The sequence below is a fragment of the Shewanella sp. HL-SH8 genome, from assembly GCF_051165765.1.
Taxonomy (GTDB): Bacteria; Pseudomonadota; Gammaproteobacteria; order Enterobacterales; family Shewanellaceae; genus Shewanella; species Shewanella glacialimarina.
In genome coordinates this window covers 2,285,414-2,400,756 of sequence record NZ_CP195039.1, presented here as the reverse complement: position 1 = coordinate 2,400,756, position 115,343 = coordinate 2,285,414, and the positions used below count along the sequence as shown (strand labels likewise).

At 40.5% G+C, this 115,343-nt stretch carries 83 protein-coding genes, 4 tRNA genes and 5 pseudogenes (2 of these 92 running past the window's edge); 37 read left to right on the top strand and 55 right to left on the bottom strand.

Translation table 11 applies throughout. From position 1 onward, the window contains the following. A protein-coding gene (locus ACRWQN_RS10560) for a glyceraldehyde-3-phosphate dehydrogenase (protein WP_434929785.1) crosses the window boundary here: on the bottom strand, window positions 1–1,267 show its 5' portion. The gene continues 173 nt to the left of window position 1, outside the view; only the first 1,267 of its 1,440 coding nucleotides appear in the window; its start codon is at window positions 1,265–1,267; the stop codon falls past the left edge of the window. A 203-nt stretch (window positions 1,268–1,470) separates the two neighbouring features. Between ACRWQN_RS10560 and ACRWQN_RS10555 the strand changes: the two genes are divergently transcribed. The 4 genes and pseudogenes from ACRWQN_RS10555 to ACRWQN_RS10540 all read left to right on the top strand — a co-directional run bounded on the left by ACRWQN_RS10555 (window position 1,471) and on the right by ACRWQN_RS10540 (window position 6,916). Then, complete coding sequence (locus ACRWQN_RS10555) at window positions 1,471–2,307, top strand: DUF2989 domain-containing protein (protein WP_434937629.1); 837 nt, start codon at window positions 1,471–1,473, stop codon at window positions 2,305–2,307. 192 nt (window positions 2,308–2,499) lie between these two features. Continuing rightward, entirely contained in the window at window positions 2,500–3,510 is a 1,011-nt protein-coding gene (gene gap / locus ACRWQN_RS10550) for a type I glyceraldehyde-3-phosphate dehydrogenase (RefSeq protein ID WP_226415926.1), read from the top strand. Window positions 3,511–3,943: 433 nt separating this feature from the next. Continuing rightward, window positions 3,944–6,401 (top strand): annotated as a pseudogene (locus ACRWQN_RS10545) (M1 family metallopeptidase). Next, window positions 6,401–6,916, top strand: coding sequence for a DUF6702 family protein (locus ACRWQN_RS10540; protein ID WP_434937627.1), 516 nt, complete (start codon window positions 6,401–6,403; stop codon window positions 6,914–6,916). Before ACRWQN_RS10545 ends, ACRWQN_RS10540 begins: the two are co-directional and overlap by 1 nt. Window positions 6,917–6,984: 68 nt before the next feature. Here the strand turns inward: ACRWQN_RS10540 and dauA are convergent. From dauA to astE, 6 genes and pseudogenes are all read right to left on the bottom strand, one after another. Then, window positions 6,985–8,712, bottom strand: a pseudogene (gene dauA, locus ACRWQN_RS10535) (C4-dicarboxylic acid transporter DauA). Window positions 8,713–9,022: 310 nt separating this feature from the next. Beyond that, window positions 9,023–10,090 (bottom strand): quinolinate synthase NadA, encoded by a 1,068-nt coding sequence (gene nadA, locus ACRWQN_RS10530; protein WP_434926059.1) that lies wholly within the window; start codon window positions 10,088–10,090, stop codon window positions 9,023–9,025. A 110-nt stretch (window positions 10,091–10,200) separates the two neighbouring features. Further along, entirely contained in the window at window positions 10,201–11,799 is a 1,599-nt protein-coding gene (locus tag ACRWQN_RS10525) for a dihydrolipoyllysine-residue acetyltransferase (protein ID WP_434937625.1), read from the bottom strand. An 8-nt stretch (window positions 11,800–11,807) separates the two neighbouring features. Further along, window positions 11,808–12,785: an alpha-ketoacid dehydrogenase subunit beta gene (locus ACRWQN_RS10520; RefSeq protein ID WP_434937623.1), complete on the bottom strand. Its 978-nt coding sequence runs from the start codon at window positions 12,783–12,785 to the stop codon at window positions 11,808–11,810. A gap of 3 nt (window positions 12,786–12,788) precedes the next feature. Continuing rightward, entirely contained in the window at window positions 12,789–13,967 is a 1,179-nt protein-coding gene (locus ACRWQN_RS10515) for a thiamine pyrophosphate-dependent dehydrogenase E1 component subunit alpha (RefSeq protein WP_434937621.1), read from the bottom strand. Between the two features lie 166 nt (window positions 13,968–14,133). Beyond that, window positions 14,134–15,177, bottom strand: coding sequence for a succinylglutamate desuccinylase (gene astE, locus ACRWQN_RS10510; RefSeq protein WP_434937620.1), 1,044 nt, complete (start codon window positions 15,175–15,177; stop codon window positions 14,134–14,136). Window positions 15,178–15,380: 203 nt separating this feature from the next. Between astE and msrA the strand changes: the two genes are divergently transcribed. Both msrA and trxB read left to right on the top strand, forming a co-directional pair. Beyond that, a complete protein-coding gene (msrA, locus tag ACRWQN_RS10505; RefSeq protein WP_226409975.1) occupies window positions 15,381–15,860 on the top strand; it encodes a peptide-methionine (S)-S-oxide reductase MsrA in 480 nt (159 codons plus the stop codon). 202 nt (window positions 15,861–16,062) lie between these two features. Then, window positions 16,063–17,017: pseudogene (gene trxB, locus ACRWQN_RS10500) on the top strand (thioredoxin-disulfide reductase). Between the two features lie 133 nt (window positions 17,018–17,150). Here trxB and ACRWQN_RS10495 read toward each other — a convergent pair. Then, entirely contained in the window at window positions 17,151–17,780 is a 630-nt protein-coding gene (locus ACRWQN_RS10495; RefSeq protein ID WP_434937618.1) for a GNAT family N-acetyltransferase, read from the bottom strand. Between the two features lie 179 nt (window positions 17,781–17,959). On the opposite strand from ACRWQN_RS10495, the gene ACRWQN_RS10490 reads away from it, so the two are divergent. The 6 genes from ACRWQN_RS10490 (at window position 17,960) to ACRWQN_RS10465 (ending at window position 26,602) form a co-directional block, all read left to right on the top strand. Continuing rightward, window positions 17,960–19,156, top strand: a complete 1,197-nt coding sequence (locus tag ACRWQN_RS10490) for an efflux RND transporter periplasmic adaptor subunit (protein WP_434937616.1) — start codon at window positions 17,960–17,962, stop codon at window positions 19,154–19,156. A 2-nt stretch (window positions 19,157–19,158) separates the two neighbouring features. Then, window positions 19,159–22,335: an efflux RND transporter permease subunit gene (locus ACRWQN_RS10485; RefSeq protein ID WP_434937614.1), complete on the top strand. Its 3,177-nt coding sequence runs from the start codon at window positions 19,159–19,161 to the stop codon at window positions 22,333–22,335. A gap of 327 nt (window positions 22,336–22,662) precedes the next feature. Then, entirely contained in the window at window positions 22,663–25,362 is a 2,700-nt protein-coding gene (locus ACRWQN_RS10480) for a bifunctional acetate--CoA ligase family protein/GNAT family N-acetyltransferase (RefSeq protein ID WP_434937612.1), read from the top strand. 8 nt (window positions 25,363–25,370) lie between these two features. Then, a complete protein-coding gene (locus ACRWQN_RS10475) occupies window positions 25,371–25,793 on the top strand; it encodes a pentapeptide repeat-containing protein (protein ID WP_434937610.1) in 423 nt (140 codons plus the stop codon). A gap of 29 nt (window positions 25,794–25,822) precedes the next feature. After that, the gene (locus ACRWQN_RS10470) at window positions 25,823–25,969 is read left to right on the top strand and encodes a hypothetical protein (RefSeq protein WP_434940704.1); all 147 of its coding nucleotides are present in this window, start codon (window positions 25,823–25,825) and stop codon (window positions 25,967–25,969) included. Window positions 25,970–26,080: 111 nt separating this feature from the next. After that, window positions 26,081–26,602, top strand: coding sequence for a DUF1993 domain-containing protein (locus tag ACRWQN_RS10465; protein ID WP_434926050.1), 522 nt, complete (start codon window positions 26,081–26,083; stop codon window positions 26,600–26,602). A 77-nt stretch (window positions 26,603–26,679) separates the two neighbouring features. On the opposite strand, the gene ACRWQN_RS10460 is transcribed toward ACRWQN_RS10465, so the two are convergent. The 5 genes from ACRWQN_RS10460 to ACRWQN_RS10440 all read right to left on the bottom strand — a co-directional run bounded on the left by ACRWQN_RS10460 (window position 26,680) and on the right by ACRWQN_RS10440 (window position 31,164). Continuing rightward, the gene (locus tag ACRWQN_RS10460) at window positions 26,680–26,961 is read right to left on the bottom strand and encodes a YeaC family protein (protein ID WP_226409982.1); all 282 of its coding nucleotides are present in this window, start codon (window positions 26,959–26,961) and stop codon (window positions 26,680–26,682) included. Continuing rightward, entirely contained in the window at window positions 26,958–27,275 is a 318-nt protein-coding gene (locus ACRWQN_RS10455; RefSeq protein WP_434937608.1) for a zinc ribbon domain-containing protein, read from the bottom strand. The genes ACRWQN_RS10460 and ACRWQN_RS10455 overlap by 4 nt, the downstream gene beginning before the upstream one ends. A gap of 24 nt (window positions 27,276–27,299) precedes the next feature. Then, window positions 27,300–28,424, bottom strand: coding sequence for a M14 family metallopeptidase (locus ACRWQN_RS10450; RefSeq protein ID WP_434937606.1), 1,125 nt, complete (start codon window positions 28,422–28,424; stop codon window positions 27,300–27,302). A 118-nt stretch (window positions 28,425–28,542) separates the two neighbouring features. Next, window positions 28,543–29,205 carry a response regulator transcription factor gene (locus ACRWQN_RS10445; protein ID WP_434926047.1) on the bottom strand — a complete coding sequence of 221 codons (663 nt, stop codon included), beginning with the start codon at window positions 29,203–29,205 and terminating at the stop codon, window positions 28,543–28,545. Between the two features lie 168 nt (window positions 29,206–29,373). Next, window positions 29,374–31,164, bottom strand: a complete 1,791-nt coding sequence (locus ACRWQN_RS10440; protein WP_434937605.1) for a DUF885 domain-containing protein — start codon at window positions 31,162–31,164, stop codon at window positions 29,374–29,376. A 414-nt stretch (window positions 31,165–31,578) separates the two neighbouring features. Here ACRWQN_RS10440 and ACRWQN_RS10435 point away from each other — a divergent pair, with 414 nt between their 5' ends. After that, entirely contained in the window at window positions 31,579–31,809 is a 231-nt protein-coding gene (locus ACRWQN_RS10435) for a hypothetical protein (protein ID WP_434937604.1), read from the top strand. Window positions 31,810–31,883: 74 nt separating this feature from the next. Here ACRWQN_RS10435 and ACRWQN_RS10430 read toward each other — a convergent pair. The 5 genes and pseudogenes from ACRWQN_RS10430 to ACRWQN_RS10410 form a co-directional block, all read right to left on the bottom strand. After that, window positions 31,884–33,274: pseudogene (locus ACRWQN_RS10430) on the bottom strand (DEAD/DEAH box helicase). An 87-nt stretch (window positions 33,275–33,361) separates the two neighbouring features. Beyond that, a tRNA-Ser gene (locus tag ACRWQN_RS10425) sits at window positions 33,362–33,449 on the bottom strand. Between the two features lie 121 nt (window positions 33,450–33,570). Beyond that, entirely contained in the window at window positions 33,571–34,194 is a 624-nt protein-coding gene (locus tag ACRWQN_RS10420; RefSeq protein ID WP_434926043.1) for a YchE family NAAT transporter, read from the bottom strand. A 592-nt stretch (window positions 34,195–34,786) separates the two neighbouring features. Then, window positions 34,787–36,832, bottom strand: coding sequence for a prolyl oligopeptidase family serine peptidase (locus ACRWQN_RS10415; protein ID WP_434937602.1), 2,046 nt, complete (start codon window positions 36,830–36,832; stop codon window positions 34,787–34,789). Window positions 36,833–36,959: 127 nt separating this feature from the next. Beyond that, window positions 36,960–38,501: a fumarate hydratase gene (locus ACRWQN_RS10410; protein WP_434929034.1), complete on the bottom strand. Its 1,542-nt coding sequence runs from the start codon at window positions 38,499–38,501 to the stop codon at window positions 36,960–36,962. Between the two features lie 169 nt (window positions 38,502–38,670). Here ACRWQN_RS10410 and pabB point away from each other — a divergent pair, with 169 nt between their 5' ends. After that, the gene (gene pabB / locus ACRWQN_RS10405; RefSeq protein ID WP_434937601.1) at window positions 38,671–40,110 is read left to right on the top strand and encodes an aminodeoxychorismate synthase component I; all 1,440 of its coding nucleotides are present in this window, start codon (window positions 38,671–38,673) and stop codon (window positions 40,108–40,110) included. An 84-nt stretch (window positions 40,111–40,194) separates the two neighbouring features. Here the strand turns inward: pabB and ACRWQN_RS10400 are convergent, their stop codons facing one another. The 4 genes from ACRWQN_RS10400 to zwf are packed head-to-tail and all read right to left on the bottom strand — an operon-like array spanning window position 40,195 to window position 44,871. Continuing rightward, window positions 40,195–40,836: a bifunctional 4-hydroxy-2-oxoglutarate aldolase/2-dehydro-3-deoxy-phosphogluconate aldolase gene (locus ACRWQN_RS10400; protein ID WP_434937600.1), complete on the bottom strand. Its 642-nt coding sequence runs from the start codon at window positions 40,834–40,836 to the stop codon at window positions 40,195–40,197. A gap of 17 nt (window positions 40,837–40,853) precedes the next feature. Further along, the gene (edd, locus tag ACRWQN_RS10395; protein WP_434937598.1) at window positions 40,854–42,680 is read right to left on the bottom strand and encodes a phosphogluconate dehydratase; all 1,827 of its coding nucleotides are present in this window, start codon (window positions 42,678–42,680) and stop codon (window positions 40,854–40,856) included. A gap of 12 nt (window positions 42,681–42,692) precedes the next feature. Next, entirely contained in the window at window positions 42,693–43,391 is a 699-nt protein-coding gene (gene pgl / locus ACRWQN_RS10390; RefSeq protein WP_434937596.1) for a 6-phosphogluconolactonase, read from the bottom strand. A 10-nt stretch (window positions 43,392–43,401) separates the two neighbouring features. Continuing rightward, window positions 43,402–44,871 (bottom strand): glucose-6-phosphate dehydrogenase, encoded by a 1,470-nt coding sequence (gene zwf, locus ACRWQN_RS10385; protein WP_434926037.1) that lies wholly within the window; start codon window positions 44,869–44,871, stop codon window positions 43,402–43,404. A gap of 323 nt (window positions 44,872–45,194) precedes the next feature. On the opposite strand from zwf, the gene ACRWQN_RS10380 reads away from it, so the two are divergent. Both ACRWQN_RS10380 and pyk read left to right on the top strand, forming a co-directional pair. Next, window positions 45,195–46,049, top strand: a complete 855-nt coding sequence (locus ACRWQN_RS10380) for a MurR/RpiR family transcriptional regulator (RefSeq protein ID WP_226415929.1) — start codon at window positions 45,195–45,197, stop codon at window positions 46,047–46,049. 320 nt (window positions 46,050–46,369) lie between these two features. Beyond that, a complete protein-coding gene (gene pyk, locus ACRWQN_RS10375; protein ID WP_434926036.1) occupies window positions 46,370–47,809 on the top strand; it encodes a pyruvate kinase in 1,440 nt (479 codons plus the stop codon). Window positions 47,810–48,090: 281 nt separating this feature from the next. Here pyk and ACRWQN_RS10370 read toward each other — a convergent pair whose 3' ends face one another. The 3 genes from ACRWQN_RS10370 to smrA all read right to left on the bottom strand — a co-directional run bounded on the left by ACRWQN_RS10370 (window position 48,091) and on the right by smrA (window position 52,050). Beyond that, window positions 48,091–50,367, bottom strand: a complete 2,277-nt coding sequence (locus ACRWQN_RS10370; protein ID WP_434926035.1) for an acyl-CoA dehydrogenase — start codon at window positions 50,365–50,367, stop codon at window positions 48,091–48,093. Between the two features lie 23 nt (window positions 50,368–50,390). Then, window positions 50,391–51,032 (bottom strand): TetR/AcrR family transcriptional regulator, encoded by a 642-nt coding sequence (locus ACRWQN_RS10365; protein ID WP_226409998.1) that lies wholly within the window; start codon window positions 51,030–51,032, stop codon window positions 50,391–50,393. A gap of 418 nt (window positions 51,033–51,450) precedes the next feature. Then, on the bottom strand, window positions 51,451–52,050 hold the full coding sequence (smrA, locus tag ACRWQN_RS10360) for a DNA endonuclease SmrA (RefSeq protein WP_434926034.1): 600 nt from the start codon (window positions 52,048–52,050) through the stop codon (window positions 51,451–51,453). A 261-nt stretch (window positions 52,051–52,311) separates the two neighbouring features. Between smrA and ACRWQN_RS10355 the strand changes: the two genes are divergently transcribed. Together ACRWQN_RS10355 and ACRWQN_RS10350 are read left to right on the top strand one after the other, a co-directional pair. Further along, complete coding sequence (locus ACRWQN_RS10355; RefSeq protein ID WP_434937594.1) at window positions 52,312–52,740, top strand: YybH family protein; 429 nt, start codon at window positions 52,312–52,314, stop codon at window positions 52,738–52,740. After that, window positions 52,740–53,255, top strand: a complete 516-nt coding sequence (locus ACRWQN_RS10350; protein ID WP_434937592.1) for a YchJ family protein — start codon at window positions 52,740–52,742, stop codon at window positions 53,253–53,255. The genes ACRWQN_RS10355 and ACRWQN_RS10350 overlap by 1 nt, the downstream gene beginning before the upstream one ends. Before the next feature lie 43 nt (window positions 53,256–53,298). Here the strand turns inward: ACRWQN_RS10350 and ACRWQN_RS10345 are convergent, their stop codons facing one another. From ACRWQN_RS10345 to ACRWQN_RS10335, 3 genes are all read right to left on the bottom strand, one after another. Next, complete coding sequence (locus ACRWQN_RS10345; protein WP_434937591.1) at window positions 53,299–55,515, bottom strand: putative bifunctional diguanylate cyclase/phosphodiesterase; 2,217 nt, start codon at window positions 55,513–55,515, stop codon at window positions 53,299–53,301. A 195-nt stretch (window positions 55,516–55,710) separates the two neighbouring features. Beyond that, window positions 55,711–55,998 (bottom strand): DUF406 family protein, encoded by a 288-nt coding sequence (locus ACRWQN_RS10340; protein ID WP_434929811.1) that lies wholly within the window; start codon window positions 55,996–55,998, stop codon window positions 55,711–55,713. Window positions 55,999–56,142: 144 nt separating this feature from the next. After that, window positions 56,143–56,640, bottom strand: coding sequence for a VC2046/SO_2500 family protein (locus ACRWQN_RS10335; protein ID WP_434929812.1), 498 nt, complete (start codon window positions 56,638–56,640; stop codon window positions 56,143–56,145). A 125-nt stretch (window positions 56,641–56,765) separates the two neighbouring features. Here ACRWQN_RS10335 and ACRWQN_RS10330 point away from each other — a divergent pair. The 4 genes from ACRWQN_RS10330 to ACRWQN_RS10315 all read left to right on the top strand — a co-directional run bounded on the left by ACRWQN_RS10330 (window position 56,766) and on the right by ACRWQN_RS10315 (window position 58,332). After that, window positions 56,766–56,850: transfer RNA gene (locus ACRWQN_RS10330), tRNA-Tyr, on the top strand. A 38-nt stretch (window positions 56,851–56,888) separates the two neighbouring features. Beyond that, window positions 56,889–56,973 (top strand) — tRNA-Tyr (locus tag ACRWQN_RS10325). 29 nt (window positions 56,974–57,002) lie between these two features. After that, window positions 57,003–57,087 (top strand) — tRNA-Tyr (locus ACRWQN_RS10320). A 171-nt stretch (window positions 57,088–57,258) separates the two neighbouring features. Next, window positions 57,259–58,332: a PLP-dependent cysteine synthase family protein gene (locus ACRWQN_RS10315; RefSeq protein ID WP_434937590.1), complete on the top strand. Its 1,074-nt coding sequence runs from the start codon at window positions 57,259–57,261 to the stop codon at window positions 58,330–58,332. A 42-nt stretch (window positions 58,333–58,374) separates the two neighbouring features. On the opposite strand, the gene queE is transcribed toward ACRWQN_RS10315, so the two are convergent. Beyond that, on the bottom strand, window positions 58,375–59,043 hold the full coding sequence (gene queE, locus ACRWQN_RS10310) for a 7-carboxy-7-deazaguanine synthase QueE (RefSeq protein WP_434937588.1): 669 nt from the start codon (window positions 59,041–59,043) through the stop codon (window positions 58,375–58,377). Between the two features lie 185 nt (window positions 59,044–59,228). On the opposite strand from queE, the gene queC reads away from it, so the two are divergent. Together queC and rrtA are read left to right on the top strand one after the other, a co-directional pair. Next, window positions 59,229–59,942, top strand: a complete 714-nt coding sequence (gene queC / locus ACRWQN_RS10305) for a 7-cyano-7-deazaguanine synthase QueC (protein WP_434937586.1) — start codon at window positions 59,229–59,231, stop codon at window positions 59,940–59,942. 8 nt (window positions 59,943–59,950) lie between these two features. After that, window positions 59,951–60,574: a rhombosortase gene (gene rrtA, locus ACRWQN_RS10300; RefSeq protein WP_434926025.1), complete on the top strand. Its 624-nt coding sequence runs from the start codon at window positions 59,951–59,953 to the stop codon at window positions 60,572–60,574. Between the two features lie 39 nt (window positions 60,575–60,613). Here the strand turns inward: rrtA and ACRWQN_RS10295 are convergent, their stop codons facing one another. After that, window positions 60,614–61,588 carry a hypothetical protein gene (locus tag ACRWQN_RS10295; RefSeq protein ID WP_434937584.1) on the bottom strand — a complete coding sequence of 325 codons (975 nt, stop codon included), beginning with the start codon at window positions 61,586–61,588 and terminating at the stop codon, window positions 60,614–60,616. Between the two features lie 225 nt (window positions 61,589–61,813). Here ACRWQN_RS10295 and trhA point away from each other — a divergent pair, with 225 nt between their 5' ends. From trhA to ACRWQN_RS10280, 3 genes are all read left to right on the top strand, one after another. Further along, the gene (gene trhA, locus ACRWQN_RS10290; protein ID WP_434937583.1) at window positions 61,814–62,494 is read left to right on the top strand and encodes a PAQR family membrane homeostasis protein TrhA; all 681 of its coding nucleotides are present in this window, start codon (window positions 61,814–61,816) and stop codon (window positions 62,492–62,494) included. A 99-nt stretch (window positions 62,495–62,593) separates the two neighbouring features. After that, a complete protein-coding gene (locus ACRWQN_RS10285) occupies window positions 62,594–62,965 on the top strand; it encodes an MGMT family protein (RefSeq protein WP_434937582.1) in 372 nt (123 codons plus the stop codon). 92 nt (window positions 62,966–63,057) lie between these two features. Beyond that, entirely contained in the window at window positions 63,058–64,014 is a 957-nt protein-coding gene (locus ACRWQN_RS10280; protein WP_434937580.1) for a DUF3108 domain-containing protein, read from the top strand. A gap of 84 nt (window positions 64,015–64,098) precedes the next feature. Here ACRWQN_RS10280 and ACRWQN_RS10275 read toward each other — a convergent pair whose 3' ends face one another. Next, a complete protein-coding gene (locus tag ACRWQN_RS10275; protein ID WP_434929819.1) occupies window positions 64,099–64,887 on the bottom strand; it encodes a class II glutamine amidotransferase in 789 nt (262 codons plus the stop codon). Between the two features lie 249 nt (window positions 64,888–65,136). Between ACRWQN_RS10275 and fadE the strand changes: the two genes are divergently transcribed. Beyond that, window positions 65,137–67,584 (top strand): acyl-CoA dehydrogenase FadE, encoded by a 2,448-nt coding sequence (fadE, locus tag ACRWQN_RS10270; protein ID WP_434937579.1) that lies wholly within the window; start codon window positions 65,137–65,139, stop codon window positions 67,582–67,584. Between the two features lie 70 nt (window positions 67,585–67,654). After that, window positions 67,655–68,086 carry a PaaI family thioesterase gene (locus ACRWQN_RS10265; protein ID WP_434926018.1) on the top strand — a complete coding sequence of 144 codons (432 nt, stop codon included), beginning with the start codon at window positions 67,655–67,657 and terminating at the stop codon, window positions 68,084–68,086. A gap of 100 nt (window positions 68,087–68,186) precedes the next feature. Here the strand turns inward: ACRWQN_RS10265 and ACRWQN_RS10260 are convergent, their stop codons facing one another. The 4 genes from ACRWQN_RS10260 to dapA form a co-directional block, all read right to left on the bottom strand. Next, window positions 68,187–71,279, bottom strand: coding sequence for an efflux RND transporter permease subunit (locus tag ACRWQN_RS10260; protein WP_434937577.1), 3,093 nt, complete (start codon window positions 71,277–71,279; stop codon window positions 68,187–68,189). Next, window positions 71,276–72,358 (bottom strand): efflux RND transporter periplasmic adaptor subunit, encoded by a 1,083-nt coding sequence (locus ACRWQN_RS10255; RefSeq protein WP_434937575.1) that lies wholly within the window; start codon window positions 72,356–72,358, stop codon window positions 71,276–71,278. Before ACRWQN_RS10255 ends, ACRWQN_RS10260 begins: the two co-directional genes overlap by 4 nt. A gap of 372 nt (window positions 72,359–72,730) precedes the next feature. Continuing rightward, on the bottom strand, window positions 72,731–73,831 hold the full coding sequence (gene bamC, locus ACRWQN_RS10250) for an outer membrane protein assembly factor BamC (protein ID WP_434937573.1): 1,101 nt from the start codon (window positions 73,829–73,831) through the stop codon (window positions 72,731–72,733). Between the two features lie 3 nt (window positions 73,832–73,834). Continuing rightward, complete coding sequence (gene dapA, locus ACRWQN_RS10245; RefSeq protein WP_434937571.1) at window positions 73,835–74,719, bottom strand: 4-hydroxy-tetrahydrodipicolinate synthase; 885 nt, start codon at window positions 74,717–74,719, stop codon at window positions 73,835–73,837. 349 nt (window positions 74,720–75,068) lie between these two features. Here dapA and ACRWQN_RS10240 point away from each other — a divergent pair, with 349 nt between their 5' ends. Both ACRWQN_RS10240 and bcp read left to right on the top strand, forming a co-directional pair. Further along, complete coding sequence (locus ACRWQN_RS10240) at window positions 75,069–75,608, top strand: glycine cleavage system protein R (protein WP_434926013.1); 540 nt, start codon at window positions 75,069–75,071, stop codon at window positions 75,606–75,608. A 91-nt stretch (window positions 75,609–75,699) separates the two neighbouring features. Continuing rightward, window positions 75,700–76,164 carry a thioredoxin-dependent thiol peroxidase gene (bcp, locus tag ACRWQN_RS10235; protein WP_434929823.1) on the top strand — a complete coding sequence of 155 codons (465 nt, stop codon included), beginning with the start codon at window positions 75,700–75,702 and terminating at the stop codon, window positions 76,162–76,164. A 106-nt stretch (window positions 76,165–76,270) separates the two neighbouring features. On the opposite strand, the gene ACRWQN_RS10230 is transcribed toward bcp, so the two are convergent. The 6 genes from ACRWQN_RS10230 to ACRWQN_RS10205 all read right to left on the bottom strand — a co-directional run bounded on the left by ACRWQN_RS10230 (window position 76,271) and on the right by ACRWQN_RS10205 (window position 85,627). After that, a complete protein-coding gene (locus ACRWQN_RS10230) occupies window positions 76,271–78,418 on the bottom strand; it encodes a cation:proton antiporter domain-containing protein (protein ID WP_434929824.1) in 2,148 nt (715 codons plus the stop codon). A 443-nt stretch (window positions 78,419–78,861) separates the two neighbouring features. Then, window positions 78,862–80,034 carry a 2-methylaconitate cis-trans isomerase PrpF gene (gene prpF, locus ACRWQN_RS10225; protein WP_434937569.1) on the bottom strand — a complete coding sequence of 391 codons (1,173 nt, stop codon included), beginning with the start codon at window positions 80,032–80,034 and terminating at the stop codon, window positions 78,862–78,864. A gap of 80 nt (window positions 80,035–80,114) precedes the next feature. Further along, window positions 80,115–82,709: a Fe/S-dependent 2-methylisocitrate dehydratase AcnD gene (acnD, locus tag ACRWQN_RS10220; protein WP_434926009.1), complete on the bottom strand. Its 2,595-nt coding sequence runs from the start codon at window positions 82,707–82,709 to the stop codon at window positions 80,115–80,117. Window positions 82,710–82,799: 90 nt separating this feature from the next. Then, on the bottom strand, window positions 82,800–83,924 hold the full coding sequence (gene prpC / locus ACRWQN_RS10215) for a bifunctional 2-methylcitrate synthase/citrate synthase (protein WP_434937567.1): 1,125 nt from the start codon (window positions 83,922–83,924) through the stop codon (window positions 82,800–82,802). Between the two features lie 107 nt (window positions 83,925–84,031). Continuing rightward, window positions 84,032–84,910 carry a methylisocitrate lyase gene (gene prpB, locus ACRWQN_RS10210; protein ID WP_226410024.1) on the bottom strand — a complete coding sequence of 293 codons (879 nt, stop codon included), beginning with the start codon at window positions 84,908–84,910 and terminating at the stop codon, window positions 84,032–84,034. Between the two features lie 60 nt (window positions 84,911–84,970). Beyond that, entirely contained in the window at window positions 84,971–85,627 is a 657-nt protein-coding gene (locus ACRWQN_RS10205; protein WP_434926006.1) for a GntR family transcriptional regulator, read from the bottom strand. A gap of 278 nt (window positions 85,628–85,905) precedes the next feature. On the opposite strand from ACRWQN_RS10205, the pseudogene ACRWQN_RS10200 reads away from it, so the two are divergent. Beyond that, a pseudogene (locus ACRWQN_RS10200) lies at window positions 85,906–86,652 on the top strand ((Fe-S)-binding protein). 170 nt (window positions 86,653–86,822) lie between these two features. On the opposite strand, the gene ACRWQN_RS10195 reads toward ACRWQN_RS10200, so the two are convergent. Next, window positions 86,823–88,469, bottom strand: coding sequence for a methyl-accepting chemotaxis protein (locus ACRWQN_RS10195; protein WP_434937565.1), 1,647 nt, complete (start codon window positions 88,467–88,469; stop codon window positions 86,823–86,825). 286 nt (window positions 88,470–88,755) lie between these two features. Between ACRWQN_RS10195 and ACRWQN_RS10190 the strand changes: the two genes are divergently transcribed. Beyond that, on the top strand, window positions 88,756–89,505 hold the full coding sequence (locus ACRWQN_RS10190) for an SDR family oxidoreductase (RefSeq protein ID WP_434937563.1): 750 nt from the start codon (window positions 88,756–88,758) through the stop codon (window positions 89,503–89,505). Window positions 89,506–89,615: 110 nt separating this feature from the next. On the opposite strand, the gene ACRWQN_RS10185 is transcribed toward ACRWQN_RS10190, so the two are convergent. The 13 genes from ACRWQN_RS10185 to ACRWQN_RS10125 all read right to left on the bottom strand — a co-directional run bounded on the left by ACRWQN_RS10185 (window position 89,616) and on the right by ACRWQN_RS10125 (window position 110,419). Continuing rightward, the gene (locus ACRWQN_RS10185; RefSeq protein ID WP_434937561.1) at window positions 89,616–90,149 is read right to left on the bottom strand and encodes a cell division protein ZapC; all 534 of its coding nucleotides are present in this window, start codon (window positions 90,147–90,149) and stop codon (window positions 89,616–89,618) included. A gap of 170 nt (window positions 90,150–90,319) precedes the next feature. After that, entirely contained in the window at window positions 90,320–91,339 is a 1,020-nt protein-coding gene (gene pyrD, locus ACRWQN_RS10180) for a quinone-dependent dihydroorotate dehydrogenase (RefSeq protein WP_434926003.1), read from the bottom strand. Window positions 91,340–91,401: 62 nt separating this feature from the next. Then, a complete protein-coding gene (locus tag ACRWQN_RS10175; protein WP_434926002.1) occupies window positions 91,402–96,246 on the bottom strand; it encodes an NAD-glutamate dehydrogenase in 4,845 nt (1,614 codons plus the stop codon). Window positions 96,247–96,516: 270 nt separating this feature from the next. Next, on the bottom strand, window positions 96,517–98,826 hold the full coding sequence (locus ACRWQN_RS10170) for an efflux RND transporter permease subunit (protein ID WP_434926001.1): 2,310 nt from the start codon (window positions 98,824–98,826) through the stop codon (window positions 96,517–96,519). Between the two features lie 40 nt (window positions 98,827–98,866). Further along, entirely contained in the window at window positions 98,867–99,874 is a 1,008-nt protein-coding gene (locus ACRWQN_RS10165; RefSeq protein WP_434937559.1) for a WD40/YVTN/BNR-like repeat-containing protein, read from the bottom strand. 102 nt (window positions 99,875–99,976) lie between these two features. Continuing rightward, window positions 99,977–101,341, bottom strand: coding sequence for a DUF1329 domain-containing protein (locus tag ACRWQN_RS10160; protein WP_434925999.1), 1,365 nt, complete (start codon window positions 101,339–101,341; stop codon window positions 99,977–99,979). A gap of 13 nt (window positions 101,342–101,354) precedes the next feature. Beyond that, window positions 101,355–103,391 (bottom strand): DUF1302 domain-containing protein, encoded by a 2,037-nt coding sequence (locus ACRWQN_RS10155; protein WP_434925998.1) that lies wholly within the window; start codon window positions 103,389–103,391, stop codon window positions 101,355–101,357. A 311-nt stretch (window positions 103,392–103,702) separates the two neighbouring features. After that, the gene (locus ACRWQN_RS10150; protein ID WP_434937557.1) at window positions 103,703–103,921 is read right to left on the bottom strand and encodes a DUF2835 family protein; all 219 of its coding nucleotides are present in this window, start codon (window positions 103,919–103,921) and stop codon (window positions 103,703–103,705) included. A 73-nt stretch (window positions 103,922–103,994) separates the two neighbouring features. After that, window positions 103,995–106,553 carry an aminopeptidase N gene (pepN, locus tag ACRWQN_RS10145; protein WP_434937555.1) on the bottom strand — a complete coding sequence of 853 codons (2,559 nt, stop codon included), beginning with the start codon at window positions 106,551–106,553 and terminating at the stop codon, window positions 103,995–103,997. A gap of 73 nt (window positions 106,554–106,626) precedes the next feature. After that, window positions 106,627–108,678, bottom strand: a complete 2,052-nt coding sequence (gene prc, locus ACRWQN_RS10140; protein ID WP_434937553.1) for a carboxy terminal-processing peptidase — start codon at window positions 108,676–108,678, stop codon at window positions 106,627–106,629. 22 nt (window positions 108,679–108,700) lie between these two features. Beyond that, window positions 108,701–109,324 (bottom strand): RNA chaperone ProQ, encoded by a 624-nt coding sequence (gene proQ / locus ACRWQN_RS10135; RefSeq protein ID WP_434929834.1) that lies wholly within the window; start codon window positions 109,322–109,324, stop codon window positions 108,701–108,703. Window positions 109,325–109,600: 276 nt separating this feature from the next. Continuing rightward, complete coding sequence (locus tag ACRWQN_RS10130; protein ID WP_434925994.1) at window positions 109,601–110,059, bottom strand: GAF domain-containing protein; 459 nt, start codon at window positions 110,057–110,059, stop codon at window positions 109,601–109,603. 75 nt (window positions 110,060–110,134) lie between these two features. Beyond that, entirely contained in the window at window positions 110,135–110,419 is a 285-nt protein-coding gene (locus tag ACRWQN_RS10125) for a YebG family protein (RefSeq protein ID WP_434937551.1), read from the bottom strand. A 183-nt stretch (window positions 110,420–110,602) separates the two neighbouring features. Between ACRWQN_RS10125 and ACRWQN_RS10120 the strand changes: the two genes are divergently transcribed. The 4 genes from ACRWQN_RS10120 to can form a co-directional block, all read left to right on the top strand. Beyond that, window positions 110,603–111,229, top strand: coding sequence for a paraquat-inducible protein A (locus ACRWQN_RS10120; protein ID WP_434929837.1), 627 nt, complete (start codon window positions 110,603–110,605; stop codon window positions 111,227–111,229). Between the two features lie 88 nt (window positions 111,230–111,317). Continuing rightward, a complete protein-coding gene (locus ACRWQN_RS10115; protein ID WP_434929033.1) occupies window positions 111,318–111,914 on the top strand; it encodes a paraquat-inducible protein A in 597 nt (198 codons plus the stop codon). After that, window positions 111,901–114,576 carry an MlaD family protein gene (locus tag ACRWQN_RS10110; RefSeq protein ID WP_434937549.1) on the top strand — a complete coding sequence of 892 codons (2,676 nt, stop codon included), beginning with the start codon at window positions 111,901–111,903 and terminating at the stop codon, window positions 114,574–114,576. Before ACRWQN_RS10115 ends, ACRWQN_RS10110 begins: the two co-directional genes overlap by 14 nt. 195 nt (window positions 114,577–114,771) lie before the next feature. Next, window positions 114,772–115,343, top strand: partial view of a carbonate dehydratase gene (gene can / locus ACRWQN_RS10105; protein WP_434937548.1) — the 5' portion only. 40 nt of this gene lie beyond the right edge of the window; only the first 572 of its 612 coding nucleotides appear in the window; its start codon is at window positions 114,772–114,774; the stop codon falls past the right edge of the window.

Here is a 115,343-nt window from a genome sequence, read left to right as displayed (position 1 = left end):
AGTCACTTGATACAATTTCTGTCGATTCTGTAAAATCAATTTGATTCTGCAATTCTGACAATAAAGCCATATCTTTTAAGTATTCATTTAAGTCATGACGGTTAGTTTCAGCATTTAAATTGACACTAATTATCGCCATAGACACGTTAGGCGTTGGGACGCGGATCGCATTACCGGTTAATTTACCTTCTAATGCAGGTAGCGCCTTAGAAACAGCTTTAGCCGCACCGGTTTCTGTGATCACCATATTAAGTGGTGCACTACGACCACGACGATCGGCGCTATGATAGTTATCAATTAGATTTTGATCATTGGTGTAAGAGTGAATTGTTTCCACGTGACCATTTTCAATTCCGTATTTATCGTTTAATGCTTTAAGCACAGGCGTTATCGCATTGGTAGTACAACTGGCCGCAGAAACTATGGTGTCTTCAGGCAGAATATCATTATCATTAACACCATGAACCACGTTCTTGATTGCGCCACTCGCTGGTGCGGTTAATAAGACTTTTGCCGCGCCAGGACTCTTAAGATGTAAGCCAAGACCTGCTTCGTCTTTCCAAATACCAGTATTATCAACAATTAGAGCATCTTTAATACCGTATTGAGTGTAATCAACTTGATCTGGTGAATTAGCATAGATAATTTGAATATAAGTACCATTAGCAATAATGGCATTATTTTCTTCATCAACTTCTACCGAACCATTAAAAGGACCGTGTACTGAATCGCGACGCAGTAAACTTGCACGCTTCTCTAAATCACCCTTCTTACCACCACGTAACACAATGGCACGTAAGCATAGTTTATTACTTTTACCTGTACGTTCTATTAATAAACGCGCGAGTAAACGACCAATACGTCCAAAACCGTATAACACCACATCACGTGCTGGTGTATCATCGCCATAGTTCATTCCCGCTGCGAGTTCAGTCGCCATATAAGCTTCTATTTGGCTAGCATCGCTATGGTCACGCCAATAATTGACGGCTAATTTACCAATATCGACTTTACACTGCTTGACAGCAAGCTTGCTAAGAGCTTGAATAAATGGGAAGCTTTCACGTAGTCGTAATTTATCACCTACATGACGACGAACCAAACGGTGAGACTTGATGATTTCAATGGTTGATGCGTTTAATAATGGCTTGCCGTATACCACAACTTCGACACCTTGGTTACGATATAACTTACCAAGTAAAGGTTGCATGGCCTCTGCCATTTCAAAACGTTCTTGCCAGCTTTGTAGATGTTTATCTGCGCTCATGTAGGGTTCCTTTATCTCACTTTTCTTTAAATAGTTTTAGAAAGGTTTGAGTAACAAAAAGAAAAGACCAATAATTAGTGTATTGATGGGGAGTCATCCCCATTAGGTCGGCGTCATTGTAATGAAATCGGCTGCATTTCGCCAGTAACTAATTTTCGCTAAACCTGTAATTTTATTAGACAATTACTCGCCAGGAGCCTCTTTTGAAGCAAAATCTAGTAATAATTACATCATTTAGTTTTTTTATAGGTTTTTTAGGCCTTTTGGGCTGTGAAAATGACCGAAACAGCGACATCATTTGTAAAAATAATCCTGAAATTTGTGCCGATTTACACCAAGATAGTTGGTGTCGATTTGAAAAAGCCGACCTAATCCGCCATAGACTACAATTAAAGCAAACCGAAAATCCGACTGGTCTGCAACTTTATCAACAACTCATTCATCTGGAAAACTACAGTAATTGTGTCGAATTAGCCGCTGGAGTTCAGCACATATTAAATCCGCAGCGAACCCAAGAACGTGCAAGAGCCTTTGCTGTTAGCACTCAAACACTGAGTGAATTACGTGACTATACCAAGGACAATCCAGATATTTACTTAGCTTATTACCGTTGGATACGATTTAACGATAAACCATCACAGGATATCGTTATCAAACATTATCAAAATGGCGCAATTGACGATCCAGAAATACTCAGTCAATTAGCAGCTTATTATGTTCGTGTATCTCCAATGGATGCTAAACGGATATACCGCTTTTTATTTACCACCGTTGCCGCTGAACAATTTAATCCAGACTGGTTGTTAGGTTTAGCCAGTGTTTTTCAGCAACAACAAAATTTTGAATACGTATATTTGTTTACCAAGGCCAATTCGTTAATGACTGATAATCAAATTGATCAAAAGCAACTCAACGGATTAGTCAATGGTAATACTGAATTAGCGACAGTTTTAGATACACAAGCGCAAGCCTTAATCATCGACATAAAAAGCGCTAATTTTGCCAATTCAATCAGTGCTCAGTTATTAGAAGATAAATAAGATATGCATGAACACTTTCAATTTCCTGTCTAAAAAAGCCACCAAATGCACAAAATGGATAAAAATTACGAAATTTTTAGGTCTAAAAGCGCTTTTTAGACCGATTTAGCTTGACGAAAGCCGTCAATTTGGTAATTTTACAACCAGGCGATTTATATGCCACCTAATTTATTTTCAATTGAGGGATATGAGATGACTATCCGTGTTGCAATTAACGGCTACGGCCGTATCGGTAGAAATGTTTTACGTGCACTTTATGAAAGCGAAAAAGACTACCCAATCGAAATCGTTGCGTTAAACGATTTAGGTGATGCGTCAATTAATGCTCACTTAACCAAGTACGATACCGTACATGGTCGTTTTAACGCCAAAGTTGATCATGACGAAGAAGCTATCTACGTTAATGGTGACAAAATTTTAACTTTCCAAGAACGTGACCCGTCAAAGTTACCTTGGGCTGAGTTAAAAATTGATGTTGTGTTTGAATGTACTGGTATTTTCACGTCAAAAGAATCAGTTCAATCACACCTTACTGCTGGTGCAAAGAAAGTGCTTATTTCTGCGCCGGGTAAGAATGTTGATGCTACCGTAGTTTACGGCGTAAACAACGAAGTATTAACTGCTGACATGACTGTGGTTTCAAACGCATCTTGTACTACTAACTGTTTAGCACCTATTGCTAAGCCGTTAAATGATGAATTAGGTATTGAGTCAGGTTTAATGACCACTATCCATTCCTACACTAACGATCAACGTTTATCTGATGTGTATCACACAGATTTACGTCGTGCTCGTGCTGCTGCAATGTCAATGATCCCAACTCAAACAGGTGCAGCTGCTGCTGTTGGTTTAGTGGTTCCTGAGCTTCAAGGCAAATTTGATGGTTTAGCGGTTCGTGTACCTACCATCAACGTGTCTTTAGTTGATTTAACATTCTTAGCATCTCGTGACACCACGGTAGAAGAAGTTAATGCCATCATTACCCGCGCTTCACTAAAGGCGCCAATGTCTGAAGTGTTAGCGATTAATGTTGAGCCATTAGTGTCTATCGACTTTAACCACAACCCTTTCTCTTCTAATTTCGACGCAACACAAACACGTGTTAACGGCCGTTTAGTGAAAGTGATGTCATGGTATGACAATGAATGGGGTTTCAGTAACCGCATGTTAGACAACGCTGTTGCACTAATGAACGCTAAGTAATCTACTTTTAGATTAGCTTATTGGATTTGGTTCAGCTACGAAGCCTCGCATTTATGCGGGGCTTTTTGTTGTTTGTGGCAAAAAGCTTATTACAACCAAAGTGGTAAACTAAATCAATTAGCAACTAAACGAACGGTGCTATTTATTACGTGCTAATAATATATTCTGAGTAGATACCCTGAAAGCATTCAGCAATTTTTTTCAATCTGAAGACAACTACATCTAGAAACAAACTACAGATGTAAACCATAAGCGGCTACAAACATTTTTACCGATATCTGGTCAAACAGCATTAACATCAAAGAATGCAAAGTTTGGTAACATTATTTCTCTGCATATTCATTTCAATTTAGTTACACTTCGCTATCAAAAATATAACAAATCATCGTTTTGGGATTATTGGCATCAGCTTGCTGACGTCAAAGGAGTATTTATGCGCGTGTATCGTCAGCTGCTGTTACTGGCATTAACCAGTTCAGTTATTCTTACCAGTTCGGCTTCTGAAATTATCCAAAGCAAAGGTCATTTTGTAGACAAGTTTCGTCAACTTGAAGAAAGCCTCCCCACACCAAACGATTACCGCAATGCTGCTGGCGAACCAGGTAAGGACTATTGGCAACAACAAGTTGATTATAAAATCAATGTCACTCTTGATGAAGAAAAACGTCGCATTCAAGGTGAACAAGTGATTACTTATCACAATAACTCGCCGTATACACTTAAATACTTGTGGCTACAGCTGGAACAAAATCGATTTAAATCAGATTCGATGTCGGAACGCAGTGCCGCGTTTAATGGCGTGGATGGAAGCGTTAGTGCCAACAACACTTATGGTGATAATGCCTTTGCCAAAATCAGTTTAGGTGATCTTCGTCGCCAACAATTTTTAGCTGATAATAACTTGGGTTATCAAATAACGGCGGTTACTGACACTAATAATAAGCCTGTAAAATACACTATTGTCGGCGCCCAAATGCGTGTCGATTTACCCACCCCGTTAAGCCACAATAAATCGACACAATTACGCATCAATTATGGCTATAACATTTTAGAAGAAGACGCCGTGGGTGCACGTTCTGGATATGAGCACTTCCCAGACGACAAACGTGAAGGCGGTAATGACATCTTCTTATTGGCGCAGTGGTTTCCGCGAGTGGCCAGCTATTCCGACTACGAAGCGTGGCACAATAAAGAGTTTTTAGGCAGCGGCGAGTTTACCCTAGAGTTTGGAAATTACGATGTCAGTATGACCGTTCCCAGCGACCATATTGTTACGTCCACTGGCGTATTACAAAACAGCAAAAAGGTGTTATCACCTGAACAACTTAAACGTTTAGATAAAGCTAAAACCGCCAAAAAGCCTGTATTTATTGTCTCGGAAGACGAGGCCATTATTAACGAATCAAGCACAGCTAAAGGTAATAAGACCTGGCATTTTAAAGCTGAAAACGTACGCGACTTTGCTTGGGCATCTTCACGTAAATTTATTTGGGATGCACAAGGTTATCAACAAAAAGGCAGCCAGAATCCACAAGTAATGGCGATGTCGTTTTATCCTAAAGAAGGTGGCGAGTTGTGGCAGCGTTATTCAACTGCATCGGTTATTCACACCCTTGAAGTCTATTCACGTTTTACCTTCGATTATCCCTACCCTGCAGCCATTAGTGTAAACGGCCCTGTTGGCGGCATGGAATACCCGATGATCAGCTTTAATGGTCCACGCACCATTTGGCACGACGATGAAAGCCGTACTTATACCTTGTCGGAAAAACAATTCTTAATCGGCGTAGTGATCCACGAGGTCGGCCATAACTATTTCCCAATGATTGTGAACTCAGACGAGCGCCAATGGACGTGGATGGACGAAGGTTTAAATAGCTTTTTAGACGGCATAGCCACCCGAGAATGGGACCCATCGCTACCGTGGGGGCGTGAGCCAAGTGATGTTATTGAGTACATGAAGTCTAATGTGCAAGTACCGGTGATGACGCAATCAGACAGTGTGTTGCAACTGGGCCCAAACGCCTATATTAAACCCGCTGTAGCACTGAATATTTTACGTGAAGTGGTATTGGGCCGTGAGCTATTCGATTTTGCCTTTCAAGAGTACAGCCGTCGCTGGATGAACAAACGCCCTACTCCAAGCGACTTTTTCCGCACCATGGAAGAAGCCTCTGGCGTCGACTTAGATTGGTTTTTCCGTGGTTGGTTTTACACCACGGACCATGTTGATATCTCGCTTGAACGCATTTATAAACTTCGCTTAGACAGCAATAATCCTGATATTGATTTTGATCGTCGTCTGCCAAGATTATAAAGACAAACCCATGCCTTATTCGGTTGAGCGTAACCAACAAAGTGGCCTAAAAACCTGGGTTGAACTTAATCCAGATAATGTTGATTATCATGACCAATATGATCAATTTAGCGTGACCAATAAAGAGCGCAACAAGTACAACAAAAAACACGCCGAGCTAGACCCATGGGAGCAGCAAGCACTCGCTCGTGCACTCAAAGAAGATAAAAACTATTACGTGTTTAACTTTGCCAATTTAGGTGGCTTAGTGATGCCAATTTTACTCGAACTCACATTTGAAAATGGTGATACCGAGTCATTGGTGCTGCCTGCAGAAATTTGGCGCCGCTCACCGTTTGAAGTCAGTAAGCTCATTGTCACCGACAAAGACAAAATCTTATTGTCTTCCGTGGTTGATCGTCGCGGCGAAACTGCCGATGTCGATATTGAAAACAACTATTACCCAAGACAGATTATTCCGTCACGCATTGAAGCCTTTAAAGAAGAGGTACGTAAGGGCAATAAGTATCGCGACATTATGCACGACAACAAAGAAGCCCTGAAAGAGGCTGAAATCAAAGTGAAGAAGAAATAATGCGCCCATCATTCTTTGTCGGAATAATCGCTGTCGGTTTGAGTTTGCTGGTGGGCAATGCCACAGCCCACCAGCAAAAAGAAGCTTACACCAGTATTGTATTTAATCAGCGTAGCGGCATGTTAGAAGTCCAGCATCGGTTTTATTTACACGATGCTGAACACGCAGCCCAACAAGTAATCGATAAAAGTACCGATCTGATCGGTGATCCTGTTGGCCGTGAAGCGTTTGCCTATTATGCTATTTCGACTTTTTCGATGCAGGATCAGCAGCAACATCCGTTAACGCTGACCTATGTTGGCACCGAGTTACAGGGCAAGTATTTGTGGGTTTATCAGGAAACGCCGATCACCACCAATATGGAAGGTTTTTATCTTAAGATGACCGCCCTGCAAGAATTGTGGTCAGAGCAAACTAACCACATTAATGTCGAGCGAAATAAGCAAGTGACTTCAGCAAGGCTACACATTGCAGACTCTTGGCAGTATATTGAAGTCGCTAAACCAGCCCAATAACTCACAAAGTATCATCGCAACTAGTTTATCGAAAACACCATACTGGTTTGTCAGCCTTTATGGTGTTTTTACGCTCCCGCCACCACATCATCCAGCGCACTAGCCAAGGTTGAATACGTCACGCACTGCACGCCGTCAGGCTTAAAGCCTGCTTTAGCTAAGGTTTTAAGTGGCTGAAATTGAAAATCTGCCAACAATACTCGAGTATTATCACGCTGACATTTATCAATAAACTTATACAGCGCCGAGACACCACCAGAGTCTAAAATAGACACACCGTCGAAATACAACACCACCCCATCCTGGTCGCCACTCAAATGCGCCAACTCACCAAACACACTGTCGGCGGCAGCAAAAAATAATGGCCCATTAATTTTAAACACTTTCCAGCGTGGCGGTAACTCAACATGCACGTGCTTTTTCTGCTCGCTAATGTCTTGCACCTTGGTCATGTCGGCCACTTGTTTCATGAATAATAACGACGCCAAAATGATCCCAGCACTGATCGCAATCACCATGTCAAAAAATATGGTCAGTAACAAGCACACCAACAACACCAGTACTTCGCTGGCAGGGGCTTTTTTAACAAGATGGACAATCTTAGGCGCTTCGCTCATGTTCCATGCCACCATGATAAGCAGCGCCGACATACCCGCCATGGGGATATAAGCTAAAACAGTACTGAGCGATAATAAAGACACTAATACCACCAGCGCATGGATCATCGCCGCGATTGGGCTTACCGCACCCGACTTATAGTTAGCCGCCGAACGTGCGATGGCAGCGGTTGCGGTAATACCGCCAAAAAATGGCGCGATAATATTACCGATACCTTGGCCAAGTAATTCGCTATTGGCGCTGTGTTTTTTACCGGACATGCCGTCTAACACCACTGCACACAGTAACGATTCAATGGCGCCTAACATGGCAATCGCAAAGGCGGCAGACAATAGGTCACTGGCTAATTGTCAAGTGAGTACCAATGGCACTTCACCCGTTTGCGCGCGAAGCCAAGGCCATTCAAAATCGGGCAACATAGAGGGAATACCTGCACCGATAGAGCCATCGGCTAGGGTGAAACTGAACGTAGAACCAATGGTCGCCACATGAAAACCAAGTTGATTTAGTACCAGCGCCACTATACTCGCCACAACCACAGCAGGCAGATGTGCTGGCACAGCCAACTTGAGTTTTGGCCACAAAATAAACACCACTAAGGTGCTTAATCCCACCAGCAATGTTGGCCCAGAAAACCCAGGAATTTCTTGAACTAAGGTAGCTACTTTACCGACAAAACTTTCTGGCATCTCGGTAATAGTTAGACCAAAAAAGTCCTTAACTTGTAGCACTGCAATCACCACAGCAATACCACCCGTAAACCCTAAGGTGACTGATTCGGGAATATATTGGATAAAACGGCCTAAGCGAAACAATGCCATGATAATCAACATTAGTCCGGATAACAGGCTGGCCAGCAATAAACCAGACAGACCATATTGATGCACTATGGGATAGAGGATCACCACAAACGCGGCGGTAGGGCCAGACACGCTATAACGTGAGCCACCGGTGAGCGGAATAACAAACCCAGCAATAATGGCAGTATACAACCCGTATTGCGGTGCGACACCAATGGCAATCGCAAGCGCCATTGCTAATGGAATAGCAATAATGCCTACGGTTAAGCCGGCTAATAAATCTTTAGTGAATGTATTGGCATTATAGGGAGCGTCTTTTAAAGACTCTCGCAGTGCATGCCCGATACGAAGAGAAAATAAATGTGTTCGGTATTTCATTGCGGCGATCCCATAACCTGGTACGGCGTCAAGATACCCCTCATTATAGACCGATCACCTTACAGTACAATCGAATTAAATTATCACCTGATGATAACCTTATTATAGTAAGGTGATAATGGATGGTAACTCGAGTAGATCTGGTACCAATGTGGTTAATTTACCGTGTAAATACTCTCTGAATTATCTAACCTTTTCCTGGGTGAATTCACTATCATTATAATGAGCAGAGCTGTCAGCTTTACTGACTAAACAAAAAAAGCCGACATGATGTCGGCCTTTTATTTTATCTTCACAACAAGCTTAACGCTTACGCGTTACCCTTCACTTTCATGTTCAATTCTTTGGCAAAATCTAGCATGCGTGTCAGTGGAATTAATGCTTTTATGCGTAGTTCATCATCGACAAAAATCTCGTGGTCTGTTTTATCCATATCAGATAACGAGGCTTCAATGGCTTGCAGACCATTCATCGCCATCCATGGGCAATGGGCACAGCTTTTACAGGTTGCGCCGTTGCCGCCAGTTGGGGCTTCAAGTAATATTTTACCGGGAGCCGCTTGTTGCATTTTATAGAAAATACCGCGATCGGTTGCGACAATAAACTTATCATTTGGCATGGTTTGCGCGGCTTTAATCAACTGACTAGTGGAGCCTACTGCATCAGCAAGTTCAACTACACTTGCTGGTGACTCTGGATGAACCAGAATTGCAGCCGTTGGGTGCAGCTTTTTAAGTTCGCGTAATGCCTTAGCTTGAAACTCATCATGCACAATACAGTCGCCTTGCCATAACAGCATATCAGCACCAGTTTGTTTATTAATGTAAGCGCCTAGGTGACGATCCGGTGCCCAAATAATTTTTTTATCTTGGCTATCTAAGTGCTCAACAATTTCTAATGCAATACTTGAGGTGACAACCCAATCTGCACGGGCTTTCACTGCCGCTGAGGTATTAGCATAAACCACCACTGTATGATCAGGATGCGCATCACAAAAAGTATTGAACTGCTCAATAGGACAACCTAAATCTAATGAACAGGTTGCTTCTAACGTTGGCATTAAAATGGTTTTTTCTGGGCTTAAAATTTTAGCGGTTTCACCCATAAATTTGACCCCTGCGACAATTAATGTTTTCGCAGGATGATCACGACCAAAACGAGCCATTTCTAATGAGTCAGATACACAACCACCGGTTTCTTCAGCCAAGGCTTGAATTTCAGGGTCGGTATAATAATGGGCAACGAGAACCGCATTGTGATCAATCAGTAATTGCTTAATGCGTGCCTTATAAGCAAGCTTCTCTGAAGCAGATAAGACTGCGGGTTTAGGCGGAAATGGATAATTAATCGTTTCGATTTGGGGTGCCGACAAGCTCATAACGGTTCCAATAGTGTGAATCTTGGGCGAATTATACGAAAACTCACCCTAAAACAAAAGGACGCATTACGCGTCCTTTATCAATTTAGCATTTATTCTGTATATGCTGACTAGCGCATAGCCATTAACATCTCTTGTGGCTGCTCTAAATAGTGCTTCCACAAGTTACAGAATCTCGCAATGGTGCCGCCATCAATCACACGGTGGTCGCCAGACCAACTGACTTGCATGATTTTACGCGCCTCAACTTCCCCTTTGGCATTAAAACGTGGCAATACTTGTAACTTACCTAATGCCACTATAGCGACTTCAGGTTTGTTAATAATAGGCGTTGCGACTGTGCCACCTAATGCACCTATATTTGAAATAGAAATTGTGCCTTCTTTCAAATCAGCAGGTGAGACTCGGCCACTTCTTGCATCTGTGGTCAAACGGGTGATTTCAGCAGCAATATCTAAAATAGATTTTAACTGTACGTCCTTGACGTTTGGTACCAACAAACCCACTTTTGAATCAACCGCCATCCCAATATTATGGCGAGACTTATAGGTTAACTCTGTGCAATCGGCATTGACTTGGCTATTCAAAATCGGGAACTGAGTTAAGGCTAAAGACATGGCTTTCATAAAGAAAGGCATCATGGTTAGCTTAACTTCATCAGTTGAATAGCGCTGCTTCATTGTTTCACGTAATGCGACCAGCTCAGTTAAATCAAACTCTTCACAATAGGTAAAATGAGGAATAGTCGATACAGATTCAACCATCATTCGCGCCATAATGGCTTTAACGCCTTTAATTGGCTCGACACGATCTGCTGTATTAATAGTTGCTGTATTAACAGAGCTAGAAACTGTCGCTGAAGGTGCTGATGTCAAAGCGTTAACCGCTGGCACTGGCGCAGACTTAACAACTCCGCCTTGTTGATGACGTTCTACATCTTCTTTGTATACACGGCCATGCTTACCTGAGCCTGACACATCGGCAATGTTAATGTCTAAGCTACGCGCTAAACGACGTACAGCGGGACTGGCTAATGCTTTACCTTGACTAACGGGTTCAATAGAAACGCTTTGGTTTGCATTCAACGCTTGATGAGTATTTTGTTGAGCAGGTTCACTACTAGAAACCGCGCTAACAAACTCACTTTCCACTTCAATGGCAAACAAAGGTGAATGCACTTTAGCTAACTGACCTTTACGGTAATAATGCTTCACAATTTTACCGGCTTTCATTGCTGGTATTTGCACTAGCGCTTTATCTGTCATCACATCAGCAATGGGTTGATCTTCAACAACCATTTCACCTTCTGCAACTAACCAATCAACTAATTCACATTCAACAATGCCTTCACCAATATCAGGCAATAAAAAGTCTTCAATTGTTGTGCCTGATGCATTTGCACTTGAAACAATATTGGTTGTTGTTTCTTGCAGTAAAGGTGCAGCTTCAACTGTGTCTATATCTGTATCATCAGCTAATCTGACTGAATATAAAGGCGCGTGTACTATCGCTATCTCGCCTTTGGCATAGTACAGCTTAGTGATCACCCCAGCGTTAGGAGCCGGTATTTGCACTAACGCTTTGTCAGTCATCACATCAGCTATCGGTTGGTCTTCTACTACTGTGTCACCTTCGGCAACTAACCAATCCACCAACTCGCATTCAACAACGCCTTCACCAATGTCGGGTAAAATAAAATCTTTAATCATGCCCACTCCTAAAATGCCATTGTGGTTTTGATGGCTTCAAATGTTTTCAGCTCATCTGGCATATATTCTTTTTCATGAATAAGTGGATAAGGTGTATCTAAACCACAGACTCGATTGATCGGAGACTCTAAATGTAAGAAACATTCCTGTTGAATTGTCGCCGCGATTTCACCCGCAAAACCACCTGTCAATGGTGCTTCATGGTTTATAACTAAGCGGCCTGTTTTCTTAACCGACTTAGCCACAGTATCGATATCCCAAGGTGCTAAGGTACGTAAATCGATGATTTCGCATGAAATACCTTCTTTAGCCGCCATAGCGCAGGCTTTCTCAACGATTTCAACCTGAGCGCCCCAGGCTAAAACAGTCACATCTGTGCCCTGCTTAACCACGTCAGCTTTGCCAAGTTCGAAAATATAATCGCCTTCAGGCACTTCGCCGACCGATGCGCGATATAAACGCTTTGGCTCAAAGAAAATCACTGGATTTGGATCGCGGATTGAGGCTAACAATAATCCTTTAGCTTGCTCAGGATTACGCGGTATAACCACTTTTAATCCCGGAGTTTGGGTAAAGTACGCTTCTGGAGACTGGGAGTGATAATGACCACCCGCAATACCACCACCATAAGGGGTGCGGAAGGTTAATCCACCCACATTAAACTCATTACCACTGCGATAACGGAATTTAGCCGTTTCATTGACGATTTGATCGAACGCTGGAAAAATATAATCTGCAAACTGGATCTCAGCTACCGCGGTCATGCCGTGTGCAGCTAAACCGTTAGCAAAACCCGCAATACCTTGTTCGGTTAGTGGTGTATTAAAGCAGCGATCACGACCAAACTGCTCTTGTAATCCAGAAGTTGCTCGAAAAACACCACCGAAGTGGCCAACATCTTCCCCAAAAACTACCATGCGCTCATCGGCTTTCATGGCAATTGATAACGCCTCATTGATGGCGTGTAACATATTCATTTGAGCCACGGCTTATAGTCTCCCTGCACTTTTTGGATAGGCTTTAGGATATTTATTGATGTGTTCTTTCAACTCTTTAAGCTGCTTTTTCAGCACTGCAGTTGGTTGTTCTAACACATCTTCAATAATTTCATCTAATCGAGGTACAGGTATCTTCTCGGCGACTTTCACCGCAGCAAGCACTTCTTCACGGTATTTTTCGTGAGCTTTACTGTCATCAGCTTCGTTAATCCAACCTTTATTGATTAACCATAGCTTGAAGCGTTTTACCGGGTCATGTTGTTGCCATTTTGCTTCTTCATCTTTAGAGCGATATCCCGATGGATCATCTGATGATGAATGCGCACCAAGACGATACGTCATGGCTTCAATTAATACTGGTGCATTGTGCTCTAATGCATAAGCACGCGCTTGCTGTGTTGCAGCCAGTACAGCCAACATATCATTACCATCAACACGAATAGTATGCATGCCATAACCCACACCGCGACTGGCAATACCGTTACCCGCGAATTGCTCTTCTGTTGGGGTTGAAATAGCATAGCCATTGTTACGGCAGAAAAAGATGACTGGGGCTTTTAACACCGCGGCCATATTTAAGCCTGCATGGAAGTCACCTTCTGATGCTGCACCTTCGCCAAAATAACAAATAGTGACATTACGCTCGCCTTTTAGCTTTTGCGCATATGCAACGCCAGTAGCTTGCGGTATTTGAGTGGCTAAAGGAGATGAAATAGTATGGTAATTAAGCGCTTTACTACCATAATGGATTGGCATTTGACGGCCTTTACCCAAATCTTTTTCATTACTGAACATCTGATTCATAAATTGTTCAGTGGTAAAACCACGATAACGCAGTGCAGCATGCTCACGGTACTGAGCTAAAATCACATCACCTTGGTCTAACGCAGCAACACTACCAATAATGGCCGCCTCTTCACCGGTACAGGTCATATAAAAGCTAATACGCCCCTGGCGCTGTGCACCTAACATACGTTCATCTAAAACTCGGGTAAATATGCAAGTGTCATAGATTTTCGCCGCTAAATCTTGATCGATAACGGGTAACACTGCGTTTTCGTAAGTGGTGCCATCTGCCTGTAAAACACGCAAAATGGGAATGTGCAATGACGCCTTGTCGAGAAAGCTGACACGATGCACTGTTTCGTTGCTCAGTGGTGCGTTGCTCATAATGTGCTCTTGTTCTTGTGAGATGCTACCTCAAGAGTAGCAGTCTAATTATAGTTTGCCGACAAACATTACGTTAACGTAAACTTCCATACAATAGTTTAGCCAGGCCATTAATGAATTCTTAGTCTGTTAAATTGTATAATTTGCTTTACGCTAACTCAGTAGCCTACTGTACATCTTCATTTGGTGCAGGTACTAGGCACAATACGGTTCGTTGACCTATAGGTACTTTAGCATTAGGAAACACTATCGCCTCGACTTCTTGTTGCACTTTTATCTCAGTGCCTGCCTCTGTTGCAAGGATTTCACCTTGGTTAAATTGGCTAAAATTGGGTGCATCATTAGCAAAGCTGAAAGCAAAATCGTCAGCACTTTTATTAATTGAACGCGATACTTTGTATAAATTCAATGATGCTGAATTATAGTCTGGCAACTTGACCACATCTTGGGTAATTAACGCCGTTAACATTTTGTGGGTATCTTCAAAACGAGTCATATCGTTTTCGCCAAATGGCATCACTTTACCCAACTCAACCGTAAACGCTTCGGCCTTGAAGTGCTCAGAAGAGTAATAGCTGAATGTGGTTGTGGGCTCATGGTGAAACAATATGGTGTCAACGCCACATGCAGCTAGAAACATCATTTGCTCACCACTAAAGGCTCGACCTGGACGGTAAGGATAAATAGCAAACTTTTCATGTTTTGATGGACGTATCGCGGTATGTAAATCGTAATGAATACGCTGACTACCTGATACGCCATTATTGAAAAAGTCGGCCACATACTTTTCTAAAGCTTTGGCACGAATACGCTCAGCATTAACTAACCCCTGTCCTTTTGAATGGGCACCGCTAAATAAACGGTTCATATTCTCTTCTAGAAAACGGGTTTTATTGAGTATTGCCGAAGGATTGCCAATTAAAAACAATAGTCGATGTTGAGTAATAATAGTTTCACTCAATAACGACTTAATCAGTTGATTACAAATCTCAATCGGGGCGGTTTCATTACCATGCACAGCACACGACAGTACAATATCTTTTTTAGCAGTGGCAGTTGCAGTTAACGGGGTAAATACAATCACACCGGTATCAAGGATATCAACCTGAGTGTGGTCCCCTAAATGAAAATGGTACTGCTGTGGTAGTGAGAGCGGGCTTGCTAAAGTAAAAGCTAGAAAATCTCTGGTATCCATAAGCGGTAAAGTCAATTTAAGCTCCTTGTTGTTTTTATTATGCAAATCTGGACAGTTTGCTTGTATTTCCTACGTCTAATTCTACCACAAGCCAAACAAAATGAAATTGATCGCCACTAAACTGCAGTTAAAGACGAATCAATGCTTGCAATAATGGTTAAACTTGAACACAATTATAGCCATCTAGACTTCTGTTAAAACTTTTGTAAGGGTGTGTCATGGCGTTAGCAACTTTTGGTGCGGGTTGTTTTTGGGGTGTTGAATACTTTTTTCGTGAAATTAACGGCGTAAGTAATGCTACCTGTGGGTATATGGGCGGAAAAGATACTGCAACAACCTATAAAGAAGTTAAAACTGGCTCAACCGGTCATGCTGAAGTCGTTCAAGTTGAATTCGATCCTGCTGTGGTGAGCTATGATGATTTGTTAACTGTTTTTTGGCAAAATCACAACCCGACACAACTGAATATGCAAGGTGGTGATATCGGTAACCAATATCGCAGTACTATTTTCTTCCATGATAAGCAGCAAAAAGCTGAGGCTGAAGCGTCTAAGTTGGCCTTTGCACGTAGTGGCCGTTGGGGACAACGCCATATAGTAACTGAAATAGTGCCTTTACAAACATTTCATATCGCTGAAGATTATCATCAAAATTATTTAGAAAAAAATAATCTGCCTTCGTGTCATATCGCATATTAATGACCTGACAATATCAAGGTGTCTGTTGATTAATACATCACTGACACCATTTATTGACAGATTAGATTGCCTCAATCGATTATCAATCATAACCGCACCCTTTACCCGCTTTGCTAAATTCCCTACAATCCTGCCTAATTGCATTTTTATTGATTGCACTTTTTTTATTGCGCAATGTATCGTATCTAATCGGAGAATTAACATGAGTGAAGCTCGTCATAGTAACCTATTGATTTTAGGTTCAGGCCCAGCGGGTTATACCGCTGCAGTATATGCAGCGCGTGCCAACCTAAAACCTGTCATGATCACAGGTATGCAACAAGGTGGTCAATTAACCACGACAACTGAAGTTGAAAACTGGCCAGGCGATGCTGATGACTTAACCGGTCCTGCACTAATGGAACGTATGCAAAAGCATGCTGAAAAGTTTGATACTGAAATTCTTTTCGATCACATCAACGAAGTGACTTTAACTGAACGTCCATTTCGCTTGAAAGGCGACAATGGCGAATACACCTGTGACGCATTAATTATTGCCACCGGTGCATCAGCTAAATATCTAGGCTTACCATCAGAAGAAGCCTTTATGGGCCGTGGCGTATCAGCTTGTGCTACCTGTGACGGTTTTTTCTATCGCAACCAGAAAGTTGCTGTAGTAGGTGGTGGTAATACTGCGGTTGAAGAAGCGCTGTATTTAAGTAATATCGCCTCAGAAGTTCACCTTATTCACCGTCCGTGACAGCTTCCGCTCTGAAAAAATCTTAATTAATCGTTTAATGGATAAAGTGGCTAACGGCAATATCATTCTCCACTTAGATGAAACTCTAGAAGAAGTGGTTGGTGACAACATGGGTGTAACCGGCCTGAAGAAAAAAAGTACCAAAGACGGTTCAATCACTGACTTAGAAGTCGCTGGCGTATTTATTGCCATTGGTCATAGTCCTAATACTGGTATTTTTGCCGGTCAATTAGAAATGAATCACGGTTACTTACAAGTGAACAGTGGTTTACAGGGTAATGCGACCCAAACCAGTATTGAAGGTATTTATGCCTGTGGTGATGTGATGGACCAACATTATCGTCAAGCTATTACTTCTGCTGGTACAGGCTGTATGGCTGCATTAGATGCAGAACGCTACCTAGACGCACTTAAGTAATCATTTCTGTTCGCTTTGATCCTTGGATTGAAGGGCACAATTAAAAATGCCAATCGCAAGATTGGCATTTTTGTATGTAGATCTTTGTCAGTGAGGATAATAATCTTACGTTCGCTGAGGTACTACATCACGGCTATTTGTTAAGCGAAAGACGATAAAAAACCACTTGCTGATTGTCAGGAACATCAGGATGAGCTTGTTTTTTAACAAAGGTCATGCCCAACTTTTTCATAATATTAATTGAACCAGTATTATCTTCATCGGCTATCGCACTCAATGAAGTGACTTCGGTATGATTCGAAACAAGATCGGCAACGGCCTTGGCCGCCTCAGTGGCGATCCCCTTTCCCCAGGTGGATTGCTTAAAACGCCAGCCGAGCTCAATGTCATGTAAATGAGGATTATCAGTAAAAAAGAACATCGGCCTCACTAAAATCCAACCTAAAAACTGCCCAGCCGGCTCTTCTGTAACTCTGTTGCTCTCAGTAGTAACAAATGCGGCTTTAGCAATAACCTTCCATAAACCATATCCTTTTAGGGGATTATGATAGCGGCGTAGTCTGGGCATAAAGCGTTGTTCAATGTCTTCCATGGTTGTTTTACGCCCACCATTAATGTAACGCATCACGGCTTCATCTTGATCAAGCTCAAACAGTAAGTCTTGTTCATTTAAAGACATTTGTATCAAGCTCAGACGCGCAGTTTCAATAACAGTAGGTACCGATTCGGCGGTGATAGGCTGACAAGCGTGATCATTTTCCATTAATATCTCGTATTTATTCGCTTATTGACACACAAGTTTACACATTGAAATAACACACAAACAACATATAGATTAATATAACCTTAAATATGCTTGGAAACGAAACTGCAACCAGGCTAAAAAGATAAAACTGACAACAATCATTACATAAAAATAATCAGATAAATTGAGGAAGAGTCGTGGCGACAAAAAAACAGATTATATTACCCATAGTTGTCTTAGGACTGGGTATTGGCGCATTAGCAGGGATTTCAGCTTTAAAAAAGCCGCCTGAAGAAAAACCTGCACTGGATACCACTCCTTTGGTTTCAGTCGAAGAGATTCAATTTCAGCCGATGATGTTTAACGTATCGTCATATGGTGTAGTTAATCCGAAATATAATACCAATTTAGTGTCACAGGTAATGGGTGAAATAACCTATTTATCTGATTCATTTGTCAAAGGTGGATTTGTTAAAGCTGGCGATATTTTAGCTAAAATTGATGCCAGTGACTATGAAGCCGATTTATTAGATGCTCAGGCCAGTATTGCTTCCGCAAAAGCAGCCTTGGTACAAGAGCGCGCTAACGTGAAAGTGGCTGAAACAGAATGGGCTCAAATTAGTAACGGAACGCCTACTGATTTAAGTCTACGTAAACCGCAATTAGCACAAGAAATAGCAAAATTAAAAAGTGCCGAGGCGGGTTTGCATCGTGCACAAAGAAACCTTGAACGAACGGTTATCCGCGCTCCATATGATTCATTAGTCTCTAGCCGTGAAGTGGGTTTAGGATCTTATGTTAGTAAAGGCACCGCTGTGGGTGCACTATTAAGTACCGACATTGCAGAAGTCCGCTTACCGCTAGCAGATAAAGAAATTCAATACCTTGAAGCCAAAGGCGTTAATGCCACTGTTGAACTAGTTGGTAACTTTGCCGGCAGTAAACAAGAATGGATCGGTAAAATCGTTCGCAGCGAAGGCGTTGTAGACAGTAAAAGCCGTATGACCTACTTAGTCGCTGAAATTGTTGATCCCTATGGATTAAAAGCCGACAAGCGCGAATTACGATATGGCACTTATGTTACCGCCAATATTAGCGGTGCAAGCGCTGGAGAAGTTACCATTGTTCCTCGTCACCTGATTGTTAACGGTCAAGTTGCTATTATGGACGATGAAAAATTATTACGTTACATAGATGTCACTATGCTGCGTCAAGAAGGCTCTAAAGTAGTTATTTCTGATGGTCTTGAAAATGGCATGAAACTGATTACCTCAGCATTAGATTATCCTATTGAAGGCATGAAGCTAGCACTGCCAGAAGACAGGATACTGCAAAAAGAGACCCAAGATGAAGCAGCACAAAGCACTGAATTAACAATGGATAGTGAGGATTAATGATGGAGGACACCAATAAGGGGCTAATTGCCTGGTTTGCGCGTAACTCTGTTGCAGCTAACCTGTTAATGATCATTATCATCATCGGTGGTTTACTCACCGCCAACTCTATCCGTAAACAGTTTTTCCCTGCGGTAGAAATTAACTGGATTGAATTCAGCGCAGTTTATTCAGGCACGGCACCACAGGAAGTTGAGGAAGGCATTACGGTTAAAATTGAACAAGCACTTGAGCGGGTTCAAGGCCTTAAAAGAATTATCACTTATTCAAATAGAAACATGGCAAATGGCTATTTTCAAATTGAAGATGAGTATGATCCACAGGTAGTGTTGGAAGAAGTTAAGTCTGAAATTGACTCAATCTCTACCTTCCCTGCTGGCATGGAACCGCCAAAAGTAGAACAAATTAAAATACGTCAAGAAGTCATGTACCTCAGTTTATATGGCGATTTAGAGCAACGTCAGTTAAAAGATTTAGGTGAGCGTATTCATCAAGAGATGATGCAACTGCCAGGGGTTAATATCACCGAATACTATGGTGGTTTGGCGTATGAAATTAGTATCGAAGTCAGTAAAGATCGTTTGCGTGAATTCGGCCTAAGCTTTAATGATGTAGCAGAAGCGGTACGCGGCTATTCTCGCAATATGTCAGCGGGACAAATCAAAGCGGAAAACGGCTATATTAATCTACGAGTAGAAAACCAGGCGTATGTCGGTTATGAGTTTGAAGATTTACCACTGCTCACACTAGAGGATGGCACTACCGTATTAGTCGGTGATGTCGCAACCGTCACCGATGGTTTTGAAGATGGTATTCAGTACTCTAAGTTTAATGGTAAAAACTCAGTCACTTTCTTTATTGGTGCTGCGCGTAATCAAAGTATTACCGATGTCGCTGAAACTATCCGTACCTATGTAGAAAAGAAACAGAAATCTCTTCCCGCCGGTGTCAATTTTGAGCCTTGGGTAGATATGACCTATTACTTAGAAGGTCGTTTAGACTTGATGCTAGACAGCATGAAAACCGGTGCAGTGCTGGTGTTTTTAATGTTAGCGTTATTTTTACGTGTGCGTCTCGCCTTTTGGGTCATGATGGGTTTACCTGTTTGTTTCTTAGGTACGCTGCTCTTTATGCCGCTGTCGTTTATCGACGTCACCATTAACGTGATAAGCTTATTTGCCTTTATTTTAGTGCTAGGGATAGTAGTCGACGATGCCATTGTAATGGGTGAAAGTGCCCACACAGAGTGTCAAGAAAATGGTCAAAATGTAGAGAACGTTATTCGCGGTGTACAGCGCGTAGCTATGCCTGCCACATTTGGTGTATTAACCACAATTGCCGCATTTTTACCGATAACCTTAGACAATGGTCCTTCAAGTGCCTTTGGTCAAGCTATTGGTTATGTTGTTATTTTATGTTTGTTTTTCTCTCTAGTTGAATCAAAACTGATTTTACCTTCGCATTTAGCCCATATGAAAAAGCCTAAAGTGGTTCAGCCAGGGTCTAAAAATCCATTGGATTGGTTACGCAATGGGGTTAACTATGTGCAATCGCACGTTGATACTGGCCTAAGCTGGTTTATTGAAACCGTTTACCGCCCGAGCTTAGAAGTGGCGGTTAAGTACCGCTATACCGTGATAATGGTGTTTATTAGCTTAATCCTGATCTGTGTTGGCTTATATGCTGGTGGCTTAGTCCGCTTTATCGGTCAACCTAAAATTCCTCACGATTTTCCACGTGTTAAAGTGGAAATGAATGTCGATGCATCCGAAAAAGCCACTCTTGAAGCCGCATTAGCCATTGAATCTACCTTGTATAATGTCGATAAAGAACTGGTTAAAACCTATGGTCAAGGCATGATTGCAGAAATGCAGATAGATCTTCGCGGTCGTACTAGCGCAGAAATTATGACTAAATTAGTCGACCCAAGTATACGTCCTATCAATACCTTTGAAGTGGCTGAGCTATGGCGTCAAGCCATGCCGCTTATTCCTGGGGTCAAATCCTTCACTATACAAGACAGTTTATTTGGTGGTGGCCGAGAAGATGGCGATATTAGTTTCCGCCTAGAAGGTAAAGATGAATTACAACTAGTGGCAGCCTCCCTTGCACTAAGAGACAAGCTTGCCTCACTAAAAGGTGTAAGCGACATCAATGACAGCCGACAATCAAGTGCTAAAGAAGTGCAATTTGAACTAAAGCCACTGGCCCACAGTTTAGGACTGAGCTTAGCCAATATTGCGGGTCAGGTCGGTAACAGTTTTTATGGATTAGAAGCACAACGTATTATTCGCAACGGCGAAGAAATTAAAGTCATGCTTCGTTACCCTGAAGAGCAACGTAACTCTATTGCGTTAGTGCAGGATGTATTAATTAAAACCAGCCAAGGTGCAGAGCTTCCACTTTCGGAAGTCGCTGAAATTTCAGTGGTACAAGGTGTGAACAGTATTCGACGTGAAAACGGTAACCGGACTATTAACGTTTGGGCTTCTGTGGACGCAGAGCAAGCTGAGCCATTCAAGTTAGCCAAAGATATACGGGATAATTTTATCCCTGAACTATTGGCTAAATATCCACGAGTAAAAAGTGAAGTCTCTGGCAGTATTCAAGAGCAATTAGACAGTGCAGACACGCAAACCCGTGACTTTATTATCTCTTTGCTGGTGATTTACAGCTTACTTGCTATTCCACTGCGCTCGTATTTACAACCTATCATGATCATGTCGGTGATCCCATTTGGTGTGATTGGCTCGGTTTTAGGACATATCATCTTAGATATAGACTTAAGTGCCCTGTCAGTATTTGGTATTATTGCCGCAGCAGGGGTTGTAGTTAACGACAGTCTGGTGATGGTGGATTATGTCAATAAATCGCGAATACAAGGGGTGCCAATGAAGTTGGCAGTATTAAATGCGGGCTGTAGACGCTTTAGAGCCATTATGCTGACATCATTAACCACTTTTATTGGCTTGGTGCCTATTATGGCTGAAACCAGTATGCAGGCTCAAATGGTAATACCAATGGCGGTGTCACTGGCATTTGGTGTCTTGTTTGCGACCGTGGTCACTTTATGTTTAATACCTTGTTTGTATATTGCGATTGAAGACAGTAAAAGCATGATGCGCAAACTAATTGGTATTTATGTACCGGAGAAAAACACTCATCAGGCATCCACATAACGTGTAGGTTTGAGTGGTTTATTAAAATAAAAATGCCAGCATATGCTGGCATTTTTATAGTTCAATGTTACGCCTATAATGATTAGCATAAAAATAACTACAAATAGAATATGATTTGTGCCTGTTATAAGATTAACTCACATAATGACTGCGATTGAAGTGTTATTCTAGGTTGTGGGTTTTATACGACAAAACAACAAAGAGTAATTAATGTCCCAGCCTGTCTTAATATGGTAGATAGGTGGACATACATCACTAGTTAACAGCTTATCTCATCACGATATATGCTTACAAAGCTAACGCGTTGGATTTTAAAGGGAGCATTAAATGAGTCAACGAAGTATTCTTGCATTGTTCAAGCCGACATCAGTGGCTGTAATTGGCGCTTCTGACTCTCCTACCCGGGCTGGCCGCGCCGTGATGCGCAATTTATTATCCGGGGGCTTTTCTGGCCCAATAATGCCTGTCACCCCAAAATATACTGCGGTAATGGGCGTATTGGCCTATCCAAGTATTGAAGCCTTGCCGGTAAAACCAGACTTGGCAATTATCTGCACCGCCGCTCACCGAGTACCAGCAATAGTTGAACGTTTAGCCCAATTTGGCTGTCAAGCGGCCATCATTATGGCCAGTGGCATGGCAGATACCTTTGATGAACAAGGCCAAAATTTATTACATCTTACCCTGCAACATGCAAAACGTTACGGCATGCGTATTCTTGGCCCCAATAGTCTAGGCATGATCCTACCCACTATTGGCCTAAATGCCAGTTTAGCCCACGCCAGTGCCAAACAAGGTAAAGTGGCTTTTGTATCGCAATCATCGGCAATTTGTACCACAGTTTTAGACTGGGCAAACAACAAAGACATTGGATTTTCATCGTTTATTTCACTCGGTGATGGCTCAGATATTGATTTTGATGAATTACTGGATTACCTCGGCCGAGACAGTAAAACCTCAGCTATCATGCTTTATATCGATTCAATTAATGATAAACGCCGATTCTTATCTGCCGCTCGGGCAGCATCACGTAATAAACCTATATTCGTGATTAAATCAGGCAGGACCCATGAAGGTTCAAAAGCCGCCATGATCCACACAGGTGGTGTACAGGGCAATGATGCGGTATTTGAAGCCGCGTTTAAGCGTGCAGGTATGTTGCGTGTTAATGATCTCATAGAACTGTTTGCCGCAGTGGAAAGTTTAGCACATGCCAGTGTGTTAAAAGGCGAACGCCTTGCAATTATGAGTAATGGCGGCGGCCCTGCGGTACTTGCCGCTGATGAACTGATTATTAAAGGCGGTAAATTAGCACAACTGTCACCAGAGTTGATTAACGATTTGCATCAGCAACTGCCTAGCACCTGGTCGAAACAAAACCCTATTGATATGGTCGGTGACGCTAATGCAAATCGTTATGGTGATACCCTTAAACGGCTAATGGGTGAAGATAATATTGATGCTATTTTAATCCTGCATTCACCGTCGGTTTTACAACAAAGTGAATTAATTGCACAAAATGTTATTGATACTTATCAGCAGCATCCACGTAAAAATAGAGTCAACATTTTAACCAACTGGAGCGGTGAAGACTCAGCATATCTTGCGAGGAAAAAATTCAACAAAGCCAGCATTCCAACTTATCGCACACCTGAAGGGGCTGTGCGCGCCTTTATGCATATGGTGGAATATCGTCGTAATCAAAAATTACTGCAAGAAGTGCCACAATCTATTCCAGACAATATTCCGGCCGACAGCGTAACAGCCAGAAAGCTGTTACAAGCAGCACAGCAACGTAACCAGTTAGTGCTCGGTACCTATCAAGTCAGTAATATATTAAAAGCCTATGGCCTGAATACTATTGATACCTGGTTTGTCAGTGATATTGAAGATGCAGTTGCTACGGCAGATGCTGCTGGTTACCCGGTTGCCTTAAAAGTGCAATCACCTGATTTACAATATAAGTCAGATGTTCACGGGGTCATGCTTAATTTAACCAGCGCAGAGGAAGTGAGTCAGGCTGCTCATTCAATAATAGATCGGGTTCATCAAATTAATCCTAGTGCACATATTGAAGGATTAGTCATCCAGAAAATGGCCTTAACCTCAGGGGCACAGGAAATTCGCGTATCAGTGATCAACGACCCTGTATTTGGGCCAGCAATTTGCTTAGGAGAGAGTGGCACACTGTGGGACCCAACCCAAGATGCTGCGGTAGCATTACCACCGTTAAATATGGCGTTAGCCCGCTATATGGTGATCCAAGCGTTAAAAGCCAACAAACTACGCGATAGACACCTACCGCTTGGGCTGAATATGAATGCGCTATGTGTGATGCTAACCCAAATATCACACTTAATTATCGACTGCCCTGAAATTGCCGAATTGGATCTCAACCCTGTGCTAGCCGCGGGTGACAATATTACGTTACTCGATGTTGATATGCGATTACATCCGCTGGGGTATGATACAAGTAATCGACTGGCTATTTTGCCCTACCCTAAAGAATTAGAAGAAACCCTGATCCTAAAAAATGGTTTGAAAGTCATGTTAAGACCTATTCTGCCTGAGGATGAACCTAAGCATATGGACTTTGATAATTCGTTATCTGAAGAAGATCGCTACAAGCGCTATTTTGGTGTGCGATCTAAAATGACCCATGAAGAAATGGCAGTGTTAACGCAAATAGATTACTCCCGAGAAATGGCCTTTATTGCCACCACCATATTGGCTGATGGCCAGGAGTTAACCCTAGGCGCGGTAAGAGCATCAACCGATCCTGATAACACAGAAGCGGAATTTGCCATGGCCGTTCGCAGCGACTATCAAGGTATTGGTTTAGGTAAGCGGTTATTGGAGAAATTAATCCACTATTATCGCCATAATGGCACACCTGTATTAACCGGATTTACCATGTTTGAAAATCGTAACATGGCTAATTTAGCGAAATCACTGGGGTTTGAAGTCTCGTTTGATATGGAAGAACATTTAATCAAAATGCACATGCCTTTCGAGCAAAAAAAGTAGAGATAAAAGTGATTAAATTACAAGACAACCAACAATACTATAATAAAACGTTCAATGACTTAGTCACTGGTTCCATACCTATCTATGGCGCTGAATTTGAGGAGTGTGAATTTAGCGCTTGCGATTTTGCTTCTACAACTTTCGCCCATTGTAAATTTGTAAATTGTCATTTTAATCACTGTAATTTTAGTTTGGCAAAAGTCGATTACTCACAGTTTCTAGAAGTGAGTTTTATAGAATGTAAAATGATCGGTATTAATTGGACAAAAGCCAATTGGCCCAAATTTACTGTTAACCCTGAATTATCTTTTATTCGCTGTATTATCAATGACAGCTCCTTTTTTGGATTAACCTTGCATGGCCTTATCTTAGAAGAATGTAAAGTCCATGACGTTGACTTTAGGGGGGCGACTTTACCCACTCATGCATGACCTATTGTGATTTTAGCCACAGTTTATTTATGCGTACCAATCTACAAAAAGCTGACTTTGCTGAGTCTACTAACTTCAATATTAATGTACTTGAAAATACCCTTAAACAGGCCAAGTTCTCACGATATGAGGCCTTAAATTTATTAGACAGTTTGGGAATTGAATTAGTCGACTAATGATTTGAAATATTGATTTTAAATGAAAAACTTTAACGGCTTTACCTGCTTTTGTGTTATCACTAACAACCTATATGCTGCCAGTTTGCAGCTTTCATTGAGGATGCCTCCATGCTATACGATTTAACCGTAGTACAATTTAGTAAAATGCTTAACAACTTAAACCATGTTCTTGATAAAGGTGAAGCATTTGCCGCACTTAAACGTGTTGATATCGCGGTGTTACTAAACTCTCGTTTAGCTGCTGATCAGTTTAACTTGATCCGCCAAGTACAAATCGCCTGCGACACAGCTAAAATTGGCGTCGCTAGATTAACAGGTAAATTAGACTCTGCGCCAAAACATGACGACAGCGAAACGACACTAGCAGAACTACGCTTACGCATTACTTCAGTACTTGAATATCTGGATGGTTTTAGTGAGGCTGATTTTGCACACGCTGCTACCATTCATATCTCTCAACCGCGCTGGGAAGGTAAATATCTTACCGGTTATGAATTTGCCATTGAACACGCTATTCCTAACCTGTACTTTCACATCACCACGGCTTACGCCATATTACGTCATAATGGTGTAGAAGTGGGTAAGAAAGACTATTTGGGCGCCATGCCTTACAAAGCACCAATACTTTAAGTCGGTAGTTATCTCAATCGATAAAAAATGCGAGCTTATTGCTCGCATTTTTTATCACAGATAAATCGCAAACACGACTACATTTCTGGTTCTTTAAACTCAGCGATGGCTTCGCCTTTAAACTGCTTTTTCAATTCAGTTTTAGACAATTCATTAATCGCCCCACCAGCACCAATAGTGAAGTGGTCAGTCTGCTTCAGCTTGCGCGCTTGATAAAGCATAACGACTTGTAGTGTTGACTCACGTTGAGCTTCAGACAAAACCGTACCATCTTCCCACTTACCCAGTTCAGTGGCTGACACTAATCTGTGGTAAACTTCTTCTGGCATTTCATCAATCACTTTATTGATATCATTCATACTGATTTCCGTTTATGTAACACGAGTCTCACTCGGGTAATAAAATAACCTACAAAACCAACAACAAAACAAGAAACAGCCACAATAGCTTGTAAACCTTGTGCTTGCTCCCCTCCCCAAAACCAAGCTACTGCCCCAGTAATGAACAGTGATAAAAAAATCAAACTGTGATTCATCAATTTATTCGATTGCTGAATATGACTGATTTTAGTTAATGACTCAGTACTTCCTGCAAAACTCACTTTACAGTGTTGACATTCCTTAGCCTTGCTAGAAATGCGTTTTTGACACTTAGGACATTCAATTAATGCCATGAATGAAAACCCTTCTGTTACTATTTACAGCTCGTCTACTACAGCTAACATTGCTATTAGTGACGCTTCACCTAGATAGATACTACGCTCTGGCGACCAACCCACAAATGGATCAGATAAGTTAGCATTGTCTTTAAATGGCATTTCTAAGGTGTTGGATAAACACTTAAACGTATTCGCAACCCAATTTGAACCTACGGTTAAATTCGCTTTACCGGGTTCATCTTTTGCATAACCATATTGTGTTTGGAAATCAGCGCTAGCAAGTTGCAGCGAAGACACAAACTTACTTTGAAGTTGCGCCATTTTATCTGTGTAGTGAGGCACACCTTCACAGCCCGCGACAAACACATAAGGTAGACCTTCGTCACCATGGACATCATAAAATAGATCAACACCGGTTTCTTTCATCTTATTGACGACATAAAACACTTCAGGGCTTTTTTCTAAACTTGGTGTTTGCCATTCACGGTTAAGGTTAGTGCCAACGGCGTTGGTGCGTAAATGACCACGTACGCTGCCATCTGGATTCATATTGGGTACAATATAGAAATTAGCTTTATCTAGCAGAGACTTGGAATTAGGATTGTCGCCATCTAATAACTGACTCACCAAACCTTCAACGAGCCATTCTGCCATAGTTTCGCCGGGATGTTGTCTTGCGGTAATCCAAATGCTTTTCTTATCTTCGTCATCATCACCAATTTTTAACAAGGTCATATCACGACCATCAAGGGTCAGCCCTAAGTGTTCTAGACTCACTGATGGGTGTAACTGTACTTCACTAATGAAGTCTAAATGACGTTCATAGCTATAGGGTGCAAAGTAAGCAATTTGAATAGCCTCACAATCTAAATCGACTGTAATAGTTAATTTACCATCTTGGTACGATGTGGGTAGGCGGAACCAATGTTGACGATCATAACTTGCCACTGCTTGGTAATCTTCCCAGCCTTTAGGGTAAGATGCTGTGCCGGCATTATTGATGTGCATGGTGTAAGTTTGACCCACAGAACCTTCTAAACGAAAGTTAAACCACTGGTAAAACTCACCACCGAAATCTGGTCTTATAGCAAGCTGAATATCATCGTGATTATCGATGTTAATCACTTCAATATTACCGCCATCAAAATTTGCACTGATCCGCATTAGGGTATCCTTTAGTAAGTTGCTGTCTCATTTTGTCTACAAGTAAAAGATATTATTGATGTAAGTAGACTCATTTTTATTGTCACAGTTTACCAAATACCGCTATTAGTGGGAACCGTTAAAAGCTAAAGCTATAGCCTTGACCTCTGACTGTATTGATCAAATCACGGGGTAAATTGCGACTCGCTAGTTTTCTGCGGGTATTACTAATATGCATATCTAAATTACGATCAAATTTACCTAATGGTTTATGCAACACACGTAACTGCAACTCTTGTTTGGTTACCACCTCACCTTGGCGCTCATAAAGATATTTAAATAGCCGATATTCGGTATTGGTTAAGGTGATTTTATTACCATTACAGTTTAATGAGTAACTTGGATCATCAAAATGGATCATTGTTTGCTTTTCAGCATTACTGACTAGATTACTTCGCCGTTTTATAACGTTGAGTCTTAATTGTAACTCACGCAGATTAAAAGGTTTTGATAAGTAATCATCTGCACCCAGCTCTAGTGCGTTAATTCTTTCAAAATCATCATTATCACTTGCAAGTGTAATGATAGGTGTAGAACATTTTCTGGCCATAAGTAGCCAAAATGATTCCATTTTAGGCACTGACAAATCAACTAATACAACATCAAATAGCTGAGTTTCTATATTAACTAGCGCTTGGAATGCATTATTAACCACAATGACCTGATAACCAATTTCAGTTAATTGTGCGCCTAGATCAAAACCTATTTCGAGTTGTTGATCGATCAATAATATTCTTTTCACAAACACACCACAAATGATAATTATTTGCATTAAGATTAACATGCCGAGTATCGTTAATCTACTTTTTACGTTAAAATGGATTGATAATGAGATCTTTATTACTTTTTTGAAAAACAAAAAAGCCTGAACACTCAGGCTTTTGTCGTTGGTTGCTGGTTTGGTTATCAGTTATTTCATCAACTGGCGTATGTACTTCACCGGTGCGCTACCGTAGCTTAAAAACTGTTCATGAAACTGTTTTAAATCAAAACCAGCCCCTTTTTCAGCTTTTAACTCTTCTCTGAAGTCATAAATTTCACGGTAACCTGAATAATAACTGGTTAACTGCACCTGGCTTAATGTCGCACGACGCCACTTCCCTTCCGCTTCAGCGCGCTGCTGGAAAGCTTCATTCTCCATTAGCGCAATAGCATCTTGCTCGCCCATGCCTTTAACTTGAATGCTGTAATCTAAAATAGTGTTAGCAATAACGCGTAAATTCCACTTGTAGTACATTAACCACATTTCAGGCTCAAAATTACCATAACCCTCTTCAAGCATCATACGTTCTGTATAAACCGCCCAGCCTTCAACCATTGCACCATTACCAAATAAGCTTTTAACTAAACTAGGTGATTGATTTGAATATACAAGCTGGGTGTAATGACCAGGGATCGCTTCGTGGATATTAAGCACCTGTAAAATCCAGTGATTATATTCACGTAAATAGCTTTCGGCAGACTCATCAGTCATATCATCAAGGGGGGTCACGTTATAATAAGTATTACTGCCCTTTTCATATGGCCCAGGCGCACTAATTGACGCGCCAGCAAAGCCACGCATATATTCAGGCGTTTCACGCACGACTAATGGCTTTTTAGGATCAAGGGTAATGAGTTGCTTATCATTAACAAACTTAACTAACTCTGGAATTTGTTTGCGTACATCATCGACAAAGTCTTCACGTTTCACATGCTTTGATGACAACACATCAATAAGTTGTCTGATGGCCAATTTGTCATCCGCAGGCTTTGCAGTATCAATATGTTTTGCCCAAATATCAGTAGTGATTTTGGCCATTTCTGCTTGAACACGATTCTTATCTTCAACGGCTTTATCATACAGTTGTTTCGCTGTCATACCGGCTTGAATATCTAAGGCAAACTTTTGTTCATACAAGTCTTCACCAATTCTAAAGTCACGGCTGCCATTGGCTTGTAAGTCTGTTTCTAGAACGGTTAACCAATCGATGTAAGTATTTATAGCTTGTTTTGCGCTATTGAAGCGACTGGTAAACATGGCTTTTTGTTCAGCATTTAAGCCTGACTGGGCAACCTTGTTAGCTAAATCGTCATTAAGTACTGAAAAAGCGCCACGGTTTTGTTGAATCGCTAATTGAGTGTGTGCCAATGTGGGGTTGTTGATATTATCTTTAGCAGCTTGATAATAAGCCGGCACACTTTCTAAACGCGCAATAACAGATATCAGGCGCTCATCTAATGGGGCAAAATCTTCATTAATGATTTGTGCAAAGCCACCAGCAACATTATAACTGGATGGATCCCATTGCCATGATTTGAATGTGTTTACTTCCCACTCAAACTTATTCACTAGATTTTCAAGTAATTTATAATCAATCAGTTCATTGGCAGATAAAGTGTCTTGATTAAAGGTATTTAATAAACCTTTTTGTTTTGCTACAAATGCGAGGGTTTTGTCACGACTTGCTTGGTTAGGCACATCAAGATAGCCATCGTTAATATGCTTACCGTTGTACATTGCCCAGGTTGGTGCTAAAAGCCATAAATCGTCAATAAAGCTCTGTGAAAAATCAGCAAACGATAATTGAGTAGCTTGTTGAGATGATACTGAATTCTGCGCTGCCTCAGCTGACGCATTACTGGAAGTGACTGGGTCTTGGCAGCCAACAAGTCCGGTAAGCACTGCCGCTACTGAAAGTGAAATTAACGCCTTTTTCATATAATGCCTTTATTGTGTAATTATTGTTTAATTAACCTAAATACGATTAATGCCACTAGTTTGTACTCATTAGTACTCAGGTGCATTTTTGTGCTCGTTTAAGGTTAGAATATTTTGCAAATAGTTAACCATTTTTCAATGTTATTTGCAGTACAATTTGTACTTTTGACACTTCTTGTCACACAATTATTGATTGAATTACAAAGCCAATAGACTTACATGTGACTTATTCATTTAACATTAACCGCGGACCGATTTGAGGCTATAGTGCCTAAACAAAAGCCGTAAGCTGAGATTTAGCCATTTTATCACTGTGATAGGCTTATGAGTCGCATTTTGGTGACAAATGTCACTGGTTTAAACGGTTGAATAGAATCAATATAAGAATACAAACAACATCAGTTAGGAAGCATTATGAACCCAGGTACTCTAGCGTTACTTATTCCGATCCTTGCAATTCTAGGCAGCTTTATTGTCAGTATAATGAAACTCAGAGAGCAACAAATACGTGCTGCCAGTGAAAATGACAGCCATAATAAGTCGTTACAGAAGGAAGTGAGTGCACTGCGGGATCGTGTTGAAATTCTAGAGCGGCTTGTCACAGACGATTCATATGACTTAAAACAAAAGATCAATAACGCTTAACTAAGGCTCACGCAATAACAACCCATATCTGTTATTGCGCGGTCTTGAATATTTAAACGTTTTCGTTGTTAAGCTTAACCTTTTGGTAAACCCCATGGATTTAACGGTAACGGCTTATCAGCGCGACTGGAAGTGTCAGTTCTTGATGACGATGAATGTTGATGTTTAGCCGTTTGCTCACCGCTTCGAGTCTCGCCACTAAAATTAGGTGCAGAGCGGCCTCTTGCAGTCTCCTTACCTTTATTTAAAGATAAGCTCACTTGAGGTGCTTTATCTTTGTTTGCTTGATGTCGAGCTTGGGGAACAAAGTTTAAGACTGAAATAGGTATAGGCCTTTTCGGCTCAAAACCTTCTATTACTCTACGTTCAATTAGCTCACCCATTCGGCTTTCAATCATACACAGATTTTTAAAGTCATCGTTCGATACTAACGAAATCGCTAAGCCACTTGCGCCGGCTCGGCCTGTTCGCCCAATACGATGAATATAATCGTCAGCAGGAAAAGGTAAATCATAGTTCACTACAACCGGTAAATCATCAATATCAATACCGCGCGCAGCGACTCCCGTAGCGACAAGATATTGAATATTGCCTTGTTTAAAGTCAGCAAGCAGTTGTTCGCGCACAACTTGACTGCGTCCGCCGTGAATACATTCAGCAATTATGTCACGCTTAGCAAGTTGACTTACAAGCTTTGCTGCACCTTGTTTAGTTTCAATAAAGATCAGAGCCTGTGGCCATTGCTGTTGTTGTATCAAGTGACTTAATAATGCCGACTTTTTATCTTTATCAACCGTGGTCAACCATTGCTCAATTTTAGGCTTAGTTGCCACTTGTTTATTCAAGGTTATTTCAACGGCATTACGTACCGCAGTTTTTGCTAGTACTCTGACTTGATTTGACAGTGTGGCTGAAAATAATAAGTTTTGTCTGTCCTCTGGCAGCTTCGCCAGAATCTTATTAATATCTTCAATAAAGCCCATATCGAGCATACGATCAGCTTCATCAAGCACTAACACTTCGATTTCATCAAAGTGTAATGCGCGTTGAGTATACAAGTCTAATAATCGACCAGGTGTAGCCACCACAATGTCAACACCGTCTAACAATGCTGCTTTTTGCTCTTTACTGTCAATGCCACCATACATTGCCATAGAACGTAGCGACAAACCTTGCGCGTAACGTTCAATATTTTGATGCACTTGGGATACTAGCTCACGGGTTGGCGCTAATATCAGCGCACGCATTCTTTTTTGCGCCCTGTTTCGCCTTTGGCCAATTTATCTAAAATTGGCAATACGAAACTGGCGGTTTTACCCGTACCGGTTTGTGCTGCCGCAATAACATTTTTTCCATTTAGGATTTCAGGGATCGCTTTTTGTTGAATCGCAGTCGGTGTCTCATAACCTAATGTAGCTAGGTTATCGATAATAGTGGGATGTAACCCAAGGGATAAAAATGTCATAGAAAGGTGCTCAAACAAGGTGATTGGCAAGGATTAGAAGTCATTATAAACAAAAAAGACGTCCGAAGACGTCTTTCTTTTAGAATATGGCGGTGACGGAGAGATTCGAACTCTCGAAAGGTTGCCCTTTACACACTTTCCAGGCGTGCTCCTTCAGCCACTCGGACACGTCACCTTAAGATTGTTTAAAGAGTCAATCACTCTGCGGCCGCTACTTTACGCAAATGGGGATGGTGGGTCAAGCTAAAAAGCCGACCCGGTTAGCGTTTGCACAATTGCTGTGCAACATTAAGCATTTAGCCCATAAGTTGAGGGAACAAACCTTTAACACCCGCAGCGATGACTTCGATACCTAAAGATAACATTAATAAACCCATCAAACGCGTGATCACGTTAATACCGGTTTTGCCCAATAGTTTAAAAATGGCCGGAGCCATGTTAAACAAAGACCAACTGAGTAGGCCAAATAACAACACGGTACTAAACATACCGACAAAATCGATTAAGGTGTTATGTTCTGCAGCAAATACGATAACCGAACTAATCGCACCTGGACCGGCCATTAAAGGCAGTGCTAATGGCACAACCGCAACCGACTCCATACCCGAAGACTCGCGATCTTCCTCCTGGTTTCGTTTAACTTCACTGATTTTACCTTGCAGCATCGACATCGCGATAATACAGATCAGACTCCCGCCAGCAATCCTAAAAGCTGATAGTGAAATACTGAACATGTTCAAAATATGCTGACCTGCGATAATAGTGACAAATAAGATAACCACTACGGCAAAGTTAGCCACTCTGTTAGTATGTCTTCGCTCTAGGTCTGTCTGATGGCTGGTTAAACTGACAAAAACTGGCAGTAAACCAACAGGGTTAATAATCGCTAAAAGCCCTAAAAAGAACTTTATGTAAAGCATGTAATCCAATGAGATACCCTCTAAATAGATTGTTTTTAAAGCACATAAAAAAGGAGCGCTACTCTAATGTAAGTTGTCAGTTTATAGAAGTGATATTTCTATAAAATAACAAATTTTTCATTAGTTTTATTGATATCACTTAATAATCCTTAATTAGGCACGTTATTGTAACTAAGCAACCACATATGGACAATCATCACCAATTAAACACTAGCCATGTTCCTTTGCGGGTTTATTTAGTTATAAAATGACACTTTAATGTAATTCACCCTAAATATCTCACTAGTAATGTGCTTTGAAATCGACATTAATGTACAATGTTTTACATTAAAAAGATTTCTGCTTAATTGCAATATTCATAAGGATTTTTATGGCGCTGCGCAATAAAGTTTGCCAAAAGAATAATAGTCGTAAATTCAGTAGTTCGCGAAGAAGAATGACCTATTTTTTATGGATAATAAAGCCACACCAAGACAGAGAATCTGACGCCGCTGAGTTGGCGAATGCTCAGAAAAAATCTGCATCATTTTTTAAAGCATAAAAAAATGTGGTGCCATTGCTGACACCACATCTTATTTCAAATCATCTCAATTTATTTAGCTGTCCAGCGATCCATCCAGCTGAAAACATTCTTATACCATTGCTGTAAATTATCTTGATTTAAGATCCAATGATTTTCATCTGGGAACATTAACAATTCAGATGGAATGCCTTTACGTTGCATAAAGCTAAATGCAGCTAAACCTTGGCCATAAGGCACACGGAAGTCTTTTTCACCGTGAATAACTAACATAGGTGTTTTCCAGTTTTCAACGTAGTTAACTGGGTTAAACTTCTCATACAGATCTTTGTTATCGTGATAGGTTCCACCAAATTCATATTCTGGGAACCACAGCTCTTCTGTCACATAATACATTGAGCGCATATCAAATAAACCAGCGTGGTTTATCAAACACTTAAAGCCGTCATTCCAATGCCCTTGGAACCAGTTCATCATATAACCACCATATGAACCACCTAACGCACAGGCATTGTTTGCATCTAACCAAGGTTGTTGCTCAGTTACTGCAGCCATACCTTTTTTCAAATCTTCTAACGGCTTTCCGCCCCAATCTTGACTAATTGAGTCGGTAAAAGCTTGGCCATAACCAGTAGAACCATGGAAATCAACCATAACAACACCATAACCAGCGCCAGCCCATAACTGCGCATTCCAACGACCACTGAATGAATTGCCAAATGATCCCTGTGGGCCGCCGTGGACTAAATATGCTATTGGATATTTTTCACCTTCTTTATAATTTGAAGGTTTTATCCAGTAACCATGAACGGTTTCATCATTCCAGCCTTTAAACTTAAACTGTTCAAACTCACCAAACTTAATATTAGCCAGCTTATCTTTGTTAATTTGAGTTAAACGCTTTAAATTCTCACCTTCTAAACTGATGGTGTACAAATCGCCAGGTTCAACTAATGATGCATTTTTAAAAATAATCTTGTTATTGGTTACCGCAACAATACTGTTGCTGCCATCGTTATATATTGGACGTACATCGCCAAACTGCGGATTAACTTCAAATATTGAGACCTGACCAACATCTTGGGCAGTGACATAAAGCGTACGACCATCTTGACTGAAGTTGATTGAACTTGGACTTCTATCCCATAACGGGGCGACTTCTTTTTCTTGCCCTGTTACCGTATCCAGTAACATTAAGCGATAGCGATCAGCTTCAAAGCCAGGTTTGCTCATCGCTAGATACGCCATATAACGGCCATCAGCGGAATAAGTCGGTTGAGCATCCCAAGCCTTATTGGCTTCAGTTAAATTAACTGTTTCACCGCCAGCTACAGGGACTTGCCATAAATCGTAGTTAGTTGTCCAAGATTGATCCTTACTCGGCGCCTTGGCACTGTATACGATAAATTTGCCATCAGGTGTAAATGTCACTTCTTCCATACCTGAAAATGGCTTTGGTGGTGTTTCAGTGTCACGTCCTTGGGTCACGTTAATAGCATCAGTAATTTTAGTGCCGTTAAGGTTGGCTACAAATAAGTGATTGCGCGCATGATCTTCCCATGTATCCCAATGACGCACCATAAGCTGCTTGTATTCACGACCGGTAGTTTTTCGTTCTTTCTCAGCGGCAAATTTTTCTTTCGAGCACACTAGGTCTTTACAGTCTGGAAAAACACGCAGGGTCATGACGACTTGCTGGCCGTCTTGAGACAATTTATAGCCGTTTACATCAAGGGGTAAATCACTCACCTGCAAAGCTTCGCCGCCATTAAGCGGTAAATGATATAGCTGACTAGTGCCATTTCGGTCGGCTAAAAAATAAATACTTTTACTGTCAGCAGAAAAACTCACGTCATGTTCAGTACCTGACGCAGACGTGAGTTGCTTTGGTGTCGCGGTTTTATTGCTTAAATCCAATGAATAAAGATCTGAACTTGCTTCACCTTGATCATCAATCACTTTAACGCCATAAACTAAGGTGTTACCGTCATTTGATACCGCATATGAATGAAGTTTATTCATATTAACTAAGTGCTGAACTGTAAAAGGTTCCGCTGAATACACTGATGTTGCCATTCCTGCGGCAACCAATGCCAAAAGCACTGAAGAAGTTTTCATGTTATTGATTATCTCTTGTTATGGTTATTTATTGGCAGATTACCGAAAGCAAAACGCTCAAGCAAGCCTTAAACAATAAAGACTCTTGAGCGTTTAAGTCACATTACTTTACAGTGACAAGCTTAAATTAAGCTTTACTATTGGCAATATTAATTTTCCAAATAGCAGGGCCGGTTTCATGGGCATTCACCCCATTAGAATCAACTGCTACCGTTACAGGCATATCTTGCACTTCAAACTCGTATATTGCTTCCATGCCCAGTTCTTCAAAGGCAACCACTCGAGATTTTTTAATCGCTTTTGACACTAAGTAAGCTGCACCGCCCACAGCCATCAAATAAACGGCTTTATGCTTCTTAATCGAGGCAACGGTTTCTGGTCCACGTTCAGATTTACCAATCATGCCCATTAATCCGGTTTTTTCAAGCATCATGTCGGTGAATTTATCCATACGCGTTGCGGTTGTTGGTCCTGCTGGGCCAACCACTTCATTACCAACAGGGTCAACTGGGCCAACGTAGTAAATAAATTTACCTTTAAAGTCGACTCCAGCCGGTAAGCCTTCGCCTGAATCTAATAGGGTCTGAATACGCTTGTGCGCCGCATCACGACCTGTGAGCATTTTACCGTTAAGTAATAAAGTGTCACCGCTCTTCCAGGTTTCAATTTCTGCTTGAGTGATATTGTCTAGATTAACTCTATGGGTATTCTCACCCGCTTCACGGGTAATTTCTGGCCAATCTGCAAGTGATGGAGGCACTAAATCAGCAGGACCGGTACCATCTAAATGAAAATGCACATGGCGCGTTGCCGCACAATTGGGGATCATCACAACAGGCTTAGACGCTGCATGGGTTGGCGCTGATTTAATTTTGATGTCTAAAACGGTAGTGAGTCCGCCTAAACCTTGCGCACCTATACCTAGGTTGTTAGCACGTTCAAAAATATCTAAACGCAGTTTTTCTTCAGTTGTTTCAGCGCCTTTAGCGATCAACTCATGAATATCAACTGGATCCATTAATGACTCTTTTGCCATTACCGCTGCTTTTTCAGCGGTGCCGCCAATACCTATTCCTAACATACCCGGTGGACACCAACCCGCGCCCATTGTAGGCAAGGTTTTCTCTACCCAAGCTGCTATATCATCAGATGGGTTTAACATCGCCATTTTAGATTTATTTTCTGATCCGCCGCCTTTAGCCGCAATCATTACTTCTACATGATTGCCCGCAACCATATCAATATGCACAACGGATGGCGTGTTGTCTTTGGTATTTTTACGCGCACCTGCTGGGTCTGCCACAATTGAGGCACGTAATGGATTGTCAGGATTGGTGTAGGCACGGCGTACACCTTCATCGACCATTTCCTGTACTGTCATGTCAGTTTTATCCCAACTAACATTCATACCAATTTTAACAAATGTAGTCACAATACCGGTATCTTGACAAAGTGGACGTTTACCCTCTGCTGACATACGTGAGTTAATTAAGATTTGTGCGATAGCATCTTTTGCCGCAACACTTTGTTCGCGCTGATAGGCAGCATACATAGCATCAACAAAATCTTTAGGATGGTAGTAAGAAATATACTGTAGAGAATCTTCAATACTTTCAATAAAATCAGCCTGCTTAATAGTAACAGGTGAAGAGGAAGTGTGGGTGTTCATAGACATAATGGGGCGCTCCAGCAGCCATGCGGCCTAACTTATTTATCGTTTTTATGTAAAGTTGATTAAATCAACGTTATTTTTAGGGTTTGGTGTAATTCTTTAATGGCCAATATGATACTCTTTCCATCCTTTTTGAGCTACAGCACATTTTATTTAAGGGTAATTGATGAAACCGCGTGGTGACAATGCATTAACGATTATGCCATTAACTTGGACTTATTCTAGCCAGTCTTTATTTGAATTAGTCAGTCATCTTCCTTGGTCAATGTTTCTCGATTCTGCAAATGCTACGCATCAGGACGCCCGTTTCGATATTATCGTATTCAACCCGATTGCAACGCTTACCAGTCATAATAACGTACTTTGTTTTGAGCCCAAATTAACAGTTGAAAATGAACACTCTTCATCGACTCTATTTGACGATATACAAGAGTATTTGTTGTCACCTACCCTCAGCCCATTTGACGCCTTAAAATATTGCTTATCGCATTTATATCCGATAAAACACCCTAGTATTTATCCATTCAGTGGTGGCGCTATGGGAGCATTGAGCTATGATCTTGGCCGCTCAGTGGAACACATCATTAAAAAAGCCGCTAAAGATATCGATTTTAATGAGCTCAGTATTGGCTTTTATGATCAGTGTTTAATTTATGATTACGCCAAAAAATCTTGGCTGCATATAAGCTATGATGACACAACCCAATTAAACTCAATTGTTAATATCATTGAAAATCTGATGCTGGCTAAATCATCAACCTCATCAGCACCAACATTTTCACTAACCTCTGATTGGCATAATCAAACGAGTAAACAAACCTATTTGAGCCACTTTAATCGAGTACAGGAGTATTTATTAAGTGGTGATTGCTATCAAATTAATTTGACCCAAAGATTTGAAGCTGCCTATAAAGGTAATGAATGGCAAGCATATTGCCTGTTAACTCAGGCGAATAAAGCGCCCTTCTCGGCATTTATACGTTTACCTAACCATACCATATTGTCTATTTCACCAGAGCGATTCATACAATTGCACTGTAATAGCATTCAAACTAAGCCCATTAAAGGCACATTACCCAGAATCAATGATGCTGCTTTAGATAAACAGCAAGCGATTAAATTACAGTTATCTGAAAAAGATCGCGCCGAAAATGTCATGATAGTCGATTTACTGCGTAATGATATTGGCAAAGTGGCAGCACCTGGCAGTGTTGCTGTACCGCAACTATTTGCTATTGAAAGCTTTCCAGCAGTGCATCATTTAGTCAGCACGGTTACAGCAACGTTATCATCAGCTTACAGCGCAACAGATTTATTAAAGGCATGTTTCCCTGGTGGGTCGATTACCGGTGCACCCAAAATACGTGCAATGGAAATTATTGAGGAATTAGAGCCCTCAAGACGCAGTATGTATTGCGGCAGTATTGGTTATATTAGTCAAGACGGCACTATGGACACCAGCATTACTATTAGAACATTAGTCACTGAAAATAATCGTATTTACTGTTGGGCTGGCGGCGGCGTGGTGGCAGACTCAAATGCCGAAGCAGAATATCAAGAGTGTTTTGACAAAGTCAGCAAAATATTGCCCTTGCTTAAAGTTTGAAAATAACTAAAACAGGGTTCTACGCTTAACGTTGAACACAAAAAAGCCAGCAAATGATTGCTGGCTTTTAATTTACTAAACCGTTTATAGACCGTTTAGTGCTTCTTTACAAAGCTGGGTAATACGCGCCCAATCTTCAGAGTCAACCGCATCTGTTGGTGCTATCCAACTGCCACCAATACAGTCAACATTACTTAATGCTAAGTAATCTTTATAAGTGGCAAGACTAATTCCGCCCGTAGGACAAAAACGAATATTGGCTAAAGGGCCAGAGAATGACTTAAGTGCATTCACCCCGCCTGAAGCTTCAGCTGGAAAGAATTTAAAATGAGTGTATCCCAATTCCATCCCCACCATCACCTCAGAAATACTCGCCACACCAGGAATTAATGGCACTTTGCCTTTTTTAGCCGCTTTAAGTAAATCAACTGTTGCACCAGGGGTAATAATAAACTGAGACCCAGCATCAACCGCTTGCTTTAATTGGGCTTCATTTAAAATAGTGCCAGCACCGATTAAGGCTTCAGGGACTTCTTTAGCAATTTTAGCTATCGCTTCAAGTGCACAAGGGGTGCGTAAAGTCACTTCTAAAACACTAATACCACCTGCTACAAGCGCTCTTGCTAAAGGCACAGCATGTTCAATTTTATTGATAACCATCACAGGTACAATAGGGCTACGCTTAAAAACATCTTGTGGTTGAAGTGACCAGTTATTATCAGACATTCGTTACTTTTCCTTAATTAGTAAATTTCGTCAATCGCACTGGTGCTTCTTGCACCGGTTTCAGGGCTGCTTAATGTGCGGCGTAACGCGCCAAACAATTCGCGACCCATGCCATAACTTGAATGGTGTAAATCAACCACGCTTGATTCACGTGCATTAAGCACTGCTTCATCAACCAATAATGTCAGCTCACCAGTATTGGCATTCACACGGATCAAATCACCATCTTGAACTTTGGCAATCATGCCGCCATCAAGGGCTTCTGGTGTTAAATGAATCGCGGCTGGCACTTTGCCTGATGCTCCAGACATACGACCGTCAGTGACTAATGCCACTTTAAAGCCTTTATCTTGCAAGCTACCAAGGAATGGAGTTAGCTTATGTAGTTCTGGCATACCATTGGCTTTAGGGCCTTGACCTTTGACTACCACTACACAATCTCGGTCTAACGCACCGGCTTTGAATAAGGCATCTATGTCATTTTGATCGTTAATCACAATCGCAGGACCTTCAATAATACGATTTTTGTCTGGTACAGCAGAGACTTTGATCACTGCACGGCCCAAATTACCTTTTAGTAATTTAAGACCACCATTTGGCTGGAAAGGTGTTGCTAAGTGAGTTAATACTTCTTTATCTAATGATTCAGAAATACCATCAACCCAAAGCAATTGACCGTCAATAAGTTTTGGCTCTTGGGTATATTTACGCAAGCCGAAACCGGCAACAGTATTGACATCTTCATGCAATAATCCACCATCCAGTAATTCTTTGACTAGTAGGGCCATTCCGCCTGCAGCATGGAAGTGGTTGATATCAGCATGACCATTTGGATAAACACGTGCCAATAGAGGAACTGCATCAGATAAATCTGAGAAGTCATCCCAGTTAACAATAATGCCGGCAGCGCGAGCCGCGGCAACAATGTGCATGGTCAAGTTAGTTGAACCACCAGTTGCAAGAATGCCAACGATACCGTTCACTACAGATTTTTCACAAACCACTTTACCAATTGGGGTGTACTGGGTACCCATTTCTGTTAAACGACATACTTGCTTAGCCGCCATTTTGTTTAGTGCTTCGCGAAGCGGATCATCTGGGTTAACGAAAGATGAACCAGGTAACTGTAAGCCCATAATTTCAAGCATTAACTGGTTAGAGTTAGCGGTACCATAAAAAGTACAGGTGCCCGCACTATGGTACGATGCTGATTCAGCGGCTAATAACTCTTCACGGCCAATCAGACCTTGGGCAAACTTTTGGCGAATTCGAGCTTTCTCTTTGTTCGGAATACCAGACTTCATTGGGCCTGCTGGCACAAACATCATCGGCAAGTGACCAAAACTTAGTGCACCAATAAGTAAGCCTGGGACAATTTTGTCACAAATACCCAGTAATAAAGCACCATCAAACATGTTGTGTGACAAGCCTACCGCTGTTGCCATCGCTATCACTTCACGACTCAACAAACTTAATTCCATGCCAGGCTGACCTTGGGTCACGCCATCACACATTGCTGGAACGCCCGCAGCAACCTGCGCAACACTGCCAACCTCTTCACATGCTTGCTTTAACAGCTTTGGGTAATCTTCATAGGGCTGATGTGCGGAAAGCATGTCGTTAAACGAGGTAACAATACCAATGTTAGCCTTCGTTAATTGACGTAATGCATCTTTATCTGCAGGCTTACAAGCCGCAAAGCCATGGGCTAAGTTGCCACAGCTTAACGCGCTCCGGTGAACCCCTTTGGCCTTAGCATCTTCAAGGGCTGCTAAATAGCCTTTGCGTGAATTTTTACTACGTTCAATAATTCTGTCAGTAACCGACTGGACAACTGAGTGCATGTGACAACTCCTTTATGCGCTGTAGAACACGTCAACGGGCGTTTTATGCTGCGCTAAAACGGCTCTAATGGGCATTTTTGTTACATCATCATTCTCAAGAGCTTGATGATAAACGGTTAATTTTGCTTCACCAACCAGATGTAAATAAATCTGACGGCTGTTTAAAATGGCATCTTTAGATAAGGTAATTCTGGCATGAGGCGCCGTAGTCGGATTAACCGCGGCGCACACCTCTTTGGTAGTTAATGCGTTATCTAATTCTTTACTACACGGGAACCATGAACAGGTATGTCCATCAGTGCCCATACCTAAAATGACCACGTCAAATGGACGCGGGAAATTCGCTAATGACTCCCCCGCCATTGCCGCACCAGCTTCAGGACTTGCAAACATATTCTTTAAGCCACGAAATTTAGCGCTAGCGGCGCGATTTTGCAGTAAATGCTCACGCACTAAACGCTCATTTGAATCTTTTTCATCAGCTTCTACCCAACGCTCATCAGCAAGAGTGATATAAACTTCACTCCACTCTAAGGTTTTATGGCTAAGCAGTTGAAATAATTTTAATGGCGTAGAGCCACCGGATACAACCAAGCTAGCTTCACCGCGATTATCAATCGCATCTTGCAATTGATTGGCAATTTTATCTGCTAAGTCCGATTCAAGGCTGGCAGGTGTATCGAATGATTTAAATACGCTTTCTTTAATCATGTTAGTTTCCTTATTCATCCCAAGAACGACCGTCTTTAGTGATCAAGGCAACCGATGCAACCGGCCCCCATGTGCCAGCTGGATAGGATTTAGGACGCTCGCCGCTTTGTTCCCAAGATTGAATAATACCGTCTACCCACTTCCAAGCTTGCTCAACCTCATCACGGCGCACAAATAGCGCTTGATTGCCTAACATTGCTTCAAGTAATAAACGCTCATAAGCATCGGCAATACGGTCATTTTTAAAGGTGTCTGAGAAACTCAAATCTAACTTAGTCGTTTGCAAACGTTGCTTTTGTTCTAGACCTGGGACTTTATTCATCATTTGAATCTCAACCCCTTCATGGGGTTGTAAACGAATAGTCAGTTTGTTAGGTGGTAGGTTGCGGTAGCTTGCACGGTACAGGTTATGCGGCGGGTTTTTGAAATAAACTACAATTTCACTGCTTTTGAACGGCATACGCTTACCACTACGTAAATAGAACGGCACGCCAGCCCAACGCCAGTTATCAATATCAACACGTAATGCCACAAATGTTTCTGTGTTAGATTTCTGATTAGCATCTTCTTCTTCCAAATAACCTGGAACTGGAGATCCTTTCAAAAAGCCTGCACTGTATTGACCACGTACGGTATTTTCATAAACGTTGTCTTGATTAATTGGTCGCAGAGATTTAAGCACTTTCACTTTTTCATCGCGAATGCTGTCAGCATCTAAGTTTACTGGAGGGTCCATTGCCACAAGCGTTAACACCTGCAATAAATGGTTTTGGATCATATCGCGCATTTGCCCTGCGCCATCAAAATATCCCCAACGCCCCTCAATACCCACTTCTTCAGCCACGGTGATCTGTACATGATCAATGGTACGGTTGTCCCACTTAGACGAAAATAATGAATTCGCAAAACGCAGCGCAATCAAATTTTGCACCGTCTCTTTGCCTAAATAATGGTCTATACGGTAAACCTGGTTTTCATTAAAAAACTCGGCAACTTGGTCATTAATAACATGAGATGATTCTAAGTCAGTGCCAATCGGTTTCTCTAACACCACTCGGGTGTCTGAATGGATCAATTTTTGCTCATTAAGGCAACGACAAATAGCACCGAATATGGAAGGCGGTGTGGCAAAGTAATTTACCATCACTCGTTTTGTAGGCTCTAATAAGTCATGGAATGCCGCATAACCTTCAGGCTCGGTAAAGTTAGTGCCAATGTAATGACAACGGGCTAAGAAACGCTCAAGTGTCTCAGGACAAATCTCATCCTTTACAAAAGTATTTAACGCCTTGGTGACAAGCTCGACGAATTGTTCCTGAGTAAAGGCATCTTTAGCAACACCGATAACTTTGGTGTCCTTGTCTAATAACTCAGCTTTATCTAATTGGTACAGAGAAGGTAATAGTTTACGTCTTGCTAGGTCCCCTTTGGTTCCAAACAATACAAAATCACACGCCTTCGCACTTGATGATTTGCCCATTGCTGACAGCTCTCCTTTATTATTTTGTGTTTGAATCGTTCTAAACGATGAATAAAAACACACTTTTGTTGTAATATAACAACAGAATTTGATTTATGCATCTATATTTTGCAATTAATCTCTTGATAGCTATATAGTCATTTTGATACGTTATCTGCTATGATTTTCTTCACTCACAGACAGTAACAGAAGTTTTGTCAATTCCTGAACAATTGAAAATTTACTACAATTGACTTTCAGAGGTAAAAAAATAACTTAATTTCCTCTATAAAAAGAACTTCTGATTTAAAATTACATTACCCAATATCGGCGGATGCATGATTATGAATACACTTGAAAAGGTTCAAAACAACCTTGCGAAATTTAGTAAGTCAGAGCGCAAGGTCGCCGAAGTCATTTTGGCTTCGCCGCAAACCGCTATCCATTCCAGCATTGCTACTTTAGCAAAGATGGCCGATGTCAGCGAACCTACGGTTAATCGCTTCTGCCGCCGTTTAGACACTAAAGGCTTCCCTGATTTTAAGTTACATTTGGCTCAAAGTCTTGCTAATGGCACACCTTATGTTAGCCGCCACGTTGAAGAAGATGACACGCCTGAATCTTATACAACAAAAATATTCGAATCTTCAATGGCATCGCTTGATACCGCCCGTCAAAGCTTAGACATAGCAGCAATAAATAAAGCCGTTGATATCTTAACTCAAGCTAAAACAATCTCATTTTTTGGCTTAGGCGCATCAGCATCAGTAGCGCATGACGCCCAAAATAAGTTCTTCCGCTTTAATGTGCCTGTTATCTGCTTTGATGATGTGCTTATGCAACGCATGAGCTGCATCAACTGCAATGAAGGCGATGTAGTGGTACTTATTTCACATACTGGACGCACCAAATCACTAATAGAAATAGCCCGTATTGCCCGAGAAAATGGCGCTGCAGTTATTGGTATTACTGCCCGTAACTCGCCTCTTTCTCTGGAATGCACGCTTCCTGTAACCATGGAAGTACCAGAAGACACTGATTTATACTTACCCATGGCTTCTCGCTTAGCTCAGTTGGTCACTATAGACGTACTTGCCACAGGCTTTACATTGCGACGTGGCCCTCGTTTTCGCGATAACTTAAAACGTGTAAAAGAAGTATTAAAAGAGTCTCGTGTGAACCGAGATATGACCATTTAAGCCGTGTTTACGCTTATTGTGAATGTGACTTACGACAAAATCATTGATTAACAATATCTAACTTTAGCTGTGATGATATTGATTAAAAGGCTAAAGACTGGTGTCTTTTAGCCTTTTTTTTGCTAAAAATGATTTATCTGTCACAAAAAACACGCATTAAACACTAACTATTTGTTGGTAACTTTACTACATTTTAAAAGAATGTCTGTTACTATATATACATCATTTTTAGTACCCAGTTTTAGCGTACTTTTAATAACCAAATTTTTTACAACAACTTTAAAATTTTAAAACTTTCCTTTTATATAACGGAGTATGTCATGTTCCGCAGAACAAAAATCGTTACAACTTTAGGCCCAGCAACTGATCGCGATGATAATTTACGTAAAATTATTATAGCGGGTGCCAATGTGGTTCGGATGAACTTTTCACACGGTTCAGCTGAAGACCACCTAAAACGCGCCAATGATGTTCGCGCAATTGCCAAAGAGTTAGGTTTACACGTGGCAATTTTAGGCGACTTACAAGGCCCCAAAATTCGTGTTTCTACCTTTAAAGACAACATGAAGATTAAGCTGAACTTAGGCGACAAGTTTATTCTTGATGCTGATTTAGGCAAAGGTGAAGGCGATCATAACCAAGTAGGTATCGACTATAAAGAGTTACCAAGAGATGTGGTGATTGGCGATATCTTAATGCTGGACGATGGTCGTGTTCAGTTACGTGTAGACAGCGTTGAAGGCAATAAAGTTTTCACCACTGTTACCGTAGCGGGTCCTTTATCAAACAATAAAGGTATCAACAAAAAAGGCGGTGGCTTAACTGCGCCAGCATTGACAGAAAAGGATATGGCGGACATTAAAACAGCTGCTTTAATCAATGTTGACTATTTGGCTGTGTCCTTCCCACGTACTGGTGCAGATTTAGATCTAGCCCGTAAACTGGCTGTTGAAGCCGGTAGTCATGCGCTTATTGTTGCTAAAGTTGAGCGTGCAGAAGCTGTTGCAACTGACGAAGCAATGGATGATGTAATTAGAGCATCAGATGTTGTCATGGTTGCCCGTGGTGACTTAGGTGTGGAAATTGGTGATGCTGCACTAGTTGCGGTTCAAAAACGCTTAATTCAGCGTTCACGTCAATTGAATAAAGCGGTTATTACTGCAACTCAAATGATGGAATCAATGATTTCTAGCCCAATGCCTACCCGTGCAGAAGTGATGGACGTAGCAAACGCTGTGCTTGATGGTACTGATGCTGTGATGTTGTCAGCTGAAACTGCTGCAGGTGACTTCCCAGAAGAAACCGTTAGAGCCATGGCCAATGTATGTATTGGTGCAGAATCACACCCAAGTGTGATGGTGTCTAAGCATCGCTTAGAGCAAAACTTTACCTCTATTGAAGAAACAATTGCACTGTCTACTATGTATGCAGCAAACCACCTTGAAGGTGTAAAAGCAATTATTTCATTAACAGAGTCTGGTGCAACTGCAAAATTAATGTCTCGCATTAGCTCTGCATTGCCAATATTTGCCCTTTCTCGTCATCAGAAAACCTTAGCAACAATGGCATTATACCGTGGTGTACAACCTATGTATTTTGATTCAACGGCTTACAGCGCTGATGAATTAGCCCGTGAAGCATTAAACACTATGGTTGCAGCGGGTTATTTAAATAGCGGCGACATGGTATTAATGACTAAAGGCGATGCTATGGAAACAATAGGCGGCACTAACACGTGTAAAGTGTTAGTCGTAGCTTAATAGCTAAACTTAAGTAAAAGTTAGCAAGGTTATTGAAAACGCCAATCTTATGATTGGCGTTTTTGCATCTGTGGTTTATTGAACAGCATTTGCATCCTCAAAACGCGTTTAATCAATATAATGAACCTGGTCATTGCTAGACTCTATCCAGTTTTAGTCATATCTTACTTTGAGCCTTCTTGGCTAAAGTCACACTTATAGCCGCCCTCATCTACCATCAAAAGATTCCAAAAAAAACGCTGAACAATGTCAGCGTTTTCATTTTAAGCTAGGTTAAGTCATTATAGCTTTTCAAAGTCATTTACATTGATGGCAGCTAGACGTTTTTTATCCGCTTCACGTAACTGCTCGAACTCAGCTTCAGTAATAATATCTTTCTCTAACGCTACATCGAATAACTCAAGCATAGGTAGCTTAGATTTAATATGACCACTACGTTGGGCTTTTTTAAGTTTCTTATAAAGATCTCTTGCTGCATATTTGGCAAGAAACGCATCTTCAACTTCAGCCACTCCGCTGGTATCACCTTCAAACTCGCCACATAGGAATGTAATCCTGTCACGCGCAGGACTAGGTTTAAGCATAGCTTTTACCAGTTCAACAGCGGCTTTATCACTTGGTGCATTGAAGTGGTTGCCTAATGGGAAGATAAGTACCCGTAATAGCACACCAGCAATTTTGCTAGGGAAGTTACGGATAGCATCTTCTAATGCTTTTGCTGCAAGTTGTAAACGCTCTGTCATTACATAATGAACACTTGGTAAATCGTCTTGTTGACGGCCATTGTCCTCATAGAACTTTAATGTTGCAGAAGCTAAATAAAGCTGGCTTAACACATCCCCCATACGGGCAGAAATCATTTCTTTACGCTTAAGATCACCGCCCATTATTAACATAGATAAATCAGTCATAATTGCTAAAGAAGACGATATACGATTCATATCACGATAATACTTCTGGGTTGGTCCACTCACAGGTGAAGATGAGAATCTGCTGCCCGTGAGTGCATTAGCAAATGAACTCAGTGCATTACGAGTGGCATAACCAATGTGGCCTAAAAGTAGTTGATCGAAACGATCTACTGCTGCGGTTTCATCTTCCATTCCTGCCGCTTCCATTTCTGCAAGCACATAAGGATGACAACGTGTTGCCCCTTGTCCAAAAATCATCAATGAGCGAGTTAAAATATTAGCGCCCTCAACGGTAATTGAGATAGGATTTGCCATAAACGCATGGCCTAAATAGTTTTTAGGCCCTAGCTGGATACCTTTACCAGACTGAATGTCCATTGCATCTTCTAATACATCACGACCTAACTCAGTCATGTGATATTTAGCAATTGCGGTAACGACCGACGGCTTAACGTTAGCATCAATACCCGTAGTGGTTAATTGACGCGCGGCTTCTAATTGGTAAGTATTGGCAATAATTCGCGCTAAAGCTTCTTGAACACCTTCAAAGTTACCAATTGGCATACCAAATTGCTGACGAACATAACTATAAGCAGTGGTAGTTTTTGTGGCGATGTGACCAGAGGCTGTTGCCAGTGCAGGTAAAGAAATACCACGCCCCGCAGACAGGCATTCAACTAACATTCTCCAACCTTTACCCGCATATTGTGGACCACCAATAATCCAATCTAATGGGATAAATACATCTTTACCACTTGTGGTACCGTTCATAAAGGCCATCATTAATGGATTATGACGACGTCCAATTTCAACACCTGGATGGTTAGTTGGAATAAGGGCACAGGTAATACCAAGGTTTTTCTTGTCGCCCAATAATTTATCAGGATCGTGCATTTGGAATGCTAAACCTAACACAGTCGCAACAGGAGCTAAGGTAATATAACGCTTGTTCCAGGTTAAACTAAGACCTAAAGTTTCTTCGCCTTCAAACTCTTGACGACACACCACACCGATATCGGGAATAGCACCTGCATCACTGCCTGCCTCTGGACCCGTTAAAGCAAAACACGGAATATCTTTACCTACAGCTAAAGACGGTAACCAACGGTCTTTCTGTTCTTGAGTACCATAATGGGTTAATAGCTCACCAGGACCTAATGAGTTAGGCACCATAACAGTCACCGCGGCGCTAACACTGCGTGTGGCAATTTTCGCTACTATGGTGGAGTTAGCAAAAGCAGAAAATTCACGACCGCCATATTTTTTAGGAATAATTAGCGCGAAAAAGCCTTCTTCTTTAAAGTACTGCCATAATTCAGGAGGCAAATCTTTACGATTATGAACAATGTCATAGTCGTCAATCATAGTTAGTGCTGTTTGAACTTGGTTATCTAAAAAGCTCTGTTCATCAGCAGTTAAGGTCGGTTTAGCGTACCCATGTAATTTATTCCAATCAGGTTTACCGCGAAATAGCTCACCTTCCCACCATACATCACCCGCTTCCATAGCTTCTTTCTCAGTGCTAGATAACGGAGGAAGTACTTTTTTGAAAAACGCAAATGCTGGACGCGTAATAAATTGCATCCTGATATTTCGTACTCCGAAGAGCACTATGATTGCGATAACAAGCAATATGATGATACTCATTTTTTAACCTTCTTAAGTTTTAACTAGTTGGACATTACTGGTACGGCAACACCCGCAGCCATGTAGGGAATAACTTTTCTTATAATTGCTTCAATATTGTTATGTTCGCCGTAATCTGAAGCGGCAATTTCATTTAGTGCATCGGCAGATGCCATAGTGAATACCATAGTGCCAAGCGTAAAGTGCAAACGCCAAAACATTTCAACCGGAGGAATGTGCGGTACGCTTGCTGTGACAGCTTGTACAAAAGTAGTCAAATATTGGCCATAATGCGTAGTGATAAACCAGCGTAAATGTCCTTGACTTTCAATATACCCCCGACCGAGTAATTGCAGGAATATTATTGTGCCACCATTTCTAACCTTGTTAAGTTCTAATAATGGTTTGATCAAACATGAAAAAATGTCATTAAGTGGCGCATGTTCCGGAGCTAAATGTAAACGCTTTATTTCATTTGCCGCTGCAGGCATAAACACATCAAGGTAACGCGCCAATACCGCTCTAATTAACTCTTTTTTTGAACCAAAATGATAATTAACTGAGGCTAAGTTAACCTCAGCTTTGCTGGTGATTAAACGCAATGACGTTTCTGAAAATCCTCTCTCAGCAAACAGTTTTTCTGCTGAATCTAGAATTCTTGTTTTCGTATCAGTACGACTTGCCATCCTCTAACCCACCCTCAATTTAAACACCCGTTTAAATTAATCATTGAGCGCACAGATGTCAATTTAAATTTGGCTTATTTTCGCAGCAAAATAGCTCACACTAAGCATAAACAGTCACAAATGTAACAAGCACAAATTTTTTAAAATAGTCTAGGTTCTCTACAGATAAACTTTTGTATAAAAATAGTTGATGAGCATGATTTTTAAACGAGTGTATATTTATGTGGAAGTAATCGCTGTTATTTTTAAACAACTTCATGTTAAGTGGGTTAACTCAGGGCTTAAACTGCAGGTAACAAAGGATGCATATGGCTGAAATGGGTCTTTGTTAATCTTAGCAAAAAGCACTCATTGATATGCTCGCCTACCACAATGAACGATTCGCCATGGTAATCTGGGCATATTTTTTAGTCAGACTTTATCTAAAACCACTGCCTTTGCGATTTAATTCACTGTTTTCAATCTTTTTTTGTTGCGACTTTTTAAGCATCACAAACATAGCACCGGTACTACCTTGGTCTCGGGTTGCACTATGAAACGCTGCAACATGGTCAATTCTGAAAAGCCAATCACATATAGCACTTTTCATTAAACCTGGGTAAGGCTTACTGTTATAGCCTTTACCATGAATAACCAGAATATTGCGTTCTCCGCGTTCAAACGCACTAAAAATACAATTTATTAAACTTAGTCTAGCTTGGACCAAGCTGTATTCGTGCACATCTAAAATCGTTTTAATATCATATTTACCCAAACGTAATTGTTTGAAGACAGCATCCTGCATACCATCATGCTGATGACTGACTATTTCGTCTGGGCTGATCCTCGAAAATTGATGGGGCATGAGCGGTAAAACAGTAAGTAGTTCATGCTCATTTAAAGCGCTTTGTTTAGCTAATTGCCCAGCTGTAGGTGAAGACGAGCTAGCCAAGTTTACAGATTGTGTTTTATTAATATCCTTGAGCGGTATGACATCAGCCATCTCTTCAAAAAACAGCACTTTATCATCTTTAAGCACATTACCTCCCTACACACTTTGTAATGATTATGTTCTATGGCGACGGTAAAGAATAATTTATAGTACCTACCATATTGTAAAATAGATCAATTTGATGAGAAACTCTGTTTAATGAAGCTTTTGAAACCCATAATAATAATGATGCTAGTCAGTCTGCTTGCCACTATGGCTTCAATGCCTTGTTACAGTAATACAAAATCAGATAATGACATGCTAAATGAAAATTATAGTCATCTAACAAAGGGATTTTATAACCTTAACATGGAGGTTATAAATGATATATACATTGACGATGCTGTGTATATTTCTGAAACACAAGATAAAGATATTGTTTACGGCAAAAAAAATATCATTGATTTATATCATAAGTTTTTTGCTAAAATTAAACGGAAAAACGCTAAAATTGAAATCGATTTTCGCGTAGCAATTCGTCAGTCATCAGCTGACCAATCGACCGACATTGGTTATTACCTGGTAAGATTTCACCCTGGTAAAGAATCAGGCGAACCTGTAAGTGAATTTGCCGGAAAATTTGTTACTGTCTCCAGACGTACAGCGGAAGGTAAATGGAAAATAAGTGTCGATTCTAACACTCGCTCAAAACCTGAGTTTTATTACCGCGCCAAACCTATGCCAAATTGGTATTACGGTAAGCAATTTATTCAACAATCTACAGAACAACCTAAATAATGCAATTTGCTACCTTTGACCAAAATCAACCTTGCCCATGTCATAGCGGTATAGCCTACCAAGCCTGTTGCTCTGTTTATCACACACATAAAATAGTTGCTGACAGTGCCGACATATTAATGCGCTCTCGTTATTGTGCATTTGTCGTTGGTGAGTTTAATTATTTAATCGATACCCATCACCAGCAATATTTGGATGGCTTAACAGCTGAACAATTATCTCAAGGTAATACACAATGGTTAGGCTTGCAGGTATTAGCACATCAATTGATAGATAAAAGTCATCCGGCTTTCGAACTGACATTTATCGATACAGAACAATCGATTGTGACATTTAAAGCTTGGTATAAGCTTGATAAAAGCGTTGATGCTATTTTTGAAGAATCACATTTTGTTCGACTGGATGGTCAATGGTTTTATACCCGAGGTGTGCAAATGGAAGCAGATTTACCGCGCAGAAATGATCTGTGCGTATGCCAAAGTGGTAAGAAGTTCAAACAATGCTGTATCAGCTAAACAAATTATTATGACACAATATTAATAAAAGCGTTCATACGGGCTAATGTAGTGAGTTTAGGACTAAATCATTAAAATCATTCACTCGAATAGCTGGGCTATATAAGTAACCTTGCGCTTGATCACACATCATCTTTTCTAAAAAAGCAGCTTGCTCAATGGTCTCAACCCCTTCGGCGGTAATCGACATATTCAGCGCTTTAGCCATCGCTATGATTGCACTCACAATTTCACGGCTCTGTTTACTAGATGATATATCCATAATAAATGAACGATCTATTTTCAGCTTAGTGATAGGAAACTGCTTAAGGTACTTCATTGAACTGTAGCCTGTGCCAAAATCATCAATAGCAATTCCCACACCTAAATCGGCAAGTTCATGGCAAAGGTTAATGGCATAGCGAATATCGCCCATTAGTTCGGTTTCAGTAATTTCAAGAATAAGGCTTCTTGGTTTAATGCGATAACGCGTTAACAGATCCCACACCTGTTCAAATAAATCACCACTAAAAAACTGTCTAGCAGCGACATTGACATGCATGGTAATGTCCACATTTTTATGCTGCCACAAATTTAATTGTTTACATGCTGTTTCTAATACCCAAGATCCTACGGCATTAATCATGCCCGACTGTTCAGCTATTTCAATAAATGCACCAGGATATAGCACCCCTTTTCGAGGGTGATTCCATCTAATTAACGCTTCAGCTCCGGCGTACTGATGACTCTGATAATCCATTAACGGTTGATAGTACAACTCAAATTGACGACCTTTAATAGCAGACTGTAAGTCTTTTTCGATTTCGGCATTATTTTTAAATTGTTGAAGTAATTCTTCATTAAAGAATTGGTAATAACCATTTGACTGTTTTTTTGCGTATTGCAACGCAATATCTGCACAGGATAAAGGTGCGAATAAATCAATTACTGAACCAATGTCAACGATAGCAATAGCAGGTTTGGGTTCAACTTTTTCTCTATTAATAATCATAGAAGCGGATAAATTGGTTATGAGTTTACTGACCAACTCGTCTAAGTCTTGTGCTGACATCATGTGGGGCAACAAAATACAAAACTCATCACTGCCAATTCGAGCCACATCTATTGCTTTGTAGTTCGCGGCAAAGTGCTTTAAACGTCTAGCAACCTCAATTAATAACGAGTCACCCTGTTCATGGCCGTGGGTATCGTTAAATCGTTTAAAGCCTAATAGATCAACCAATAATAATATGCCATCTTGGGCTTTATCCAGCAGTGGAGTAAAAAAAGATCGATTATGTAGGCCAGTTAAACTACAGTGCCATGCTAAATGTTCCAAATCTGCTTGGTGTTCAAATTCAGAAGAGATGTCATAACTTGAAACCAAGGCATAGTGATGACCTTGCTCGGTCATAAAACCGGTAATGTGATAGTGTAGCCAATATTGTTTACCATCGACTCGTTTAAGTTTAATGTCTCCTATTACACTTTCATTATTCGCAAGCTTTGCCAATATATGTTGAAGTACATCGGGTTTATTTCGAAAAATATCTAAATTCATCACACTTTGATGTTCAATATCACTGCGTAATAAGCCTGTCATTCTTTGATGGGCAAAATTGACATAATCGACAACTAAAGTATCAGTATTGACAATCATAACCACATGTTCTGAATGTTCTGCGGCATTGCGCAACAAATGGATTTGTTCTGATTTATCGTAGGAGTATCGAGTTGCCAAGGTTAATGCAAGCTGATCCGCACACTGAATCGCAATTTGAATTTGTTCAAGTTGCCATTCAAATGATGATTTAAAGTCAATCGCTAACACTCCCTCAATATGACCATTAATCCTTATAGCAACATTAAGTGTGCTGACAATATGGTTAACACCATAATAATCAAAAGAATGAATTAATTGGTTATCATGGGAGATGTTATTAGTGGCTATATAACGGTGGTTTTTTAATTCATCAAAATAACAAATGTTTATGCCCGACTGCACAGTGCTTAAGGAGGATATCGGCCTATTGTTATCGCAGCCTGAATAATGAGAAATCAGTCTTTTCGAGCAGGATAAAGAAGGATTTTGTTGCGCATCATATAATGGTTCTGCACTATCCAACTTTTCGTCAAATAGCCAAACAGATACCGTAGAATCAACAAAATGTTGCTGCAACAGCCGACTAACTAACTCAGAGGTTTTTGTAAAGTTCCCCTGCTGTTTCGCACTAGAGTTTACAATTAACTCTAAAAGGTGCTGATTTTGTTCTTGTGTCATTAGTTTCCCGAAAAGACATCATGTATTCTCATTCTGCTGAATTATAATTAGTTCGCTCTGTGAGCAATGTGCAGAAACTCAATACATACCATTGGGAGCTTAATAATAAGCTGTTTGTTAACTCTTGATAATCAAAGGCTGTTATAAAATTTAATCGCTGACGATACACCCGCAATTAACAAACAGCAACCCTATTTACACGCCATTTTCTAATTGAAATAGCATTTTCTCCACCGTCACTGAAAAATACAATATAAGCTTAACATCATCGCCTACATGAACAATTTTAACATCGACCTTGTCGAAACGAGTCTGCGCGGTACTGGCAAGCTTACGTGCTTCGATTTCAGCTGCCTCCCCCTTAAAAACTAACACTAACTCGGTATCGTGCTCATCAATTACGGCGCCGATATCAACAAAACTACCGCAATCACTGCATGAGTCGTTTACGTTCTGCTGTTGTTGTTTAATTGTGTTAACCATCGTGAACCACCCAAAGCTGAAGAATGAAGATCTGTTTATATGTGATTATCATAAAATAACTGAATAACAATTTCCCTTACTTGGCTCACATATCGAGTTGGCACCATGTTTTTATGCAAATGATATAGCCTCAAGCGGAGGACTTTATGCGGTGAGTTGGATCATCGTTTGACTAATCTGTCGTTGACGCTCTAACTGCTCAACAAAATGCATGTCTTCAGTAGGCTCATAATGGGTTTCTAACCCTTCATATTTTGATCGCACTAAATGGCTGCTATTGCTTAATGCTTGGGTCATTGCATCATCATGTTTACCTCGTATTACAATGGCTTCAGGACATAAGCTTTGTTGTAAATGAAATTGACATAACCCTTGGGAGTGAAAAACAGCACCATTATTTGTATGCTCAGCAGTAGCAGATAAATCATCAACTAATTTTTGTGGTTGTTGCAGTTGAAACTGTTTATACAGTTTCTGGTCAATCGTCAGGTGTTTATCAAATTGAAATTGAGCCATATCATTACTGTCTGCTGACAACATGGCTAACAGTAAACCAAATTCACCACGACGCTGGTTTTCGACAGCCGCATTTAAACGACCGCCTAATTGTAATTCATTGACCAGTAGTGATTCAATTTGCATATAAAAACAACACTATTATGACTCGATGCTATTTTATCGACCAAACACACCTAAACTTTAGAAAAATATTCATTTTTAGCCTTTACATATTTTGGGTTTATGACTACTATGGCGGCCGCAATTGAGGAGGGGTTCCCGAGTGGCCAAAGGGATCAGACTGTAAATCTGACGGCTCAGCCTTCGAAGGTTCGAATCCTTCTCCCTCCACCATTTGCGATGTAATTTAGATAGACGAAAAAGAAATATGTGGAGGGGTTCCCGAGTGGCCAAAGGGATCAGACTGTAAATCTGACGGCTCAGCCTTCGAAGGTTCGAATCCTTCTCCCTCCACCATCTTTCTTGCTCATTTATCTCTATTCAGTGGAGGGGTTCCCGAGTGGCCAAAGGGATCAGACTGTAAATCTGACGGCTCAGCCTTCGAAGGTTCGAATCCTTCTCCCTCCACCATTTTACATCTTAATCCTCATACTATATCCCTCAAAATCTGTAATATATCCTTCATTAGTTAAGCACATTCATATTAATTGTCTCTATTATCTCAACCAGCTTATTTTTGCTAGGTTTAAGACCTTTTTTTCTTTAAGATTAAGTCATTAATAATCACGATGAGAAAATACTATGCCATCGAATTGGGTAAACCAGGCCATTGCTAAGATTGATGCAGACTATCAACGTTCTGCTGATACTCACCTTATAAAACTCGATTTACCACAACTTAACGGTGTTGATATTTATCTTAAAGATGAAAGTACTCATCCTACGGGCAGCCTAAAGCATCGTTTAGCCCGTTCGTTATTTTTATATTCTTTATGCAATGGTTGGATTACACAAACTACCACCATTATTGAATCATCGTCTGGTAGCACTGCGGTGTCTGAAGCGTATTTTGCACGTTTAATTGGTTTGCCTTTTATCGCGGTAATGCCTTCGACTACGGCTAAAAAGAAAATTCAACAAATCGAGTTCTACGGCGGGCAATGTCACTTCGTTGATAATAGTAATCAGATGTATGCTGAGTCTGAACGCCTTGCTAAAGAGTTAAATGGCCATTACATGGATCAGTTCACTTTTGCAGAGCGCGCCACAGATTGGCGGGGCAATAACAATATTGCTGACTCAATATTCATTCAAATGCAACGTGAGCCACACCCTATTCCCCACTGGATTGTAATGAGCCCCGGCACAGGTGGCACCTCTGCTACCATTGGGCGTTATATTCGCTATCAGCAGTTATCGACCCAACTGTGTGTGGTAGACCCTGAAAACTCGGTTTTTTATGATTATTTCCACAGTGGTGATAAAACATTAACAGGTCAAAAAGGCAGTAAAATTGAGGGCATTGGACGGCCTAGAGTCGAACCCTCCTTTATTGCTGGTGTTGTTGATGAAATGCATAAAATTCCTGATGGAGCATCCATTGCTACCATGCAATGGTTAGAAACCTTGATAGGCCGAAAAACGGGCGCATCGACAGGAACCAACTTGTATGGTGCATTACTGTTAGCCACGCGAATGCAACAACAAGGACAAGCAGGTTCGATTGTGACATTGATTTGTGATGCGGGGGAAAGATACTTAGATACTTATTATAATCCCCAATGGATTGAGAACAATATTGGTTGCTTTAAACAATTTGAACAGCAACTAAGTGATTTTAACCAAAGTGGATTACTCAGTCCATTGGACTGCTAAATCGAGTTGCCCCAACACACATTTTGGGGCAGCCTTTATCGCTTAATCAATATCCAAATACTTATGCATTTGAATCGAGAGACGCCAGTTACGCTCAATACAGACTTTCATCGCCAATGCTGTAGCGCGAGGCTTCTGGCTAATAGGTTGTAAGCAGATAGTTTTACCTTCAATATCAATATCCTTGAGTAAATCATCCAGCTCTTCAATATGTTTATCTGTGGCTATTGGGTGTTTAATTTCATTTGCACGCGTTAAAGCTTGGCTTAATACCTTATATCCACCCTTCATATTGATTTTAGGTGATACTGTTACCCAGGCATCTTGATGACATAGCACCTCAAAAGTGCCCGAAGTCTCAATTTGGACACTGTAGCCAGAGTCGATTAATTGGTTGGTCAACTCAGTTAAATCATACAAGCAAGGTTCACCGCCTGTAATCACTACATGTTTTGCACTAAAGCCTTTACGATTAAATGCGGCGATAAGACTGGTACCATCATGGTTAGCCCAGCGACCAATGGTGCCATCAACCGCAATCACTTGTTCAGGCGACACTTTGTTTTCAGCAAGTACATCCCAAGTTTGTTTGGTGTCACACCAAGAGCAGCCCACAGGGCAACCTTGTAAACGGACAAAGAGTGCTGGCACACCGGTAAAAGTCCCTTCACCTTGGATAGTTTCAAACACTTCGTTAACTGGATAGCTCATTTGTCACCTGCTTTATTCGTTTGGGCGGCATTTATAGTTTATTTCTACCTCAGTATCAAGGTTAGCAGCATGACAATTGGCATAAATGAGCCATTAACTTTGCTATTGCAGGAAACTGTAAGATAAAATGCCATCAATTAATACATTATCATCCTCTTATACTATTTAGCATTAGGTTATTATTCATGTCTCAAACATCATTGCCAAGCAAAGCATTAGTCGTATTCAGTGGTGGTCAAGACTCAACCACCTGTCTTATTCAAGCGTTGACTGAATATGATGAAGTACACGGTATTACTTTTGATTATGGCCAGCGCCACAGACAAGAAATTGATGTTGCAAAAGCTCTGGCTAAGCAGCTGAATTTAATCAGTCATAAAGTATTAGACACTACACTGCTAAACGAATTGGCCATTTCAGCATTGACCCGTGATTCTATTCCTGTTTCCCACGAATTAATGAATAATGGTTTACCCAATACTTTTGTTCCAGGGCGAAATATCTTATTTCTGACTCTTGCGGGCGTATACGCTTACCAACTCGGTTGTGATGCCATTATCACCGGTGTGTGTGAAACTGACTTTTCAGGCTATCCAGATTGTAGAAATGAGTTTGTTAAATCAATGGAGCACACTTTAGCCCTCGGCATGGATAAGCCATTAAAAATCATTACTCCTCTGATGTGGCTTAACAAAGCAGAAACATGGGCTTTAGCAGACAAATATCAGCAATTAGAACTGGTTAAACAACAAACGCTGACCTGCTATAACGGTATAATTGGCGGCGGTTGTGGTGATTGCCCGTCGTGTTTATTACGTCAACGCGGCTTAGATGATTATCTGCAAAATCAACAACAAGTCATGTCGTCATTGCACGCTAAAATACAGCCATCGACATAGAGGTGAATATGGGTAAAACAACTTCATCATTAATCAAGCCATATCAATTTACCTTGGTTATCAGTGTCATTTGTATTGTTTTATTTGCCCTAAGTATCACTAACCCCATCATTGTCGATACCAACAGCTTATTCAAATTTCAACATGATGCTATTGCTAATGGACAAATTTGGCGCCTACTTACCGGTAATTTGTTACACACCAACATCTGGCATTTAGTGATGAATTTGGCTGGATTTTGGGTCATTGTTTTTTTACATGAATTACATTACCAAAGACATACAGGTAAATTGACGCTGCTTTTTTTGTGCCTTTGTGTCTTGGAAGGTGTGGGTTTATATTTTTTCTATCCTGAACTCAGAGCCTATGTAGGATTAAGTGGGTTGCTACATGGTTTATTTACTTTTGGTGCGGTAATGGATATTCGCAAAGGTTTACGGTCGGGGTATTTACTACTAATAGGTGTCATTGTAAAGGTAGGTTATGAGCAGTATTTTGGTGCAAGTGCGGGTATTTCTGAATTAATCAATGCTAGGGTAGCGACAGAGTCTCATTTAGTCGGCTTAGTTGCAGGGTTAATATGCGCGATATTCTGGCTGACTGTTGCGAACAAATTTCGTCATAAAAAGTAGCGATTAAAAGTCGTTGTTAAAAACAGTGACTAAAAAAGGTTATTTAATTTTGCTCAGTCGATTACTAATAGCGTTTGTTAAAGCGGTCTTTTGATCATCAACACCACAAAACTCTGCATACCCTAACCCTTCACCATAGGGGTTAACCTGAGTGGCTAGATTGACCACACGATAACAATAGTCACCTTGCTTCACAATTCTATTAGGGTCAAGGCGATGATTGTATGTATGGGGTTGACTGGTATCAATTTGGGGGATTAATTCAATAAAGACTAAGTCAGGGTCCATTTCACTCATCGTCCCCCCAGGCTTGTTTGTTAACGCAGACTGATTACCTATTAATGTTTCAAGTTCGTTCATATTCATGTGTTGTAAATACTGGTTTGATGCCTGAGTAATGGCATGGGTTGAAAGTACTCCCACGCTATCACTAACAGCTTCATTACCTGCTTCATTTACAGTTTCATCGTTAATCGCTGAGGTACTATTATTACTGCTGCGATCTGGTTCCCTTGGTGTAATTATATCAGGGGGATCTGCTGGAATCTGTTGTTGAAAATTAGATGCTGATTGGGGTTGTGCCGATGATTTAACCTCCATATTTGTATCCTGTTTATCAACCTCTTGTTGATTAATTTTTTCTTCATTAACTTCTTTTTTATCAGTATCTAGTTTTGATTCACTTTCTAATGGTTTTTCTAATTCACTTGCTTTAACCATAGCTTCATATTGTTCTGTGGTAATAATATAGCTGTTAATTTTGACCGCTTCAGGAGTTATGATTAAGCTCGACTGATGTTGATCGCTCGCTTGCTGCCAAAACCAGGTGATAACAAAGAAAAAAACAAAATGTATACCAAGTGCAAGAGAAACCGACTTAACTAGCCCTCGCCTATCTTTGATGACCACTGGCTCGCTTTCAAGTTCAGGATCTGGTTCTTGGTCATGGTCATGGCCATGGCCAATAATAATGTTAAAACTATCTCTATTTGATGACTTATTTTTTCTATCCATTTTAGTTACTGTCTTTAAAAACATATCCATATATCATTAACTCTGCTGATTTGAATGTAAATCCTTGATAAAGTTCACTAGTCATCTAAAAAATTTTTCCCTGGATACTGGGGTAAACTCAGATTAAAAACTGAGAGTACACGTGTACTCTATTTGTAGTTTTTACTGACTAGCCCTGTTAGACTGAACATCATCATTTGACTCTTATATTGAGTAACAAACACCATGCCCGAAAAATCAGACATTCTTACCGCAGAACAAATACTTAATAGTACCGGCGATTATAGCACTAAAGAGGAGTTAGCTAACGGGTTATCTCACGGATTCGGTGTTATTGCGGGTTTAGTGGGTTTGGTATTAATGTTAAGTAATGCCAAAGAAGGCTTGTCTTCAACTCAGCTAGCGGGTGTTATTATTTATGGTGTTAGTATCATAGCCTTATTTTTATCTTCTACCTTATATCACACTAGCCGTACACCTGTATGGCGAAAACGATTTAAAATGGCAGATCACTGCACTATATATACACTCATTGCAGGCACCTACACACCGCTTATGTTGATCGCTTTGCAGGATGATAACGCATTAATCATCTTAACGATTATCTGGAGTATTGCATTCGGTGGCATTATTTTTAAAACCTTGTTTATTGGTCGTTTCAAAGCACTCAGTCTATTTCTATATCTATTAATGGGTTGGCTCTGTGTTACTGTCATGGCAGACCTTATTGCTAATATGACAGAGTTAACATTTAATTTATTGATAATGGGTGGATTATTTTACAGCTTGGGAGTGATATTCTATGCCAATAAGAAAATACCCTATAATCATGCCATTTGGCATATGTTCGTCCTTGGTGGCGCTTGTTCGCATTTCTTATGTGTTTATTTTATGGTCACTATTTAATATATTCATCACCTAAAGATCAATAGAGGCACTTTGCATGCTGTTCAATAGTCATTTTTTCATGCAGAATTATCGGTAAACTAATCCATAGTTAGTTATATGCATCCTGATTATGAACATTCTGATGAGCAAAAATGGCAAGCAAAGGATAAAATTGCTTTTGTCGTTAAGCTAATACCTGAAGGTAAAGTCCTTCCTTATGGCAAAGTGGCTGATCTTGCAGGCTTACCAGGGCGAGCTAGATATGTATCACGCGCACTAAAGCTTGCTCCGTCAACAGCTAACCTACCTTGGCATAGGGTAATTAACGCTGCGGGACGAATTTCGTTTCCGAAAAGCACCCTTTTATTTCAACAGCAAACGGAATTATTGCGATTAGAGAATATTGAAGTGAACAATGGCAAGATTCCATTGTCCAAACATTTATGGCAACCTGATCTAGTAACAATAGTCATGACACTTCCGTTTTAGTCGGCATCTCTTTTAGGATTAAAAACTTGCAAACTACTCTTTTAAAATCACAGTCAACTCATCTACTTCTGTCACCATTAATAGCCTATTTTATGATGGTATCTTTTAGTGCGACCAGCAGTACGCTTAGCGCTGATTTAGTTTCAACACCACAAAATTCAATACAAGATGACACTTCTGTTAAACAGGCTGTTTCAAAAAGTACCATTTTATTACCACTAACTCCTCATACAGCGCAGTATAAGGCTTATTATGGCAGTATTGAGTTAGGTGATGCTAAATATACTCTGCCAGCTACTGATAGTGGCTATTATAATTATCTATTCGAAAGTGAAGTCGGACTATTAATGTTGTCTGATGAACGTAAACTACAAAGTGATTTCACCCTTGAAAACGGTAAATTAGTGCCTTTTAGGTATGTGCATTACAGAACAGGAACAGGTAGTGATTACACCGAGCAAACCGCTTTTGCTAAATCACAAAATTTTATCCATACCATCTACAAACAAGAAGCCCTAAAATTAGATTATCAAGAGTTAATATTTGACCCACTGATGGTGCAATTACAATTTAGAATGGACGTGATAAGTAATAAAAGACCCCTTAATTATAAGATGGTCAAAGAAAAAGAAGTGGATGAGTACGACTTTAAAATTATTGGTAATGAAACCATTACAGTGGCAGGCGGTACTTTTGAAACGGTAAAGTTTGAAGTTGTTCGCGAGAGCACAAAAAGACAAACATTTTTTTGGATGGCACCTAAACTTGCTTATTTACCGATTAGGCTAAGTCATTTTTCTAAAGGCAGTAAACAACTTGATATTCAACTTTCTCAATATCATTTCGATAAGCCTTTAACTGATATTCCGAGTCTTGATATCGATCATGAAAAGCGAATATTCGATGCTTACATGGCAGAAAAGTCATTAATAAAACAAGCTGGTACAGTAGAAGAAGGTATATCAGATGATGAAGATTTACCTGAAGTCAGCCATGATGAAATCAGCGAAAAAGAAATGTTAGATATTAAAAAAATGGTGGTTGATTAGGCACCATTGATTTTAATGATGCCAGCACTGCTGGCATTTTTTTATCCTCTACTAATTTAAATATAATATTTTTATAACAGTATGTTAAACAGCACTATGCTCGATCCGAATATCACCCAGTCTAAATACTCTCCAGTCACCGGCTGAAAGCACCTGCCATTGTTCATTGTTAGTTAACGGTCTAGTCGCAATCACGGTAACCACATCATTAGGGGTGGTTTCTTTTTGAAAATCAATCACCACATCGGTATCAATAAGGGTAGCTTTACCAAAGGGTGCTCTACGAGTGATGTGACACAAATTATTGGTACAATATGCCATTAAATCAATGCCATCGCTTAAGATCATATTAAATATACCTAGAGTGCGGATCTCATCTGCAAGTTTAGCTATGTACTCAAACACCACATTCATATTTTCTGGTGCAGTGTCGCCAAACTGCTGTACCACTTGCTCAAGTATCCAACAAAATGCCATTTCACTATCCGTATCGCCAACGGGTTGAAAACGACTTGAAATAAATTTTTGCTCATATTCACTTAGCTGACCATTATGGGCATAGGTCCAATAACGGCCCCATAATTCTCGGGAAAAAGGATGTGTGTTTTCCAGTGACACGCACCCTCTATTAGCTTGTCGAATATGACTCACAACAATTTCACTTTTTATTGGGTATGACTTTATAAGTTGAGCAATATGAGATTGACTGCTTGGAGATGCATCTTTAAATGTTCGGCTGCCTTTACCTTCATAAAAGGTAATACCCCAACCATCTACATGCGGTCCAGTTACCCCACCACGTTCTGCTAACCCAGTGAAACTGAATACAATATCAGTGGGGACATTGGCACTCATAGCAAGTAATTCGCACATTTATTAAGCCTTTTTCGTTACTTATTGATCAATTTTCAGCAGTTAAGCATATTGTATCTTTTGTGGTAAATCAGTGAAACAAGATTGACACATAAAAATTTAAACAATTGTTTGAATAATGCTTGTATTCATTGCTACATAAGGTTAAATTTTATGTGGCACAGGTCTGACCACGGTCTATACTTGTGATTAAGATCAATAAAGAATTAGCCATTCACCCTATGAAACTGGCTTTAAGGAGAGAGTAAAGTGACCACCCTATTTTTGATCATCGCGATGATCTGTGTGCTCGGCACAATGTCTTACCTAAGGGTATCGCTTGTCACCACCACGATAGCAGCAGCTGTTGTTTTAGGTGTTGGTAGCGCAATGGACATCGTCGGTACTATTACATGGGCTGTATTCCTTGTAATAGCATTACCTTTTAACATTAAATCATTTAGACAAAATTTTATCAGCCGTCCGCTGCTTAAAGTGTACCGTGGTATCATGCCTGAAATGTCTTCTACTGAAAAAGAAGCAATTGAAGCAGGTACAACCTGGTGGGAAGCGGATTTGTTCGCTGGTAATCCTAACTGGAGTAAACTACACAACTACCCACAATCTCGCCTTACCGCTGACGAACAAGCCTTCCTAGACGGCCCTGTTGAAGAAGTGTGTAAAATGGTTAATCACCACATGGTGTCGCATGAACTGGGTGATTTACCTCAAGATGTGTGGCAATACCTAAAAGACCATGGTTTCTTTGCGATGATCATCAAAAAGAAATATGGCGGTTTAGAATATTCTGCTTATGCTCAATCACAGGTTTTACAAAAGCTTGCTGGTGTTAGCAGTGAACTTGCATCAACTGTCGGTGTACCAAACTCTTTAGGCCCTGGTGAATTGTTACAGCACTATGGCACTGCTGCGCAGCAAGATCATTACCTACCTCGCTTAGCAAAAGGATTAGAAGTCCCTTGTTTCGCATTAACCAGCCCAGAAGCTGGCAGTGATGCAGGCTCAATTCCAGATTTTGGTATTGTCTGTAAAGGCGAATTTGAAGGTGAAGAAGTATTAGGTATGAAGCTAACATGGAACAAGCGTTATATTACGCTTGCACCTGTCGCGACCGTACTTGGTTTAGCTTTTAAGCTACGCGACCCTGATGGATTACTAGGCGACAAAGAAGAGCTAGGTATTACCTGTGCTTTAATCCCAACTAATATCCCAGGTGTAGAAACTGGTCGCCGCCACTTCCCACTTAACTGTATGTTCCAAAACGGTCCTACCCGTGGTGAAGAAGTGTTTGTACCATTAAGCTTTATTATTGGTGGACCAGAAATGGCTGGCCAAGGCTGGCGTATGCTGGTTGAGTGTTTATCGGTTGGCCGTGGTATTACCCTGCCATCTAACTCTGCTGGTGGTGTAAAAACTGCTGCAATAGCTACTGGTGCCTACGCTCGCATTCGTCGTCAGTTCAAACTACCGATTGGTAAGTTAGAAGGGATTGAAGAACCAATGGCACGTATAGGCGGTAATGCATACTTAATGGATGCAGTCACTAGCTTAACAACCACTGCAATTGATTTAGGTGAAAAACCATCTGTTATATCAGCGATTGTTAAATTTCACCTAACCGACAGAATGCAGAAATGTATTATCGATGCCATGGATATTCACGGCGGTAAAGGTGTATGTTTAGGTCCAAACAACTACCTAGGCCGTGGCTACCAAGCCGCTCCTATCGCTATTACTGTTGAAGGCGCAAATATTTTAACTCGTACTATGATCATTTATGGTCAAGGTGCAATTCGCTGCCATCCTTATGTATTAACAGAAATGGAATCGGCGTTTGATACTGATGCAGCCCGTGGGTTAGCCACCTTTGATGATGCGATATTTGGTCATATTGGTTTTGCTACCTCTAACTTTATTCGCAGTTTCTGGATGGGATTAACGGGTGCTCGTTTCTCTAACGCACCTTACTCAGATAAGACTAAACGTTACTACCAACAGATGAACCGTTTCAGTGCTAACTTAGCGTTATTGTCTGATTTAGCAATGGCTACCTTAGGTGGTAATCTTAAGCGTAAAGAGCGTATTTCAGCTCGTCTAGGTGACTTATTAAGCCAGCTATATCTTGTGTCAGCAACATTGAAACGTTATCAAGATGAAGGCCGTTTAACTGAAGATTTACCTTTAGTTCAGTGGGCTGTTGAAGATTCATTGTATAAATTACAAGATTCTTTAGATGACTTACTTAACAACTTCCCTATGGGATTAGGTCATGTATTACGTTGGGTTATTTTCCCATTCGGTCGTCCAGTTAAGCGTCCTACAGATGTAATGGATCATAAAGTCGCTAAGATAATGCAAACACCATGTGCAAGCCGTGACCGTTTAGGTAAAGGTCAGTTCTTTACTAACTGCGAGAACAATCCCGTAGGTATTCAAGAACAAACCTTTATCGATATTCTAGCTTGTGAGCCTTTATACGATAAAGTGTGTAAAGCCGCTGGCAAACGACTCCCTTTCATGTGGCTTGATAAAATTGCTGCTGAAGGTAAAGCACTAGGTGTTCTAAGTGAAGCTGAAATTTCATTATTAGAACGTGCAGAGATTGGTCGCTTGAAATCTATCAACGTTGATGATTTTGATACTGAAGAGCTACGTGCCAATATCAAGTTACCCGCTAAGCAAGAAAAAGCTGCTTAACAGATAAATTAGTAAAAGTAATATTAAGGGTAAAGCCATGCTTTACCCTTTTTTTATTGAGGAAATGTCAATGAATATACGTCAAATGACAGGCCTGCAAATTATGCAGGCTATGTTAGCAGGTGAACTCCCTGCCCCTTCAATCACACAAACGATGCCAATGAAGGCTGTCTCAGTTAGCGAAGGAGAAATTACCTTTGAAGCAGCCGCAGATGAAAGGCACCTAAACCCTATGGGTGGAGTGCATGGCGGCTTTGCAGCTACAGTACTTGATTCAGCCACTGCCTGTGCAGTTCATTCCGCATTACCAGCTGGCGCTAGCTACGCCACTATCGACTTGAATGTAAAAATGGTTCGGCCTGTACCGAAAAATCAACCGGTATTTGCGATAGGCAAGCTAGTTAACTTAAGCACCAGTTTAGCAATATCCGAAGCAAGGCTAACCGACAAACAGGGTCGATTACTTGCAACTGCAACCGCAAGTTGTATGGTAAGCCGCTAGGATCTGCATATAAAAAAAGAGCCCGTCAAATGACGGGCTCTTTTTTTATCTTAAACAGGACAATAGTGGATTAACAACCCTGTATTACCCGATTATCTGTTTACTCTCGTAACTCTTGTTCTAATTGTTTGGCAACCGTATCTGGAGAGTGACTATTTTTAGCAAACAAATTATAAGCCACAGGCACAACAACCAAGGTAAAAAATGTTGCCAAAGTAATACCAGATAAGACCACAACACCAATTACATAGCGGGTTTCTGAACCAGCACCAACCGCCATCACTAAAGGTAATGCTCCAGCAGCGGTTGTAATACCTGTCATCAAAATAGGCCTTAAACGTTGGGTAGAAGCTTGTAATATTGCTTCGTTAAATTCCACGCCTCTATCTCGCAACTGATTAGCGAACTCAACAATAAGTATGCCGTTTTTAGCAGCTAAACCTACCAGCATGATAATACCAATTTGACTATAAATATTGATACTCTGTCCGGTAAACCATAATCCCAGCAAAGCACCTAAGGTGGCTAATGGCACTGTTAACATGATAATCATTGGATGAATAAAGCTTTCAAACTGAGCCGCTAACACTAAGAATACAATTCCTAAAGCTAGCAAGAAGACAAAATTCATCGAACTGCCTGACTCTTGATAATCTAATGAAGGCCCTTTGTAACTTACCACCGCCTCAGCAGGTAAATAAGTTGAGGTTAAATCATTTAGATAAGCAAGTGCTTCTCCCAGACTGTAATCTTCGGCTAGGTTAGCCTCAAGAGTAATTGACCTCATACGATTATAACGATTAAGTGAGCTAGCATCAGCAAACTCTTCAATAGTGACCAGGTTAGATAGTGGAATTAATTCATTGGTGCGCGCAGAACGCACATAAAGGTTTTCCATATCACTGGCTGTGCTTTGACTTTCTCGATTACCTTCAATGATGACATCATACTCTTCACCATCACGCATAAAGGTGGTCACAAGTTTTGAACCTAACATGGCTTCAAGTGTGCGGCCAATATGCGAAACAGACACGCCTAAATCGGCTGCTCTAACCCGATCAATGATCACCCGTAACTGAGGTTTTGTTTCTTGGTAGTCATGATCTAAACCAATTAATTTTGGATTATCTTTGGCTTTTTCAAGAATAATATCACGCCATTCTGCTAACTCTTCATAGCTAGGGCCGCCCAGTACAAATTGAACTGGTTTACCGACTCCGCGACCAAATGCCTGTCGCATAATTGGGAACGCACGAATACCCGCTAAATCTGATAATCGGCTACGAATATCGCCAATAATAGCATTAGCACTTCTACGTTGTCCCCAATCCTCAAGTACGATAATCGCCATACCATTAGAAAAATCTGTTGCTGTGCCAAATCCCCGCGGTGCACGGATAAGCAAACGCTTAATATCACCACTTTCGACTAATGGCATTAAACGCCCTTCAACTTCATCCATATATTCTTCAATATATTCGAAGCTAGCACCTTGAGGCCCATTAACCATTAAGAACATAGAACCACGATCTTCTTGTGGGGCAAATTCCTGAGGCACTTTTTGCAATAAATAACCACTGATAACAAAGGAGATAATTACTAAGGCACTGACTATTAATGGCTTTTTAAATGCCTTAGCAAGGCTAGATTTATACATTGATGATAAGCTATCCATCAATTTATCAATCTGACGCACTAGCCATGAACCTTCGCTGGAAGGTTTTAGCAGCTTAGAACACATCATGGGGCTAAGGGTTAATGCAACGATACTTGAGAAAATAACCGCGGCGCTCATTGTCACGGCAAACTCTTTAAATAACTTACCTAAGTCCCCTTCAAGGAAAGTGATTGGCATAAATACCGCAACCAATACAAGGGTGGTCGCTACAACAGCAAAAGCCACTTCTCGGCTGCCTAAATATGCCGCTTTTAGCGGTGAATCACCCTCCTCAATTCTTCGGTGAATATTTTCTAACATCACAATGGCGTCATCAACCACCATACCAATAGCTAGAATCATCGCTAACAAAGTCAATAAGTTAATTGTGTAATCAAGTGCATATAACACTGTGAATGTGGCGAGTAATGATACCGGAACGGTAATAGCAGGGATCAACATCGCTCTGACACTACCCAAAAACAAATAAATCACAATGATGACTAATATCATCGCGATAAATAAAGTTTGGTAGACCTCATCAATTGAGCGTTCAATAAACACTGAGCTGTCATAGGACCGCTTAATTTCCATACCCGCGGGTAGAGTAGGATTGAGTTGATCAACCAGTGCATTTGCAGCTCGAGCTACTTCTAGGGTATTTGCCGTTGATTGTTTACTGACTCCAAGACCAATCATTGCCTCTGTGTTACCACGGAACACAATCCGCTCTTCTTCACTGCCAATCTCAACTCTAGCAACATCACCTAATTTAACTAAATAGCCATCTTCGCCTTGGGTAAGCACTAAATTAGAAAAGTCTTCTGGAGTACGATAAGCACGCTCTAATCGAACAGTAAAATGACGATCTTCCGATTCTATAGATCCTGCAGGAAACTCCACGTTTTCCGTTCTCAATGCGTTTTCTATATCAGTAACGGTCAAGTTACGTGCCGCTAAAGCTTGGCGGTCTATCCATATGCGCATTGCATACACTTTTCCGCCACCTAAACGCAGGGTTGACACACCATCAATCACTGAAAATCGATCGACTAGGTACCGATTGGCATAATCTGTCAGCTGCAATATGTCCATTTGATCTGAGACCAAGTTAAGCCACATTATCACTTCATCGCTGCCGTTGGCCTTATAAATGGATGGTGCGTCAGCTTCTTCAGGTAATTGATCTAGTAGACCAGATATTCTATCTCGTACATCATTAGTTGCTGCTTCGATATCTCGGTCAATATCAAACTCGATTGTGACACTCGAGCGGCCATCGGAGCTGGATGAATTAATGTTGCGAATGCCTTCTACACCACTTATTCTGTCCTCTATCAACTGAGTTATGCGGCTTTCAACAACTGAACTGCTTGCCCCGCGATAGCTGGTTTCAACAGATACAATCGGGGGGTCGATGTTAGGATATTCGCGCAAAGGTAATTTATCAAATGACACTAAACCCAAGACAATCAATAGAATACTGATTACTGAGGCGAAAACAGGACGTTTGACCGATAAATCCGTTAAGATCATGCTGCTGTCTCCGTCGAGTTAACATTGACGAAATTAAAGTTTTCAGCTTCCTGTAATGTAACTTTGTCACCTGGACGTACTTTTAAAATACCCCGTATAATAACATGTTGGTTTTCAGCTAATCCTTCAGTAATTTCAACCCAACCCCGCATCCTGACGCCTAATTTCACCTGAATTTGAATCACTTCATCTTGCTCATTGGTGCTATAGACATAATGCTTGTCTTGGATAGGGATAATTGCTGATTCAGGCAGTAACAGTCCTTGTCGGCTTTGTTTAATCAATTTCACCTTCATTAACATCCCCGGCAATAGAGCATAATCATCATTGGATAATACAGCCCTCACCACAACAGCACGGGTATCTGGGTTAACTCGGCTATCAATAGATGTCACTGTCCCTAAAAAGATACGGTCTGGGAAAGCAACCGCTTGAGCTTCTACTTGCTTTCCAGGCTTTAATTCTTGAATAAATCGTTCTGGAATAGAAAAATCGAGTTTAATTTTACTGACATCATCCAGCGTTGTAATTTGCTCGCCGGTTGACACTAAGCTACCAAGGCTAACCTGACGTAATCCTAAGCGGCCTGAAAATGGAGCGGTAATTTTTCTATCAATTAATGTGGATGTCGCCAGCTCAATGTCTGCACGAGATAAATCAATTAAACTTTGTAATCTGTCACGCTCAAGCTCTGCAATAGTTTTACTGGTAACCAAAGTACTTATCCGGTCAAACTCTCTAAGGTGCTCAGTTAGCTTGACCTTAGCGACGTTAACTTTAGCTTGTTGCTCAGCATCTTGAAGCTGGATCAATAAGTCGTTTTTCTTGACTAAATCTCCATCTTCAAAATTTACACTTGTGACCACTTCAGTAATTTTTGAGGTCACAATTATCGATTCAAATGCTTTACCAGTTCCTATTGCCTCCACTTCATCGCGAATATCCATCAGTTTAGTAGTAGCAAATACCACATTGGGAATAGGTTTTTCGTGCTGAACTTTATTTTGTTTAGGCTGCATGGCTTGGTAGCCATATGCTGCAATGCCAACAACTGCGATTATTAATATTATTTTTTTCATCAGTTAACCATTCTTTATCGGGATATTGTAATCATGCAACGAACTAACACTGGATAATATTTTATACTGTGTCAGATAAGTGTTTAGTGAAGTAATAGTGCAAACTAGTAAAAATAGATCACTCATCATTGCAATTATTTAATTAATTTTTCAGATAGAAGTTTTTACAAAAACTCAATGAGGTAAATTACTTGATGTTGATTCTACTCAGTCAGTTATTAGCTGCAAGGCGTTTTACCTTTCCTTACAAATTAGACACATTAGAAACATTTAGTAAATTAGTTTTCTGGCTAACGTTAAAAGTTTGAATCCAAAAAAAAGAGATGCCCGTAGGCATCTCTTTTTCAAATGAAAGTAATTAAGTAATAGTTATTAGAGCACTTTACGCTGTTCTTTCATCGCTTGATAAAGACGTTTATAAACTTCTGCAATAGCTTCGTTTTTAAGCGGTTCATCAGTTATATCATGGAATAAAATTTTAGTTTCATCTTTGTTATCTGTAGTACGCAGCAACAGTCGATAACTGCCTTTCTCAAGTGTTAATTTCTCCTCGCCCCATAATGAGCTCCAAAAACCACCACTTTCTTCTAAGTTAAGATAAAATAGACCTTTACTGGTATCCATATCGATAACATCTAAGCCTAATTCAGGTAATACGATACGTAGGCGATCCCATGTTTTGCTAAAGCTAGCTTTTGCAAGCCAATATGATTCAGCATCTGCTCCTGGTTCAACAAGATCAATATCTATCCCTAAGCTTTGCTCAATACGTGCAGCTTTAAGCGCACGCTCACGCTCAACAGCCATATACGATACTGTGTTATTAAGCATATCAATGGTATAACGGCGTTTATCATCACCGGTCAAGAATATATCTTGTAGGTCTTCATCGTAATACTCTTCATGCTCGACTAGGCTAATAGCAACATCACCCGTTCTACCATGTGGCTTAACATTGATATCAAACTGATAACGTTGGCGCAGTAAATACACTTTATCATTACCGAACCAACTTGTTTCTAACACGTCCTGGCTTTCTATCCAGTCTGTCTCAACAACACCAGTTTCAAAATTATCCGTACGTTTAGCAATGTTATTCTTAGCTAAATAGCTATTGATAACATTAAATATTTCTTGCTTTAAGTCGGTTGAATTATCAACGGATTCAATAATAATTTTTATATTATTGCTACTTTCTTCAACATGAGTACCCTCTGCCATTGCAATAATTTGCAATGGTGGACGAATATCTAATCGCTTGCCAACAATAGTAGCATCAACTTTGTTACTGACATTTGGAATATCGAACTCTTTGCTGTAGTTAGGTTGTTTTAATCCAGATGGAATCTTCAATAAAGCGACCGACTGAGTTTGAACATACTCTTCATTACCATTAGCCTGGCGGCGATCTATAGGCGTACTACAGGCTGCAAGCGTGGTTATCAGTAATAGAGGGGTGACTTTTTTAAACATGTATTATTGCACCTTAATTTGCGCTTTTTTCATAGACTCTAGTAACAGACCATGAAACTGCTCAGAAAGTTCAGTTAATGGCAAACGAATATGCCCATGGGTAATTAGTCCCATACGATGAACAGCCCATTTAACTGGAATAGGGTTTGCTTCACAAAATAATGAACTGTATAAACCACGCAGTGGTTCATCAATTTCAGCAGCCAGTTGTGCATTTCCCGCAAGCGCGGCATCACACATAGCTTTAAACGCATGAGGAACGATGTTATTCGCAACTGAAATAACGCCATTACCACCAGCAAGTATAAACTCGCGAGCAGTAGCATCATCACCGCTGTATAAAATAAAGTCATCACCACATAACTGACGTAGTAAAGCAACACGGCTGACATCACCAGTGGCTTCTTTCACGCCAATAATATTGCTAACAGAGCATAACTCAGCAACGGTTTCCGGCTTCATATCTACTGCTGTGCGGCCTGGTACGTTATACAAAATTTGTGGAATATCTGTACTCGCTGCAATAGCTTTATAATGTGCGATAAGGCCTTTAGGTGTTGGCTTGTTATAATAAGGTGTGACACCTAACATGGCACTGATGCCTGAATGTTGCATCCCTTTAGTCAGCTCTATTGCTTCAGCTGTAGCATTTGCGCCATTGCCACCAATAATGGGGACTCGTCCGGCGGCAAATTTTACGGTTTGATTAACTACCGCGATATGTTCTTTCATCGGTAACGTGGCAGATTCGCCAGTTGTACCCACTGCAACAATGGCATCGGTGCCTTGATTGATATGAAAATCTACCAGTCTTTCAAGACTTGCATAATCTATTGTGCCATCACTATTCATTGGTGTGATTAAGGCTACGATGCTTCCGTTTTTCATCTATATTCCCCAAGTTTTCAGGATTTGCTATGTTACTGATGCTACCCACTAATGACAAGCATTAGCAGTGCTCAAATCAAAATTACCCGAAAAAGCCATTTCACCTTGATTCGGCATAAAGTAGTAGTATTTTATGCTTTATAGCGAAGAGATTACACATTCTTAATTGTTTTTTTAGATATCCGTCTTTCAGCTGATTAAAATTACACCAATTACGCCAAGTATTATTTTTATTCTATCGTTTTAAGCAGGTTTGTTACGATGATATGATAATATTATTGGTTGCATAGGCGTATAGTATGTTTACAGACGTCAATCGATATTTCATTCGAACAAATGAGGAAAATCCATGACCAACTACCTGGTCGTTACCGCAATGGGTGCCGATCGCCCTGGTTTAGTCAGTCGCTTAGCACGCTTAGCCAGTGATTGTGATTGTGATATCGTTGATAGCCGTATGGCGCTATTTGGTAATGAATTTACTCTAATAATGATGATTTCGGGCTCATGGCCAGCAATTACAAAAATTGAAACCATGCTACCCAGTCTCAGTGTTGAATTAGAGCTGATGACCGTGATGAAACGGACATCAAAACATGTGCCGAAAAATTATGTATCACGCGTTGAAGTGACCATTAGTGGTGAAGACCAACGTGGCACGATGAAAACAATTACCCAATTCCTAGCTGAGCGCTCACTTGATTTGGCCGCAGTACGTTCCCATGCCGATGATAATGAAGGTCTACAAACGCAGTCGATATTCTTAGCGATTAATATTCCTGATAAAGTCGATTTAGCCAAGCTAGAAACATCCATTCATCAATTGGCTGAAGAAATGAATTTAGAGTGCAGTATTAAATTAATGCAAGGCACTACGTCACCACAGTAACTATTAGCTGAACTATATTCCATTACCTATCGTATTTTGGTGTAAATCAGGGCCTAGATATACCCTTCTGATATCTGACAAAGGAATAAATATGAACACCTTAAAAACGGGTGATACCGCCCCACTATTTACGCTACAAAACCAATTTAATGAAACTATTTCATTACAAGGCTGCCTGGATAAAGGCCCTGTGTTAGTTTACTTTTACCCAAAGGCATCGACCCCTGGTTGTACTGTGCAAGCGCAAGGCTTACGTGATATTAAGCAACAACTGGATAACCTAAACATTACTGTTCTAGGCATAAGCCCTGATCCAGTTGCTAAGCTACAAAAATTCTCAGATAAACAAGCATTAAATTTTCACTTACTCAGTGATGAAGATCATGCTGTTGCTGATGCATTTGGCGTTTGGGGTGAAAAGAAGTTTATGGGTAAAACTTTTGACGGGATACATCGATTAAGTTTTATTGTGGGTACTGAAGGTAAAGTTACTCAGTTCATCAATAAATTCAAAACTAAAGATCATCATGAAGTAGTACTTGAACTCTTTAAATAGCATGGCTACTAGATCTATTTAACGACTTTAAATTCCAAAAATGATACAAATAAAAAAAGGCTTAGTATTAACTAAGCCTTTTTTAACAACTATTGTATCGTTAATATTAGGATTTTAACGGTGGTTCTTTTTTATCCAAAGACTCAGTCTCATCTGTAACAAGCGAATCATTAAGCACTTCATCATTCGATAATTGAATATCTAAAGTCTCAGACTCTTTCTCAAGTCTAGCCTCTTCAATCAAAGCTGCCTGCTCTTCCTCGAGTAACTTAGCTTTTTCTTGTGCCTCGAACAGAGCTAGCTCTTCCTCTTTACGGCGAGCTTTCTCAATTGCACGTTGCTCAGCTTCCTCTGCTTCACGGATAGCACGAGCTTCAGCAGCCGCTTTTGCTTCTTCTTCTGCTTTAATCTTAGCTAAACGAGCAGCTTCTTCATCTAACGCGCGTTGAATAATTGCTTGTTCCTGTGCTTCTTGAGGTAACAAACTAATTAACTCAATCCCTACGGGTAACTTTTGAGTTTCCGCGGTAATGACTTTTAACTTAGCCTCTTTGGTTATATAAACCAAAGGCATAGCTGTATCACCATAACGCTCACGGAACTTTTCATAACTGAAGTTTTCGGTAATATTAGTGACTTTAAGAACAGCACCTTTAGCCATTAAACTGGCTATTTTGGCATAGCTTATCCCTTCACCAAATAAGCATAACCGCTGTAAATAAGACTCAGACAGTTGATGACGGCCACTGCCAACATTTGTTTCACTATTATTTAGACCATACACTTTTTCCGAGCCAAATAAATCTTGGAAATGGAAACTGACCAAAGGATTCAATTGACGATAAGGAGACATAACTAACACTCTGCCTATACCGCTTAAGTCCATGTAGTTAGTAGCATGTTCAGATGCTGGGTTACCGAAGTAAACAGGAATATTTTCCATACGGGCTTGACGAATACTGTCCCAGTTACTGTCTGCTAACACAACTTTAATGTTTTTAGCTAATAGTTGGGTGGCTAATTCTCGAGCAAATTTTGAGGCTCCGAAAATAAGTAAACCTTGGTTTGAACCTTCTTTAACCCCTAAAAATTTTGCCCAGGGGCCTGCGGTTAAACTTTGAATAACTACGGTACCAATAATGATAAAAAATACTAATGGCACGATAGAGCTTGCACCGTGAACACCAAGCTCTTCTAATTTAATCGCAAACAGTGATGAAATTGCCGCAGCAACAATACCCCGTGGTGCAACCCAACTCAAAAACCACTTATCTTTTGAGGTTAAATTAGTCCCCAATGCTGAGGTCCAAATACTTAATGGACGAGCAATAAGCATAACCACAAACAGCACTCCGAAAGCACCAATACCAAGCCCTAACATAGCGTTAGAATCTAAACGTGCGGCAAGCAAAATAAACAATGCTGAAATAAGCAGTACTGTTAAGGTTTCTTTAAATTCTAGAATATCGGCTATGTCTACACCACGCATGTTGGCAAGCCAGATACCCATTACAGTAACCGTTAAAAGTCCTGATTCATGTTGTAATAAGTTAGAGCCGACGAATACACCCAACATTATCGTTAACACCGCTGTATTACGCAGATAATGTGGGAAGACGTTATTTCTTAGTGCTACACCAATGAAGTAACCCGCGGCTGCACCTATGCCAAAACCAATCACTAAAGTGAGGCCCAATGCATACAATACGTGTGTTGTAGGATCTGCGGTAACGGCAACATATTCGTAAACTAACACCGCGAATAATGCACCGATGGGATCAATAACAATACCTTCCCAACGTAATATACTGGCTAATTTAGCTTTAGGTTGAACCGTACGCAACATGGGTACAATTACCGTTGGCCCTGTGACAACAACTAACGCGCCAAATAGAAATGCGACAGGCCAATCAAATCCCATAAAATAGTGCGCGGCAGGGGTAATACATGCCCAAGTAATTACTGCGCCTATAGTCACAAGATTAGTCACCATGCGGCTGTGATCTTTAATCTCTTTGAAATTGAGCGTTAATGCTCCCTCAAAAAGGATCACAGCTACACCCAATGAAATGATAGGGAACAATAGATCACCAAAAATTTCATCGGGATTAAGTATATTCAATCCAGGTCCGAGTAACAATCCACATAACAGTAGTGGTAAAATGGCAGGTAATCTTAATTTCCAGCCTGCCCATTGACACAAAAGCGACAATACACCGATTAATGCCAGCATACCCGTGATGTGTTCAACCATAATATTTTCCTTTTCTTATTCTCAATACAAGTTTTCAAGTACTGACTAATTTTTATTTGCATAACAGCTAATCCGTTAAGGATTCACTTATAGTGGCAATAAAAGTCTGGTTTAACCCAATCAATCTGTTGCTAAAGTAACATGACAGTAATTAAGAGGCATAAAAAACCATCACTTACAAGTGAGGTTGCTATCAAATTAAATCACTAAGTCAATGATATTAAAATAATAAAAATTACTATTCTGACAAAATGTCGCCATGTGAAATTATGCATATAAAATACTAATTTCTATCTGTGTTCAAGTCATTTTTAGATCTAAACTATATTTTCTTTTTACTTAATAAAAACAAAATAACATTTTGATTATTAATTGTTTTAAAATAACAAAGCCTAAGACAGTGCTCAGGCTTTGTTATTATACAATGATCAAAACTGGATACGTTAGTCTTGAGGTATACGCACACTACCTTCCATTAATACTCTAGCACTGCGACTCATTATAGCTTTAGTTACCTGCCAGTGACCATCAATCAACTTAGCTTCTGCACCTACACGTAAAGTGCCTGAGGGATGGCCAAAGTTAACAGATTGGCGCTCTATGCCGCTAGCCGCAAGATTAACTAATGTCCCCGGTATAGCTGCTGCAGTACCAATAGCAACCGCTGCAGTGCCCATCATGGCATGGTGCAATTTACCCATTGATAGTGCTCTCACCGATAAATCAATTTCTGTAGCACTAATCGCTTTACCACTTGAACTAATGTAATCGGCTGCAGGTGCAACAAAGGCTACTTTAGGTGTATGTTGGCGAACTTTGGCTTCTTCTAAATGAGTGATTAGTCCCATTTTTAGTGCACCATAGGCTCGAATAGTTTCAAATTTTGTTAGTGCGGCATTATCGTTATTAATCGCGTCTTGCAATTCTGTTCCAGTATAACCAATATCAGCCGCATTCAAAAAAATAGTTGGAATACCAGCATTAATCATAGTTACGTTAAATGTACCTATATTTGGCACAACTAACTCATCTACGATATTACCTGTAGGAAACATCGCCCCTTCACCATCGGCAGGGTCTAAAAACTCAACTTGTACTTCAGCGGCTTTAAACGTCACGCCATCAAGTTCAAAATCACCCGTTTCTTGTACTTCGCCGTTTGTTATCGGTACATGAGCAATAATGGTTTTGTTAATATTTTCCTGCCATATACGCACGATTACGGTGCCATTTTGAGGAACTCGTCTTGGATCAATTAATCCATTACTAATCGCAAATGAGCCTACAGCAGCGGTTAAGTTGCCGCAATTACCACTCCAGTCTATAAAGGGTTTATCTATCGCTACTTGGCCAAATAAGTAATCCACATCATGATCAGGCTGGGTGCTTTTTGATAAAAGAACCACTTTACTGGTACTTGAGGTCGCACCGCCCATACCGTCAGTATGCTTACCATAGGGATCAGGACTGCCAATGACTCTGAGTAATATCTCATCACGTTCAGCGCCAGCCACTTGAGCTGCTACCGGTAAATCAGAAATATTAAAAAAGACTCCTTTACTGGTTCCGCCACGCATATAGGTAGCGGGTATTTTTATCTGTGGTTTAAACGTCATATTTTATCCTTAAAAAAAGCGGTGATGGTAACCCCATACACCGCCTCTTTCTGATGATTGATTATTTCTTCATGCAAAAATTACTGCGCAGCGCTTGACTCTAGAAAGTCTTGCGCAAAACGTTGTAATACACCGCCAGCTTCATAAATAGACAGCTCTTCAGCCGTGTCGACACGACACTTCACCGCAATCGTCACTTGCTCACCGTTTTTACGCGTCATGATCACATCTAACATCGCACCAGGCTTACGCTCGCCAACCACATCATAGGTTTCTGTGCCATCAATCTGATAAGTATGACGATTATGACCTGCTGTAAATTCAAGCGGTAACACGCCCATACCGACTAAGTTGGTACGGTGAATACGCTCAAAGCCTTCGGCAACAATCACTTCAACGCCAGCAAGTCGCACACCTTTTGCCGCCCAGTCACGTGACGAGCCTTGACCATAATCCGCACCAGCGATAATAATCAGTGGCTGCTTGCGTTCCATATAGGTTTCTATCGCTTCCCACATGCGAGTGACTTGGCCTTCTGGCTCAAGGCGCGCAAGTGATCCTTGCTTCACCTTGCCGTTTTCCTGCACCATTTCGTTAAACAGTTTAGGGTTAGCAAATGTGGCTCGCTGGGCAGTTAAGTGATCGCCTCTGTGAGTCGCATAAGAGTTAAAGTCTTCTTCTGGCAATCCCATTTTGTGTAAATAGGCGCCTGCTGCACTGTCTAGCATAATCGCATTGGATGGCGATAAATGATCCGTAGTGATGTTGTCACCCAACACCGCTAATGCACGCATACCTTTCATGGTGCGCTCACCCGCTAAGGCTCCGTCCCAATAAGGTGGACGACGAATATAAGTGCTCTGCGGGCGCCAATCATACTGTGGATTTACATGTGTGCCATATTCAACTTTAATGTCAAACATCGGCTCGTAAACTTTGCGGAACTGCTCGGGCTTAACGCTAGCTTTAACAACCGCATCGATTTCTTCATCGGTTGGCCAAATGTCTTTCAACGTCACCGCTTGACCTTGGTTATCAATACCTAAGATATCTTTTTCAATATCAAACCGAATCGTACCGGCAATGGCATAAGCAATGACCAATGGCGGCGAAGCTAAAAATGCTTGTTTAGCGTAAGGGTGAATACGTCCATCGAAGTTGCGATTACCCGATAGCACAGCCGTTGCGTACAAATCGCGATCAATCACTTCTTGTTGAATAACCGGATCAAGCGCGCCGCTCATGCCGTTACAGGTGGTACAGGCAAACCCAACAATACCAAAACCTAAATTTTCAAGCTCAGGTAACAAGCCTGCTTCTTCTAAATACAATTGCACTGCTTTAGAGCCTGGCGCAAGTGATGATTTAACCCAAGGTTTACGTAATAAACCACGTGCATTGGCATTTCGTGCTAATAGTCCTGCTGCAATCATGTTGCGAGGGTTGCTGGTGTTAGTACAGCTAGTAATGGCGGCAATAATCACGGCACCATCGGGCATTTTACCAGGCTCGTTTTCAACTACGCCGCTAATGCCGCGAGCTGCAAGCTCAGAGGTTGGAACCCGAGAATGCGGATTTGAAGGACCGGCAATGTTACGGCCAACCGACGATAGGTCAAAGTGCAGAACACGCTCATATACAGCATTCGTTAACGTATCAGCCCATAACCCGGCTTGTTTGGCATAGGTTTCAACTAATTTAACTTGCGCGTCTTCACGACCAGTTAATGTTAAATAATCAATAGTTTGCTTATCGATATAAAACATCGCTGCTGTGGCGCCGTATTCAGGCGTCATGTTGGTAATGGTGGCGCGATCGCCAAGGGTTAAATGGGTGGTACCTTCACCATAAAACTCAAGATACGATGACACTACTTTTTGCGCACGTAAGTATTCGGTTAATGCTAATACAATATCGGTAGCGGTAATGCCAGGTTGTGGCTTACCCGTTACTTCAACACCCACAATTTCCGGTAAACGCATGTAAGATGCGCGGCCCAGCATCACGCTTTCCGCTTCTAAACCACCTACCCCAATGGCAATAACACCTAACGCATCTACATGTGGTGTATGGCTATCGGTGCCCACTAAGGTGTCAGGAAACGCCACACCATTTTGAGCATGTACCACTGGCGACATACGTTCTAAGTTAATTTGATGCATGATGCCGTTACCAGGTTGGATAACATCAACATTTTTAAACGCCGTTTTGGTCCAATTGATAAAATGAAAACGGTCTTCATTACGACGGTCTTCAATAGCGCGGTTTTTATCAAACGCGTCTTTGTCAAAACCGGCATGTTCTACAGCCAGTGAGTGATCGACAATCAATTGAGTCGGTACTACGGGGTTTACTTTAGATGGATCGCCCCCTTTTTCAGCAATCGCATCACGCAGACCCGCTAAATCAACTAAAGCGGTTTGACCTAAAATATCATGACATACCACACGAGCGGGATACCACGGAAAGTCGAGATCACTTTTACGTTCAATCAACTGCTTTAACGAATCAGTGAGCATATCTGGCGCACAACGACGCACTAAGTTCTCGGCAAATACGCGAGAACAATAAGGCAATTTGGCATAAGCGCCAGGTTCAATTGCGTCGACAGCCTCTTGGGTGTCAAAATAATCTAATTGGGTGCCCGGCAAGGCTTTACGGTATTGAGTATTCATAACTTCATCCACAATAAACATCAAACTAATAAGCGCTAATCTACAACGAAAAAAACCGAGTCATCATCATTATCAGACTCGGCAAGTTGATTAACGTTGACTAATTGGTACCACTTTACGTGGCTCACTGCCGACATAGTCAGCACTTGGACGAATAATGCGGTTGTTAGAGCGTTGCTCCATCACATGTGCAGCCCAGCCTGTTAAACGTGAACACACAAAGATTGGTGTGAATAACTTAGTTGGAATGCCCATAAAATGATAAGCAGAGGCATGGAAGAAGTCTGCATTACAAAATAGCTTTTTGCTGTCCCACATAAACTCTTCACAGGCGACAGAAATGTCATATAACGAGGTGTCACCATTTTCTTGAGCCAACTTTTCAGACCAGGCTTTAATGATCACATTACGTGGATCAGACACACTATAAATAGCATGGCCAAAGCCCATGATTTTTTCTTTACGTTCTAACATACCCGCCATTTGCACTTTGGCATCGGCTGGTGAGCTAAACTTTTGGATCATATCCATTGCAGCTTCGTTAGCGCCACCGTGAAGTGGACCACGTAATGAACCAATTGCACCAGTCACACACGAATACATATCAGATAAGGTTGAAGCACATACGCGCGCGGTAAAGGTCGATGCGTTAAACTCATGCTCAGCATAAAGGATCAAAGACACGTCCATTACCTTACGATGTTGTGCTGATGGCGTTTCACCACGTAATAATTTAAGGAAATGACCGCCAAGTGATTCTTCATCACTAGTACAGTCAATTTCTACACCTTCATGGCTGTAGCGATACCAGTAACACATAATCGCAGGGAACGCGGCAAGTAAGCGATTAGATGCTTTATGTTGCTGAGTAAAATCAACTTCTGGCTCAAGGTTTCCTAAAAACGAGCAGCCCGTTCGCATAACATCCATCGGATGAGCATCAGCAGGAATAAGCTTCAATACCGCTTTAAGGGCGTCAGGTAAATCACGTTGCGCGGTTAACTCTGTTTTGTAAGCACTTAATTGTGCTTGAGTTGGTAACTCACCGTTAAACAGTAAATAAGCCACTTCTTCAAAGGTGGCGTTGTCGGCTAAATCCGCGACATCATAACCACAATAAGTGAGCCCAGAACCTGATTTACCGACTGTACATAATTTTGTTTCGCCAGCACTTTGACCACGTAATCCTGCGCCCGATAATTTCTTGTCTACCATGATATCTTCCTTCTTATGCTTGTCGCGATTAAGCCAAGCTTAACCGCGATTGTAGGGTATTTTTTATTCTAGTCGTAAAAATGGTTCACACTTTTATTACCGGGTGATTATTTGTTTTTGCCTTCGGCAAATAGACTATCTAGCTTTTGCTCATAATCGTGATAGCCCAAGTAATCATATAAATCCATCCGCGTTTGCATGGTGTCCACCACCGCTTTTTGGTCGCCATCGGTTAAAATAGCACTGTAGACATTTTCAGCCGCTTTGTTCATCGCACGGAATGCACTTAATGGGTATAGCACCATAGATGCACCCCACTCGCCTAATTGCTGTTTATTCCATAATTCAGTTTGGCCAAACTCAGTAATGTTGGCCAAAATAGGCACATCTAATGCTTCAGCAAAGGCACGATAATGTGCTTCGGTTTTAATCGCTTCAGCAAATATACCGTCTGCACCTGCTGCTACATAAGCTTTAGCACGCTCAATTGCGGCTTCTAAACCTTCTTGAGCAAACGAGTCTGTGCGCGCCATAATGAAAAAATCAGGATCTGTGCGGGCATCAACCGCCGCTTTAATGCGGTCGACCATTTCTTCTACAGGCACAATTTCTTTATTTGGGCGATGACCACAACGCTTTTGCGCCACTTGATCTTCCATGTGCACAGCGGCTGCACCGGCTTTTTCCATATCGCGAATGGTTTTGGCAATATTAAATGCGCCGCCCCAACCCGTGTCGATATCCACCAATAAAGGTAAGTCACACGCTGATGTAATACGTTGCACATCCACTAACACATCATTCAAAGAAGTCATGCCAAGATCAGGCAAACCATATGAGGCGTTTGCCACGCCACCACCTGACAAATAAATGGCTTGATGGCCAATTTGTTTTGCCATCATGGCTGAATAGGCATTGATCGTACCGACTATTTGCAATGGTTTATTGGCCATTAGTGCCTGGCGAAATTTTTTACCTGCGCTCATATTCTTTCCTTGTGTGTTAACAATGTTCAATCGATTATCGGTCATCATAATTATCTATGACTAACTTAACTTGGCTTCAATACTATTTTTTGAATACATGATATGGCGACGCATTAACATCTCAGCGAGTTCTGCATCACGATTAGCAATGGCTTTTACAATATGTTTATGCTCATCATAGGCGGTGGTTACTCTAGGTCCCGCCATACCAAGCTGCACACGATACATGCGCACTAAATGATAAATACCATCAAATAACATACTGATTAAATGCTTATTTTTGCTACCCAGTATGATTCGATAATGAAAATCGACATCGCCCGCTTCCTGATAATAAGACTGCCCGTCTTTGACTTCATCAAAATGGCATTGCAGTAGTCCCATCAAATCATCAATTTCTTCATGGGTCATATTCACAGCCGCTAACCTTGCGGCCATGCCTTCTAATGACTCGCGCACTTGATATAGCTCTATCAACCCTTGAGGACTCAGTGCGACCACTCTAGCCCCGATATTTGCCTTGCGCTCCACTATGTGACAAGCCTCAAGGCGATTGATTGCTTCACGGATAATCGCACGACTAACCGCATATTTTGTCGACAATTCTGTCTCACTGAGCTTTGAACCCGCCGCAATTCTGCCTTCAACAATATCGTCTCTAAGCAAAATAAAGGTTTTATCTGCTGCTGTTACTGGCTTTTCATTAGCGAGGAGCATGCTTTTAACTCAATTAACAATTCGTATGTCGACAATATAGCAGCAAATGAGTGATAAACAACCCCAAAAACCATACATTGTCGACATAATGGTATTTTTATTGTTAATTACGACTAATTGATGAGGTTATAAACCCATCTTTTAATATTTAGTCGACAATCCTAAGGTTAAGTTTCAAAAATGAAAATATCCTGATGGTTCATTACTATTTTGTCTGAATCACTCAATAGTATTGGCGAGTAGATTAATAGTATCCGTGATTATTGAAGTAAATGAATATGAAAATTGCACTGTTTATTCCCTGTTTGGTTAATCAAATGATGCCTGATGTAGCGATTACCACTTTGTCATTATTTGAAAAATTGAGGCATCAAGTGATATTCCCTGAAGGCCAGACCTGTTGTGGACAACCTATAACAAACTCAGGCTGTTTTAACGAAGCACGCAACACCACACCCAAATGACTAAATGCGTTTAAAGGCGAGGAATGCGATGCCATTGTCTGCCCAGCGGCATCTTGTTTAGTCGCCGCTAAAGAAAACTTGCATGAGTTCGATAAAAGCCAAGCGGCACAAGATTTGATCGATAAACAGTATGAACTTACGGAATTCTTACACGATATAAACCAATAGCGTCATTTAAACATAAATTTGATCATACCATTAGCTTACAGATGAGTTGTCATGGACTGCGTATGCTTAACTTAGCGACGCCAAGTGAAACAATGGGACCACTATTGAATAAAGTCGAAGCTGTACTGCAAAACATCCCAGGTATCAATATTGTTTATCCCGCACCACGCGATGAATGTTGCGGTTTCGGCGGTACCTTTGCGGTTGATGAAGGCGCTGTGTCAGCCAAAATGGAAAGATAAAGCCCATGCTGCCATCCGTGCACAATATGTTATAGGGTTCGACCCTTCTTGTTTACTGCATCTTGATGGCATGATCAATTGGGTATTCAGACGGGTTTCTAGTTTGGCAATTTTACGGCTAACCGTTGACACTGGAATATTTCGTAACTGACTAAAACCTGCGAAAAGCCGCCAGCACTGACCAAATGGACAAAACACTGTTAACCGAACATGTTAACTAGTGGCTGTTGATCTTGATTCATTTCACCACAAATCTTTGTCAGATATAAATGGTCAACATAAAGCAGTAAAAACAACCATAAAAATAAACAGGCCGAAGTATTACACTTTAAAATGAGCGACTAATTCAGCGAGTTTTTCAGATCCTTGCTCAATTTGGCTACTATTTTGATTAATGTCCTGATTATATTCTCTGTTCTCGACGGACATGTCGTTTATGCGAGTAATATTCATATTTAACTCTGCAATAACCGCACTTTGCTCTTCTGTTGCCGCAGCAATTTGAATATTCATTTGTGAAATCTGTTCAATTGAGTTTTTTATCACATCAAGCGCGCCAACCACTTGACCAGTTTCTGAAACCGTTTCATTTGATTTAATTTTCGCTCTTTCAACTGAAGCATTAACACTGTCGATAGCGTCACGAATGGCATCAATGATGCCGTTAATTTCTCGGGTTGAATCTTGCGTTCTGCTTGCTAGAGTGCGCACTTCATCTGCCACAACCGCAAATCCCCGTCCTGCCTCACCGGCACGGGCAGCCTCAATAGCTGCATTTAATGCTAACAAATTGGTTTGCTCTGCAATACCAACAATCACATCTAATATTTGACCGATTTTACTCGAACTAATTTGTAGTCCTTTAGCCACTTCCTCGGTATGAATAAGCTCAGTTGAAAGCTCATTAATTTTGCCCATGGCGTTATCAACTACTTTAGCGGTTTTATCCGCTTCTTCATCTGCAGAATGCGCGCTTTGTGCGGCCAGTTGTGCATTAGAAGCCACTTCTGAAGCAGTCATCGACATCTGGTTGATAGCAGTTGCTACGTTTTCGGTTTCCATCTGCACGTTAGTTGAAACTTGATTCGCTTTTACTGCAATCGCTGACATGCCGCCTGCTAATTCACTGCTGTGTTGAATCGACTCTCCCACAGAAGTAATAACATTCTGAATTTTAGAGGTAAACATATTAAAGTGAGTCGCAATCTCTTTTAACTCATCAGCCCCTTCTTCTGATAGTCGCAAGGTTAAATCGCCCTCTCCTTTAGCCACATTTTCAAAAGCAGTGATGGTAGAGCGCATTGGTACTGAGACACTCTGAATAATAATATAAAGAAAGATAAGTACCGGTAGCCAAACTAAAGTAAGCAAAAAGATGTAATTGTAAATAAATTCATGATTTTGGGCATCAATGTCGTCAACATAAATACCTGTTCCAATAATCCAGTTCCACGGAGTAAATTTTTTCACCACCGACATTTTTGGGCTTGGGTCTTCTTGATTGGGCTTATTCCACATGTAATCGACTCTAGCAGACTCTTGAGTTTGCGTTCTATCAATCATCAATTGGAACAATTTAATCCCGTCAGGATCTTTCATTCCTATCACACTGGTATCAACAAGTTTCTTGGCAAAAGCATGCTGAATCATCACGCCTTGGGTATTGATACTGAAATAGTATTCTTGCCCTGCGTAGCGCAAATGATCAAGTGCAGCGATAGCCGGCGTTTGTGCTTGCTCCGCAGTTAACTCTCCTTGCTCACTGCGTTGATAGTATTGATCGACAACAGCAACAGCCGCATCAACTAAAGCATATAATTTGGCTTCTTTTTCGGCAATGAGTACATTATCAATACGGTTAAGCGCAAATAAAAACATTAAAATGGTGGCGACAACGCTTAACACTAACATTCCGAGTAATCGTTTCGAAATGCTCATTTTTCTTAATAGAAGGTTGATAACGTTCATATAACCACCTGAGAATATTAAAAATAAAGTATTTTAAAATCTTAAAAAGTTGTGACACTCTAGAGACTATATCGTCAAAACAACACTCTCCTTTAGTATGATGTGATGTTTTTATAATCATTATTGTCAATCTAAACTTGGATCAATAACTGCAGTTTGTCAAATTTAAGACACAATAAATCAGTAAGTTAGTTATATCTAAAGTGGTATGGTTAGTGTTCAAGTAAAACCGTCTACAAGATGTATTCGCTCTTACATTAAAAATAAAAATAACAAAGGAATATTCATGCATAGAAGCAACATCCTCATTACAGGCGCAAGCTCAGGTCTTGGCCTTGGAATGGCGAAACAATTTGCCAAGAAAAACCATAACCTGGCTTTATGTGCACGTCGAATTGAGCTGTTAACCCGACTAAAAGAAGAGCTATTAACAATTAATCCAAATATCACAGTGTTTATTTACGCGCTAGATGTGAACGATCATGAAGCAGTTTTTACTGTATTCAAACAATGCCAAAAAGATATGGGGGCAATTGACAGGATCATCGTCAACGCTGGAATGGGTAAAGGGGCTTCGATTGGAACAGGTTTTTTCAAAGCCAACCTAGAAACCGCACAAACTAATTTTATTGCTGCCATTGCCCAATGCGAAGCAGCGATGGAAATATTTAGACAACAAAATAATGGCCATTTAGTGACAATCTCTTCAATCAGTGCAGTTAGGGGATTCAGACGAGCAATGACTGTTTATGCAGCAACCAAAGCTGGATTAACCTCTTTATCGGAAGGGATCCGAATTGATGTGATGCACACACCAATTAAAGTGACCTGTGTTCATCCTGGTTTTATTCGTACTGAAATAAACGAAAAAGTAAAAACAGTGCCCTTCCGAGTAGATTTAGAAACTGGCTGTAAAGCGATGGTTAAGGCTATAGGGAAAGAAAAGGATAACGTTTATGTACCAAGCTACCCTTGGGCTTTTTTACACTGGCTACTTCGTGTTGCGCCTTTAAGCCTTATTAGAAAAATGAGTTAACATTATTCTTAGAGTCTACAATAGCAAAAAGCCAAACATCATTGTTTGGCTTTTTTGTAGTAACTGAGCGGATTTTAAGGCAATATCCATTTCTTATTGAATGATTTATCCTAAGCTGCAACCACTTGCTTAGCTTTGCGCAATGGATGCAAGCGATTGTGCATTACTTTAATGGCATCAAATTGATTAAGTGACTTAGTGTCAGATAAAGCACAAGAGTTAGACAAAAGCATCACTGTAGCAGCCTGAAGACTGTCCTCAACCACTAAAACTAACACCATGACACCATTACAATTAAGTTGAAACAACTTACCTGCGCCGCAAAAAACACATTCATCACTTGCCATGAAAAACCAGGATTTTGGCATTTGAGGTTTAAGTAAGAAATATGCTGCAGTTGCGTTGAGTGCTGTTTGAACTATCCCAGCATCGGAAATATGTAAAACCTTAGGTAAAATTTCAAGCAAGCGAATGTAATACTTAGCGTGTTCAACACTAAATTCTGTCATTCCTAGCGCATCAGGAATAAGTAGTTTTGACTTATATGGGGTTAAGAACTCCATCTCGGAACCTAAAGATACGCTTAGTTGCTGATATCTTGTGTTAAATTCCCAATGCCAGTCCTTATTTGGCATTAATAACATGATGCAATTTCACCTAAAAATTGAATACTGGTCGATAATAGATTATTTTTCAAACAATATCAAAATTTATTTAAAAAATATTACTGATATTTCATTATCTTAGAACAAAGTGCGATCGCATAGATGCGATCGCGGCATGATTTTTGATCTTATTAATTGATCGTTTGTGGTTATTTTGTGCGATAAGCAGAACAGATTTCTGATACTAGCTGAGGGCCTTGATAGATAAAACCACTGTATATCTGAACTAACGTAGCACCTGCTGCGAATTTGTCATTTGCATCCTTTGCAGAATTTATCCCGCCGACACCAATGATCGGGATCTGGCCGTTTAAATAACCAGCAAGAGTCTTAATTACTTGAGTAGAAAGATCGGTTAACGGCTTTCCACTTAAGCCACCCATTTCCTCTGCGTGCTCTAGACCGGCTACAGTATCTCGCCCTAAAGTGGTATTAGTGGCAATAACGCCATCAAATTTATTTTTAATCAAGGAATCAGCAATAGATTTAATTTCATCATCGGTTAAATCTGGTGCTATTTTTAATGCAACCGGGACATATTTACCGTGTTTTTGGGTTAATTCAGTTTGTTTGGCTTTAATCGAACTTAATAAATCATCCAGCAGCTCACCATATTGTAATGTGCGTAAACCAGGGGTATTGGGGGATGAAATGTTGACAGTGATATAAGCACTATACTGATAAACCTTATCCATACAAATCAGGTAATCATCTTTACCCTGCTCTACCGGAGTGTCTTTATTTTTACCTATATTTACACCGACTAAAACATCAGATTTTTTGGCCATGAGGTTACGGACAAGGTTATCAACACCTTTATTGTTGAAACCCATACGGTTAATAATCCCCTTTGCCGGTTTAAGGCGAAACAAACGTGGTTTATCATTACCCGATTGTGGGCGAGGTGTTACTGTACCGACTTCTACATGGCCAAAACCCATTGCATAAAATGCATCAATCGACTCGCCGTCTTTATCTAATCCAGCCGCTAATCCCACAGGATTTGGAAAAGTAATCCCCATACATTCAACGGGTGTTTTTGCGATATTTTGACGATAAAAGCAATTAAGCGGTGTGTTACCGGTTATTTTCAAACTGCCTATGGCAACATTATGAGCCAACTCAGGGTCTATCTGAAACATTACTTTTTGTGCGAGTTTATAAAACATGTTTTCTCCTAGGCCTAAAAAAAGCCCCGGCAATCGCCAGGGCTAGTTCACATTATAAAGAATTACTTCTGACCTTCACAATGCAAAATAAGCAAGTTAAGTTCACGTAGGGCGACTGAGAACTTAGCAAACTCATGTGTTTGCGATACTTTAAAGTCAGCTAACATGTGATACCAACGTTGAAGCAAGGTTTTATTACTCTTGATCCATTGATTAATCACAATATCTGCATCACAAGTATCACTACAAGTACGGAGTACCGCTGAGCTTAATGCACGTTGCTGCCAGTCCAATTCTTCACGGAAAGCTGCACGAGCTAATGCTTGCCAATGGTTTGCCACTGGTTGCGCACTAATTTGCTCTAAGAACCAATGCAGCTCAACTTTTGCACCTAGTTTAAAGTAGGTTGCAGACACTAAGTCGAGTGATTTATTTTCAATTTCAGCAATTTGTGCGATATCAAGCGCCGAGAATAATGTGCTCATTTTAGCAACAACTGTTGCAACTGACATTGGCACATTTTCTTTGGTAAGCGAATTAATCTCTGCAGATATCGCTTTAACTTCGGCAGCTATCATATATTGATCTACATTGTCTTTAAGCTTTTCAAATACTGGCTTAAAGAACTCAACTGTTTGTTCAATATTATGACTACGATTACGATGACGGATAAACCAGCGACAAGCACGACGCATATTACGGCGTAACTGGTGCAACATCTCACCCTGTACAACCGCTGGAATTACACCGTTTAAATCAGTAATTGATTTAGTTAATTCATCTAAACCGAACACTTCACGGGCCATAGTGTAACAAATGGCCGCTTCAGCGACTGTGGCGCCAGTCTCATCTTGCATACGTTGTACAAAATTGAAGCCCATATCATTAACTAGCTCATTTGCTAATGATGTGGCAATAATTTCACCGCGTAGAGGATGCTGTACCATCTTATGGGCGTATTTAGCTTGAAGTTTTTTCGGAAAGTAAGCCACTAGCAATTTACTTAAGAAACTGTCTTCAGTAATTTCAGGAGTCACTAACTGCTCTTTAAGCACCATTTTTGCGTAAGCGACTAAAACAGATAGTTCTGGACGGGTTAAAGCACGGCCATTAGCTAAACGCTCGGCCAAATCATCATCAGTTGGTAAGAATTCAAGGGCACGATCTAACTTGCCTTCTTTTTCTAAATACTGAATGAAACGAATTTGTTCTTTAAGCTGAGAAACACCATGAACTTGAGTCACAGAAATGGTACGTGTTTGATCTTTACAATCCTGAAGTACAATTTCACCGACCTCATCGGTCATTTCTTCAAGGATACGGTTACGTTGTTTAACGGTTAACTCACCTTCGGCAACTAAAGTATTCAAGAAAATTTTAATGTTGACTTCGTTATCAGAACAATCAACACCGCCTACGTTATCGACGAAATCGGTATTAATACGACCGCCATTCGCCGCGTATTCGATTCGCCCAAGTTGAGTACAACCTAAGTTGCCACCCTCACCGACGATTTTAACCCGCATTTCATTACCATTAACACGCAATGCATCGTTTGCGCGGTCACCCACTTCAACGTGAGTTTCTTTGCTTGATTTAACGTAAGTCCCAATACCACCGTTCCACATCAAATCAACTGGCATTTTAAGCAGTTCTTTTAATAATTCGACTGGATTCATGCTGTCTTTATCGGTAGACAACATGGTTTTCATTTCTGGGGTCAATTTTAATGACTTGGCAGAACGTAAGAAAATACCGCCGCCCTTAGAAATTAACTTGGCATTGTAATCTTCCCAACTTGAACGCGGTAGTGCGAATAAACGCTGACGCTCAATATAGCTTTCAGCTACATTTGGATTTGGATCAATAAAGATGTGCATGTGGTTAAATGCTGCAACTAACTTGGTGTGCTCAGATAACAACATACCGTTACCAAAAACGTCACCTGCCATATCACCTATACCTAAACAGGTAAAATCTGTGGTTTGACAATCAATGCCTATTTCACGGAAGTGACGTTTAACAGATTCCCAGCCACCTTTTGCAGTAATACCCATTTTTTTATGGTCATAACCATTACTACCGCCAGAGGCAAATGCATCGCCTAACCAGAAATCGTATTCAATTGCGATTGAGTTGGCAATATCTGAGAATGTCGCTGTACCTTTATCAGCAGCAACAACCAAATATGAATCATCTTCATCGTGACGTACAACATCAACTGGCGGAATAACCTCACCATTTTTGATATTGTCGGTAATGTCCAACAAACCGCGAATAAATAAACGGTAACACTCTTGCCCTTCGGTAAAGAATGCTTCACGCCCACCTTCTGTAGGAAGTTGTTTACACACAAAACCACCTTTTGCACCAACGGGTACAATGACGGTGTTTTTAACTTGCTGTGCTTTTACAAGGCCTAATACTTCTGTACGGAAATCTTCACGTCTATCAGACCAACGCAAACCACCACGGGCTACTTTACCGCCACGTAAATGCACGCCTTCGATTCTTGGTGAATAAACAAAGATTTCGAATTTAGGTAGTGGCTTTGGCATTTCCGGAATTAAGTTAGGTGCAAATTTAAACGAGGTATAGGCTTTATTATCGCCATTAGCATCCGTTTGATAGAAGTTAGTCCGTAAAGTCGCGTTAATTAAATCTAAGTAACGGCGAATGATACGGTCATCATCTAAGCTTGATACATCATCTAATTGCTTATCTATTTGCTCTAGGAATTTACTTAATGTGCGCGTTTTAAGCTTAGGGTTAAACTTACGAATAAACATTTTAACAAGCAAGTCAGCAAGTTTTGGATAACGGCTGAAGGTTTCTTCAATGTAAGACTGGCTGAAAGTGGCATCAATCTGGCGCATATATTTTGCATATGCACGTAAAATAGACACTTCACGGCCATTCAAACCTGTCGATAGCACCATACGGTTAAAACCGTCATCTTCTAGTTTTTTCTGCCATACAAATGACAAAGCATTTTGGAAACGTTCCTGGCTATCGGCAAGGTTATCAATTGCAGCACCTTGAACTGTCATTAAGAAGTCAAGGATCCAGAATGTATTACCATCATTGGTTTTAACTTCGTAAGGGCGCTCATTAATCACACGTAAACCAAAGTTTTCAAGCATTGGTAGCACATCTGATAAATGGATAGGTTCATCTTTATGGAACAGCTTTAAACGCACTTTGTTGTCATTCAATGCTGTTTCTTGTGGCTGATAGAATAACATGCCTAACTTATGTTCATCATCCAAGGCTTCAAGGTGTTGAAGATCAACAACCGCAGAACTCGGTAATACATCATCTTTATAACTTTGTGGGAAAGCATTGATGTAACGTTTAGTTAATCCAGTACCCGCTTGTTCACCTAAAGCATTATTAAGTGCTGAGTGTAATTTATCATCCCATGAGCGCGCAGCTTCAATAAGATTGTGTTCAATCGCTGCCACATCCACATCCATATTATTGTTATCGACTTTAATAATGTAATGAGTACGCGCTAACGTTGACTCAGAGAAGTAAGTCGTAAATTCAACATCTTCATTACTATTAAAGTGTTGAGCAAGAATGCGTTGGGTATCTTGGCGGAATTTAGTGTTATAACGGTCTTTAGACACATACACTAAACACGATAAAAATCGACCAAAACCATCTTTGCGCACAAATAGCTTCAACTTGTCACGGTCTTGCATTTGCAATACACCGTGTGCCATATGTGAAAGCTCTTCCACTTTCGCTTGAATAAGCTCATCGCGAGGCAAGTTCTCAAGAATATTCATTAACGCTTTATAGTCATGTGAACGTGGTGCTAGACCTGATTGATCTAATATACGTTGTACTTTTTCAGCCAATAATGGAATTTCACGCGGACTACGGTTATAGAGATTAGAGGCATATAGGCCGATGTAACGATCTTCACCAATCACATTGCCTTTCTTATCGAATCTTTTTACACCGACATAATCGACATATGCTGGACGGTGAACACGACTTTTAGCAGAGCTTTTAGTCAACACAAGTAAACTTGAATCTAACGCTTCACGGCGCGCACTTTCAGACAAGGTCGACAACAATAAACCACGATCACTGGTCGCTGTTTTTGAGCGGCTCATTAAACCCAAACTACTTTCTAAGTCAGGGACTAATTCAACATCACCTTCAACACGCTTTAGATCGTAATAACGATAGCCTAAAAGTGTAAAATGATGGTTATTTAAATAAGTAAGGTAATTAACGGCCTCTTCTAACTCAGATTTATCTCCAGGAAAAGGGCGCTGTGGTAATTGTTTAATTGTGTCAGAAAGCTTTGCAGACATTTCTTCCCAATCAACAACAGAGGCGACAACATCAGCAAGTACGGATTGAATTTCTTTTTCTATTGCTTTGATGTCTGCATCGCTATTTTGCTTATCAATCTCGATTAAGAATACCGCGATATTATCACTGGCTTTAGGCGCATTATTAACAAAAGTTACTTGGGTAACGGCTTTACTGTCACGCACCACAGCTAATGGGGTATGTAACATTACATGAGCGGTAATTCCCATGCGGTTAAGCGCCATAGATAATGAATCAACTAAGAATGGCATATCGGGTTGAATGACTTCAATCACACTATGGGTTGACTGCCAGCCATGTTTTGATTGAGTCGGATTGAACACGCGAATATGGGTATCCCCTGTCGCAGTTTTATTAAGCGCATTCCAAAGACTCACTACAGCACCATATAAATCACTGTCATTTCGGACATTGAGGTCGTCTCTTGACATATGGGCGTAGAGGCATTGGGCAAATTGCTCAACTTGTTTTGCTTGTGAATTAGGAATTTTTGAATGAATCAAATTAACTACATTCTCTAATAGTACAGAAGGCATTACATCTTTAAAGGCCATGTTGCAGATTCCTTAAGCGTCTATGGCAGCGCTTTTATCATTTTATGGATGCTTCAGCTTATTTAACTCAGAAACAAAATTTCTGAGATCTGATGCAGAGCTTAGTACTAAATTGCTGCTATATCGAGGAAAATTTTAGTGGTACATCCTCTCGATATACAGTTTCGTAAGTCTTTTGTTGTTTAATATGCAATTAAACTCGATGTTTTAGATTAACTATGCAAAAAAAAATGGAGGGCTAAGCCCTCCATTTAATTCAAGTTATTGTTTTTATTTCTTTTTAGGCCAAAATAGTGCTGAAAGTGCTGGCAGAATAATAATTGCACCTAACATATTTACTAAAAACATAAAGGTTAACAAAATACCCATGTCCATCTGGAATTTAAGTGCAGAAAAGAACCAAGTGCTTACACCTATGGCTAAAGTTAAGCCAGTAAAGATAACCGCACTGCCACGCTCAACCAATGCTTCAAAATAAGCCTGTTGTACTGGCATGCCATTGCTAAGTTTATTTGACATAGTGGAAAGAATATAAATTCCGTAGTCCACCCCAATACCGACACCTAACGCGATTACCGGTAGAGTACTTACGGCAAGGCCAATATCCAGTAATGTCATCAAGGCTTGTGCAAGGGTTGACACCACATAAAGTGGAATAATCACAGCAATCGTCGCTTTAAGTGACTTAAAGCTAATTAAACACAGGAAGAACACCGCACCATAAACATAAATCATCATAGGGAGCTGTGCTTCGCTAACGGCTTCATTAGTCGCGGCCATAACGCCAACTGGGCCAGAAGCTAATTTAAACTGCAATTTATCGCTATTAAGCTCAGCTGCAACCTGTTTAACTTTATCAACAACGACTTCAATCGTTTCTGCTTTGTGATCTTTTAAGAAAAGATAAACCGGCATCACAGAGCAATCACCATTTAGTAGGCCCGATGTTGTAGGCACTTGCCCAACCGCTTGCACTAAGCTCGCAGTGGTGCGAGGCAATATCTGCCATTTAGGGTTACCTTCGTTGAAACCTGAGTTAACCGCTTTAGCAATCGATGCCAAACTCGCTGTAGACTCAACGCCAGGAGTGTTAGCAACCATCCATTCAAATTGATCAATTTGATTAAGCAATGAATGATAAGTACAGGCTTCTGGTGCAGCTTCAACAATAATGGTCATTACATCGGTAGTAATAGAAAAGTGATCTGTAATGAAAAAGGTATCAAGGTTATAGCGCGAATCTTGATGCAGCGCTGGAGCGCCACCTTTTAAGTCTCCAATTTTCATTTGAGTCGCTTGCATATAGCCAACACCATAAAGCACAGCAGTAAAACTTAACACGACAACCGCATATTTTGGTGTTGCAAACTTAGACAAACTACGCCAAAGGTTTTCGACTTTAGCCTTGTGCTCTGGGTTTTCCTGGGCATTAGACAAGTTGGTATAGGAAATAACCAAAGGCAACAAAATTAAGTTTGTTAAGATAATCACTGCCACACCTAAAGAGGCAGAAATAGCTAACTCACGAATGATACCAATATCGATGGCTAATAATGTTAAAAAACCTACCGTATCAGACAATAATGCGATACCACCTGGCACTAATAGGCTTCTAAATGCTGATGCGGCGGCGGCTTTTGTTGCTTGTCCATCCAGTACTCTGCGGCGCACGGCGTTAATCATTTGAACACCATGACTAACACCAATAGCAAACACTAAAAAAGGCACCAGGATCGACATAGGGTCTAAACCAAACCCAACAACAGTAAGCAACCCTAACTGCCAAATAACGGCCATTAAACTACATAGCAATGGCAAGACAGTTAACGTGATTGATTTAGAAAACAGATAAACCATAACAGCAGTAATTGCGATAGCAATTAAGAAAAACAGCAAAACCCCTTTGGCACCATCGGCCACATCACCAGCCATTTTGGCAAAGCCGATAATGTGAATTTTAATCTTTTCGTTTTCAAACTGACCGCGCAGTTGCGTTTCTAACTGCTGTGCAAAGGCGATAGTATCAAGCGGTTTACCGGTATCAGGGTCAAAATCCATTAATTGAGCTGAAACAATTGCTGCTGAATAATCATTTGCAATTAAACGACCCACAATACCTGCTTTTTCAATATTGTCGCGAACAGTATTAAGGCCGTAATCATCGGTTTGAAAGTCAGCCGGAATAACTGGACCGCCCGCAAAACCATCTTCAACCACTTCAGTAAAGCGTGTTGAAGGAGAATAAAGTGATTTAACTTGTGAGCGCTCAACACCGTTGATAAAAAACAGCTCATCGTGCACCTTTTTAAGTGCATCAAAAAATTCGGGGTTAAATATATTACCGCTGGTATCTTCTACCGCAACCATAATCCCATTCGCACCACCAAAATCTTTTTGGTGTTTGGTATAGGTTTGCATGTAGGTATGCTGAAGCGGAATATTCTTACTAAAAGCCGCATCCATTTTAAGCTGGCTTGCTTGGTACCCTAAAAATATCGTGATAAAAATAAATGAAATAATAACCCACATCCGATTACGGAATAAGTGAGTTTCAAAACTATTGACCAGTTTTTCTAACATCTTGTCGGCCCTATTATTGTTGTTTTTGTCTTAGTAAATGTTATTTAGGCAGTTGAAACAGCCCTTTTGAACCCGCAAACCAAATATCGCCTTGCTTGCTTTTCGCTAGTGATACAATGTTTTCACCTTGACGACGCGTAACTATTTCAGCTTTTCCATCATCAACTTTTAAAACAATACCTGCATTTCCAACAAGATATAAATCCCCGTCATTAACTAAAGCACCGTTAATCGATGATTCAACAGGCAATTCAATTTGTTGCCAAACGTCTAAATCAGATGAAGCTTGGAACACATGGCCACGCAAGCCCATTACATAAACATTATTATCGACAGTGATAGCATTAAACATTGACCCATCATAATCAAAGTCTACACGCTCAAAAGAACGTCCCATGTCAGTAGACACTGCAACTAAGCCTAATTCGCCAACCAACAACAAGCGTTGATCATCTAAGTTAATGATTCGATTAAAATGAGGCAACAAAGCCGCTCTTTCAGACAAGTAAAGCTGCTGATCTTGTTGTTTTAAATCATTCAAATAAGACACGTCTTCTTCAAACAATAGTTCTTGATGGAACTCATCTTGCCATGTTTTACCGCCATCTTCAGTGCGATAGAATAAACCATATGCACCAATTGCTATACCATGTTGCTCAGAGAAAAAACGAACGTCTAGAAAAGGCTTTTCTAACTCGGTCGATTGCATCTGTAAAGACCAGGTCATGCCGCCATCATTAGTGTGAATAATAGTCGCATCGTGACCTACTGCCCAGCCTAATGTATCGGTCAGAAAAAAAGCTTTCGTCAATTGGGTGACAACAGGCGTGGAAACTTGCTGCCATTGCTTATCAAATACTAAGACATGACCACGTTGGCCAACAGCGACTAACTTATCACCTGCATTGACAACATCTGTTATTAAAGATGTTTGAGCAAGTGGTTGAATTTGAACTGTTAAAGGATCAAGTTGAGCATTGACCGAAGCAGTATATAAACATGCACTTAATCCTATCGCGACAGCACTGCGAAGCATGCTAACCTTCATACAAACTTCCTTAAGTTTAGGGGCGCAAAGCGCCCCTTTTATATAAAAACTAATATTTAACATCTAGAATTTAACTAACTAATATTGAACAATCTTAGCAAATTAACGAATACCTGCACGACGAAGTGCATCAGGGGTAAAGTTAGACTCTGATAAGTTTGCATCAAAATTATACATACGACCTTCGTTGTCTAAACCCATTGCAAGATAACGACGAGATTGAAGGTCATGGAATATTTCTAAAGTACTCCACATTGTAGGCACTTCATAATAGTTAATAGTATGAGCCGTACCAACACGGTATAACTCGTCACGGTTATCATACATATCTGTTAATGAAACCTGCCAAGAATCTTCGTCAATATAGAAAACACGGGTTTTATAAATATGACGCATACCTTCTTTCAAGGTCGCTTTTACTTCCCAAACACGGTGTTTTTCCCAACGCGCATATTCAGGATTAATATGACCAGGTTTTAAAATTTGGTCATATTTAAGCTCATTTGAATGAAGCTTATAATCGTTATAAGGAATAAATATTTCCTTTTTACCGACTAGTTCCCAGTTATAGCGAACTGGTGAGCCGTTAAACATGTCGAAATCGTCCGTGGTTCTTAAACCATCAGACACTGTACCTGGGGTATCAAAAGCAACGTTAGGTGCCTTACGCACGCGACGTTGTCCTGTGTTATAAGTCCACGCCTGACGCGGTAATGCTTCTTGATCCATGGTTTCTTTTACAAGTAATGCCGTTCCAGCTAAACGTGCTGGCTGTGTTACCACTTGCTTGAAATAGAACAAAGTATTGGTTTCTTTTAACTTGTCTAAAGTAATTTCTGGACGAGTATATTCAAAACGTATTTCTTCAGCATTTTCAACCAGAGTGTATGAACCACTTGAGGTTGGTGCTGCTTGGCTACGATAAGTTTCTACGTCTACACCACGATAACGCAGTATATGGTTCCAAATGACCTCTAAACCATCTTTTGGTAACGGGAATGGAACACCTATCGTCGCACCAGAAATACCATTTCCTTGAGCAACTAATTCAGCTGAAGTGGCATTCACTTTAATGGCATCATAAACATACTGTGGAACAGATGCCGTACGACGAGTTTCATACACATTCATTTGATAGGTATCTGGATACAAATCAAATAGTTTATTCTGACCCGGCGTTAAAAAATCTTTGTACTGTGCTTTATTTGCATTGGTAACAGTAAATAAGATTTTATCATTTGGAAAAGGGTTTAAATGATGCATTCCTTTTTCATATCCAGCAACTGGCTTAGTAATTCCGCCATCCCATGCTGGAATAGAACCATCTGCGTTACCCGCTTTTTCAGCACCCATCGGCGTTAAGCTTGCACCTAACTTAGCAGCATCAGCTTCTGATACTTTAGCTATGGCAACTGGAGCACCTAGTGCAAAAATAACTGCTGCCGATAATATCGTCAGTTTTTTCATTGTTATTATCCTTTTAAATCGAATACTTGACGTTAAACGAGATATAATCTCTATCTTCCATCGCGTTAGTTGTCCCTACACCACCGAAGAAGCTGTTGTAAGAGAAATCTACGCCCCAACGATTTTGATAATCAAAGTTAAGCCCTAAAGCGACTGACTTTTTACCTTCAGTGAATAAAAACATTGGATCTGGTGTAATCCCATCAACATCATGTGAGAAAATAATACGTGGCGCCATGTTAACACCGGCAAAAACGTTATTAAAATCCGCTTTAGCCACTAAACGATAACCCCAAGCAAAATCTGTTGGAAATGGGTTAGTTTCAGGACCATTGTGAACCGCTTGAATAATACCTGGCATATCAGGATTGCCACCTGAACGCGAAGTGCCAGGACCATTTAAGCGTAATTCATCAAAACCTGGCATATCATGGATCCACACACCACCAATTTCGGCCAACATAGTTAAGTTATCTGTTCCTAATGTAGGACCAAATAAGTGTGTCAGTGTCATTTGTGCTTGAGTAGTATCTAGCTGAATAAAGCCATCAACGGTTGCTCCTGGTGCGGCAACATCCATTTGTGAAATACCGTCTAAATCTGGACGAATACCTGCATTAGCCAATTGTTGAGGCATAGCAGCAAAGAGCAATTCAACGTCATCAATCTGAAGAGGTTCATCGACACGATGCGCAATTTCACCAGCAACAGAGGTATCACCCACTAAAGTATTAAAGCTGAATCCATATAGTTGAATATCTTCTGGATAAACAATCTGTGCTTTAGTAAAGGTTTCCATGCTAAGTAGCAATTCACGGTCAATATTACCTTGACTCGCGGCTAATTTAGCATAGTCACCGCCAATACCAGCTGAGGTAAAGTTAGACGCTGTACCACTAATAAGTGGACGGCGACTATGGTAATTCATGTAGTACAAACCAAATTCTGTTTCATTTAATTCAGGAGAATAAAAACCTAGTTTAAGGCCGTACTGGCCATCATCACTTGGTGTCGCTTCATCTTGAATTAATGCTACTTTAGTTGAATATGCTGTCATTGCTGAAGCCATTGCAGGATTAAAACCAGTAGCAGCTGCATTGGTATACAACTTCTTATATTCAGATATTAAAAAGTCTAAGTTAATGTCTGGATTAGAGTTAAAGCCTAATTGTGCATTTTGATTGTAGCCACCAAAACCTGCAAAATCGTTGGTAGCAAAAATAGAACCTGGTGTAGGGACCCACACTGGCTCCCACTGATATTGATAAAACGCTTCAACGTTTAGGTTTTCAGTTAGCCCTAAAGAAGCCCAAACCATACCTTGTGGACGGAAAGCTTCTTTAAGTTCAGCACCTGGAGCATTTAAGATATTCAAATCAACAGGGTTAATTTCACCAATACCATGGGCAATAAGAGTACTCTCACCCCAAGATACAACCTGGTTACCAACTCGAACTGTTAACGGGTTTTGGCCATCATTTAAATCCCAGTTCGCGTAAACAAAAGCATCTAATAAGCGCACATCTTTACATTGCACTTCTGAGGCACGATCATCGGCACATGGATCAAAACTATTACCCGTTAATGGATCATTAAAATCATAATTACCATCGTTTAGTTTACGGTCATAGAAATACATACCGCGGACAAACAGACCATAATTTTCGTATTTGAGGGATAACTCGTGTAATCCCTTTACTATTTCAGAGGTAGTATCACCCTGAGAGTAAAGTAAATTACTTAAATCATTATTACTTGAATAAGAGCCTGGTTCAGCCCAAATTTCAGCGGATGTGTATTTAGTGTTACTAAATGCAGAATAACCAGACCAATCAAATTGTGGTTGATTAACCTTACCAATTTGACCTTCCCAGTCACGTTCACCGACACGCCAGCTAGCGCCGACAGTCCAGGTGGAATCGAAGGTACCTTCTACATCGCCCCAGTCAAATGAGGCAGCAGAAGCATTTTGACTCATTCCAAAACACAAAGCCGACATTACCCCCAAAGTAATTGCCGACTTGTTAAATTTTTTCTTAACAATATTCATTTTAGCTTATCTCCGTAACCTGCTGGAATCGTTGTTATAGGAATTTAAACCAACATCTTGTTAGCCCACAGGCAACACCATTGTTACAGTATTTAACCTTGTTGAGCAAGGCCAAAATAAAGAAAATATATAATAAAATTAACGTGGTTAACGAGAATGCTACAACTAGAATGAGTGCTATATTTGAATTGAGTTTAGGGAACAGAAAATGAGTTGATGACAAATAATTAAATACATTTTATTTCAGTAGTTTATTCAAAATTAGTTTGATAGCTTAACATCAAAATCAATAAATCAAACGTTTGAAGTAATTACTCTAACCTGGTTAGTGACTTATATCTACCTTGACTGTCTAACTCCAACTTAAATTGGCCCTTAATACCATTTAGCGTCAAAAAAGGTCTGAAATATTTAGCGTTAATTTGCAAGTGTCGACCTTTAACATCTGTTAAAGCAACGGAATCACTATAACCCTGATAGTATGAAGAAAACTTTATGTAGCTAATATAAATAGAAAAATAAAACTCCACAGGGCCTCCATATAATATTCAGAAATAAAATTAAAAAGAAGGGAGAGTTAACCCCCTTCGGTTTATTTAGCGTTTAACTGAGCGCTTTATTCACCTTCTCGTAAAGGTCTTTAGATAAGTTAGGCAGATTCTGCAGCGTCATTAATGACTGCTTCATCATTTGCTGCCTGCCGTCATCATACTTCGCAAATTGGATCAAAGGCGTAATCATTCTTGATGCTACCTGCGGATTAGTCTTATTTAGCTTAATCAAAATATCAGTTAAAAAAGCATAACCTGCGCCATCTTTGCGGTGGAATTGATAAGTATTACCAGAAGCAAAAGCACCGATTAATGATCTAATACGATTAGGATTACTAAAGCTGAAGCTATTGTGATGCGTTAACTGTTTAATAGCATCAATCACGTTATCGGTATTGGATAATGCCTGTAACATAAACCATTTATCCATCACTAATGGTGTTGTATGCCATGTAGATTCGAATTTTCCCAATAAATCAGCTAAACAATCAAACTGCCCAACAGTTGCCGCCTTTAGTGCAGCAAGACTGTCTGTCATATTAATTGAATGGTTAAATTGCTCAATTACTAATGGCTCATACTCTTGTGAAACACTCGCAAGCAATAACAAACTCACATTCTTAAATGCACGTTCTGCAGCGTTATCAATAACTGAGAGTTGTCTATATCTTGCTAGTAACTCATCTTGACAAGCTGATGCAATTTCTTCAACAACGAACTCTCTTGCCACTTGCAACGCATCTAAGTCAAGCTTATCAACCTGCTCGATCAGAGAGGATGCAGATGGTAAATTCAATATTTCTGCAACCAAAGCATGATCGAGTGCGGGGTCTAAAATTACGCCTCGAAATGCTTCAATAACGCCAGCGTCAACAGACATGACTTGCTTATCTGCTAACTGTGAAACATTGTCCCAAACCGATTGACTAAATAATTGAACTGAGGCTTCCCAGCGTGCCACCTCACTTGAAGCAAAGCGCATGATATGAACCAATTGTTCAACGTTAAATGCATACTGTAATTTCACAGGTGCTGAAAAGTCTTGCAAGAGAGAAGCAACTGGCTTCTCACTAAATCCTTCAAAGACAAATTGTTGAGAAGATTTTTTAACGTCCAGTACTTGATTGACAATTGAGCTACCGTCAAGATTAATTAACTCGATGCTAAAAGGAATATGTAGATTTTGACCTTTTATTCCCTGGCTTTCAACAGATTGTTTAATCGTTAAAGTGTATAAACCTGTTGTGTTATCAAATGTATCTTCAACCGCAACTACCGGGGTGCCTGCTTGGGTATACCAACGTCGGAACTGTTGTAAATCATTACCGCTGGCATCTTCCATTGCGTTGACAAAGTCATCACAGGTCACAGCTTGCCCGTCATGACGGTCAAAATAACATTTCATTCCAGCTTGAAAACCTTGCTCGCCAAGAATGGTATGCATCATTCTAATCACTTCAGCACCTTTATTATAAACAGTCACTGTGTAGAAATTATTCATTTCTATCACAGATTCTGGTCGAATAGGATGAGACATAGGACCTGAGTCTTCAGCAAATTGCTGATTCTTCATAACCTTAATGGCCTGAATACGATTAACGGCACGTGAACCAATATCAGAGCTAAATTCTTGATCACGAAAAACAGTCAAGCCTTCTTTAAGGCTCAACTGAAACCAATCACGGCATGTCACACGGTTACCAGTCCAATTATGAAAATACTCATGGCCCACAACAGATTCTATGCCGTGATAATCCTCATCAGTAGCACTCGCTTTGTCAGCAAGCACATACTTTGTGTTGAATACATTGAGACCTTTATTTTCCATTGCGCCCATGTTGAAGAAATCAACAGCAACAATCATATAAATATCAAGGTCGTACTCTAATCCAAATCTGTCTTCATCCCACTTCATCGATTTTTTAAGTGATGCCATAGCGTGAACAGATTTGTGTAAATTACCTTTATCAACAAATACCTGTAACTTTACATCGCGGCCAGACTGAGTAATAAAGTGATCTTCAAGCATATCAAAATCACCTGCAACCAATGCAAACAAATAGCTTGGTTTTGGGAACGGGTCTTGCCAACGCACAAAGTGACGGCCAGAACGCGGCATTTCGCCAGTTTCAATTAGGTTGCCGTTGCTTAATAAATAAGGGAATTGGACTTTATCGGCTTCGACTCGAACTGTGTAGGTAGCTAACACATCGGGGCGATCTAAGAAATAAGTGATACGTCTAAAGCCTTCCGCCTCACATTGTGTGCAATATGCGCCATCAGACATATATAAGCCTTCAAGGCTGCTGTTTGCTTCAGGATCTAACGCGGTCGTAATTTCTAATTCAAACTCTGTCTCATCTGTAACAACCACTAATTGACTTTCAGTTTGACGATATTCGCACGCCTTACCATTTAATTTCACCGAAACCAAGTTGAGCTGTTCACCTTCTAATATCAAATCTAATTGGTGTGAGTGAGAACGAGTTATCTTACTCAGTGCTATCACCTTAGTATTCTCACCGTCTAAAATCACATTCAGATCAATATGACTAATAGTAAAAGTTGGTGCGGTATAATCTTTTAAATGCTTAACCTGAGCTTCAGACATTATATTTCCTTGCATAATTTATATTTTTATAACAAAAAACGCGCAAATGCGCGTTTTTAATATATTTTTTTAGCTAGAGACTTGGTGCTTTAGCTAACTTTTTTGCGTCTACCATATCCAGCATAATTAAGGCTGTTTCATCTAAGAATGGATCAGGGACTTTAGCATCTTTGTCATCTTCAATATCATCTAAAGACTTAACCACCTCTAGCCCATCGCTGACACGGCGTTTGTTAGTTCTGTCTAATGCACGTTTTTCATCGTCTTCACGAGATTTTATCCGTGTACTTTCCACTAAAGATATTGTTTTATCATTATGATGCTTTTTGAATTCTGCAATATCTTCATAGATGTAACCAAACTCTACGTCAGCACTTATACGCTGCTTATGCTTGGTATCAAGTTGAGTGACTAATTCAGGGAATATACTACCAAGTGTCCCGTATTGAGCTACAGGAACCTTGTCCCAAGGCAGCGCATTTTTCTCTTCTGACTCACCATATTCACCGGCATCTAATGCACTTGGGAACAAAATATCAGGAGTCACGCCCTTAAGTTGGGTACTGCCGCCATTAATACGATAAAACTTAGCAATGGTGTACTGAACATGGCCAATTGGCTTGTCATACATATCATAAATACGACCTAGGCTTTTATGTTGCTGAACCGTTCCCTTACCAAATGTTGATTCACCTACAATCAGTGCACGTTCGTAATCTTGTAAAGCTGCAGCAAAAATCTCTGATGCTGATGCACTGTAGCGGTCAACCATCACTGATAGTGGGCCGTCATAAGTACTTCTACCATCATTATCGCTATTTTGGTTTACGCGACCATTAGCATCACGAATTTGCACAACCGGTCCTGCATCGATAAACAAACCAGTGAGTAATGTCGCTTCAGTGAGGGCTCCACCGCCATTGCCACGCAAGTCAATAACCACGCCTTCGACTTCAGCTTCTTTCAACTTCGACAATTCTTTAGCTACATCTTCAGATAGGTTCATATAAAAGCCAGGAATTTGAATAACGCCGACTTTACGATGAGCAAATTCACCTGTGGTAGGCTCAATCACTTTAGAATTGGCTGCACGATCTTCTAGACGAATTTTGTCTCGAATAATAGTAACATCAAAAGGTTTAGCATTGGCGCCACCTTTTTTAGGCAAAATCTGCAGCACAACTTCACTGCCTTTAGGGCCTTTGATAAGTTCAACAACATCATCTAAACGCCAACCGATAACATCAACAATGTCTTTACCTTTTTGCCCAACACCAACGATTTTATCTTCCGGTGATAGCTTTTCACTTAATGCAGCAGGGCCACCTGCAACCAAACTTTTAATGACAGTGTAGTCATCGTCCATTTGTAAAACAGCTCCGATCCCCTCAAGGCTTAGGTTCATTTCCATTTGGAAGCGTTCAGCATTGCGTGGTGATAAGTAACTGGTGTGCGGCTCAACAGTTCTAGCAAAGGCGTTCATCACAGTTTGGAATACATCTTCGCTATTAGTTTGACTTAGGCGTTTAATCGCATTGTCATATCGCTTGGTTAAGATCTCAACAATCTCATCCCATTTTTTGCCCGTTAACTTAAGATTTAACGCATCATATTTAACACGTTGACGCCATAACTCATTAAGCTCAGCGTCATCTTTTGGCCATGCAGAATCTTTACGATCGAATTCATAAGCGTCATCTTCTTTTGCAAAATCGAATTCTGTTTGTAGAAGTGTCAATGCATAGGCAAAACGTTCATAACGACGAGTCTGTAGTAAATCAAACATTTTATATGCAGGTGATATATCACCTGCTTTTACCATGTCATCAAACTGACTTTTATATTGGTCAAAGTTATTAATATCTGCTTGAGTCAATACATTGCGGCGATAATCGAGTTGCTCTAAAAATCGTGCGTATATCTGCTCTGAAAAAGCATCATCAAGGTCGAAACGATGATAATGCGCACGAGTAAACAAATTTGTTACTCGTTTACTCGCAGCCTGATGTTGAGGCTCTTGGGCTAGTTTGGGTAACTCGCTGATTTGAATCGTTGGTGAAATTGCCCATGCAGAAAATCCGACGAATGCACAAGCAATTGACGCGGCCAATGTAAGTTTTCGCATCAACAAGTTACTCCTTTAATTTTTATAATAGTATGTGGGCTACACGTACTTTGATGCTCAAGCCAGAATCTAACTGAACATGGACATCTTCTTTCTTAATGTCGGTAATCGTTCCAGCAACTGGCGATGCACCTAACTTCACGTTTACACGTTGGTTGGTAGATAGGTCTTCCATTTTTGCAGGTACTAGATTAACAACCGGCGCAGCTACTTTAACTGGACGCTCTTTTTTAGCTTCTGGTCGAGCTTTAGGAGCCACTTTCTTAGCAGGCTTTTTAGCAGCAGGCTTAGGCGCTTGAGCTTGACGTTTAGCTTTGGCTTTGTCTTGGCTCTCTTTCAACGTGGCTTGAGCATGATCAATATGCTCTTGCTCTAAAGCGCCACATTCATTGCCGTCTAAATCAACACGCTGCACGCCAACTTTAACACCTTTAAGGTATCTCCAGCTGCTAGTGTAACGACGCAAAGCAACGCGAAGTTGTGTTTTACTAACCCTAGAATCATCAGCTAACCGTTCAGCCAAATCTTGAAATAAACCAATTTTTAATGGCTTTGTGTCGCCCTCTGCAATAAAGCATGCAGGAAAGGTTTCATATAAAAACGCTAAAATTGCGTTGGTGTCGGTCAACTTGTCTGTTGATTCCATTTTTACTTCCACGTTAAATAAGGGGACTAAATCGGCAGATATAAATAAGCCTGTAGTCGTTCATCTTTTGCTAAGATTTTCAGTTTACTGACACTTAGCCTACAAATTAGCATTAACAGCCGTTCTGCTAAAGCCTCTGAAACAAACTCTAACAAATTTTCAGCTATTTACACTAGCATCTATTTGGCTTTTCACAGATATGTGAATGCTCAAGCAGGCTATTATAAAGCTCACAGCAGCGATTGCGACAATCATTTACTATTTTTTGCCTGCAATTTAATCAAATAGGCAAGTTTCAAACTGTTTTACCAGTAATTCAATCCCATCTTGATCATCTTGGTCAAAACGATTGAGTGATGGGCTGTCTATATCAAGTACCGCAATGACCTTACCATTTTGGCGAACAGGTACAACGATTTCTGAATTACTGGCCGAGTCACAGGCAATATGTCCTTCAAACTGATGTACATCGGCTACTCTTTGGGTCTGATTTAGTGCAGCGGCGGTGCCGCAAACACCCTTACCCCAGGGTATTCTTGTACAAGCAACTTTACCTTGAAACGGACCAAGTACAAGTTGCTCATCTTTAGTGATATAAAAACCGGCCCAGTTTAAATCATCAAGATTGTCGTTTATTAATGCTGAAAAATTTGCCATTGCAGCAACAATATCGTCCTCACCTGCCATTAAGGCTTCCACTTGACGAGTTAACGTTCGATAAAACTCAACTTTCATTGTAATTCCTTGATCCCAAAATATTACTTTAACTAATTTAACCCATAGGTTAACAGTAGTTTTTATTATTTGAAATTAATCTTGTTTAACGGTCTTCTTCTTTGGCTTTGTTTCTGCTGGTGTAGCCGTTTTAACAACACCACGAAGTACATTAGATAATTCGTCTTTATTATTTGCTAAATAGAAAGCAAGTTGTTCGCAGGTAGCGTCATCTAAATTAGCATCAGAAGCAGCTAGAAATGGTACTAAATTATCGACTATATCAAGCATTTTGTCGTAGGCATCGGCTTCTTTCTTCGATGTGAAAGTCATTTTCTCAACCCCTTCTCTTACCACGACAAATTGAGTTATCACTGCCATGAACATATCTCCACTGTTTTTATATACAGTGCCAAGGTTGACATAGTTAAAGGGTAATACGCAATAGTCATCAACATAATAATTGACTTGTTTTATGATTTTGTTCGATATTGCTCATTAAATTTTTAAATGTCGTATAATATAAGCAGCTTAATGATAAGGAAAATTTAAATAATAAACATAATGCCAGAGCCTAAGCTATTTAAAGCAGTCATTCTTTGTCGCTCATGCGATTTAGTTATTCGAAAGCGCGCATTGCCTTCTAATGTCAGGGCGCTGTGTCCGCGATGCGATACAGCTCTGTATGACACACCCTATTGCTCTATAAACGGCCTTTTAGCTTTATGTATCACCTCACTTATTTTATTTTTACCTGCTAATTTGTTACCTGTACTTGAAATTAACTTTCTAGGCAGTATTCGTACTACCACCGTTTTTGAATCTGCTGTAGCGGTATGGGGACAGGGATACTGGATTGTAGGTTTGGCCGTGATAGCCTCCGCAGTTGCCGCTCCTGCGTTGTTAGTCTTATCTATTCTATTTCAAGTATTAATTATAAAGTTTAATTTAACCTCTTCTTTTTGGCAGCAAACGTTCCGCGGCCTACTCAAAAATCATGGTTTACTTTCTCAATTAACAATGCTCGAAATTTATGTAATTAGTTTTTTAGTCTCGGCATTTCAGCTATCTGACTTTTCTGATGTTTATTTCGGCATGGGAACATTAAGCTTTTGTTTATTATTCTTATCAATTCTATTTTTACAGCGTGAATATAATCTTGAGCATATGTGGAGTTTTGTGAATGACTGATAATAACGAAGTCACTCATTCGACTTTGTCACAAGCAGAAGTTGATAAAGGTAACCAATTAACCTCATTAGCGCCTCAGGGTCAGAAGATGGGGGTGTGTTTATGTCTGGTGTGCAAAAAAGTTAATCCGACAACCGAGCAAAATTGTAGTCGCTGTCATTCACGCCTGAGCACCCGAAATTATGCTAGTATTCAACAAAGTTGGGCTTTATTAGTCACAGCAACCGTTTTGCTGGTCCTAGCGAACATTTATCCAATTACCTTACTAACCAATCGTGGTGTAGTGACTAACGATACAATATTTAGCGGCATTGCACATCTTGTCCATTTAGGCCTTTACCCGATTGCCATCATTGTGTTTACTGCCAGTATTCTTGTACCTTGGCTTAAAATTTTCGGACTGGGGCTGTATTTATGTGCCATCAGCTTTAATATCCCTATTTCTAAACGAAAAATGATGATCGGCTTTCACATTATTGAATGGATTGGGCGCTGGTCAATGTTAGATCTATTTGTTATTTCACTCACTGTGGCATTAGTGAATATGGGGCAACTATTAGATGCAAAACCCGCTCCTGCGGCAACCGCCTTCGCATTAGTAATATTATTAACACAACTCGCAGCAAAAGTGCTGGACACTCGCTTACTTTGGGACCGCTTGGAAACTCATAATGACGCAAATTGAATCGCCAAAAGTTGTAAAGAAAAAACTATTTTCTCCTATCTGGTTACTCCCTATTGTTGCTTTGGTACTTGGCACTTGGCTAGGCATAAAAAGCATTAAAGAATCCGGCGTTGAAATAAACATTCACTTCCCGAGTGCAGCAGGCATTGATATCGGTAAAACCTTAGTAAAATATCAAGGGTTAGCTGTGGGTAAAGTCACGGATGTCAGCATTGATGAAGATCTTAATGGCGTAAATGTAAAAGTCGTTATGGACTATCGTGCAGATCCTTTTTTGAACAAAAACACTCAGTTTTGGTTAGTTAAACCAAAAGCCAGTATTACTGGTGTTGAAGGACTTGAAACGCTATTTTCGGGTAATTATATTGCCATTCAACCGGGAGATGGTAAATCACGCACTAATTTTGAAGCACAACGAGAGGCACCAGCTATTACTCCTGGTAGTGAAGGCATGGTTATTGAACTTCATACCGATAAGCTTGGCTCTATTGACGTAGGTTCATCTATCTTTTATCGACAAATACCTGTTGGTAGTATTGTAGGTTATCGATTATCAGGTAGCTCAAATGTTATTATTAGCGCCTTTATTCAGGAGCAATATTCGCATTTAGTGCACTCTGACTCTCGTTTTTGGAATGCATCAGGCCTCAGTATTGATGCCTCACTATCTGGGGTCAAAATCAATACCGAAAGTCTTGCTTCAATTTTAGCAGGTGGCATTAGTTTTAATACCGGCAGTGAAACCACTCAAGCTGAGAATGGGGATATTTTTAGTTTATTTGAAGACGAAGAGCATGCTAACGGCGGCTTAGTATTTAATCTGCACTTACAGAATGCCGAGGATATTAGCGAAAACGCGAGCTTGGTTTATAGAGGCGTTACTGTCGGTAAAGTTGAAAAACTTGCATTAACTGACACAGGAGTAACGTTACAAGCTGCAATTGAATTACAATATCGCTCATTATTAGCAGCGGATTCTCGATTTTGGATTGCCGGTGCGGACATTTCTTTTGCTGGTGTGAAGAATCTATCACGCTTAGTGACAGGCAATGTGATTAATATTTTACCTGGCACTTCTTCTGCTGCAATACCGTCAAGTTACCCGCTTGAAACCCAGGCTCCAGATCTACTTAAACAGCAGAAGTTATTAATAAACTTAACATCAGACTCACACACTGGTATGAGTATTGGAGCACAGGTCAGGTATAAACAACTACCAATAGGAAAAATTATTTCGACCCAATTGACTGAAGATTTTAGTGCGGTTAAGTATCAGGCTGAGATTTATCCCGAATTTAAATCACTTATCACTCAGGGCAGTTTTTTTGTAAGTGAACAGGCAATCAAATTAGACGCATCCTTAGATGGAGTTAAATTTGAAACACGTGATTTAACAACATTACTTGAAGGAGCGATAACATTAGTTCCCAGTCGAGCTAAGGAGACCGTCAAGTCAGGTAGCGCATTTACCATTTATAATAGTATCGATTCTGCACAGCAGTTATTTACTGAACAACAAAAACTTAAATTGACTGTTATTAGCCAAGATGGTGCAGGCTTAAGTGAAGGCGCACCCATTTATTATAAAAAAATGCCTATTGGTCACATTACAAAAATTGAGTGGCAAGCTAAAGAAGATTTATTTGCACTGCATTTATCTATTGAACAGCAGTTTAAGCAGTTACTGCAACCTAAAACGGTATTCTGGCGTAATGATGCTGTGACAGTGAATGCAAGTTTGGCGGGAGTGCAAATTGATGTAGCACCGCTTGCAGGGGCAATTAAAGGCAGTATTTCACTCGGTTTTATTGATGATGAGCTGTTTGAATCAGTTGATACTAAAACGTTATCGACACAAACCAAGATAGTATTTAATAATCAACTTTTTGACAATCAACATTTAGCCTTAACCCAGGCAAAACCAATTGCTATTGTTTTACCCGCCAATGCTAAAATTGAACCTAACTCCCCTATCCGTTTCCGTGGCCATCAAATAGGTGAAGTGAAACAAGTTAAGTTAACTAAGGATTTATCTCAACAGCATGCTACTGCTTATTTATATGGAGAATATGCTAAGCACTTTAGTAAACAAGACTCTGAATATTTTGTTGTTGAAGCACAAATCTCGCTTGCTGGTATAAAAAATGTTGATACGCTAATCACGGGTGCGTACATTGGTGTATTGCCGGGGACATCTAATATTACTAGCGACCAGTTTGAAGCAAAAATGGCTGTTCGCTATGATGCAAACCGCCCAAAAGATGCCGTTAGCTTTACCTTAATCGATAATCAATTGGGGTCAATCAAAGTCGGCACGCCTCTATTTTTCAGAGGCATAGCCATCGGCCAAATCGATGCTTACGAGCTATCAAGTACAGGCCAACAAGTCACTATGTTTGCTCATATCCGTCAAGAGTATGCTCACCTTGTTAATACCAGCAGTCAGTTTTGGGATGCATCAGGAATTAAACTTGAGGTTGGTATTTTTTCTGGGGCACAAATTGAAACGGGTTCACTTGAAACGCTACTCTCAGGAGGAATTTCAGTGGTGACTAAAGACATCACAACAGCTGTAAATAAGATTTCACCTTCAACTGAGTTTTTGCTACAAAACAGCATGGATAAAGAATGGCAAGAGTGGAGCCCAGCTCAAGATAAGTAAATCAGGCTTGTTACATTTTTTAAAGGCGAAGTAATTATTTTACTTCGCCTTTTTTTAAAATTATCAATTCTATCAATCAAACAGATTATTGGTTAATTGGATAGACCAGATCAGCGTGTTTTACTGATATACTCGTTATAAAATTACACCTAGGCAATCAGCATATCTATACTAAACAATGATATGTGACACTTTATGAAACTGTTAAAACCTTTATTTGATAATAACCGCCGCTGGGCTGAGCGTATTAATCAAGAAGATCCAACCTTTTTCCAAAAACTGGCCAATCAACAGAATCCTGAATACCTTTGGATTGGGTGTTCCGACAGCCGTGTTCCATCCAATCAAATTATTGATTTAATGCCGGGTGAAGTCTTCGTCCATCGTAATATTGCCAATATGGTAATCCATACCGATCTTAACTGTTTATCCGTCTTACAATATGCGGTAGACGTTTTAAAAGTTAAGCATATTATGGTCGTTGGGCATTATGGTTGTGGTGGTGTAAAGGCGGCTATGCAAAATCAACGTCTTGGTTTAATTGATAACTGGTTAGGGCATTTACGCGACATCCATCGTATTCATCAAGATGAATTAACCGGTTTAAATGAAACCGCGCGTTTTGACCGTCTTTGTGAACTAAACGTCATCGAGCAAGTGGCTAACGTTACCACATCCACTATAGTCCAGGAGGCTTGGCATAGAGGTCAAAATGTCTCTGTTCATGGCTGGATTTATGGAATTAATAATGGATTATTAACCGATTT

What these genes read in the sequence shown, in the direction of transcription:
- pepN (WP_434937555.1), bottom strand. Translation starts at nt 106,553, where the DNA reads ATGTCTGAAGCTCAGGTTAAGCATTTAAAAGATTATACCGCACCAACT.
- ACRWQN_RS10110 (WP_434937549.1), top strand. Translation starts at nt 111,901, where the DNA reads ATGACGCAAATTGAATCGCCAAAAGTTGTAAAGAAAAAACTATTTTCT.
- ACRWQN_RS10125 (WP_434937551.1), bottom strand. Translation starts at nt 110,419, where the DNA reads ATGGCAGTGATAACTCAATTTGTCGTGGTAAGAGAAGGGGTTGAGAAA.
- nadA (WP_434926059.1), bottom strand. Translation starts at nt 10,090, where the DNA reads ATGAGCTTGTCGGCACCCCAAATCGAAACGATTAATTATCCATTTCCG.
- ACRWQN_RS10260 (WP_434937577.1), bottom strand. Translation starts at nt 71,279, where the DNA reads ATGATCTTAACGGATTTATCGGTCAAACGTCCTGTTTTCGCCTCAGTA.
- ACRWQN_RS10480 (WP_434937612.1), top strand. Translation starts at nt 22,663, where the DNA reads ATGAGTCAACGAAGTATTCTTGCATTGTTCAAGCCGACATCAGTGGCT.
- ACRWQN_RS10540 (WP_434937627.1), top strand. Translation starts at nt 6,401, where the DNA reads ATGCGCCCATCATTCTTTGTCGGAATAATCGCTGTCGGTTTGAGTTTG.
- ACRWQN_RS10515 (WP_434937621.1), bottom strand. Translation starts at nt 13,967, where the DNA reads ATGAGCAACGCACCACTGAGCAACGAAACAGTGCATCGTGTCAGCTTT.
- pyrD (WP_434926003.1), bottom strand. Translation starts at nt 91,339, where the DNA reads ATGTTTTATAAACTCGCACAAAAAGTAATGTTTCAGATAGACCCTGAG.
- prpB (WP_226410024.1), bottom strand. Translation starts at nt 84,910, where the DNA reads ATGAGCGCAGGTAAAAAATTTCGCCAGGCACTAATGGCCAATAAACCA.
- proQ (WP_434929834.1), bottom strand. Translation starts at nt 109,324, where the DNA reads ATGGAATCAACAGACAAGTTGACCGACACCAACGCAATTTTAGCGTTT.
- ACRWQN_RS10255 (WP_434937575.1), bottom strand. Translation starts at nt 72,358, where the DNA reads ATGAAAAAAATAATATTAATAATCGCAGTTGTTGGCATTGCAGCATAT.
- rrtA (WP_434926025.1), top strand. Translation starts at nt 59,951, where the DNA reads ATGGGTAAAACAACTTCATCATTAATCAAGCCATATCAATTTACCTTG.
- ACRWQN_RS10355 (WP_434937594.1), top strand. Translation starts at nt 52,312, where the DNA reads ATGGAGGTTATAAATGATATATACATTGACGATGCTGTGTATATTTCT.
- ACRWQN_RS10205 (WP_434926006.1), bottom strand. Translation starts at nt 85,627, where the DNA reads ATGCTCCTCGCTAATGAAAAGCCAGTAACAGCAGCAGATAAAACCTTT.
- ACRWQN_RS10450 (WP_434937606.1), bottom strand. Translation starts at nt 28,424, where the DNA reads ATGCGGATCAGTGCAAATTTTGATGGCGGTAATATTGAAGTGATTAAC.
- ACRWQN_RS10240 (WP_434926013.1), top strand. Translation starts at nt 75,069, where the DNA reads ATGACCAACTACCTGGTCGTTACCGCAATGGGTGCCGATCGCCCTGGT.
- bcp (WP_434929823.1), top strand. Translation starts at nt 75,700, where the DNA reads ATGAACACCTTAAAAACGGGTGATACCGCCCCACTATTTACGCTACAA.
- ACRWQN_RS10115 (WP_434929033.1), top strand. Translation starts at nt 111,318, where the DNA reads ATGGGGGTGTGTTTATGTCTGGTGTGCAAAAAAGTTAATCCGACAACC.
- ACRWQN_RS10190 (WP_434937563.1), top strand. Translation starts at nt 88,756, where the DNA reads ATGCATAGAAGCAACATCCTCATTACAGGCGCAAGCTCAGGTCTTGGC.
- ACRWQN_RS10130 (WP_434925994.1), bottom strand. Translation starts at nt 110,059, where the DNA reads ATGAAAGTTGAGTTTTATCGAACGTTAACTCGTCAAGTGGAAGCCTTA.
- ACRWQN_RS10365 (WP_226409998.1), bottom strand. Translation starts at nt 51,032, where the DNA reads ATGGCAAGTCGTACTGATACGAAAACAAGAATTCTAGATTCAGCAGAA.
- ACRWQN_RS10410 (WP_434929034.1), bottom strand. Translation starts at nt 38,501, where the DNA reads ATGAACACCCACACTTCCTCTTCACCTGTTACTATTAAGCAGGCTGAT.
- ACRWQN_RS10265 (WP_434926018.1), top strand. Translation starts at nt 67,655, where the DNA reads ATGAATATACGTCAAATGACAGGCCTGCAAATTATGCAGGCTATGTTA.
- ACRWQN_RS10455 (WP_434937608.1), bottom strand. Translation starts at nt 27,275, where the DNA reads ATGGCATTAATTGAATGTCCTAAGTGTCAAAAACGCATTTCTAGCAAG.
- ACRWQN_RS10485 (WP_434937614.1), top strand. Translation starts at nt 19,159, where the DNA reads ATGGAGGACACCAATAAGGGGCTAATTGCCTGGTTTGCGCGTAACTCT.
- ACRWQN_RS10155 (WP_434925998.1), bottom strand. Translation starts at nt 103,391, where the DNA reads ATGAATATTGTTAAGAAAAAATTTAACAAGTCGGCAATTACTTTGGGG.
- prpC (WP_434937567.1), bottom strand. Translation starts at nt 83,924, where the DNA reads ATGGTAGACAAGAAATTATCGGGCGCAGGATTACGTGGTCAAAGTGCT.
- queE (WP_434937588.1), bottom strand. Translation starts at nt 59,043, where the DNA reads ATGAGCTATCCAGTTAACGAAGTGTTTGAAACTATCCAAGGTGAAGGG.
- ACRWQN_RS10400 (WP_434937600.1), bottom strand. Translation starts at nt 40,836, where the DNA reads ATGTCTGATAATAACTGGTCACTTCAACCACAAGATGTTTTTAAGCGT.
- ACRWQN_RS10440 (WP_434937605.1), bottom strand. Translation starts at nt 31,164, where the DNA reads ATGAAAAAGGCGTTAATTTCACTTTCAGTAGCGGCAGTGCTTACCGGA.
- ACRWQN_RS10495 (WP_434937618.1), bottom strand. Translation starts at nt 17,780, where the DNA reads ATGGAAAATGATCACGCTTGTCAGCCTATCACCGCCGAATCGGTACCT.
- ACRWQN_RS10415 (WP_434937602.1), bottom strand. Translation starts at nt 36,832, where the DNA reads ATGAAAACTTCTTCAGTGCTTTTGGCATTGGTTGCCGCAGGAATGGCA.
- acnD (WP_434926009.1), bottom strand. Translation starts at nt 82,709, where the DNA reads ATGAATACTCAATACCGTAAAGCCTTGCCGGGCACCCAATTAGATTAT.
- ACRWQN_RS10340 (WP_434929811.1), bottom strand. Translation starts at nt 55,998, where the DNA reads ATGGTTAACACAATTAAACAACAACAGCAGAACGTAAACGACTCATGC.
- ACRWQN_RS10315 (WP_434937590.1), top strand. Translation starts at nt 57,259, where the DNA reads ATGCCATCGAATTGGGTAAACCAGGCCATTGCTAAGATTGATGCAGAC.
- ACRWQN_RS10335 (WP_434929812.1), bottom strand. Translation starts at nt 56,640, where the DNA reads ATGCAAATTGAATCACTACTGGTCAATGAATTACAATTAGGCGGTCGT.
- ACRWQN_RS10285 (WP_434937582.1), top strand. Translation starts at nt 62,594, where the DNA reads ATGCATCCTGATTATGAACATTCTGATGAGCAAAAATGGCAAGCAAAG.
- zwf (WP_434926037.1), bottom strand. Translation starts at nt 44,871, where the DNA reads ATGGGCAAATCATCAAGTGCGAAGGCGTGTGATTTTGTATTGTTTGGA.
- edd (WP_434937598.1), bottom strand. Translation starts at nt 42,680, where the DNA reads ATGCACTCAGTTGTCCAGTCGGTTACTGACAGAATTATTGAACGTAGT.
- ACRWQN_RS10420 (WP_434926043.1), bottom strand. Translation starts at nt 34,194, where the DNA reads ATGCTTTACATAAAGTTCTTTTTAGGGCTTTTAGCGATTATTAACCCT.
- ACRWQN_RS10470 (WP_434940704.1), top strand. Translation starts at nt 25,823, where the DNA reads ATGCGTACCAATCTACAAAAAGCTGACTTTGCTGAGTCTACTAACTTC.
- trhA (WP_434937583.1), top strand. Translation starts at nt 61,814, where the DNA reads ATGCCCGAAAAATCAGACATTCTTACCGCAGAACAAATACTTAATAGT.
- pyk (WP_434926036.1), top strand. Translation starts at nt 46,370, where the DNA reads ATGTTCCGCAGAACAAAAATCGTTACAACTTTAGGCCCAGCAACTGAT.
- ACRWQN_RS10280 (WP_434937580.1), top strand. Translation starts at nt 63,058, where the DNA reads ATGATGGTATCTTTTAGTGCGACCAGCAGTACGCTTAGCGCTGATTTA.
- msrA (WP_226409975.1), top strand. Translation starts at nt 15,381, where the DNA reads ATGGCGTTAGCAACTTTTGGTGCGGGTTGTTTTTGGGGTGTTGAATAC.
- queC (WP_434937586.1), top strand. Translation starts at nt 59,229, where the DNA reads ATGTCTCAAACATCATTGCCAAGCAAAGCATTAGTCGTATTCAGTGGT.
- ACRWQN_RS10525 (WP_434937625.1), bottom strand. Translation starts at nt 11,799, where the DNA reads ATGATTAAAGATTTTATTTTACCCGACATTGGTGAAGGCGTTGTTGAA.
- ACRWQN_RS10185 (WP_434937561.1), bottom strand. Translation starts at nt 90,149, where the DNA reads ATGTTATTAATGCCAAATAAGGACTGGCATTGGGAATTTAACACAAGA.
- dapA (WP_434937571.1), bottom strand. Translation starts at nt 74,719, where the DNA reads ATGAAAAACGGAAGCATCGTAGCCTTAATCACACCAATGAATAGTGAT.
- ACRWQN_RS10380 (WP_226415929.1), top strand. Translation starts at nt 45,195, where the DNA reads ATGAATACACTTGAAAAGGTTCAAAACAACCTTGCGAAATTTAGTAAG.
- ACRWQN_RS10465 (WP_434926050.1), top strand. Translation starts at nt 26,081, where the DNA reads ATGCTATACGATTTAACCGTAGTACAATTTAGTAAAATGCTTAACAAC.
- prc (WP_434937553.1), bottom strand. Translation starts at nt 108,678, where the DNA reads ATGCGAAAACTTACATTGGCCGCGTCAATTGCTTGTGCATTCGTCGGA.
- ACRWQN_RS10370 (WP_434926035.1), bottom strand. Translation starts at nt 50,367, where the DNA reads ATGAGTATCATCATATTGCTTGTTATCGCAATCATAGTGCTCTTCGGA.
- ACRWQN_RS10195 (WP_434937565.1), bottom strand. Translation starts at nt 88,469, where the DNA reads ATGAACGTTATCAACCTTCTATTAAGAAAAATGAGCATTTCGAAACGA.
- ACRWQN_RS10170 (WP_434926001.1), bottom strand. Translation starts at nt 98,826, where the DNA reads ATGTTAGAAAAACTGGTCAATAGTTTTGAAACTCACTTATTCCGTAAT.
- ACRWQN_RS10460 (WP_226409982.1), bottom strand. Translation starts at nt 26,961, where the DNA reads ATGAATGATATCAATAAAGTGATTGATGAAATGCCAGAAGAAGTTTAC.
- ACRWQN_RS10165 (WP_434937559.1), bottom strand. Translation starts at nt 99,874, where the DNA reads ATGAAGGTTAGCATGCTTCGCAGTGCTGTCGCGATAGGATTAAGTGCA.
- ACRWQN_RS10175 (WP_434926002.1), bottom strand. Translation starts at nt 96,246, where the DNA reads ATGGCCTTTAAAGATGTAATGCCTTCTGTACTATTAGAGAATGTAGTT.
- pgl (WP_434937596.1), bottom strand. Translation starts at nt 43,391, where the DNA reads ATGATTAAAGAAAGCGTATTTAAATCATTCGATACACCTGCCAGCCTT.
- prpF (WP_434937569.1), bottom strand. Translation starts at nt 80,034, where the DNA reads ATGACGTTTAAACCACAGATAAAAATACCCGCTACCTATATGCGTGGC.
- ACRWQN_RS10345 (WP_434937591.1), bottom strand. Translation starts at nt 55,515, where the DNA reads ATGACACAAGAACAAAATCAGCACCTTTTAGAGTTAATTGTAAACTCT.
- ACRWQN_RS10350 (WP_434937592.1), top strand. Translation starts at nt 52,740, where the DNA reads ATGCAATTTGCTACCTTTGACCAAAATCAACCTTGCCCATGTCATAGC.
- pabB (WP_434937601.1), top strand. Translation starts at nt 38,671, where the DNA reads ATGAAACCGCGTGGTGACAATGCATTAACGATTATGCCATTAACTTGG.
- ACRWQN_RS10120 (WP_434929837.1), top strand. Translation starts at nt 110,603, where the DNA reads ATGCCAGAGCCTAAGCTATTTAAAGCAGTCATTCTTTGTCGCTCATGC.
- ACRWQN_RS10435 (WP_434937604.1), top strand. Translation starts at nt 31,579, where the DNA reads ATGAACCCAGGTACTCTAGCGTTACTTATTCCGATCCTTGCAATTCTA.
- ACRWQN_RS10295 (WP_434937584.1), bottom strand. Translation starts at nt 61,588, where the DNA reads ATGGATAGAAAAAATAAGTCATCAAATAGAGATAGTTTTAACATTATT.
- bamC (WP_434937573.1), bottom strand. Translation starts at nt 73,831, where the DNA reads ATGTTTAAAAAAGTCACCCCTCTATTACTGATAACCACGCTTGCAGCC.
- gap (WP_226415926.1), top strand. Translation starts at nt 2,500, where the DNA reads ATGACTATCCGTGTTGCAATTAACGGCTACGGCCGTATCGGTAGAAAT.
- ACRWQN_RS10275 (WP_434929819.1), bottom strand. Translation starts at nt 64,887, where the DNA reads ATGTGCGAATTACTTGCTATGAGTGCCAATGTCCCCACTGATATTGTA.
- ACRWQN_RS10230 (WP_434929824.1), bottom strand. Translation starts at nt 78,418, where the DNA reads ATGGTTGAACACATCACGGGTATGCTGGCATTAATCGGTGTATTGTCG.
- ACRWQN_RS10160 (WP_434925999.1), bottom strand. Translation starts at nt 101,341, where the DNA reads ATGAAAAAACTGACGATATTATCGGCAGCAGTTATTTTTGCACTAGGT.